The organism is Atopobium fossor DSM 15642, assembly GCF_000483125.1.
Taxonomy (GTDB): Bacteria; Actinomycetota; Coriobacteriia; order Coriobacteriales; family Atopobiaceae; genus Atopobium; species Atopobium fossor.
In genome coordinates this window covers 115343-225503 of record NZ_AXXR01000004.1, presented here as the reverse complement: position 1 = coordinate 225503, position 110161 = coordinate 115343, and the positions used below count along the sequence as shown (strand labels likewise).

Below are 110161 nucleotides of genomic sequence, written 5' to 3'. Positions count from 1 at the left end.
AATTGAGTGCGCATTTAACTACACTCAAGCCTACGCGGTTTCACGGGGACGTCCAGAACCCCGCCAAGCTACCCTTCTCCGTCACCCCATCGGTAATAACGTACTTTCGGTGGTGCAGGAATGTCTACCTGCTGTGCATCGACTACGCCTTCCGGCCTCGCCTTAGCTCCCGACTGACCCTGGGAGGATTAGCCTTGCCCAGGAAACCTTGGATTTACGGCGGAGGTGTTTTTCACACCTCTCTCGTTACTCATGCCAGCATTCTCACTTCTAGTCAGTCCACCATGGGTTATCCCACAGCTTCAACCCAAATAGAAAGCTCCCCTACCACTAATTAGATTAGTCCGTCGCTTCGGTACTATGCTTAGCCCCGTATATTATCGGCGCATGTCCACTCGACCAGTGAGCTATTACGCACTCTTTAAATGAATGGCTGCTTCTAAGCCAACATCCTGGTTGTCTGAGCAAACGCACATCCTTTGCCACTTAGCATAGATTTGGGGACCTTAGCGGACGGTCTGGGCTGTTTCCCTTTCGAACACACGGCTTAGCCCACATGTTCTGACTGCCAGACTCTAGACCTTAGGCATTCGGAGTTTGATTGATGTTGGTAGGCGGTGAGGCCCCCGCGACCATTCAGTGCTCTACCTCCTAAGGTAAACGTCTGACGCTAGCCCTAAAGCTATTTCGGGGAGAACGAGATATCTCCAGGTTTGATTAGCCTTTCACTCCTATCCACAAGTCATCCCCTCAGTTTTCAACCTAAGTGGGTTCGGCCCTCCGCGGGGTCTTACCCCCGTTTCAGCCTGCTCATGGATAGATCACCTGGCTTCGCGTCTACGACATGCGACTTATGCGCCCTATTCAGACTCGCTGTCGCTGCGGCTCGCTTTTAAGCTTAACCTCGCCACATATCGTAACTCGCTGGCTCATTCTACAAAAGGCACGCCGTCACAGTGCAAGCACTGCTCCGACTGCTTGTAGGCACACGGTTTCAGGTACTATTTCACTCCCCTTTAGGGGTGCTTTTCACCTTTCCCTCACGGTACTTGTTCACTATCGGTCACAGGAGAGTATTTAGGTTTGGAGGGTGGTCCCCCCAGATTCCCACCGGGTTTCACGTGTCCGGCAGTACTCAGGTGCTTACAAGACAGTCTTTGCATTTTCGTCTACGGGACTTTAACCCTGTTTCGTTGAGTTTTCCAAAGCTCATTTAACTAATACAAAGATTTGTAACTGCCTAAAAGAGAAACAGCTCTTTTATATGTAAGTCCTACAACCCCGAGCGGCGCAACGCCTGTTTGCTATACGCTACCGTCGGTTTGACCTACCTCCCCGTTCGCTCGCCACTACTAGGGGAATCTCGGTTGATTTTTATTCCTCTGGGTACTTAGATGTTTCAGTTCCCCAGGTTATCTCTGACACGCCTATGTGTTCAGCGTGTAGTATCAGGAGATGAATCCTGATAGGTTTGCCCATTCGGAAATCTACGGGTCTAAGAATATGTGCTTCTCACCGTAGCTTATCGCAGCTTGTCACGTCCTTCGTCGGCTTCCTGTGCCAAGGCATCCACCGTGTGCCCTTACTATCTTCTTTTAAAAGATTTAAAGGTTATACATACACTAATATGAAAATCATATTATTCGATCAGATGCGATCTTCTTATATTAGAAAATCTTGATTATCACGCTATGCAGTTGTAAAGGTACACGGGGAAGCAAACCCCCAAAACCGAATACTGCGAGCTTGTATAAGCTCAGCTAAGACAAACATCCAATCAGAGAAATTAAACGGGTTTACCCAATCAAAATTAAGTCTTTACTAGATGAGGTTATTCTCCCTAGAAAGGAGGTGATCCAGCCGCACCTTCCGGTACGGCTACCTTGTTACGACTTCACCCCCCTTACCCTCCACACCTTCGGCGTCTCCCTCCCATACGGGTTGGGCCGACGACTTCGGGTGCAAACGACTCGGGTGGTGTGACGGGCGGTGTGTACAAGGCCCGGGAACGCATTCACCGCGGCGTGCTGATCCGCGATTACTAGCAACTCCGACTTCATGGAGGCGGGTTGCAGCCTCCAATCCGAACTGGGGCCGGCTTTAAGGGATTGGCTTACTTTCGCAAGTTCGCATCCCGCTGTGCCGACCATTGTAGCACGTGTGCAGCCCAGGACATAAGGGGCATGATGACTTGACGTCGTCCCCACCTTCCTCCGGCTTGACGCCGGCGGTCTCGCACGGGTGCCCAGCTTAACCTGCTGGCAACATGCGACGAGGGTTGCGCTCGTTGCGGGACTTAACCCAACATCTCACGACACGAGCTGACGACAGCCATGCACCACCTGTTTAGGCTCCTTTCGGCCACGACGTTTCCGCCGCTTCACCTAAATGTCAAGCCCTGGTAAGGTTCTTCGCGTTGCTTCGAATTAAGCCACATGCTCCGCTGCTTGTGCGGGCCCCCGTCAATTCCTTTGAGTTTTAACCTTGCGGTCGTACTCCCCAGGCGGGACACTTAATGCGTTAGCTGCGGCACGGAAGGTACATCCCCCCACACCTAGTGTCCATCGTTTACGGCTAGGACTACCAGGGTATCTAATCCTGTTCGCTCCCCTAGCTTTCGCTCCTCAGCGTCAGTTATGGCCCAGAAGGCCGCCTTCGCCACCGGTGTTCTTCCTAATATCTGCGCATTCCACCGCTACACTAGGAATTCCACCTTCCCCTACCAAACTCAAGTCTGCCGGTATCGGAAGCGGACGGGGGTTGAGCCCCCGGATTTAACTTACCGACCTAACAGACCGCCTACGAGCGCTTTACGCCCAATGAATCCGGATAACGCTTGCTCCATACGTATTACCGCGGCTGCTGGCACGTATTTAGCCGGAGCTTCTTCTGCAGGTACCGTCACCTTGTAGGCCTCGTCCCTGCTGAAAGCGGTTTACAACCCGAAGGCCTTCATCCCGCACGCGGCGTCGCTGCGTCAGGGTTTCCCCCATTGCGCAAGATTCCCCACTGCTGCCTCCCGTAGGAGTCTGGGCCGTGTCTCAGTCCCAATCTGGCCGGTCGGTCTCTCAACCCGGCTACCCATAACTGCCTTGGTAGGCCATTACCCCACCAACAAGCTAACAGGCCGCGGGCCCATCCTTTTCCGCAAAAGCTTTCTCTTGTTTGCCATGCGACAATCAAGAAGTATTCGGTATTACCTACGGTTTCCCGTAGCTATCCCAAAGAAAAGGGCAGGTTGCCCACGTGTTACTCAGCCGTTCGCCACTTTATACACACCCGAAAGTGCTTTAATCGTTCGACTTGCATGTGTTAGGCGCGCCGCCAGCGTTCATCCTGAGCCAGGATCGAACTCTCCGTTCAAATAACAAGACCAAAGGTCTTGTACATATGTGAGTTTATTCGAGTAAACCTGACATCTAAAATTTCCGCTGATCTGGATTCAAAGTAAAATTAACGATTGCTTATTTGCTTCGAAATTTCGCTGTGCTGTCTTTGCTGATCTTTCGATCGCAGTATCCGGTTTTCAAGGTTCGCCGCACATCAGGTGGTGTTTTTGTTGGCATCACCGCGTGCGATGTATTAATATACACACCCCTTTTGGGTGTTTCAAGTACCAAGACTAGATTTGTGTTGATTCATATTATGGACACAAATAACTTTCTTCTAAAGAATCTAGTTTACCTCTATCTATTGCGAAGCTTTTTATTCCTTTATATACCAAAAGAGGCTAATCAATTGATTAGCCTCTTTCTCTCAATCGAGTTAAATTTTACTCTTGGCACTTCTTTATTAAGGCATTCCCTTAATACGCATTGGCAAATTAGTCCTCATTGTCCTTACGACGAATACCAAAATGTGCACCTAATGCTGCAATTCCTGCTACCATGCTTGCAAACACACCTGCACCCATTGCTGCATCACCCGTCTTGGGAAGAACCTTTTTAGACTTACCCTTGTCTTGAGGCCTAATCTGAGGTTTCTTGTTACCTGGATTAGAAGGCTGGTCAGGCTGGTTTGGCGTATCTGGATTCTCGGGAGCTTTAACGGTAAGCGTAAAGCTAATAGAAGTGTCGGATGCATCGGTAGTTGCATCCTTACCATCTGCCCACTGCTCACCATTCCAGACAAAACTAAACGCCTTACTATGACCGCCACCTGTAGTAGCAGTTGCCTTCATAGCTCCGGCAATTGTGCCAACAACCGTAAGCTTGGTTCCTGGAGTTACATCATCATTAACCTTAACGCCATGCAGGATGAGCTTCATCCAACCATCTGCATCGCCAGCTTTTGCAACTGCATCCTGGAGATCAGTGTACTTAGTAAAACCATCCTTAAGTTTCATGGTTACTGTAACCTTGTTGCCACTCGTTTGTACGTTAGCAACCTCAAAAGCATCACCAAAGTTGTTGGTACTTACTTGGATGTTGGAAGGAAGCGTAATTCCTTCGGGAACCTCGAATGAGGCGGTAAAGGTGCAGTCTGCAACATTTACCATAATCTGAGATTGATCAACGCCTGGATAGAGCTTTTCGATGTTAGCCATCTGCTCCTTGATAGCATTAACGTTCAGTGCACCTGTGTAATCTACTGTACTGCCAGAGGTGGTAGTGTAAATTTCATCGTGCTCGGTATTATCACCAACCAAAATATCTGCAGGCAAAGTTGCTGTAATGGTGTGAGGTGTTTGTGCTGTAGCTTGGATTGTTGTTACATCAGAAGCAATGCTGTCCTTACCATCTGCCCACTGCTCACCAGTCCACATAAACGAGAAGGGCTTTGTTGTATTACCGTGAGTTGCAAGAGCATCGAAAGAACCTGTTACCTCAGCCTTTGCGGTAAGAAGCTTACCCTCTGCAACGTCAGCATTAACTAAAACGTTAGGAATAGTGAGTTTCATCCAGCCGTCTTGACTACCAGCAGTATCTACTGCCTTCTTAAGCTGATCATACGTAGTAATGTTATCGGACAAAGCCATAGACACTGTAGCTACGTTGTCTTGAACGTCTACCTTAGTTACCTTGAAACCACCAAAGTCCTTAAGTTCTAGGGTGTCTGGTGTAAGATTCTGAGGCATAGTCATGCCCGCAGGCAGCGTAAGTTTAGCGCTGAAATTAAAGTCCTTTACCTGCACAGTAATCTGATCCTGAGGAGTGTTGGGATACAGCGCCTCAATAGCAGCCATTTGATCCTTAATGGACTTAATATTTACGGCGCCCGTTACACCAATCTTTTGACCTGGCAGCACGCCATACACACTATTATTAGTAGAGTCATCGTTGATGAGAAGGTCTGCAGGAATAGTCTGGGCCATTTGCTTTACCGCAACAATGGTGTATTGGATGGTATCGTTATCCTTAGCTTTTTTATCCCTACCTGTATCGGATTGGGTAGCCTTCCAGCTAAAGTCAAATTTCTTGGTCTTTCCATTTGTAACAGAAGCTGTCGCATTAAACGAACCTTCTACCGTACCAGTTGCAACAAGCTCTTGACCATTGCTGAGCTTTGCGCCATCCAAAGTCAAGCCATCCACCATCACGGAAATAGGACGAGTATTGCCTACAGCACCGTCCATACCCGTAGAATCAACGGCATCCTTAAGCTCCTGGTAGTTGGTAATACCATCAACCAGCTTAAAGACAACCGTAACTGTTTGACCGTTTACCTCGGTAGACTGAACGGTAAATGCGTTACCCAAACCCTTAGTGGTAATAGTGGGATTGTCAGGAATCTTTACACCATCGGGCACAGTGATCTTTGCCGTAAAGGTAGAAGTAGCACCGTCAATCTGAATGTTTTTATAGTCGCTTTCTTGGATAGTTGGATACAGCGCTTGAATAGCCTGCATTTGATCCTGAATAGACTTTGCATCTACCTGACCAGTAAGGGAGAAAGTCTCTTTATCCACACTCACGAATTTGGTTTCTGCACTGGTATCAATGCTATCGCTAAAGATGTCGCCATCAATATTGAAGGACTTCTTAATCTCTTCGATGCTAGGATCAGACTTCCACTTAAGGTAATAGGTAATATCATTGTTTACCTTGGTGCCATTACTAAGTGTAGTGGCATTCTTACCATTAGCATCGGTATACCAATAGTCATGATACGTGGTTACAAAGAAAAAGCCTTTTTCGCGAGATTTATAGTCAAGAACGCTGTACTTCTTGGTTGCAATGTTGGCAAATGCTTTATCGGCAGCACTGTCTTTCTCTGGCGAAGCTAGACCATCTGTAGCAGTAGTCACATCTGGCTTGAGAGACTTAAGCACATCATCCAATAGCTTTTCATCAAGGACCTTTGATTTTGCCTTTACAGTTGCAACCTCGCCGCCCTTATCGTCAGTAGAGATCTCGAAGACTTCGGGGTTCTTTTTAAACACGCTATCGTCTGAGAAAATGCCTCCATTAGCAGAGAAGCGCACGGTTGCCATTTGATCCTCCCACTGAGCATACAGATCAATGGAGGGCTTGTTGGCGGGTACAGTAATAGTTTGATTGGGAGCAAAATTCTCTCCCTGGCCATCTGCCTTGGTGTTCCAACCCTTGAAAATCTTACCCTTAGGAGTAAAGGCTGTGTTTGCAGATGAAACAGTCTTGTGGTCTGCTACCTGTGCACTACGATCAGCATTCGTGCCCTTTTCGGTATAGGTCACATCAGTGGCGTCAGTATTGCTGTGATAAATAATGCCGTAGCTATTGCCATTTTCCTTCCACTTGGCATAGACCGTAATTGGCGAGGAAACATTTACTGCTGTTGCATCAAAAGGTGTCTCAGCACCATTATTCTTGTAGAACCACCCCTCAAAATCATAGCCAAGTGCCGATGGATTCTCGGGAACAACATTGGTGCCAGCTGCAGGCTTTGCATCAGACAAAAGATAGCCACGTATAGCAAGAGCTTCTTTGTCTTTAGTTGCACCATCTTTAAACGAAGCAGAAACTGCATTTTGAGTTCCAGGCTCGTTGAGTGTAAAAGTTACCTTCTCGGCAGGAACCCAAACATGCTTCTGGCCATCTTCAGATGGAGTAGAAACCGGATAAATATAGGATTGACCTGCAGAGTTAAGTGGAGAAAGTTGTGCTGTGGCTGGATTAGCAAGGGTAAACAGCATGAGCTTTTCGTTTCCGTTGTCCACACCATTGGTAGGCACTGTACTACCCGCACTACTATTGTAGTCTGGCGCATAGGAAACACGATAGGAGCCACCAAGAACTACGTGACCACCCAAAACCTCTGCAGCGCCGGTATGCGCGTCTTTTGTGGCGGGCGTCTCTACGTGAGAATTGCCAACAAACGTAATCTGACCATTTTTCTGTGCACCGTATAGCGCACCACTGTTCTTACCATTTCCTTTAATGGTAGAGTCGGTAAGAATAACCTTGCCTGTATTGATATTAAAACCGCCAACACCGCCATTATTAAACTCAAGTGTAGAGTTGGCTATAGTAACAACAGTTGATGCTCCACCCACAGAAATGCCTGCAGTTGAACCAGCATTAACAACAATGCGAGAGTTTGTAATAGTCGAGCTATCTTGAATCGCAAGACCCGTACTATAACGCCAAGAACTACCGGTATTGATGACCATTTCTGAATCTGTCATATTGAGACGATTGACATAGTTACCCATACCATAACCAGCAGTTGTATAGGATGCATTCTTGAGATTAAGGTCAATTCCGTCATACCAAGTACGCGTTTGTGAATTTAGGCTTACTGTACAGTTTTCAAAGGTCATATCACCCGAGTGAACCGCACGTAACTCATTAGCATCTGCTGTAATAGTGAGCTTGTCACGACCAGCACTGCCACGTACTGTACCTGCTACATAAAAGCTTGTAACACCATTATTCTTAAAAACATAATGTCCATCGCTGAGTGTTGCACCCTTGGCAACAGTAAGCGCAGTATTAAAATCAGTCATGGTGAGCGTAGCACCATTAAGCGCAGATAGAGAAGCTCCACTTTGTAGAGTAATGCCGTTCTTTTTTGTTCCGGTCATGTTGACATTTGAAGTAATAACAACACTTACACCAGATGGAATGGTGACATCAGCAACATTTGTAAAATTGCCTTTAACCATAATTTTAGTGATAGCAGGATTTGCCTTCTGCAGCTCAAGAGCCTTTGTAAAGGTCTTAAGTGCAGCAGATTCACCTGCACCAGTATTGGTATCGGCACCAGCAGTACCATCAATCCAAAGTACATTGGTTGCCACGTCATCAGCCGTACGACTAGCACTAGCTTCTGGAGCAGCTACAGGTGCAGCGGCAACAGGAGCTGCAACCTCGGAGGGTTTCTCGGTAGATTCAGACGCTGAAGTAACAGCAACTGGTGTAGTTGCATCTGCAGTAACAGGCGCGGATTCCGGGGTGGCCTGAGCTGGAGCCTCAGTTGCAGAAGATGCGGTATCTACTGTTGCATCATCCGCAGCAAATGCCTGCGCAGGCGTAAGCGAAAGGCACAGCGAGGCCGATAAAAATGCAGTAAGTGCCTTATGACCAAATGACGGTGGAATAGGACGAAAATTGTTGGACATAGCTTCTCCAGTTTCTCTCGCGACTGCCAACGAATACGTTTTGTGCTGTTGTTTTAGCCGTCGCCTTACTAATCGTAAAATTTAGAACAAGTTTCCTGAAAATACAAATAGTTAGCTGGATATAATATTAGCATATTAAGACTGGTAGATGCTAATTTATATAAAATCTCATTTCTGAAAATTCATTTGATTACCCCTCCACATAAAAAGAGGTTGCACATTCAACGATATACAACCTCAATTACAAGCTAAAGTATTCTTTTGGACTGTATCCACTCACAAGATATGTGCGCTTGTCTAGCGTGCGTGCCCATAGAGCGCATCGCTCACCTCGTAAAAACTACAGCGTGACGTTACCCAAAGCTTCCTTGAAGGCTCCCGCTGCATCTGACTGCAAAGCCAAACGAGCATTAGTAGCTGCCCAAGCCGCAGGAGTGCCTGTATCGCAGCCCTCCATGGGGTCAATAACAACAGCGTACATTTCTTCCTCATCCAGCAGGCGTTCCATGGCATCGGTAAGCTGAATTTCATTACCAGCACCTGGCGTTTGATCCGCTAATAGCTCCATAATGCGAGGAGACAGCAGATAACGACCAACAATAAACAAGTGAGATGGAGCATCTTCTGGAGCGGGCTTCTCGACAAGACCAGTAACTTTCCAAACGGCACCGGCTTGTTCACCTGAAGCTTCTACACCATCAAGTGAGCCCACACATTCACCAGCAATAATGCCGTAACGACTCACCTGATCTGCAGGCACAGGAGCAACAGCAATGACAGAAGCGTTGTTATGAGCACGAGAAACCTCAGCCATCTTGATATTCATCTGCTTACCGGGAACAAAATAATCTCCCAGCAAAACAAAGAAAGGTTCACCGTCCATTTTTTTTGCTGCACAATGGACTGCATGACCTAAACCCAAGGCTTCATCCTGATATACAAATGAGACAGGCAAGGTACTTGCATCATGAACTTTTTGCGCCTCTGCCTTCTTGCCTCGAACCTCAAGCATCTGTTCAAAGTTGGTATCTACACTAAAATATGCCTCGATTTGAGGCTTATCGTGAGAGTTAACAATCACACACTCATCTACGCCTTCGGGAGCCAAAGCTTCCTCAACTACATACTGGATAACGGGCTTATCAATAACGGGAAGAAGTTCTTTGGGAGTGCACTTAGTGGCTGGCAAAAAACGAGTGCCGAGGCCTGCGGCGGGGATAATAGCCTTCATACTTTTCCTTTCACGTTACGCGTGCGGCGCTACGTGCGCACAGCTACAAATGAATTGAGAATACGTAACTGGTAGCACTCTAACCCATTTGGACTGCTTTTTGAGAGGTTTCACAGTAATAGCTGTTTTTGAACTACGTTATGCACTGCTCTATATTGTAAGAATCTGCTACCGATAGTAATGCTAGATACTGAGAAAACCAGTGCTTAATGCAGCTATATGCTGCGCAGTGGCATCCTTACCTGCACCAAAGACACTAATTGATGCGCTCAGAACCTGCTTAACTACCTGGAAAAATGCTTGTTCAGTAACTGTGGGGTTTGGATTTATAGTCATAAGCGTTCCCACACCATATGTAGCCGCAATACTTGCTAAGTCTTGTGCAAGAATTTGTATTCTAGATGCAGACTGAGCATCATCCGCCAAAGGAACATTGGTAAGTCCAATGGCATCCGCTCCTGCATCCACTAAACGCCTATGCACTGCAAACAGCTGCCTTGTATCGTAGTGAGAAGTAAAACTTGCAGCGTCAAGACTGCAAACAATGGGTCGTGAGCACACTAAATGAGCTGCAGAAACTGCACAAAGGGCATCTTCTACATTGGTCATATCTGCAATAAAAAGAGCATGAACCTGAGCATCTACTAAGGCGCGTACTTGCTCTGTATATAATGCTCGGATTTGACGAGCGGCTGGACTATCTTGTTCTGCAACATACATCTGGGCAGAGGTGATGGTGCCCAGTACAAAACGAGGCGCTGCTGCATAAGCCGCACGAACAGCTCGATTACATATTTCATAACAAGACAAATGTTCGTCTAGCTCATCAAGTAAATTGGATGTGCACCCAGCGGTTTGCGTTAAAAGAGCACTTGCTCCACAAGCAACTTGCAATTGATAGAGACTTGTTACTGTCTCTGGCTCATACTGCACCCACAATGGGCTGGGCATGGCATCAGCAGAAGGAAGCTGGGAGAGCATCTGCGAAAGATCACTTGATAGCAAGAGATTCTCACCAGCTTGACCAGTGAGAATCTTTCCAAATTCATTTGCTGCTTGTTCACAAGCATCATCATTGGTGGGGCGCTCCCACAATGAGCTGGCATAGAAACCTTGATTTGCTCGCATAATGTGCCTTCAGCATAAGTATTGCCCTCAAAGCAGTACGGGTAGCTTTGAGCTTAGTTTTGGGTAGGCCTGCTTAGCTAGTCTTCCTCGTTTTGCTCGATTGCAAAACCCTGATCTGCCAGGAATTTTGCCCAGCGACGCATGGTATCACGAGACAGTGCATGCTCCATAGTGCAGGCTTCTTCGTTTGCAATCTCAGGCGCTACGCCCAAGTCCTTCTCGAGAAATGCGCGAATTAAGCGATGCGCATGCCATACCTCGGAACCATACTCGCGACCAGCCTTAGTAAGAATAACGCGACCATAACGATTTTGCTCTACATAGCCCGCATCCTTGAGTGTGCTAATGGCCTTGTTCACGCTGGCTTTAGAGACGTTTAGCTGGTCCGCTACGTCTACAGAACGAATGCCCGCGGGGCTATCCTCGGCCATGGTAATGCGATAAATGGACTCAAGATAGTCCTCATTTGCCATAGACAGGCGATGCTCGTCGATAAAATCTTGCTCTGTCATAGAATGTACCTCCAGGCGGTAAATGTTAACGTAAGTTTACCCTAACGCCTTGGGAGCTATACGAGATATTTTTTAGAACAGCACTATATCCTGTAGCTTGGGCAAGAAATTAGTCTTCGTCTATCTCGATGGAAGCACGTTTGGCATGTGCACCCAGCTCGACGAGCTTATCGACAAAACCTTCGTAGCCGCGATCAATGTGATGAATAGCACTGATAGTAGTAATACCATCTGCTACAAGACCAGCCATGGCAAGCGCTGCGCCACCACGTAGGTCGGGAGACTTAACCTGTGCACCAGACAACGCGGGAACACCATGTACGATTGCATGATGGCCCTCAATAGTAATGTCTGCACCCATACGGTTAATCTCACTGGCAAACATAAAACGATTCTCGAAGACATTCTCGGTAATAACGCAGTTGCCATCTGCCATAGCAAGCACACACATGGCTTGTGCTTGCACATCTGTTGGAAAGCCAGGAAACGGTAGTGTTTGAATATCTACGGGCTTAAGTTTTCTTGTCCGTGAAGCAGTTACCTCATGCTCGCCGCGCTCGATGGTCATACCCATAGCTTCAAACTTGCGCAAAACCATACCCAAATGCACTGGCTCAAAGCCGCACACGCGAACGGGTCCACCAGTCAAACCACCAATAGCTAAAAAGGTTGCCGCCTCAATACGATCGCCAACAACACGATGCTCAACGGGATGCAATTCTGCCACACCCTCAATCTCTATCAGAGGAGTGCCGGCACCACGAATGTGAGCGCCCATCTCATTAAGCATGTTGGCAAGATCTACAATCTCTGGCTCACGCGCCGCATTATCAATAATAGTAGTTCCTTGAGCATAAACCGAAGCCATCATAAGATTCTCGGTAGCACCAACACTTGCAAACTCCAAGGTTACGGACGCGCCTTTAATACCATGAGGAGCAGAAGCGTGAATATTACCATGAGAAACATCAAACTCCACGCCCAGGGCCTCAAGGCCAAGAATGTGCATATCAATCTTACGAGCACCAATATTGCAGCCGCCCGGCATAGCAACAACTGCCTTACCAAAGCGAGATAGCAAGGGACCTAAGACAGCTGTGGAAGCGCGCATCTGAGCTACCAGCTCGTAAGGCGTCTCCCAGTTGTCTACCTGAGTTGTATCAATGAGAAGTTCGTGCTTACCCAAAACGGTAATCTGGGCTCCAAGACGCTTGAGCACCTTACCCATAATATGCACGTCAGAGATATCAGGGACGTTAGTCAGGGTGGTCTTACCAGGGGCCATAACGGTAGCAGCCATAAGCTTGAGCGCGGAGTTTTTTGCTCCACATACTACTACCTCACCCGAAATAGGATGACCACCCTCGATTTGAATAACGTCCATGCTACCCCCTGTTAAATTCTACTATGCCTCCATTTGCTCATAGTGAAGCAGGAGGTCACACCAGTGTATCTTGTTTTCATAATATGCGCGACGGTGGTCATTTATAGGCAACTCATCACGAGCATCCACTGCTTGCTGGCGAGTTTCTGCAACCTGCACAGGATCAATATCGTTAATGTCGCGTGCATGGTCTGCAATAATAACCACCGAGTCATCGGCAATCTCAGCATACCCACCAGAAACAATAACTTTCTTGATGTCTCCACCATCTTCGGGCAGCGCAGTCAAGCGTACAATTCCATCGCCCAATGCACAAATCTCTGCTGCATGACCTGGCCATACACCGAGCTCGCCGGTGTATGTAACCAAGACTAAAGACGCAACATTACCCTCATACAGTTGCTTATCTGGGCGCACGAATTTACAGGTAAGATATGCCATCGTTACCTCTCGTCTGCCTGTGCCTCTTGTGCCATCTTGCGAGCGCGCTCACGAACATCATCAATAGTGCCTGCAAAACGGAATGCCTGCTCAGGAATGTTGTCACACTCACCATCGATAATAGCAGCAAAAGAGCGAACGGTATCGTCAATGCGGCAATACACGCCAGGATTTCCGGTGAACTTCTCGGCAACGTGGAAGGACTGCGATAAGAACTGCTGAATCTTACGCGCACGGTCTACTGTCAAACGTTGCTCTTCGGAAAGCTCATCCATACCCAAAATAGCAATGATGTCCTGCAGGTCAGAATACTCCTGCAGCGTTTCTTGTACAGCAGTTGCAACGCGGTAATGCTCCTCGCCTACTACGGAAGGATCAAGAGCGTCAGACGAAGATGCCAATGGATCTACTGCGGGATAAATACCCAACTCAGTAATAGCACGAGACAAAACTGTTGTTGCATCCAAGTGGGTAAAGGTAGTTGCAGGCGCAGGGTCCGTCAGGTCATCTGCGGGTACATAGACAGCCTGTACAGAAGTAATAGAACCCTCACGTGTAGAGGTAATACGCTCTTGCAAATCACCCATCTCGGTAGCCAGCGTAGGCTGATAACCTACGGCAGAAGGCATACGACCAAGTAGTGCGGAAACCTCAGAACCCGCTTGGGAAAAACGGAAGATGTTGTCAATAAACAGCAGTACATCCTGACCTTGGTCACGGAAGTACTCTGCGGTGGTCAAACCAGCAAGACCAACGCGAAGACGTGCTCCTGGTGGCTCGTTCATCTGACCATAGACCAAGCATGTTTTATTAATAACACCAGACTCAGTCATTTCCAAGAACAGGTCGGTACCCTCACGAGTACGCTCGCCTACGCCTGTAAATACAGAAGTACCACCATGCTCCTGAGCAAGGTTGTTAATAAGTTCCTGAATCAAAACGGTCTTACCTACACCAGCGCCACCAAACAGACCAGTTTTTCCACCACGAACATAGGGCTCAAGAAGATCGATGGACTTGATGCCCGTCTCAAAGATTTCCGTCTTGGTAGTAAGGTCATCAAACTTGGGAGCTGCACGGTGAATGGGATAGTAGGTTACATCCTCAGGAACAGGAGACCCGTCTACCGGGCGACCCATAACATTCCATACACGACCAAGCGTAGACTTGCCAACAGGCATTTGCATAGGAGCACCCGTATCATGAACACGCATGCCACGTTGCAAACCATCTGTTGAGTCCATGGCTACAGTACGCACAACGTTATTTGGAAGCTGGGACTCTACCTCTAAAATAAGGTGAATCTCACCCATAGGAGTGGTGCCCTTAACTTCCAGTGCATTATAAATGCCAGGAACATGGTCGCTAAATTTAACATCGACAACCGAACCAACCACGCGAACAATAGTGCCATCACCTGCACTACGGTGCGAATACTCGAGCTCTGCTTCCTCGAATACGGTTCGCTCTTGTGCCTTTTCTGCCATTAGTTGTCCTCCAATGCGGACGCACCGCCAATGATCTCATTGAGCTCGGTAGTAATAGAGCTCTGCCTTACACGGTTGTACATACGACTCAGGCGCGTAATAACTTCCTGAGCATTATCCGTTGCGGACTGCATTGCGCGGCGGCGTGCACCATGCTCTGCTGCAGCGGAGTCCAACAACGCGTGAAAGATAAGGGTACGCACATAAGCGGGCATAAGGTAGCCCAACACTTCCGAAGCTGAAGGATCAAACTCAAACAAATTGTTGTAGTTATGCTCAACTTTGGAAACGGCTTCCGGAGTACGAGGTGCATTAGGAATAATCAGGTTTGCAGTCTCGATAGGAAGCACCTGCTCAACAATCAAATCTTGATCTACACGATTGCGGGCATGCTGGTAATAGATTACAACCCTATCAATGCTCTTATTGCTATAACCATCCATGACATACGAAGCAATACGATCTGCTTGGTCCATAGTTGGCTCGGACGACATACCCGAGAAGGACAACACAGGCTCAACCTTGCGAGACTGGAAGTACTCCGTAGGCTTGCGTCCACAGGTAATTAGGCGCGACTCGATGCCTTGCCTCGAAAGCTGCTCCATTTCTTTTTGCACTCCACGCTGAAGTGCAATATTAAAGCCACCAGCCAAACCGCGGTCAGAGGCAATAATGATAAAGAGAACAACTTTCGTCTTGTCACGCTGCTCGAGCAGCGGCTGAGAAGTGTCAAGACTTGAGCCCACCACAGTAGAGAGCATGCGCTTAATGGCATCCTTATAGGGAGCAGCCTGCTCTGCTCGGTCCAGCGCCTTGCGGATTTTTGCGGTGGAGACCATCTCCATCGTACGCGTAATCTGCATGGTTGCGGTAACCGAGGAGATGCGCCTTGATATCTCTCGTAGGTTAGACATGAGCTAAACCTTAGTCCTTCTCTACATCTTGAGTTGAGTCAGAAGCAGAATCCTCATTCGTAAACGAGTTGAGATGATCAAAATCACCATTGAGGAATGCCTCTTTAAACTCACCAATCTGATGCTTCATTTGATCAGCCAAAGCATCACTGATACGCTCGGAACGAACTTTGGTACGAACCTCAGGATGACGCTGTTCCATAAAGCTAGCCAACGCATCACGGAAAGGCACAATCTGGCTAACCTCAAGGTCATCCAAGAAGCCTTCCTTACCTGCAAACAGAATAATAATCTGGTCCGCTACATCCAAAGCAGCATAGCGACCCTGCTTAAGCAACTCCATCATGCGAGTACCATGACTGAGTTGGTACTGCGTGGTTGCATCCAAATCGCTGCCAAACTGAGCAAATGCCTGTTTCTCACGGAATGCTGCCAGGTCCAAACGAAGGGTTCCCGCAACCTGCTTCATAGACTTAAGCTGTGCAGAACCACCGACGCGAGATACCGAGATGCCAACATCTACTGCAGGACGCTGACCTTGGAAGAATAGACTTGGCACCAAATAAATCTGGCCATCTGTAATAGAAATAACATTTGTAGGAATGTATGCGGAAACGTCACCTTCCTGCGTCTCGATAATGGGTAGAGCTGTCATAGAGCCAGCGCCATGCGCATCATCCATCTTAACGGCACGCTCAAGCAAGCGAGAATGCAGGTAAAAAATGTCACCAGGGTATGCTTCGCGTCCTGGCGGACGATGCAGCGTAAGCGACATCTGACGATAGGCAACAGCCTGCTTGGACAAGTCATCGTAAACAACCAATACATGTCCACCTGGATGCTGAGCATCTGCAGGATTGCCGTCCTTATCGTTATACATAAAGTACTCGCCAATAGCAGCGCCAGCCATGGGAGCAATGTACTGCATTGGTGCAGAATCAGAAGCAGAAGCCAGCACAATAATAGTCTTATCGAGAATACCGTGCTGGGCCAAGGTCTCCTTAATAGCAGCAATCTTGGAAGCCTTCTGTCCAATAGCAACATAGATACAAATCAAATCGGACTCGCGCTGATTGATAATGGTATCGATTGCAATGGCTGTTTTGCCTGTCTTACGGTCACCAATAATAAGCTCGCGCTGACCGCGGCCAATGGGAACCATGGCATCAATTGCCAAGAAGCCCGTCTGAACTGGCTCACATACAGGCTGGCGATCCATAATGCCAGGAGCTTTAAATTCGATGGGACGACGTGCAGTTGCATGAATAGGACCTAGGCCATCAATGGGCTGGCCAAGAGGATTGACAACACGACCAAGCATCTCGTGTCCAACGGGAATGTCCATAATGCGACCCGTTGCACGAACTTCGTCGCCTTCTTTAATGGCATCTACTTCGCCAAACAGTACTGCACCTACGCGATCCTCTTCCAAGTTTTGAACGAGACCGTAAGCACTGTGACCCGTAGCAGAGCTTGTAAACTGTAAAAGCTCTCCAGCCATGGCAGTTTTAAGACCGGATACGATGGCAATGCCATCGCCCACCTGGGCAACAGTAGAAGCCTCGCGCTGGTCCACAGTCGCATTGATTTGAGACAGCTGCTTACGCAGCGTTCCCATAATCTCAGCCGAGCTGATTTGATCTGTCATTGCTCATCACTTCCGATATAAGTGGCAGCAAGTGATTTTCGGATGTTTGCAAGCTGTGCACGCACCGAAGCATCGTACCTGTTTCCACGAATCTCTAACACAATGCCACCCAAAATTGAGGGGTCAATGCGCTCACACAAATAAATGGACGCGTTAAACTCACGCTCAAGCTTAGTCCTAATTGCCTTACGCAATTGATCGTCCATAGCAACAGTAGTAGTTGCTGTAACCTGCACAATATCGGTCTCGTTATCCAGGATGTTTTTATACTCCTGAGCAACGCTATCGAGAAGTTCCATGTCATTGTTATTGTGCATGGATGCCAAAGTTTCAAGCACCTCTGGCAAGAACTTGAGCGCATGGTTTACCTGTACCAGGTCGGTGTTAGCCCTACCCTCTTTTTGAGCAGCCTCAATCAAAGCACGGGCGTACTGCTCGGCCTTGTTTGTCTGAGGAGTGCTACTCATGATTGGTGCTCACTTCCTCGAGGTACTTCTCGGCAAGACGACGCTGTTCATCTTCGGACAGTGCACTGCCAATAATCTTGCTGGCAATTTCCACCGAAAGGTCAACAACCGAGGTAGAAAGCTCAATCATAGCCTTCTTACGCTCTGCATCCACAGTGTCATGAGCCTTAGTAACAATAGCAGCCGCTTCGCCGCGAGCTTTATCCATAATGCGGGTACGCTCAGCCTCGGCATCAAACTTTGCCTGAGCAATAATCTCGTCCGCTTCCCTCTTTGCATCAGCAATGCCAGCCTCGTAGTCTTGACGGGCCTTCTCGGCAGCCATTTTAGACTGCTGAGCAGCGTCAAGATCATCCTGAATCTGCTGTTGACGCTTTTGCATCATTCCAAGAACCGAAGGCCAAACCAACTTGGCCAGAACAATCCAAATGACCAAAAATGCGATAAGAGCAGGGATGAACTCGGCGGGCTTAGGAAGCAAGATATCCGCACCAGAAATACCTTCTGCACGTGCAATCTGTGGCATGCAAGCAATGCTCAATGCAGTGGTTGCAGTAAGTGTGCTTACATACCCTCCCTTAAACCTCATGTCGTGCCTCCAACTCGTATGTATGATTAGTGCGAAACGAGGGTTACTACGAAGCCAATAAGTGCAAGAGCCTCAACGAATGCAGATGCAAGAATGAATACGGTAAAAAGACGACCCTGCACTTCTGGCTGGCGCGCCATGGAGTTTGCAACACCATATGCCGCAAGACCAATGCCAAAGCTGGCACCAATAACGCCGAGGGCGTAACCGATAACTCCCACAATTCCTCCTTTGTCATTCGCTCTTGAATAGAGCGATCTGTGACAGCAAACTATATGCCCAACAGATACTACCTATCTGTGTGAAGCCGTTATTCCTCTTCTTCTACCAACTGAATATATACACTAGAAAGCAGCGTAAAGACGTATGCTTGGATTACGCCAACCAAGATCTCTACACCATAGATTGCAAGCAAGATAGCAACCCAAAAAACGGAAGCTCCTGCCTGCCCCAGTGCAACCATAGAGAAACCATGCAACAATGGCTCAAAGAATAAAGATGCCAAGATTGCAAAAGTAGCCATAACAACGTGGCCTGCAAACATATTGCAGAACAAACGGACTGCAAGGGTTACAAGGCGCAAAAACGTGGAGAATACCTCGATAAGCCAAACGACTAGGTTGACGGGAAATGCTACACCCTTTGGAGCCAAGCTCTTAATGTAGCCAAACGCGCCCATGCGCTTAATCCCAACGTAGACGAAGTACACAAAGGACCACATAGCAAGTGCACCCGTAACACCAATGGTGCCCGTGCCAGGATGTCCTCCTGGAAGTAGGCCAACCATGTTGTTGATCAAAATAAAGAAAAACAAAGCAGCCAAAAATGGAAAATGCTTTTGCCAAGTATCCCCCAGGGTGCTCTTGCAGATGCCGTCTTTAACAAAATCAATAACTGACTCGACACCATTTACAAAGACACCTTGTGGAACCAAACTCTGGGCCTGCTTCCTTTTAAAAGCAAACAGAACAACAAAAAGCAAGATAACGGCTACGCCCATCCAAAAGATATAGTTAGTAAGACCAAAAATCAGGTCACCTTCAATGGGTTGGGACATAAAACTGCCAAGCAGCTCTTCCATCTCGGCTGATAGATTGGAAAGAGGATTCACGATTCGCCCCTTCTGTGAGACTCCGCTTGACTAAAAAATAAGCGAAAAGCCCTCGCTGACTCAATTCCCCAGAACACAAGGAATGTTACCACTACTGCAAACGCAAAAGCTAAAAATTGCGCTGCAACTAACAATTTTACAACTGCCATGGCTATGCAAAGAAACACATATGACCAAATAACCCCAGCTAATCCCATGAAAATAGTTGAGCAATTCTCATCTTTTTGAGCACATTCAAAAAGATATGCGCTAGGCATACATGCCACTAAAGCACAAAAAATACCCAAGCCAATGAGGGCAATTGCCATTTATAACACCTTCGTTTTATGCAGTATGACTCTATTACTATACATCTAGCTTAAAGCAAAGGTAAGAAAAACCGGCGCCGCGAACGGTGCGCGACGCCGGTCGAAAAGCGACGCGGTGATACTTAGTCGTGTAGGGCAACCCGCCCGATACTCTTACAGAGCATCCTTAATGACGATGTCGCCTTCCTTCATAATAACTTCCATGTTGTCGGGGGTCAGATCATGGATGTTATTAGCTACGTCGCCGTTTACAACCAGAAGGTCTGCGAGCTTACCAGCCTCGAGAGAACCAAACTCGTCCTCCTTGTGAACCATCTTGGCACCATTAATAGTGGCAGCCTTAATGGTGTCCATGATAGAAATGCCGGCCTTGTCTACAAAGTCATACATCTCATCAATGGTTACCCAGCCGTAAGGCGTTACGAAGGAGAAGGAGTCGGAACCGATGGTAAGGATAACGCCACGCTCGTTTGCTTCACGCAGGTTAGCGTAGGTGCGCTGAAGTTCCTTCTCGACAACTGTGTCGCCCTCATACTTGTCCAACTCGGGGGTGTATACGGGAGGATAAGTAGCATACCAAGTGGGAAGGAAGCCGATGGTTGGGGTAAAGAAGGTGCCCTGCTCAACCATAAGATCCATGGTCTTGGCATCCAGCTCAAAGCCGTGAATGAGCTGCTCGCAGCCACAGCGTACAGAATCATAAGCTGCGCTTACGTTGTTGTAGGAGTGAGACCATACGGGAATGCCAACCATTGCGGCCTCTTCGCATACAGCCTTAATCTCTTCATAGTTATAGTGCTGGTCACGACCGGAATCCCAGTGCCAAATGCCACCACCAGTTGCCCAAATCTTAATTGCATCGGGGTTCTCGCGAAGGCGACGACGAACAGCCTTGCGGAGATCCCAAGGACCATCTACCTGATCGCCCCAAGGATGAGAATCCTTGTTGTGATCCTGGCGTAGACGGTGGGAGTCACCGTGGCCTGCGGTACGGCAGAAGCCCAAGCCGGTTGCGAAAATGCGGGGACCCTTCATGATGCCCATGTTAACAACGTCACGAACTGCAATACCGTTGCGACCAATCTCGCATACCGTAGTCAAGCCGTGGGTCAAAGCATCATAAGCCTGCTTTACAGCAACAGTCTGCTTCTGAGCTACGGACTCAATTACCCAGTCGTTGTCATCATCGGTCAGGTTGCCAGAGAAGTGCAGGTGAGTGTCGATAAGACCAGGCATAATGGTCTTGCCAGTAATGTCGCGAACCTCATAGCCCTCAGGAATCTCGGTGCGAGGACCAGCGTAGGTGATCTTCTTGTCATCAACCAACACCAAGCTGTCCTGAACAGGAGCAGCACCAGTGCCGTCTACCAAAATACCACCTGCGAATGCGTACTTTGCCATACAAACCCCTCCAAATTCCAAACTCTTTTTACGAACCTTCCTTGTACTAACGTACCTAACTTGTGTTTAGACTTCTTGCCTTAAGCGACCTTAAGCACTTGTCGTCTTCTTAGATCCAAAGGCGAGAAGAATAACGAAACCAACAACTACCCAACTAATAGTGATAGCCCACTCAATGGTGTTAAGAGCTGCAGGGCTAAAGGGCACTACCATAAGGGCGATGATGATAAGACCTGCACAAATTGCAGCTAAAATACCGGCCATACCACCGTTAACCTTGTAAGGACGCTTAAGATCGGGCTCAGTCTTGCGCAATTTAAGGCATGCAAAACCGGCCATGGTGCATGCGAAGATGAAGCCAAGCGAAGCTACATTGGTCAGAGGAACCAGCATGTTGCGACCCAAGAATGGTCCAATAAGCGTCAAACCTGCCAATACATAGTTTGCCGTCTTGGGAGCACCTGTCTGGGGATCAATCTGTGCAAAAGACTCAGGTAGCATTTGCTTGCGGCCAAGAGCCAACATTAAACGTGTGGATGCGCCAAAGAATGCGTTCATTGGGCCCAGAGGTCCAAGTGTTGCAATGATGAGCATGGCAATATAGAAGAACAAATTAATGCGCTCCAAAACTGCCAATGCAGGAACTGCGGGAATAACAAAATCATGCCAGTCAATGATGGTGCCAAATGCATAGATGCAAATGAGGTAGAAGCCACCGGATGCAAGAAGTGCTAATGCGGGAATGATGCCAAATTTCTTCCAATCCAGACCTTCGGAAGCCTCTTCGGCTTGCTGAGGAATGGTATCAAAGCCTGCATAGAAGAACGGCGTCATTACCAATACCGCAACGATGCCTCCCAATAAGCTGGTTGCAGTAGTATCTCCACCTGCAGTGTTGCTTACCTGTGAGAAAACAGGCAGAGCATGAGAAGGAGAACCAGTTGCAAAAGAAATAACCATGGCCAAAATCATGCCAGCCAGCAATGCCTTTGTAAGGAAAGACGAAAGCTTAGCTGCTGCACCTGCGCCGCGGAAATTAAGGAAAATAACAAGCACGGCAAAACCAAGAGCAATAACAGTTGGCCACAGGTACACGTCTGCACCGAGCAGAGTGTACAACTTAACCGAGCGCAACCATGCAAGAGCAGGAAACTCTGCAAAACGATCGGTAAGCAAAGTAGAAATTGCAATTGCCTCCCACGGACATAGTGGAGCGTTGCCCAACAGAAGCATCCATCCCGTAAGGAAACCGAGTTTACGACCGTAGGTACGGTCTACATACTCAATAATTCCTCCCGAAATAGGAATTGCTGCAGTAAGCTCGCCAAACACCATACCAATAGGAACAAGGAAAAGTGCTCCTAATGCAAAGGCAATCATTGCAGGGATTGGGCCGCCGCCCATAACCATCCAATTGCCTACGAGCAAAACCCAGCCCGTGCCAATAATGGCGCCAAAGCCAATGGTAAAGAAGTTAAAGAGTGAAAGCTCCTTTTTCATCCCACCCGCAGCTTCGGCTTGTGTGTTCTTGTCTGACATTACATCCCCTCCCTTTTCATCCAATCATTTGTTACGTATTGGTGCACCCAACAACAAATTTTTACTTGACCCTAGAATACGAACTCGCTATAGCAACAAGAGCACCGTTTACTTTGAGTGTGACTTTCAATTTGATAATCGGAAATTATTTGATGATTAACGGTTTGATAGGTAGATAACAACAATAAAAGACAGCATATTTTTGCCTCTATATTCATCTATATGCTTCCAGCGGACAAAAACACTCCTTTTAGAGAATAGGGCTGTGGCACAACCTATTTTTTGCAAGCAGACTGTGGATAATAAAACAGACAAAGGAGTTGCATGAAGTATTTTTCTAAAGACAGTATCGAACGTCCTCGCCTACAAAAGACCTTGTCGCTTTGGAACCTGTTCACCATTGCCTTTGGTGCAATTGTTGGAACCAGTTGGACTTTGTTGGTGGGCAATTGGATGGTACTTGGTGGCGGACCTTTGCCAGCCATGTATGCCTTTTTGCTTGCTACCATTATTTTGGTGCCCATTGGTTCGGTCTTTAGCGAGCTTGCCTGTGCTATACCCGTTGCGGGCGGCGCGGCTGAACATGCCTTTAGAGCCTTTGGTGAGATACCCGCATTCTTATGTGGCTGGTTCTTATTGCTCAGCAATGCCCTTATTTGTCCTTGGGAAGCCATCGTTATTTCTAGTTTGCTCTCCGATCAGGTGGCAACATTTCCAGCATTTACCTGGCTTAGAAGCATTAAGCTCTACAGCATTATGCATACAGATATATATGTATGGCCCGTGCTCATTTCTATTGGGTTTTGTCTGTGGGTTATTCACAGTAATTTACGCGGCGTACAATCCGAAGCCCGTCTCAGTGCATTTTTAGTAAAACCACTTCTTTTGGGCATGGTTCTTACACTTCTAATCACACTCTTTGCAGGATCTGCAGCAAATGCGCTTCCTACCTTTGTTCCTATAAGTACAAGCGCCTTAGGTAATACAAGCGCACGTAATTTGCCCGGAGGCATTGTTGCCGTACTTGCCATTGCACCGTTTTACTATGCAGGGTTTGATACCATCACTATCCATGCTGGTGAAGCAGCTCGCGGCATTAATTGGTCAAAATTTGGCAAAGTTATTTCGCTTGCCATTATTGCAGCTGGATGCTTTTATTTGGTATCTATCTTCTCTTTTGGCACTTTGATGCCCTGGAGAGCATTTGTCCAAAGCCCCAGCCCTGCTCTTAGTGCCCTTAAACAGCTTAATATTTTTGCATACACAGCTATTATTGGCGTTATGATCTTTGGATCACTCGGCCCCATGAATGCGTTTTTGGGAGCCTCTTCTCGTATAGCCTATGGCTTAGCACGGCGTCATCAACTTCCTGCCAATCTTGCGCATCTTAACGAGAATGGCAATGTTCCTGACAATGCCTACTATATCTTGGCAGGCGTCACCGTGCTTGGCCCCTTCCTAGGGCATGCAGTGCTCACACCTCTAGCAACGGTTGCCTCCGCAGGCTTTATTTTCTCCTGTGTAGCTGCTTCATTTAGCTGTTTTAAACTGCGTTTTAGTGAGCCTGAACTTGCGCGCCCCTACCGCGTGCCAGGCGGCATCATTGGCATTATTATTGCCTGTATAAACAGCCTTATCTTGCTCTTTTTTATTGTGACGCCCGGTGTTCCCAGTAGCCTTACTCCCTTTAACTGGCTAGTTCTTGTGCTGTGGACCTGTTTTGGCTATGCCCTGCGACACAGAGCACGCAAGGGTTGGGCAAAACTTCCTCATGAGGACACCGAACTTGTCTTAGACACCGAAATGAGCGAACACTAACTTATGCACTAATTCGTAATACCAAGCTCTGCTTTTACAAATGCAGCCTTACGGCGCGAAATAGGTAGCATCTCTTGGCGATCATGGAGAGACAATTCCAAAAGACCATGTTCAATTGGATGGACTTTATTAATTTGACTTTTATTCACAATGAAGCTCTTATGAATGCGAATGAATCCCTCTGTTGCAAGACGCTTTTCCAGAGTACTCATAGAGCTTTTTACCAGATAGGAGTTATTCTTGGTATACACATTGGCATAATTGCCACGGGCTTCTACATACACAATAGTATTGATGAGAATATAGGTTTGTGTATCGCCTTGCTCAACTAACATACGAGGCTCTGTAGTTGTAGGCTTACCCGATTGCGAACGCAGTGCTTCAACCTTATCAAGCGCATGCTCTACTCGGTCAAGTTCCACCGGTTTGAGTACATAGTCAACCGCATCCAGATTGTAGGCATCGGCTGCAAATTCCGCGTAGGCAGTCACAAACACAACTGCAGGTGGATTTGTGAGATTCTGCAAAAATTCAGCCAGTTGCATACCGCTCGTACCAGGCATAGAAATATCTAAAAATACAATATCAATCTGCTCTTCTAGGATGGTCAACATGGCAGCACTGACACTGCCAGCTTCCTGCACCTCTGCCACGCGAGCATCCTGCTCAAGCAGATAGCGAAGCTCCGCACGAATAGGCGGCTCATCGTCAACTGTTAATACCTTCCAGGAGTTCATCTTTCTCCCTTACAAACCCGAGCATTGTCTTTAACTCATAGCGTTTATCTGCTGTAATATATGATTACAAATATAACGCTATTCGATGATTTTTATTCTACGTGGTGCACCAACAAGCGTAAAACGCACAGTCGTTCCTTCTCCAAGCGTAGACTGAATATCAATCCCCGACTTGAAATCGAAAAAATACCGTACACGAGACATTACGTTGCATAGCGCCAATCCGCAGCCCTTTTGAGTCGTCGACTCGGTACGTGCATTGCTATCAAAGGCCGTTGCTAGAACTTCGGGAGACATCCCAACGCCATCATCTGCCACCGTTATTTCCACACCATCATCAATAGCCTTGCTGGTAAATACAATATGTAACGGCTCTATTTCACGCATGCCATGCTTAATACAGTTCTCCAAAATTGGTTGAAGAATGAAGGGCGGCACCAACAAATCTGCTGTGTCTACATCCAAATTGGAAGTAATGCTTAAACGATCTTCTCCATACCGTGCCTGCATGAGGTTAATATAACGCATACCTTGCTCAAACTCACGCGAAAGCGGAATGAGACTTTCTGAATCTCCGAGGGTTTGTCGATAATAGTTTGAGAAGTCAATAAGTAGCTTACGAGCGCGACCTGGATCTGTTCGTACTACAGAAACAATAGTACCAATAGTATTAAACAAGAAATGAGGGTCTACCTGCGATTGAAGGGCACGAAGTTCAATTTGAGAAGAGCGCTTAAACTGCTGCTCCAGCTCGTATGACACAAGTTGCGAAGATAATAGTTCGCCAAAGCCTGTGGACAGTGCAATCTGACGCTGATCAATTTGGCTGGCACGCGTGTAGTACAACTCGATGGTTCCCACAACCTCATTGTGCACCTTAAGAGGAACTACAATACCCGCACGCAGGGGAAATAAGTCATTTGATGGCACTTCATCGCGATAAAAAATTTGCATTTGACCCGTCTTAACCGAATCTAAAGTTGCCTGGTTAACCGGGTGACCCATAGGGTATTTATCGGTATTTTTGCCTGCTGTTGCAAGCATTTGCACGCCATTGGTTACCGCAATTGCGCTTGCAAATGTTTCCGGCAAAATGATAGAACATACACCTGCTGCCATCTCTGGTGATAAGCCCTGAGCAGCAAACGTAAGAAGTTGTGATGCCGTTTGAAGCGTACGGTCTGTTGCTGTAAGCGTAAGGTCATCAGGCAAAACCATTACGTAGGCATAGAAGAAACATAGCAAAACAAAGGCGGAAATGATCACGAGTGCAGGCACTGGGTTGGGATTGGTGCGCAACAGCATAAATAAGAGCACCAGCAAAAAGATTGAGCTGCCCACCAAAAGATAACCCACCATCTTGCTTACGGTATGGGCCCAGCGCGTGCGATTGCGATATTTTTTAGCGAACACCGGTGACATACATACAGGTTTCTTTTGCAGCTTGCAAAATGACTATTTGGTTCCGTAAATACGGTCGCCCGCATCACCAAGACCAGGAAGGATGTAGGCATGGTCATTGAGCTGACGATCAAGAGAGCAGGTATACAGCAAGACGTTGGGATCAAAGTCCAAAACAGTCTTTACACCCTCGGGAGCAGCAACCAAAACCAATGCGCGCACATCAGTTGCGCCGGCCTCACGCAAAAACTGAATTGCAGCGGTAAGCGAGCCGCCGGTTGCCAACATAGGATCAACGATCAAGCAGGTACGATTAGCAACATCGGAAGGAAGCTTGCAGTAATACTGATGAGGTTCATGAGTTTCTGGATCGCGATACATACCAACGTGACCAACACGTGCAGAAGGAACCAAGCTCAACATACCATCTACCATGCCCATACCAGCGCGTAAGATGGGAATAATAGCAACTTTCTTACCAGCAATACGCTTGCAGGTTGCCGTCTCCAAAGGAGTTTTTACCTGCACGTCTTCCAAAGGAAGATCACGCATAGCCTCGTAGCCCTCAAACATAGCGAGCTCGGTTACCAGCTCACGAAATTGCTTAGTGCTGGTTTGCTCATCACGCAAAATATGAAGCTTATGCTGTACCAGAGGATGATTAACAATCGTAAGACGAGACTCGTCAAAATTAGACATGAAAGTTCCTTTCGTAAAAAGACCTATTTGCAATGATGAGACGACATAGGCTCTGCACCTACTCAGCTACACCACAAAAGTTTGCATCATCCTCACGCATGATTTTCTCAACACGCCCTGTATGACGCCCACCACCAAACTCGGTAGTCAAAAACTCCTCTACAATTTGCTTGTTTAGGTCAAGCGCTGTAAAGCGACCAGAAATACACAAAACATTACCATTGTTATGCTCGCGGAAAAGATGGGCAAACTCAGGGGTTTGAATGACAGAGGCACGAATACCAGCGATTTTATCCGCGGTAAGTGCCATACCAATACCCGTACCACAAATAAGAACGCCACGATCCGCTTGACCCGCTGCAACAGCACGTGCAACTTTATCGGCAAAGTCAGGATAATCCACGCGGTCCTCATTGGAAGGACCAAAATCACGTACTTCATGCCCTAAGGATTGCAGATACTCGACAAGGGGTGTCTTCTGGATAAAGCCAGCGTGGTCGGATGCAATGGCAATGCGCATACAAGCTCCTTAAGTCATAATTCTTGTACGGTAAGCGTACCGCAAAATAGAGGTGAGGATGTAGGAAGATGACAAATTAGCGCGAGATAGTCTTGCGAACGGCGGCACGCCAACCGGCCAGTAGTTGTTCACGCTCTAAGCCAGTAATAGCGGGGACAAAAACATCTCCGTGACAAGCCAAGGAGGCCACTTCTTCGCGACTATCCCAAAAGCCCTGTGCAACACCTGCAAGATAAGCTACGCCTAAAGCGGTTGTCTCGTTTTGGGGTGTACGTACCACTTTAATATCCATAAGGTCTGCCTGGAACTGCATAATAAAGTTATTACTTGAAGCACCACCATCTACCTGAAGTGATGTAAGTTCCTGACCAGAATCTGCCTCCATAGCCTTAAGAATGTCATAGGTTTGATAGGCCAAAGACTCGCAGGCTGCACGCACCAATCGTGCACGATCAACGCCGCGCGTAATACCGCAGATAACACCACGTGCCCCCGCATCCCACCAAGGAGCGCCCATGCCACTAAAAGCAGGTACAATATAACAGCCACCCGTATCGGGTACCGATAGCGCAATTTGCTCGGACTGAGCAGCATCGGCTATGAGCCCCAAGCCATCACGCAACCACTGGATAACAGAGCCCGCCTGAAACACTGAACCTTCTAGTGCGTAGTCTATGTGACCATCTTCGGCAATACCAATGGTTGTCACCAAGCCATTTTGTGAATCTGTGGGCTTCTCGCCAAGATTCATAAGCATAAAACAGCCGGTCCCGTACGTATTTTTAACGCTGCCAGGTGTAAAGCAACAGTGCCCATACAACGATGCCTGTTGATCTCCCGCAACACCATAAATGGGCGGCTGATGCGACATAATATCCGAACTCACGCGACCATAACTTGCATTAGAGGGAAGTGCTTCGGGCAGCATAGACATAGGCACCCCTAAAATGCTGCACAAATCCTCATCCCAACACAAACGATGGATGTCAAACAGCATGGTACGGCTAGCATTGGTGTAATCCGTTGCGTGCACTCCGCCTGCGGTCAAGTTGTAAATAAGCCAACTATCAATGGTGCCACACAACAAATCCCCGGAAGCAGCCATTTCCTGTGCGCTATCAACATTTTCTAAGATCCATTTGATTTTAGTTCCCGAAAAATACGCATCAGGAATAAGACCTGTGCGCTGACGAATAAGATCGCCATAGCCATCGGCGATAAGGGCATCAACAATAGGCGCAGTACGACGGCACTGCCACACAACCGCATTGTAGATGGGTTGACCAGTACGTCCATCCCACACCACAACCGTCTCACGCTGATTAGTAATACCTACTGCACAAATCTGATCCGAGCGCACACCACTTTTAAATTGCACTTCTGCCATACAGGCAATCTGAGCAGAAAGAATTTCTACTGGATCTTGCTCTACCCATCCAGGATGGGGATAGGAAATAGAAATTGCCCGCGAGGATTGGGCAACTTTCATGCCGTACTCATCAAACAAAATAGCGCGTACGCTAGTAGTTCCAGCATCTAAACTCATGACATACTCACGAGTATTACGTGAGTTAAAGGTATGAGCACCAGAATAAAGTGTTTGTGCAGCAGACATGCTGTGCCTTTCTTGCTTGTTAGGACAAAATACGATGCCCCAAGACCTTCTCGATTTGAGAAACCGGGACCGCACCACGACGAAGAACGCGAGTCTCACCTTCGGTGCAATCGATAATAGTGCTCGGTCCATGACATACATTAGGAATGCCGTGGAAGACAAGATCTGCAGCCTCAATCATGCGGGAATCAAGCTGCGAGAAATACTTAGGAACCTCATGAAGATGCCGGTTGGCACTACTTATGATAAGCGGTGTACCACAGGCATGAATGACACCAGCCACAAGAGGATGTGAGGTCATGCGGATTGCTACAGTCTCATCTGGGCGTGCCAAGGCCTGCGGTACCGCAGCAGATGCATGAACCACTAAAGTAACAGGTTGAGGCCACATCTTACTGGCAATCTCTACCGCATCTTCCGAAAGCTCACAACCCAGTACCTCTAACTGATGCCAAGATCCAACCAACCAAGGAAACGCCGATGCACGATGACGCTTCTTGAGTGCATATAAACGCTCAACACCATTGGAGATTTTATTTTTACGCAGCATCAAGGTAGCCATAAGATACGTTGTGTCCGATGGCATAAGCACCAAGCCGCCATTGCATAACACCGACACTGCATCGTCTATGTCACGCGCACTTGGATGGATGCAATTGCATATACGTACTGCTCCATCAGTACTCATGAGCCAACTCCCCCATGTAAAGAGATTAGTCATAGATACTAGGTAGTTACAGATATAACGTGATTAACTCAATGACGGAGTCATATTTCGATGAATGGAACGCACATTCGGTAATGTGCGTAAAAAGATACTATTTATGTATATTTTTCTCGAGCCAATCGATAAGCTCCTGAATGACGTTTGAACGATCTGGTTCAAGTTCGTTGAGAAGTTCGTGGCGAGCACCTGCAATAATTTCGAGCTCCGTACGGTCCAAACCAGCCTTACGATACGCCTTAAACACACGCACTGGGCCAGCGCCATTTGCGCCTACGGGATCTTTTTCGCCAGAAATAATAAAGATAGGAAGCTCTTGCGGGATGCGAGCTATTGCCTTGGAGTTTTGCGCCTGCTGCAACAAGTCCGCCACCACTTTATAGCCACTGAGCGAGAATATCCAGCCACAAGCTTGATCATCTGCATAAGCTTGTGAAGCCTGAGGATCTCGCGAAAGCCACTCATAGCCGTTGAGTTTTCCCTGTTGCTGCATGGTTTTCTCGGCAGATGTTAAAGTGATTTTTTTGTTATAACCACCAGCGGCCAGATTATCCACCATCTTTGAGCGGTAACCCCAACCGTGGATACACGCCTGACTAGCCAAGAATAGTTTGAGAGCCGCGGGGCCAACCTGCCAATTAGTACCCATAATGATGGCACCTGCTAGACCCTGGGCATGCTGTGTAAGATAGGCACGTGCCACAAACGAGCCCATAGAGTGCCCAAAGAGCACGTAGGGCAGCTGAGAAAAACGCTGCTGTACAAGTTTGCGTAAGCTGTGCTGGTCTTGGATAAGCTGTTGAGCACCACAAGCAAGATCATATATGCCACGGCAAGCGGAATCAGGCGTCGTAGCACCATGACCTAAATGGTCTATACCGCAAGCAGCAATACCCTGCTGGCAGAGCACATGTGCAAAAGATTGGTAACGTGCAATATGCTCAGCCATACCATGTGCAATTTGCACAACAAGTTTAGGCTGGACCGATTGGCCATTCTTGGCTGGTAGCCACAAATGTCCACGACAAGTGGTGGTGCCATCCGCAGAGATAAAGCTTAGCGGCTCATACAGTACGAAGCTTGGCAATTCGGACTGAAGCTGATTGTTTGCGTCATTATAGGTAGAAGTATTCATGCGAGCTCCAGAATGTATGCAAAACTATTGGCTGTTTACTGGTTAACTACACGCATAATATTCGAACTTGCAATGGCACCTTCTCGCAAAATCGTTGGGCGACCATTACATTCTCCTACAATTGTAGAAGCAATAGCCAGTGGTGCAGGACCTGCATCGATAATAAGGTCTACTTGCTCAACGAGCTTCTCATCAATCGATGCACCAGATGTAGCCGCAGGCATTCCATGGATATTTGCGCTTGTAGTGGCAAGCGGCATACCAAGACGCGCAGCAAGTGATCTAACTAGATTGGAATTAGGCACGCGTACAGCCACAGATCCATCTGCCTGGAGATACTCTTTGGGTAAGTGAATTGCCTGCTGTACCACCAAGGTAAGAGCGCCTGGCCAAAACTCTTGAGCAAGCTGCGCCATCCATTGAGGAACAGAGTTCGCATATGCAAGAAGGTCTGTAAAGTCTGCAATGAGCAACGGTAACGTTTGTGTACGCTTGCGCTGCTTGATGCTAAAGATACGCTCGTGACCTGGGTTGTGAGTAAACGCGGCACAGCCAATGCCATACACGCTATCAGTAGGCATAATGCACACGCCACCATCTGCCAAAACCTGTGAAGCAGTAGTAATAACTTCTGGATTAGGATTGTGTTGATTGGCCGTAACAATGGTGCTCATAGTAGTCCTAGTCTGCCAGCGTACAGGATAAAATACGAGGTCTATGCGTTAAATCCTCTACAATGCGAATAGCACTCCATACGCCTTGAGCCTGAGCTAGTGCAGCTGCAGCATCAAGTGAATCTTCATAAAGCTCCACACACAATAAGCCGCCAGGACACAATACTTTAGGTGCCACTTCAAGCAGGCGTCTAAAAACATCAAGACCATCAGCGCCACCATCTAGAGCAAGTTCAGGCTCATGATCCTTAACTTCTGCGGGAACTTCATGTTCCAAAATAGCCGTAGGAATGTAGGGCGGGTTAGATATGAACACAGAAAATGTGCCCATAAGCTCAGAATCTATGCCAGATACAAGATCACACTCTACAATATTTACCGCACTTTCCAAAAAAAGTGCATCACGATTGCGTGTAGATAAAGCAATAGCCTTGGGAGAAATATCGGTTGCAACAACCTGCGTTCCAGGGCGTTCGCTGGCAATAGAAAGTGCAATACAACCCGTGCCAGTGCCTACTTCCAACACATAACGAACAGCATTGTTGTCTTGCGCATTGTAAGCATCAAGCGCTTCAAGCGCTACATCTACCAGCATCTCTGTTTCAGGACGAGGAATGAGCACGCCTTCTTCACAGCGTAACACGATGTGCCTAAAGGGCATCTCGCCCGTTACATACTGCAGCGGCTCTCCCTTGCCACGACGTTCTACAGCCGTGTGCATGCGAGCTAGTTCTTCGGATGTAAGCGGCTTATCAAAGTTTGTGTAAATTTCCACACGTGACAAACCTGTTACAGCATTAATAATCCATTCCGCAGATAAACGGGGATGCTCGTCGCTCTTACGCTCCAAGTACCCCGTAGTCCATGCAAGAATTTTGCCTATTGTCCAGCTTTGTTCCATGTGCAGCGTCTATATGCTTTCGTTTGTTGAGAAAAACGTATAGGTATAAAACTTAGACAGCCTGCGCGAGCTTCTCGGCACGCTCTGCTGCAGCAAGCGCCTCAATAACGCTGGGTAGCGTATCACCCAAAAGTACACCGTTGTAGGTACCGTTAAAGCCAATGCGATGATCGGTTACACGATCCTGTGGCTGATTGTAGGTACGAATCTTCTCGGAACGGTTACCATGGCCAATCTGGCTTTGGCGTTCTGCTCCCTGCTCGGCCTGCTGACGTTCCAACTCCATCTCGTAGAGACGCGCACGAAGCATCTGCATACAAACCTCGCGGTTTTGGATCTGCGAGCGCTGATCCTGAGACTGAACAACCGTATTGGTGGGAAGATGCGTAATACGAACTGCAGAATAAGTAGTGTTTACACACTGACCACCAGGACCAGAAGCACAGTAGGTATCAATGCGCAAATCTTCCTGTGCAATCTGAATATCAATCTCGTCTGCTTCAGGCAAAACTGCTACGGTTGCAGTAGACGTCTGAATACGTCCCTGAGATTCGGTCTTGGGAACACGTTGTACTCGGTGAACACCACTCTCAAACTTCATGACGGAGTAGACTTTATCGCCCAAAACCTTAAATTCAATAGTCTTGAAGCCACCTGCATCGGAAGGACTCGAAGATAAAATCTCAATCTTCCACTTACGAGAAGAAGCAAAGCGCTGGTACATATTAAAGAGATCGCCTGCAAAAATGCCTGCCTCATCTCCACCTACACCTGCACGAATTTCTACAATGGTATCCTTTTCGTCATTGGGATCGCCCGGAATGAGCATAATTTTAATCTCATCTTCAAGACTAGGCAGTAGTGCTTCGTTAGCGGCAATATCCTCCTGCAGCATGGCCTTCTCACCCGCGTCTGCATCATGCAACATTTCCTTTGCTGCTTCAATATCATCCAAAGCCTGGAGATACTCACGGGCCTTTGTTACAAGGTCAGCTTGACCTGCATGCTCTTTTGCAATGCGTGCATACTCTTTGGGATCCGAGACAACGGCAGGATCAACCATCTTCTTCTCGAGCTCTTCATATGCAGCGATGAGCTTTTCCAACTTGTCACGCATGTTAACTCCTCAAAATATGTCACACGACCGCGCTGTCATGCCACACGAATGTTTGCTTTACAGATGGTACCACCCACAAGCCTGTTTTATGCACGCGAGCAGCTCTGAGTGCATGACTCGCCCCTGTTGTGCGCAACATAAACATACAACAACGCTCGAAGTTTTCTCCGAGCGTTGTTGAATAAGTCATTTGATGCAGTGCATGGCACTACAATGGTATGTTTAAATAGTCTGCTCCGTACGATCGATAATATCGTCCTGAGTTGCCTTGGATAGCGCGTTAAAGAAGGCACTATAGCCAGCTACACGCACAATTAAATCCTTGTGATTCTCTGGATGTACCTGTGCATCAAGCAAGGTCTCACGAGAAACCACGTTAAATTGCACATGATAGCCATGCAAGCGATTAAAGAACGTTTGCACCATCATTTCCAACTTCTGCTTATTCTCTTCGCGAGCCAGCATGGTAGGTGTTACCTTCTGATTGAGAAGAACACCACCCGTGATTTTCTCGGTAGGAAGTTTAGTGATAGACTTAAAGACCGCAGTGGGACCCTGTTTGTCTGCATTGTGCGCAGGACTGCAGCCTTCTGCCAAAGGCTCATGTGCATTACGGCCATCAGGTGTTGCCATAGTACCCATGCCCTGTCCCACATTTGCAGAAATAGAGCTGGTACCTGCATAGCGAATACCACCAATGGGGCCACGGCCATAACGCGTTGTTGGGTACTTCTCAATTTCCTCGATGTAGGGCTCGTATGACTCAACACCCAGCTTATCAACATAGTCAACATCGTTACCGTACTTAGGCGCCTCATCAATAAGCATTTGCTGGATCTTTTTGTTCTCGTCAGACTGGAAGTCATCAAGAATAGCATTCCACAGCTGCTCGGTAGTAAGTTTATGCTCTTCAAAGACAAGTTTCTTAATAGCAGCTAGGGAGTCAGACATGTTTGCAATGCCAACCTGCAAACCAGAGATGAAGTCGTAAACTGCACCGCCTTCTTTAATGGTCTTACCACGACCAATGCAGTCATCGGTAAGAGCAGAGCACAAAACATCGGGAACGTCGGTCTCAGAGGCTTTATCAATGGTGTTCTCGACAATTACCGAATAACGCGTCATCTCACGGATAGTTTTGTCCCATGCCTCAAAGAGCTCGTCATAGCTCTTCATCTGAGTAAACTTACCGTAATCGCGGGTAAAGCGCCTACCAGTGGTAAGGTCTACGCCACCATTCATGGTAACAAGCAGCAAACGGGGGAAGTTAAGATAACTCATACCTGTGCAACGATAACCCCACTTACCAGGGACAGCTGTTTCTACACAGCCAATAGCAGAGTAGTTATACGCATCTTCTTCGGATACGCCCCAATTAATAAAAGATGGAATGATAACCTCATCATTATTAAGCGCAGGCATACCAAAGCCCAACTTCATAACCTCAACGCACTCATCATAGAACTTCTTATTCAGATTTGCGTGATAGCGCACAGTAAGGTTTGGCTGGGTCAAACGAGTTTGTGCAACCGACTGAAGTACGAGGAAGGATAGGTCGTTAACAGCATCTTTTTTATCGGTTGTCTGACCGCCAATAGTTACGTTTTGATACATAGGACTACCAGCAGAAGAAAGGGTATGCGACTGGCTACGAATCTTCTGAATGGTAAGAAGCTTAATCCAAAGATTGGTGAGAAGTTCAAGTGCCTCATCACGCGTAATAGCACCACTCTTTATATCTGCATCGTAGAAGGGAAACATGTACTGATCAAAGCGACCAAAGGACAGAGAATGACCATTGGACTCAATCTGAAGTAGTACTTGCATGAACCAAACACATTGAACAGCCTCACGGAAGTTTGTTGCAGGCTCATAGGGAACTTTAGCGCAGATCTCGCTCAGCTGTTCAAGCTCCGCTTTACGCTGGGGGTTAGACTCCTTTGTAGCAAGCTGAGCTGCAAGTTTAGAATAACGAAGTGCGTAACGACGAACTGCATCAATAACAATAAGAACTGCCTTGTAGAACTGGTTTTTTCCCACTGACTCTGGATCGGTAAAGTCTAAAGCGGCCTGTTCTTGGCGAGTACGCTCTTCATAGCCTCGAAGACCCTCTTTAAGAAGGCGTGCGTGATTGATTGCTAAATGAGCATCACCAGCGTTAAGCTTGCCCTCCATGCCAAAGATGCCTGTTTCCATAAAAACGGAAACTTCTTCAGGCAACAAAGCCATACCGCGATCGCGCAGTGTATTGTTTTTCCAAAAAGGAGCAATCTCACGAATGCGAGCTTTATCCTCATCGGTTACATAAAAGACATCACCGTCGCGCTTGTCAAACTTATCAAGCTCATCAACGATAAAGCCAAGAGTATATTCGGGAAATACGGGAGCATTGCAGTTCTTGGTTGCCTGATTACCAGCAATAAGGGTTTTATCCTCAATATAAATAGTCATATTATCGAGGATGTGAGCAAACGAAAGCGCACGCCTCATGATGGGAGGCAACGCAAGCGTCTCTTTGTAAGATTCCGTACACAAAACAGCACGTTCAGCATCTACAAAGGGTTTCTCGTCCAGAACTTCCTCACGAAATGCCTGCATACGGTTGGTTAGTGCGCCAAAGTGTTGAGTGTTCTCCATGATTGCCTCTCTTGCAGTATGGAACAACGTATATGCTTGTTGATTTATACCATTTTTGTACAAATCAATTTTTACTTTCGTTCGTAACTAATTTTGGCACATTTACGTGTAATGTCAATTCCGATGTAGAGAAATCCTCCAGATTCTTCCATATTATTTATGAAAGAAACCAATTTTGCTTTCGTTTATACTATTTATATAGCGAAAGAGGAGTACATGCAGACCGCAACGATTTTTAATATTCAAAAATTCAGTCTTAATGATGGCCCCGGCATCCGAACCGTTGTCTTTTTTAAGGGATGTCCCTTACGTTGTTTTTGGTGCTCAAATCCAGAAAGCCAGTCACGCCTTCCTCAGCTTGAGTGGAATGAAAAAAACTGTATAGCTTGTGGACTTTGTATACAGCATCTACCCCACGCTGGCATAAGCACCACTGCTGGTAAGACACACGTAAACATAGTAAATGTCCGTGGAGACTCCCCAGAAGCTCAGGCTGCCATTAAGGCATGCCCCGGCAAGGCACTTACTTGCGCAGGTAAAACATATACTACCGACGAGGTATTGGAACTCTGCCTACAAGATGAATTGTTTTATCAAGACTCCGGTGGTGGCGTAACACTTTCTGGTGGAGAAGCAATGACCTGGCCAGATTTTTGTATTGAACTTTTAGAAAAACTTCACTCACATGGAATTGACACCTGCATAGAGACAGAAGCCTTTGTTTCACAGGAAACATTTGCATCTATTGCTCGTCACCTCGACCATATGCTTATTGATCTTAAACACTGGGATAGTACCAAGCATGCACTCGGCACAGGCGGTGGCAATGAGCTTGTGCTGTCTAATATCAAAACAGCCATTGATATGGGTGTTGGTGTACTTGTTCGCACGCCCGTCATTCCTGGGTTTAACGACTCTTTAGAAGATGCTCGCGGCATGGCAAGCGCTCTGAACAAGTTGGGAGCCAAGCGCGTACAACTTCTCCCCTTTCACAATTTTGGTGAGAATAAATACGCCCTTCTCGAGAAGGACTACGCGCTTGCAGGTGTTCCTAATATGCACGCGGAAGATTTAGCAGCGTATGCACAACAATACTCAGACCTTGGTGTAGAAGCATTTTTCTAAGACAACCCAAACAAATGCTCTGAGAGATACTCTTTTACAACAAAACGTGCTGCCCTTAATGGAACAGCACGTTATTTTTGCTCTGTTGTATGTACTTGCCCGGATAGTTATACACCAGCCAAGATGGGAATCTGCTGCAATGAACTGTGTTTAAACCGTATGACTTCCAAAAGAACGATTGGACGAGACAATCTTCTCGCGCCCAATATGGTTGTAAATAACATGCAACGCATCGTAGCCCTTGGACAAAATGAAGGGCAGCACTTGGTCATCATCGGTAACCACTTCTATACTGCGAACAAATTTGCCATACACATCTACACGGACCTTTTGGATATTATTCCAGGGGATAGAGATAAATCCATAGCCCGAAGCAGCAATAAAGTCTATGCCTCCATCACCCAGCGCAATGCTGCCGGGTTTGGGGTTGAGGGCATTTAGCTTGCAATTTGCTTTGGCACTAAACTCTACTGAGTTATTAACCAGTGCAAATTCAGGCTCTTGTTGTTCGAGCGACTCAGTGTTGGAAGCGTCTTTCTCGCTAAAATGGCTCAACGACTCAACACTCTTTTTTAAAAACTCAAACATAGTCCTCAACCCACTACCAGATGCAATGACTTAGAAAATACCAACAAAAGCGCCCAAGATACCTACTGCAAACAGGGCAAAGATGATCGCAATAGGACTTACACCCTTCTTAAGCAGGTAGATGCACAAGAAGGTGAGACCCATAGGAAGCAGTGCAGGCAGCAACTGATCGAGCATGGATTGCAATGTGGTAGTACGAACAACCGAAGCAACACCATCGATCATCTGGATGCTATCGGTGCCACTCAAAGACGTAACACCATTTACACCACCAGCAAGCACGTCGGGAGATACGGCTCCACTATTAATAGCATCTGCCAAGCCTGTTACAGAAGGATAGGTGTCTGCTGCCTTAGAGAGCACTGCCTTAGAGAAAACAACCTTGCCCATAGGCATGGAAGTCCAGCGAGGAATCAGAACACCCATGATAAACATACCAAGGATAGATGCGCCTGTAGTGATCTTTTGCAAGAAACCACCGGAAAGGTCCTTAGTGATGTTGGTGCCCTGCTGGTAACCAAACTCCTGGGTGTACCACATAAAGGACAGGCGAATTACATTCCAAACGAGGAAGAATACAAAGGCACCAGCAATAGAGCCAGAAAGTGCCAAGGATGCGCAAAAAGCACCAAGAACAGGACGGATGGTGCCCCAGAAAATTGGATCACCAACACCAGCTAGGGGACCCATCATACCAATCTTAACACCCTGAATAGCTGCGTCTTCTACCTCTACACCAGCTGCGCGCTCCTCTTCTAGAGTCATCTCGACACCAAAAATGGGACTTGCAGGATAGGGATGAGTGTTAAAGAACTCAAGGTGACGCTTAAGAGCGGCCGCTAAATCTTCCTTATTGGGATAAAGCTCCTTAAGAGCTGGTCCCATACCATAGCACCAACCAAGTGCCTGCATACGCTCGTAGTTCATGGAACCCTGCAAAAACTGGCTCTTCCACCAAACCTTACGACGGGTTGCTTTGCTAACGCGCTTTACTTCCTTTACGGAATTGGTCATTGTTCTCACACTCCTTTTCTACTCGTAGTCATTCAAAATGGAATCAAGCTGAGCCTCGACAGAATTACCGCCGGCTCCACCACCGCCATTAAATTCAGGCTTAAGGTTGAGGTAGATAAGGGCAAGGCAAACGCCAATGATACCCATACCAATGAGAGTGATTCCAGAAATGACGGACAGTACAAAGCCAATGAAGAAGAATGGCCAAAGTTCACGCGTAGCCATCATATTGATAACCATGGCGTAACCAACAACAACAATGAAGCCGCCAGCAGCAGCAAGACCGCCAGATACCCAAACGGGAATGACCTCAAGTGCAGCCTGAACAGCCTCTGCGGGAACAGCAATTACAAATGCTGCAGGAATGAGAATACGCAGACCCTGAAGCAGCAGTGCAAACAGGTGCAGACTGTTAAGCATGGAAAGGTTACCCTGCTCTGCTGCGTGGTCTGCCAGGTGAATAATACCTACAGTAATGGTGCGTACAAAAATGGTGAGTACCAAACCAGCAACTGCCAAAGCCATTGCAGAAGCAACACCATCAGATACAGAAGCGCCTTTCATGCACACTAAAATTGCCGAAGCAACAGAAGCAAGAGCGGCGTCTGGTGCAACTGCAGCACCAATATTCATCCAACCAAGCGCAACCATCTGAAGGGTACCACCAAGAAGTACACCCTCCATGGGATGGCCGGTAACAATACCAATAAGAGTACAGGCTACGATTGGCTGATGGAACTGCCACTCGTCCAAAATGCCTTCGAGGCCCGCGAGAAATGCAACGAACAACACAAATACGATCGACAAAGCGCCCATGTCTCCTCCTTTTTCTTATCCGAAAGATTTATTTATCTAAACCAGCTTTGACAACAAGCGCCCAAACATCTTGGGGCTTATCGGTAGGTACCTTTTGCGCTGTAAGCTTAAGACCATGTTCATGCAAGAACTTAATGGCATCAGCATCATCCTTGTTGACAGACAAAGTATCATTGAGAAGGACCTTGCCGGCAGAGTGAGCCATGGAACCAAAGTTGACTGCCTCAAATTGAACGCCACCCTCAATTGCACGGACCACGTCCTGAGGTGTCTCGAACAAAAACATTGCCTTGGTGCCACCAAAACGAGGGTCATCCCAAATCTGAATGAGCTTACTTACTGGAATGACATTTGCACGAACTCCTGGAGGAGCAGCTTCGGTAATGAGGGTCTTACGCATGGCATCCTTAGCAACGCCGTCAGAAACAACAATGATGCGTGTAGGAGTTACCTGCTTGGTCCAAGCGGTTGCAACCTGACCATGCAACAGACGAGAGTCAATGCGGACCAGCGCCGTCTTAATCTTGCCGTCACCAACTACGGTGCCGGGCTTCAGTACGGTGCCTGCGGCTTCTTGGGTCTTCTCGGGAACAGCACATACAACTACGTTGAGTTCCTCAGGGATGATGCTTACGCCACTGGTGGCGCCATTTGCAACGATTGATGCAATCTCACGTGCAGATGCTGCATCACGAGAGTCAAATGCAGACAAAACCATAGGCAAACTCAAGCCGGAGATGAGAACCCAATCTTCATGGCCCTCTTCCTCAAGCAGTGTCCTCGTCTGGTTGTAGGGAGTACCACCCTTAAGATCAACCAAGAACAAAACACTATCCTGGTTGGAAAGAGTTGATACAGCCTTTTGCAAACTCTCTTTGAAGTCCGCGGGTCCCATATCGGGGGTGAGTGAAACAATTGCCACATCTTCCTGATCACCAAAGATCATTTTTGCGGAAGAATAAGCACCCTCTGCAAGTCCACCATGACTTGCAAGAACAATACCGACCACTGACTACCTCCAATCCTTACCGTTTTCTTACCGTGCGCGGGATGTGTATATCCCGTGTAAACTTCATAGAGCATACTATATTGCTTCGTTCATGACAATATATTGCTTACGAACGTAAGCATTTGGGCCCTTAGTGGTATATCAGATACAAAATTGCAGCTAGAATTGGCGATATACAGTTTGTCCACTCATAAAAAAGAAACTATTTTTGAGAAAATCCCAAAAATAGTTTCTTGCATTTTTCTTTAAGTTATGTGTAGCGATCGATTACTTGTAACCTACCCCACAAACTTCACCTTCACGGACACATACCTCAGACACGAACAATACCTAGACCCAACTTTTGAGCTTGTTCGACATACATAGGCTGCATCTGATTGTCTGTAATCACCGTAATGGGGCGGTCTTGAATACGCAAAGGAACCGCACCGGTAGACGAGAATTTCTCGGACTCTGTAAGAATGATGACCTCATTGGCAGACTGTGCCATAATGCGCACGGACTCTGCACGCATTTGATCAGAGTTGGTAAAGCCTATGTTAGAAGACCAGCCATCAGTACCGGCAAAGAGATATTCAACAGAAAACTCACGAGCACACAAGCGCACCAAGGGGCCCACTACCACCTGAGAATCCGGCTGAACAAATCCTCCCAGCAGCGTGGTACTTATAGAAGGAAAATCGCGCACGTAATTTGCTATGAACGTACTATTAGTCACAATAGTAATGTTGTGTTTGGCTAGAGCAATTTCACGTGCAAGTAAAGCACAGCAGCTACCATTTTCGATCATGATGGTTGATCCATCCTTGACCAAGTCTGCGGCACGCTTAGCAATTTGAAGTTTCTCCGTATAGTGATATGCCAGTCGTCCGTTTACGTCATTGGGATTAGCAAGAAGCGCAAAACCGTGCTCACGGATTACCAATCCTTGCGCTTGAAGAGCATCAAGGTCTTTACGGATGGTCACATTAGAAACATCGAGAATTTCAGAGAGTTCGGATACTTCTATCCGCTTGCGGCGCGTAAGAATCTCTAAAATAGCGCTATCACGTTTAGACATATAACCTCATGAATTTCGTTCGAAATGGTTTTGTTTATTCATTGGTAAGTCTACATGTAAACATATGACAAGAAAATGTAAAGAGTAAATGGCCTTCTTACTATATAACCTCTATGTTTTTCAAAAAATGCCTGCCAATCGTGGTTAGTAACGCAGGCTTTCGTTTTAGTTTTGTTTCATCATAAGCAAATTCACTGTATCCGGCACATACCCAATCACAAAGAACTACGGTGCCCAGATAGTATCTGGGCACCGTAGTTGTCAATACACTTACTATCGCAAAGTTGTACTAGCTATTATTCTTTTTACGACGTATAGCAATCGCAATACCAAAAGCTGTCACTCCTAGAGTCAGACCTATAGTCAACTGCATAAGTGGCGTGACATCTCCTGTTGCTGGCAGCATCTTTGTGGCAGTTTGAATAGCTAGTTGGACTGTTGGTTTAGCAGAATCTTTTGCTGGATTTGGAGCAGGGTCTAGCTTGGGGGTGTTGATAATCTCAAAGCCGTTAGCTGTATCTCCTGTAAGAGTACTTGTGTATCCATCTACTGCAACTTCCTGCACAGTGTACACAATAGCTTTACCATCTTGGTTAACAAAGACATCTTCAAATTCTGCTGCCCAATTATTTTGTTCATTCAGGATGTGCTGTGCCACTTCCTGCCCATCGGCCATAAGCCTGACCGTAACAGAAGCTGGTCGCTTGCTCTCCTTACCAGCATCGTTCCAAACCTTTTTAACTTTCACTGAAGTGGTTTTAGGTTGGTAGGTGTTAGTTACTTTGAAGCCTTCAGTTTTAGAAGTGTACCCTTGCACCAAAATCTCTTTGACAGAATAGTTAATTTTATTACCCTGATTATCATAGGTATCCAGATTGGCAAAGCTATACTTCCAGTTACTTGTTGAGCTTGCTTGAGTAGTCTGACCTGTATCTTGGCCATTGCGCACTAAGGCAAGGGTTATGTTGTTGGGACGAATACCATCACGGTTGTTGTCATCCTGCCAGATTTTCTCACCAGAAATGGTTTGCTTTTCCTGTTTAAGCAATAGATTTGTATAGGAGACTGCTGCTGATTCATAGGCCTTTTGAGGACGAGTATACAAGGTTGACTTTACACCAATACCATGTAGCACTGTACTGCTACCAGACTTAAACGTATACGTAAATTTGTCTGTCTCACTCAGGGCGAACATTGCCCAATAAGCTCTGTTACTTCCGTCAGTCCCGTCTGATCCACCATTTCTGGAATCCACAAAACCATCTTGCAGGTGAAGTTTGCTGCCAAAAATCATTTTCTTTGTCTCGGGACTGTCAATCTTTACTGCTTGCCTATCATCAACATCAGTAAAAATAACAATTGGACTAATTTTTATTGGTACATCGGTACCATTTTCATAGAAAGCAACATCCATTGTGATATCTGCTACTTGATAAGACAATGCAATTTGATTGGCATAAATACCCGAATTAAGATATGAAACGCTATTGAGTTCAGCGCCAGTTATAGGGTTGGTAATATTTGTAAAGGTAAGAGCTACATCAATCCATTTGCCCGTCAGACTATCCTGGAATACATGAGTATATGTAAGTGTCTGTCCTTTTTTAAACGACGTTGCACTCTTAAGCACATCAAAATCCATGAGCTTCATGGATGTATCCTGTGTTGTAAGGACCGATACTTTATTTTCTCCCTCACTCAGAAAATCACGGAGCTGCTCTTCTGTCCATTCACTGCCAGCAAGACTCTTAATTGCAGATTTTTGATCTTGCTCATACTGCTCATTACTCAGCTTTTGCTTCTCGATAGCAGTCTTAAGACTTGTAATCTGGGCATCGTAATCTGCATCAAGCGTTTGATTTCGAGCATCCTTCTCCTCATAGGACACTGTTTCATTTTTACTTGACTCAGTAACGGTAACACCCAGCTGTTTTGCTTGACTTATAAGTTCTTCCAGCTCTATACGCTTCTCACTCTTAGGTAGAGCGATAACACTGTCATCTGCATAGACGGGTGCAGCAGGCAAAGCAAGGTTTATACAAAGTATGGAAGATAAAAAGGTTAGTAGTACTTTTCTAAGCTTCATATGGTATGTTCCTAGTTCGGTTTTTTATACTGGTTTTTATTCTACCCCCCCCCCCCCCCCCCCGAAAAATTGGAACCTTTATCAGCTAGAACAGCTTTAAAACACAGCTAAACGATCAGAAATATATTTTGGACAACTAAAAACCCACCGAGTGGACAGACATCCAAACTCGATGGGTTTTAATAAGCTTGTTATACTGCGTTTGTGCGCAAGCGTCTATACTGCGTAGAGATTAAAACTCAACAGGCAGGTCGTAGTAGACACACTTGAGGAGTTGCTCCATCTCTTCCTGAGTAGGCTTGCGGGGGTTAGCGCCGGTGCAAGCATCATCAATTGCGTTAGCAGCAATAACAGGAAGCTTCTCGAGGAATTCTGACTCATCAATAATAGAAGTCTCAGACTTTACGCCACCCTCGCCATAGTTCTTGATAGCTTGGGGGATGTCCAACTTGTCGTTAATATCACGAATGAACTGTACCAAAGCAGCTACAAGCTCCTCGTTGGTGCTGCCTTCAAGATGCAATACTTCCTTAGCTACAAAGGCATAACGCTCTGCAGCGCGCTCATCCTTGGCGTTAAACTGGATGACCTTGCCAAGATACATAGCATTTGCGCAGCCATGGATGATATGACCACCGCTAAATGCAGCACCAGTCTTGTGAGCCATGGAGTGAACAATACCAAGCAGACCAGAAGAGAATGCAATACCAGCAATGCACTGTGCATCATGCATGTGCTGACGAGCTTCTTTATCGCCCTTATAGGACTTAGGCAGCCACTCAGCAATCTCACGGATACCGTGAAGTGCGTTACCGTCGGTGTACATAGAAGCAACGGTAGAAACATATGCTTCCATGCAGTGAGTAAGAGCGTCCATACCAGTGTGAGAGCAAAGCTTAGCAGGCATGGTATAAGTAAGCTCAGGGTCAACAATTGCCACATCGGGGGTAATCTCGAAGTCAGCAATAGGGTACTTAATACCCTTAGAGTAATCAGTAATGATAGAGAATGCAGTTACCTCGGTAGCAGTACCAGAGGTAGAAGAAATTGCACAGAAATGAGCCTTCTGGCGAAGCTCAGGAAGACCAAATACAACGCACATTTGCTCAAAGGTAGTCTCGGGATACTCGTACTTAATCCACATAGCCTTAGCTGCATCGATAGGAGAACCGCCACCAACAGCAATAATCCAGTCAGGCTGGAACTCTGCCATTGCAGCAGCACCCTTCATAACCGTTTCTACGGATGGATCAGATTCGACACCCTCAAAGAATGCTACCTCGAAGCCAGCAGACTTAAGGTCTGCCTCGATATCCTGCAAAAAACCGCCACGGCGCATAGAGCTACCACCGGAAACGATTATTGCGCGGGAACCCTTGAGGTTCTTTACCTCATGACGTGCACCCTCTCCAAAGTACAAGTCGCGCGGGTTAGTAAAACGTCCCATTTTTCCTCCTTTAGGGGCTACAAGCTTTGTGTAGCCAATTACCGGGAATTCGTTACATCTAGTATAGACCGTTGGACCTATAAAATCTCGAAATATTACAGTAATTATATTCATTTTTTATAATATTTTATGCATTTATTACCTTATAACGGCTAAATGACCACTATTTACTAGTCATTCTATGCAGCGACATATTGATGTTAGACACCGATTACAGCGTCTACAGTCATCCAATACGCGCTTATTTTAGGTAGTATGGTATCCGTTAAGATAATCCGTTATTATCTCCCGCAAAGGAGGCTCGTCGTGTCCTACGATCCTTGGACAGAAGATTACCAACGCATGAGCCTACGCTTTGCTCAAACTTTGGATTGGTCAGACACACAAACAACGGCAAAAGCTATTGCAGACTTCAAGCGGCTGTATACACATAACCGCAACTCTCTACCGCAAACAGATAGCGAGCGTGCTTTTCATTTGGTTGCACAGGCAGCTTATCTTATTGACTATCGCCTGCCCTTCTCGGAAGAAAAAGCTGCCGAGAAAATTATTGATACCGCCACCTCTTTATTGAATGAAGCAAACGCGCTGGATGATACCTGCTATGACGCACAACGTATGTTGGCTGCATCACAGTGCCCCAACTTTGAGTCGTACTACCGTTTTCTTGCAGACCACATAGAAAAGGTTAAGCAAGACTGCGAGAATGCGCGTAAGAAGGCAACTGGCCACACCGTGCTTGATGAAGAATTAGCACAAGATATTGCCATGCGCCCCTACAAACGCTGGACGGCAACATTGGCAGTTCGCGCTCTGGTATGTGGACGTTATCGCATTGCAGCAAAACTTGTAGAAGAACTGCTTAATCTTGATCCGCAAGATGCATCAGGGGCACGCTATACCGCAGCACTGGTGTATGCCAAGCTGGAAGATGATCGAGCGTTGGAATCTTTAGTGATCCGCACACTGCGCCTGGGTAATCCTGCACATGAAGATGCATGGGTACTTCTTGCACGTATTGCTTTGGCCTATAAACGCCGTGATATGCAGGCTGCCGAGCTCTTTTTGCAAGAGCTTATGCGGAGCTACCCACAAGCAGCTACCACCCTTAAACAACAAGAAGAACTACCAGATGGCGTATTTTGTCGGCTTCCTGTTATACCCTTTAGCGAAAATGAACTTATCGTAGCTGTTTCCGAAGCAAGCGTATTGCTTCAAGAAGGACGAGATGACGGAGAGCATGGTCCATTGGGTAATTGGCTGTCTAAGCGCGCAGAAGATTTTTTGAAAAGCGAGACCACATGAACGTATGGGATGAATTTCTCGAGCGCGTGAGAAAAACAAAAGCACGGGAACTTGGCCCTCTATCCATTGCCGCTGGTGTTGAGCTGGATGATGCCATTAGCAAAGAACCTGAAAGGTTTATTTCCACCCCAGAGGACCGTGCATTTTATATGTTTGCACAGCTCATGGACAGCTTAACGCCTCTACAAGATAGTTTTGAAGACCTGGATGATGATGTATTTTGCCAAAAGCGCAAAAGTTGGCTTACATCCATTCATAACTCCTGCAGCAAGATTTTAGACGTGGACCAGCATTGTACAGATGCTAAAACGCTACAGATTATATCGCTTGACTATGCCTCTGAGAAAAATTTTGAAGCACTGGAAAGCCATGCTGTACAGTCGCTTTCTAGCAAATTTATCACGGATGCTTGGGATAATATTTACGCTCGTCCTTCTTTGCGTGCTCGCGCTGCAACTTCACGTGCAATGTTGGAAACTGCACGATACTCCCAAGCTGTACGCGCATGCGAAACACTCATTAGTAGTGACCCCGCAGATCATGTTGGCGCTCGCTATACGTTATCACTTGCCTACGCACGCCTTGAGCTGGAAGAGAAACTTGAAGCACTTGAGTCAAGCTATCGTCACCGAAGCAATGCTTGGTTTGCTCTTGCGCGCATTATTTTATTGTACAAACTTGACCGTATGAGTGCTGCACGTCGAGCCCTGCAGGGTTTTATGAGAGCTTATAGGCCTGGACCATTTCTTTTAATGCATCCTGTATATGTTGAGCTCTACCTACTTGTCCGTCCAGCCTTTGAACAAGGTAGTTTTGAAGAAGTAGCGATGGCCTGCATGGAGGCAGAACCTATTTTGATGGACACACCAGATCTCATTATTTGGGCTCAAGAGCAGGATGGATTTGTGGAACAAGCAAAGAATTTTGCCTTCGATAATGGATTTGAATGGTAAAGTTTTTTTCTTTCTTGTATGACTTTTTACATTTATTTGTTATACTTCTTACGCATTCGTCCCCATCGTCTAACGGTTAGGACATCGCCCTTTCAAGGCGGCAATACGAGTTCGATTCTCGTTGGGGGCACCATAGCAGGCACAACGGCTCGGAGAAAAACTCCGAGCCGTTTTTGTATATAGCATCCTTAATGCACAAAAATGGTCTAATAAATAGTCTAATCGTCTAAGGTATGAAACACAGGTTCCCAGGCATTGAACGTACAATATTGTTTGTATCCCAGCGCCAGCAAGCGTTTTTTAGCCAACCCAATATAGGCGCCTAGGTTATTTTCTTTGTGAGAGTCAGAACCAATAGTGATAATACAGCCTCCCAGATCTTTATACAGCTCCAAAATCTCTGTACAGGGGGTAAGGTCTGGCAGTCCATAGCGAAAACTTGAAGTATTGAGCTCAATACCCTTCCCATCGGAAATTGCTTGTTCCAAAATTGCAGCTACGATGTCGCGAATTTTATGGAAGGGATACAGTCCATCTGCACCCACCAATTCCAGCTCATAACGTTTTATTAAATCAAGATGGGCCAATACGGAATACTCTTTGAAGTTCTCCACCACACTAAGAAGCTCAGCATAATATGCCTGATTGTACTCATCCTGAGTACGCCCCTCCATGAACTCGCCCGTCCAAAACTCCAAGTTATTTACTTGATGGACAGACAATAAAGCAAAATCCATACGACTGGCATATGTGCGTGTAAGCTCTTGGTACTGAGGAATATAACGGGTTTGTACGCCTAGCTCTAAACCAGCTTTTACCGTTAAGCCACCAAGAGTACTACCAGCACCAAGATCCGCAAACTGCTCTTGAACTTTTTCTATAGCTGGAAAATAGCGTTCATAGTCTACATTGAGTGCTGGCTCTAACATCCCTTGAGGATTTTTATGCATTGGAGCTATTAAAGCACCTGTCTGATACTGCTCTACATCAGGTTTTATTCCATAATCCACATGATCCGTAAAACAAATTTCATCCAAGCTGTGACGAATAGCATCTTGGCAAATTTCTACCATGGGATACCAGGAATCATCGGAAAAATTTGAATGTACGTGATAATCAGCAAGCATACTGCTTCTCTCTTAGAGGTCTCCTACTTTAGGGGCCTTCTGTCTCAGAGGCCTTCTGTCTTGGTTCTTAATCTGTCATGTCATTATTAATATTAATAATGACATGACAGAGCATAAGCCTAATCATCACCCTCTGCATAGCAAATTAAGAAAGGCAGTCACCCACAGTTGTGAATGACTGCCAGTATGAAACAACTCTTACGTCTTCGGGCATTCTTTGGGAACACGTGCAGGATTACGACGCCATTACCTTAGACATCAAAACGCTCTACACCCTCACGAGAAACACGAGCATGGAACAATGGTGCTGCCACAGCCTCCTGCTCGCGAATATCCAACGCATCCATAAAGATTTTCTCGCCCGCATCCAAAAGATTCTCGTTTGCTGCATACACTGTTGCCAATAAGTCGCCTGCCTGAACGGCATCACCTGTCTTTTTGGCAAGCACAATACCTGCAGAGTAGTCGATGGAATCTTCCTTCTTCTCGCGACCAGCACCCAAAGCAACCGAAGCAATGCCGCAGCGCTCGGTATCCATGGCATAGATACTACCGGTAGTAGCTGCATACAGTTCACGAGATTGGCGAGACTGTACGAGCTGTTCAAAAGGATTGTCTAGTAAGTCTGCATTGCCGCCCTGAGCAGCGACCATTTCTTTGAGTTTGGCAAATCCCTCACCATTTGTAATCTGACCACGGGCTAGATTACGACAGGTATCCATGTCGCCTTTACCGGCAAGGTGAAGTAAATTACCGGCAAGTTCAACACAAATATCTGTTAGATCTTTAGGACCCTTGCCTTGTAGCGTGGTTGCCGCTTCCGCAACCTCTAGGGTATTACCAATACACATACCTAAAGGACGACCCATGTCCGTAATGAGTGCAACCGTGGTACGGCCAACTTCCTCGCCAATAGAAACCATTTCTTTAGCCAAGGCAATAGCGTCATCAACAGTCTTCATAAAGGCACCGCTACCGCACTTAACATCCAACAAAATCTTATCGGCGCCAGCAGCAATCTTTTTACTCATAATGCTGGACGCAATAAGAGGCAAGCTATCTACTGTAGCGGTAACATCGCGTAGACCATACAGACGCTTGTCTGCAGGTACCAGGTTGCCCGTTTGGCTAATGATTGCCACGCCCACTTCGTTTACAATCTGAGCAAAACGATTGGACGCAATAGCTACAGAAAGCCCAGGGATAGATTCGAGTTTGTCCAGCGTACCGCCCGTATGACCCAAACCACGACCACTCATCTTGGCCATGCGTACACCCAGCGAAGCCACAATAGGAGCAACAACAAGCGAGGTTTTATCGCCAACGCCACCCGTAGAGTGCTTGTCTACTTTAATACCATCAATCTTAGATAGGTCTACCACATCACCGGAATGAACCATTTCCATGGTGAGCGTTGCTGTCTCGCGTGCATTCATACCCTGAAAGTAAATGGCCATACACAAAGCAGAAGCCTGATAATCAGGAATTTCTCCCGTAGCATAGCCCTTTACGAAGAAAGCAATTTCCTCGTCTGTAAGCTCCTTGCCATCACGTTTTTTCTCGATAATATCGTACATCCTCATACAATCACTCTCCTAGTGCTGTTCGTGATTACACGAAGCACGTTCTAAATCATCAGGCCCAAAGCCTTCAGGTAGAAGATCTGCAAGGCTATAGGCTTTGTACTCGTCTGGCGTGCGAGCTAGCACCACACGAAAGCTCTGTGGACTACAAAACTCGCGCATCACCTGACGACACACTCCACAGGGTGCGCACCAGTCAGAAATTGGCTTACCAGCTGCTCCGCCAACAATCGCAATGGCAACAAAATTGGAAGCGCCCTCGCTAACTGCTTTAAAAAATGCTGTACGCTCCGCACAATTAGTAGGCGTATAGGAAGCGTTTTCTATATTGCAACCATGCCAAATCTTGCCGTTAGCATCTAACAGTGCTGCACCAACTGCAAAGTGCGAATATGGAACATATGCTCTTTCACGTGCAGAAATTGCCTCAGCTACCAGGGTTTTATCATCAACCATAGCCACTCCTTACAACCTTGCATATAAAAAATAATAAGTGCGCCCAGCACTGCTGCCGAGCGCACTTGCGGTGTAAACGTACGCTCTAAATCTTAGCGAGCGCCCTTGATATAGGGAACACCATCTGCCTTAGGAGCAGCAGAGCGTCCCACAAACAGAACAAGAATAACAATGGTAAGAACGTAAGGAAGCATGGCCATAATCTGAGTAGGAACAGCAATAACACCACCACCCAGCAAAATAGTTAAAGCCTGTGCCATACCAAAGAGCAAGCACGCACCGTAAGCGCCCTGAGGCTTCCACTTACCAAAGATTACTGCGGCAAGTGCAATAAAGCCCTGACCGCTAATAGAAATCTGCGTAAACTGAGAAACAATTGCTAGTGTTACAGAAGCGCCACCAAAACCAGCAAGCATGCCAGAAAGTAAAACACACACATAGCGAGTAAGTTCTACGCGAATGCCCAAGGTATCGGCTGCTGCAGGATGCTCACCAACAGCACGGATATGCAGACCCCACTTGGTCTTATAGAAAACAAACCACATTATTACGGTGGCGAGAAGACCTAGCACAACGGTAATATCCACGTTGAGGGACGCAAATGGCGTGCCCACAAAAGCACCTTCACCAAAGAGCTTGGGAAGCGTAGCTACTGGAGGTGTCATAGCTGCGTTGTTAAACAAACGACGACAGAAGAACAATGCAATGCCAGGAGCCAAAAGGTTAATTGCTACACCAGAAATAGTCTGATCTGCACGGAAGGTAATAGAAGCCACGGCATGTAACAACGCAACAGCGGCGCCTGCAATACCTGCGGCTACAAAACCCAGCCAAGGATTTCCCGTAAAGTAGCTTACCGCAGAAGCAGTAAAGGCACCAACCATCATCATGCCTTCAATACCAATGTTGGTGACACCAGAGCGCTCGGAGATAACACCGCCCAATGCACCAAATACCAGCGGTGTAGAGTACATAAGCGTAATGCCAATAAGCAGTAGAAGATTAGTGAGCATCGGTTGCTCCCTTCTTCTCAATGCGGCTAATAATCATAGGCAATACCTGTGATAAAGCCATAAGGAACACGATGGTGCCAATCATGATGCTAATAATGTCTGAGGGAGCACCAATAACCTGCTGAACACTCTGTCCGCCATAAATAAGACCACTAAACAAAAGGCCTGCAGGAATACAGCCAATCGGAGACGAGCCAGCAATAAATGCCACAGATAGACCGTTAAAACCAGCATTCTCGAAAGCAGCCAAGGTTGAAATGCTGTGAGGTGCTGTGCCTGTGATGGTAAGAGCACCGGCCAAACCGCATAAACCACCCGAGATGAGCATGCACAACACAATGTTCTTGTTTACACCAATACCAGAGAACTGAGCTGCATCGCGGTTAAAACCAACGGCACGCATCTCGTAACCAATCTTGGTGTGCTTAAGCAACAAAGAAATGCCAGCAGCAGCCAAAATAGCAATAAGAATACCAGCGTTTACATCAGTCTTTACCAGCATGTCATACAACCAAGGAATGCCACTGAGCATATCCTGACCAGCATCGGAAAGCTTCCAATTAGGAAGAATCATCGTAAAGCTGGAGGGATTTACAGGGAAAGTACTGGTGGACTCAGGCTGGTGGAATGCTTGAGTATTTACTACAAAGTTGCAGGCATACAAGCTAATCCAGTTAAGCATGATGCTGGTAATAACCTCATGAATGCCAAACTTTGCTTTGAGAAAACCAATGAGGCCACCACTCAAAGCGCCACCTAAAGTACCTGCCAAAATAACAATAGGAATCTGCAAAACAGCAGGAAGATTAAGGCTGATACCTACAATGGTGGCAAAAATGGTACCAACAATGTACTGACCTTCTGCACCAATGTTAAACATACCGGTCTTGAAGGCAAATGCCACAGCCACACCCGTTAAAATAATGGGAGTTGCTTTGATGATGACATTGGAAAGATATTTAGGTTTGCCCAAAGCACCATTGAACAGGGCGCCAAAAGAAGCAATGGGATCATATCCTGCAGCTACCAAAACAAGTGCTGCAATAACAAAGCCAAAGAAGATTGCTAAAATCGTTGCCGTAATGGGCTTCTTTAAAATCTTAACAAGCGTATCCATTATTTTGCGCCTCCTGCCATCAGAAGACCAATTTCTTCTTCCGTGATGGTTCCCTGTGCAAACTCATCCACAATGGCGCCGTCATAAATAACAGCAATGGTATCGGCAATGTCCATAACCTCGTCAAGCTCAAGAGAGATAAGCAAAATTGCACAACCCCTATCGCGCTCACGAATAAGTGCCTTGTGAACAAACTCAATAGCGCCAACATCCAAGCCACGCGTAGGCTGAACAACAATTAATAGTTTGGGATTACTGGACACTTGACGTGCAATAATAACCTTTTGCTGGTTACCACCAGACAGGCCACCAGCAGTGGAATGCTCGCAGTTTGCAGGGCGAATATCATACTCAGCAATAAGATCACGAGCAAACTCATCCATCTTAGCGTGGTCCAACATAATGCCAGCGCCAAAGCAATCCTCGCCATGACGCTCCAGCACCATGTTCTCGGATACCGAGAAGGGCAGGACAAGACCCCAACGATGGCGGTCAGACGGTACGGTTGCAACACTGTTATCAATAACGTTACGAGGTGTGGTGTTGGTAATATCCTTACCACAAACGGTAACGGTACCACTTTGTGCCTTAATCAAGCAATCAATGGCATCCACAAGCTCCTTTTGCCCATTACCATCAATGCCTGCAATACCAACAATCTCGCCTTCACGTACATCCAAACTAAGACCTTTTACAGCCTCGATGCCACGCTCATCATTGACATGCAAGTCACGAATAGATAGCACAACATCGCCTGGCTTGGCAGGAGCTTTCTCAACCGTAAGATTTACGTGACGGCCAACCATCTTAGATGCCAGTTCGTCCTCGGTAACCTGAGAGACATCAACTGTACCCATATATACACCGCGGCGAATGATAGTGCACTCATCTGCCGAGGACATAATCTCTTTGAGTTTATGCGTAATGATAATAATGGTTTTACCCTTGCTTACCAGGTCACGCATGATCTTAATGAGCTGCTCAATTTCTTGGGGAGTAAGCACTGCAGTAGGCTCATCAAGAATGAGGGTATCGGCACCACGATACAGCGCTTTAAGAATCTCTACACGCTGTTGCATACCAACCGTAATATCCTCAATACGTGCATCAGGATCTACATCAAAGCCGTATTCCTCAACAATAGCAGCGACTTCAGCACGAGCACGCTTCATATCTAAGATGCCAGCAGCGCCACATACCTCGTCACCCAACACGATATTCTCGGTAACGGTAAAGTTTTCTACCAGCATAAAGTGCTGGTGAACCATACCAATGCCACACTTAATAGCCTTGGTAGGATTAGAAATATCTACTTCCTCACCATTGAGAAAAGTCTTGCCTGCGTCGGCCTGATACAAACCGTACAAGATGTTCATAAGCGTGGATTTACCCGCGCCGTTCTCGCCCAAGATGGCGTGAATGGACTGCTTTTTTACATCGAGATCGACGCCGCTAAGAGCAGTAAATGCTCCAAACCTTTTGACTATGCCATGCATTTGCACAGCGTAATCGCGACTCGCTTCCATAACACACTCCTCTTGCGCACTTCTTAAAAAAGTGAGGGCGCCCACACATCCGGGGTGCCCTCACCATCCCAGCAGTACGCGTGTTTTATATAAACAGCGCCACAGTCTTAGAGAGCTGCAACATACTCGTCGTACTTCTCCTGGTTCATAGGAGCAACGATGCTGCCATCCTTAAACTTGCCCTCAAACTCAAGTGCAGCCTTGTATACTGCGTCATCGATATGGGGGTGATCCTCAGGAATGCCTACGCAACCCTCTGCAGCACCAAGCTCGATGTTGCGGCCGCCCTTAGCACCACCCTGAATCTCGGTAGAAACCTCAACAATGGCCTTATCAACCTTTTTAAGAGCAGAGGTCAATACATTGTCAGGTGCGAGGTAAGCCTGATCACGGTCTACACCAATAGCAAACTTGTTGGCTTCCTTAGCTGCCTCAATAACACCAGCACCTACGCCACCGGCTGCGTGGAACACAATGTCGCAACCATCAGAGAACATCTTCGAAGCAATAGCCTTGCCCTTTGCAGAGTCAGTGAAGGAATCTGCATACTGGGTAAGCACCTCAACATTGGTACCGTTTTCCTTGTTTGCGTATGCAATACCAGCCTTGTAACCATAATCAAACTGGCTAATAACTACGCCGCTGATGCCACCAACAAAACCAACCTTGTTGGTCTTGGTAGTACGAGCTGCAATGTAGCCAACCATGAAGGAAGGCTCCTGAGCACGGAAGGTTACACCCGTCAGATTTTCTGCGGGAGTCTCATAGGCGTTATCGATAATGGCAAACTGAACATCTTTATTCTTGGCAGCTACATCAGCTACAGCATCTGCCATGGCAAAGCCAATACCCCAAATGAGATTAGCCTCGTCATCTACAGCCTTATCCAGGTTGGAGGCATAGTCAGACTCCTGCTTGGACTCGAGATAGTTAACATTCCAACCCTTGTCCTTCTTAAGCTGCTCCAAACCTTCCCAAGAGCTTTGGTTGAAGGACTGATCATTTACGCCACCTGTATCGGTAATCATAGAAATCTTGTAGGAGGAGGTTGTTGCAGTGCCCCCCTCAGAGCCGCCCTTGCTGCATGCGCCTAAACCGAGCGTTACTGCAAATGCTGCAGATGCACCCAGAAAGTCCCTGCGCGAAAGGTTCCTGTTCAACATGCGTGATTCCCTTCTCTAAAACCTAAACTCTTAACAATACAAACCGTGCACTAACAATACGTACTATGTTTACGCAAGCGATAATGCTACTTCCATCATCTGCGTAAAGCTTGTCTGACGCTCGTCCGCCGGCAGAGAAGCGCCGGTGAGCGGCAAATCGGAGATGGTGCAGATGCACAAAGCCTTCTTGCCAGCGCGCGCTGCATTCATGTATAAACCAGCGGACTCCATCTCTACTGCCAACACACCCATGCCAGCCCAGCGCTCATTTACGGTCTCATCATCGTTATAGAAAACATCTGCGGAAAGCACATTACCCACGTGTGTTGGTACACCAAGATTCTCGGCAGACTCTACCGCACGACGTAGCAAATCAAAGCTTGCGATAGGAGCATACGTACCAGGGAGACGATACTGAGCCGCATAGTTTGAATCGGTGCAGGCACCCATACCAATTACCAAGTCGCGAAGTTGTACCTGAGGTGCCAAACCACCAGCAGAACCAATGCGAATAATGGCATCTACATCGTAGGCGTGATATAGCTCATACGAATAAATACCAATGGAAGGAATGCCCATACCACCGCCCATAACAGAAACAGGCTTACCGTTGTAGGTACCGGTATAACCAAACATGTTACGAACCGTGTTGAAGCACTCAACATTTTCTAGATAGTGGTCTGCTACATATTTGGCGCGTAAAGGATCACCAGGCATAAGAACAGTTTTGGCAATCTGTCCTTCAACGGCTGCATTGTGTGGGGTAGGAGTAGTCATTCTTTATCCCTCCATGATTTTGCTTAAATGAGACGTACCTACCTCAAGTGCGGGAACGTCCAAGTACTCCAAAACAGTAGCCGATACATCGGCAAACGTAGTGCTGGTTCCCAAATTAGTATTGGGCTTAACCTTCTTACCAGCAACAATCCAAGGTACATATTCACGAGAATGATCGGTAGAAGGCGTTACGGGATCACAACCGTGATCTGCCACAACCATAAACAAGTCATCCTCACGTAGTTTAGAAAGCATGGTAGGAACATGTTGATCAAAGTACGCAAGAGCCTTGGCATAGCCATCTACATCATTGCGATGACCATAAATCATGTCTGTATCCACCAAGTTAATAAAACACAGACCCTCAAAATCACGATCAAGAAGCTCGATTGTGCGGTCGATACCCTCTGGATTTCCAGAGGTAGGAATAGTCTCGGTTACACCACGATGAGCAAAAATATCTGCGATCTTGCCAACAGCAATAACGTCCTTCTTTGCATCCACAAGAGCGTCCATCATAGTGGTACCTGTAGGCTCCAAAGAGAAATCATGACGATGAGAAGTGCGCGTATAGTTGCCATTCTCGCCAATAAAGGGGCGTGCAATAACACGAGCTACACCATGCTTGCCTACTAAAATTTTGCGGGCCATACGGCAGTACTCGTAAAGCTGTTCACAAGAGACAACATCCTCATGTGCAGCAATCTGGAACACACTATCCGCAGAGGTATATACAATAAGAGAACCTGTCTCTACCATCTGATTACCGTAATCACGGATAACATCTGTGCCAGAGTAAGGCTTGTTGCACAAAACCTTGCGACCAGTCTGACGCTCAAACTCCTCGATAATCTCGGCAGGAAAACCATTGGGATACGTGGGGAAACGCTCGGGTGAAATAACACCAGCAATCTCCCAGTGGCCCACCGTAGTGTCCTTACCCTTAGATGCTTCGCGCAAGCGCATATACGCACCGGTAGGAGCATCAAGAGGAGCAAGGGTGGTGTTGTAGACAGATTCCAGTGCGCCATCAATATTGAACAAACCAAGATTACGCAAGTTATCTAAAGAAAAATAAGGGCTGGTAGCACAGGCACATAAAGTGTTGCTACCTTCATCGCCGTACTCGGCGGCATCGGGCTCTTCGCCAATTCCAAAGCTGTCCAAGACAGTAATAAATACGCGCTTTGCCATGTTACTCACCTACAAATCACAATGGCTGTAGTCATTCTTAACTCATTAAGCATAACAATCCGGTGAGCGGTACCCCAATTACTGTCGGTAGACGGATGTTTATTCCGCGAGCGGTAAACACAACACTTATTTAGAAATCAAGCAAAAAGGGGGTATTTTTTCTCAACATATGTTGAGAAACCCTGTTAATGCGTACTATATTTATATAAACAGGTGTTTGTTTAGAGCCATCTAAAGAGCCATTCGCGAAATAGTTAGAAATGTCTATTGACAAGCATATGCACCCTTCTATACTAAATTTTGATTACTAATCTAATGTTTATATATATAATCTCTTGTTTAGATAAGGAGGGACGTCATGGAGCCACTCACCGAACGAGAGCAGCAAATTCTTGCTTGGATTGCAGAGAACCCCTATATCTCGCAGCTTGAACTGGCACAAAAAGCTGGTATTTCACGTTCGTCTGTAGCGGTACATATTTCTAATCTCACTACTAAAGGCGCTATTTTGGGCCGCAGTTATATTGTGCGCAAGGATCCCTATGTAACCGTTGTAGGCGGAGCAAACCTAGATATTGCTGGCAGACCTTCCGCTGCACTGCGCGCTAAGGACTCCAATCCTGGCATGGTAACCACCTCTCCAGGTGGAGCAGGACGAAACATTGCTCACAATCTTGCGCTGCTTGGTCCCAAGGTTAAACTTCTTACTGCTTTTGGCGATGATGACAATGCAATTTTTTTACAAGAGCGTTGTCGCACTGCTGGCATAGACATTACCGATGCCCTTATTGTTGCAGGAGGAAACACATCCACCTATTTGTTTATTGCAAATGAAGCAGGTGACATGGAGCTTGCCATTTCTGACATGCATATTTACGAGAAGCTCACTCCCGATTATCTTGCTGGCAAGATTGACCTTATCAATCGTGGCGCTGCCTGCGTTATTGATACCAATCTCCCTGTTGAATCTATCAAATTTTTGGCCGAGCACGTACAGGTTCCTCTGTTTTGTGATCCTGTTTCTACTACTAAGGCCGAAAAGCTGTGTGGATTGCTCAACCATATTCATACACTTAAGCCCAATCGCCTCGAAGCAGAGCTTTTAAGTGGCGTTAATATTACCGACAAAAAGAGTCTTAACAAAGCCATTGATGTCCTGCTAGATGCTGGAATTGAACGATTGTTTATCTCACTCGGATCTGACGGACTGTTGGCTGCCGATAAAAACGAACGCTTTACGATGGCTCCCTTTAAGACCACGGTGGTTAACACCACTGGTGCTGGCGACTCGATGATGGCAGCCATTACCTGGGGTTGGCTTAAAGGTTTTTCTCTTGAAAAGTGCGCGCAAGCTGGTCTAGCTACAGCAGCGCTTTGTATTGAAAGCCCGCAAACCATTAGTAAGGCAGTCTCGGAAAGTACGGTGCTTGAGCGTATGGAGCAAGCAGCTATTCGCATCAAATGATGCTCGCTTACGCTAGTGCTGTTTTTCCGCATCTGCATTACGGCACGTCATTTTATGCACTCACTTACCAGCATAACCACGTTGTTTACTTATGTCCTGTGTAGGACCTATAGAAAGGATCTATTCATGAATGCAGAATCTTTAAAGAAGTATGTGGTTGTATCTCCTGAGGTTCAGGATGCTCTGGATACCAACAAGCCCGTTGTTGCTTTGGAATCCACCATTATTTCTCACGGTATGCCCTACCCCAAAAATGTAGAAACTGCCTTACAGGTAGAGCAAATTATTCGCGATAATGGCGCTGTTCCTGCAACCATTGCTATTATCGGCGGTAAACTGCGCGCAGGCCTTTCTACAGACGAGATTGATTACCTGGGCAAGAAGGGTCTTGAGGTTACTAAGGCCAGTCGTCGAGATATTCCTGTATTAGTTGAGCGTGGCGAAGATGGCGCTACCACCGTTGCTGCAACCATGATTGTTGCAGCTTTGGCTGGTATTTCTGTGTTTGCAACGGGTGGTATTGGCGGCGTACATCGTGGCGCCGAGACTACCATGGACGTTTCTGCAGATCTTGAAGAGCTGGCACAAACCCCCGTTATGGTTATTTGTGCTGGCGCTAAATCCATTTTGGATTTGGGTCTTACCCGTGAGTACTTGGAGACCAAAGGTGTTACCGTATTTGGTTACCAAACTGACGAGTTGCCCGCCTTCTATACGCGCACGAGTGGCTTTAGCGTAGACTACCGCGTAGATACTCCTTCTGAGCTGGCTGGTATCTTCCACACCAAGTCTGAGCTTGGTCTTGGTGGTGGCATGCTAGTTACCAATCCCATTCCCAAGCAGTACTCCATGGACGCCGACTCCATCAACGCAACCATTGAGGCAGCTATCGCAGAGATGGACAAGAAGGGTATTACTGGCAAGAAAATCACACCTTTCTTGCTCGATAAAATCCAGAAGTTGACTGGTGGTGCAAGCCTTGAAGCCAATATTCAACTGGTATTTAATAACGTTGCTTTAGGTGCTCAGGTAGCAAGTGAGTTGAGTAAGCGTCGCGCATAGGCGTTGCAAACATACATAATTTATCACGACAAATCTTAGTACGACATCTTTCGATATACAAAAAACCTGCTTGAGCTGGTATACGCCCAGCTTAAGCAGGTTTCATACTGATGAATGTTTATATGGCTTACATTCACCACTAACATTTTATTCGTACTATTCTTGCTGTTCTTTTTTGGAAGCAATTACACGTATTACAAGACTACCTACTGTAGTAGCAATACCAAAGCCTAAAAATCCATTACCTAATGTAGTACCAAATAAATCACTGCGATTGTTTGCAGAGATAGCAAGTGCCGCCTTCTCCGCGTTTTGAGCATTTTGCGCAATACGCAAATTATCTTGCTGTGGATTTGGCTTGAATACACTTATCCCCATGCCAGCGGCCAAAGCAATAAGCCCAGCAACAAGTAAGATGTTTGCTCTTTTTTTCATTTTTGCTGCAGGTATCATGAATGTAGCTCCCAATCAAAAAGATTTAGCCCTCAACAATAGCAACGGAGGCGCTTACGCCCAAACGATCTGCGCCAGCCTCAATCATGGCCTCAGCCTCAGTGCGGTTATGAATACCACCTGCAGCCTTGACCTTGCACTTATCGCCAACCGTCTTACGCATAAGAGCAACGTCAGCTAGTGTTGCACCACCCGTACTAAAGCCGGTAGAGGTCTTAACAAAGGAAGCACCTGCAGCTACACAATCCTGACAAGCACGAATCTTTTGCTCATCATTAAGCAAGCAGCACTCAAGAATAACCTTTACAGGATGACCGTCGGCAGCTTCTACAACAGACTTGATGTCATTAATTACATACTCATCATCGCCATCAATGAGCTTACCAACGTTAATTACCATATCAATCTCGGCGGTACCATCTGCTACAGCCTGCTTAACCTCAGCAACCTTACCTGCAGTGTTGGCAGCACCCAAAGGAAAACCAATGCAGCTGGTTACACCTACACCAGAACCTTCAAGACGCTTGGCCGCAAAAGCAGTCCAGCACGTATTGATGGAAACCGTAGCAAAGTGATACTTCATAGCCTCGTCGCACAGCTTGGCAAGGTCTGCCTCAGTAGCATTTTGCTTGAGGATGGTGTGGTCAATATAGGAATTAAGTTCCATGAGTGCCTCCTTATGGCGCTAGATTTGGCTTATGAGTGTACTAGCGTACCACTAATTAGCATAGCGCTTGAAGCAATCAACCATTCCTTCGGCAGTCGTTTGAGACAAAATGTCCGCTACGGCATCCTCATTCATGAACATGCCCATCATAGCCTGCAACACCTCTACCTGTCCTTCTGCATGTTTAAGCAGACCAAGGTTAACAATAAGTTTGGTGTCGATAGCATGATCTACCATTCCGGCCATTGGTTCAAAACTAATAGAAGTCTTAGGCTTAATAATTGCAATGTAGGGCTTAATGATGTGCTGAGGATCCACGTGAGGAATTGCTACGGGAATACTTTCGAACTGCAAACCCGTTGCAAAACTGCGCTCGCGCTCGGTAATGGCATCCAACCAGCTATCTTTTACGTAGCCCTTATCCATCATAATTTTGGAAAACTTCTGGAAGAAGTCTTCGTACGTATTGGCCTCAAAATCAAAAAAGACCAGTTCTGGTGTGTAAAGAGAAGTATCAATAGAACTCATACATGCCTCCTTAGGCAAGGGGTTGTGCGCCGTTGGCAAATACGGTTACTACGTTCGTAAAGTCGTCCACAAGACGCTCGTAAGCCGCAACGGTCATGTCGTGCCAGTAAACAATTGCGTCACTGCTCTGAGCCTCGCGCTCGGCAATAAGCGAACGAACGGCGTCACCTGCAAATTTTACGCCATACGTGTAGTAATTAATCTTGCGAATACCAGCATTAATGGCCTTATGATAATCCTCATCAGATACCCCTGAACCACCATGCATAACCAGAGGTGTATTGACACGCTTACGAATGTCCGTAAGAACATCAAAGTTAAGATGAGGCTCTCCCTTATAAATTCCGTGAACGGTACCAAATGAGCATGCCAAAATATCCAAACCAGTGCTGTTGATAAACTCTTCTGCTTGGACGGGATCTGTGTATACAGCACCAGACTCTTCAGCAGTGCCACCCTCATCACGAGCACCTGCTTCACGAGAACCCATAGAACCAAGCTCACACTCCAAGCCCGCATCAAAAGCAGCGCACATATCTGCCGCGCGCTGAGAGTTGGCAACATTTTCTTCGTATGGAGTAAAAGAGCCATCAAACATAGCACCCGTAAAGCCTATCTCTAATGCACGACGCATGTAAGAAAGATGCTCACAGTGGTCCAAGTGCACGCAAACCAGAGCACTGGAGCGCTCTGCCAAGGCCACCATAGCTGGTCCAATGACATTCAAAGGTGCAAAGGGGTCGTGACCTTCTGCATGAGAAAGAATTACGGGATAACCGGTTTTCTCGGCAGCATCAATGGCAGCGCGAACAGCCTCAAGACTCGGAGTATTAAAGGAAGCGATTGCCATATTATTTTGCTCGGCAATAGCACAAATATCACGAAGATTAACCAGCATTATTTCTCCTTTGTATTGGATTAAAGGATTGTTACTTATTACTACCCTGCTCATTTAAGGTGTGCTGACCATACCTATGGAACACTGCAACAGCTTCCTCGATTTGTTCTGGAGTCATTTCAGCCATTGGCAGACCCGTTGAGAGAGCAACAGAAACAGTCTTTGCAGCCTCTTCCAGATATACACAAGAAAATAGAGCTTGACGTAAATCCCTGCCAACTGCAATGACTCCATGATGTTTCAGAACAACTGCGAGCCTATCACCAATCGCATTTACTGCCTCAACACCCATAGAAAGACTTCCTGGATCACCATACTTCGCCACATGGCAAGTGCCTTCTACTGCATTGGCCATCGTAGAAAGATTGCAAGGAATTTCATCCATGACAAGACCCAGTCCTGTTGCATATGGCTGATGAGTATGAATTACTGCATTGACCTGTGGCATCTTTTTAAAAATATAGAGGAGCGCTTCTGTATCGACAGAGGCTTTACGAGTTCCTTCTATGATATTGCCATCTATGTCTACAACTAAGACATCTTCGAAGGTCATTTCATCATAAATCATACCAGAGGGAGTAACTAAAATCAGGCCATTAGACATGCGGGAACTTACATTACCTCCGGAAAGAGCAATAAGTCCGTAACGATCAAGTTTAAGAGCAGCATTTAAAATTTCTTGCTTTTCCTTCTCAAACATTTTATTTTTTCCTCTTTTTATTTTTGATATATTCCGAATTTACGCGACGAGCACGAGACTTTAATGATGCTGGATTAAGCTTGTAATCCAGCTCGTTTATTTGATTGAAGAGTTCTTTTCCATCAGAAAACATTTTTGTTGGAACCCAATATCTACCTTTAAAAATATTATGGTTGCCTACACGAACATAGGTCTTTCCAGAGCTAGGAAATGGGCGGACTAGAAAAGTTGAGAGTTCATTAATTTTATAGGTGTGTATTCTATTAAAACCTGAAAAAGAAATTTCAGAATCGCTTAAAGTGACAGTCTCGGGATTAGAAATTGAAATGAATGTATTCCATACTTGATAAAAAGCAACTGCAGCAATAAAAACCAAAAGTCCTGGAGAAAGTATTGGACGAAATACTGCTAAAGCAAGACATATGACCGTAACTACAGCGCATAAAATTCCTACTAAAACAACTTCAATAAAGTAGAAAGGTGCCTCATATACATACTTCTTTTCCAATGTTCCTCCTAATAAAATCGGAGCTCCTCAATTAATGATGAGCTCCGATTTTGTACAACACTGTTACGAATAGATCAAACTATCAGAACTATTCTTCTTCAGTGGATGCATGAAGCTCAGCAGCCTCTTTGATAATCCTAGTGCGATTCCATACAGCAAGAGCAATAGCAACTGCAGCAATGGCCACAAGACCAATGCCATTAGCAAGAGATCCGATGCGAACAATGAGCCATGTAAGTGGATTTGCACCATCACAAATAGAAGAAATTGCTGCAGCTCCACCCATGTCAAACTGTACATTCGCAGCAGCTTGAGTAATGAGCGGGGAAAGATCAGTTGCAATATAAAGACCAACAATAAGAACAATGATGCCAATGAAAATACCACGGAAACCATTGTTACGCACAATTGGAGTAATCAGTACAAACATCCAAGGAATTACAGCAAGATCGGCAAAAGGAAGAACCTTATTGCCAGGCAAAATTACTGCCAAGAAGATGCAGAGGGGGACCAATACAAATGAAATTGCCAATGTTACTGGGTGTCCAACACCAACTGCAGAATCAAGACCAATATAAATCTTGCCACGATTCTGGAAGCGAGACTCTACAAACTTAGAAGCTGCATCGGAAATTGGCAGTAAGCCTTCCATCAGAAGAGCCGCCATTTTTGGAATAAGAACCAATACTGCACCAAGAGATACACCAAGAGAAAGAATAGCGGTAATTGATCCCTGAACATCTGTAGGATTCCAATAAGCTAGGCAGCCAATAACGATGCCAATTACAGTACCAAGAAGAATAGGTTCACCAAATACACCGAACTTTTTTTGAAGTGTGTCAGTATTGATATTAATATCCCTTACACCAGGAATTTTATCAAACACCCAATTGAATACCATGGCTATCGGGGCATATGCAGTAGTGAATCCATGAGGCAAAGAAACGCCAGGCATACCTAAAGATTCTTCTACCAGAGGAGCAGTATAATCACCAAGGACCATAATAATAATCATATTAAGTACCGCGGCAACAATACCAAAAGCAATATTGTTTGTAACAATGGCCAGCAATGCACCAGTAAAGGCGAAATGCCAATAATCCCAAATATCAACATCAACGGTCTGAGTGGTATTAGTGAGTAACATAACAATGTTTACCAGAAGACCCAAAGGAATAATGATGATGCCAACAGTAGAACCCATTGCAATTGCTGCTGCGGCAGGCCAACCTACATCAACAACTGTTAGAGAAAGACCAAAATTATTTACCATTGTCTGAACTGCAGGGGACAAAGTTGTTCCCAGCAAACTGTTAATTACAAGGTTTAGGCCAATAAAACCAACGCCAACGGTAAGTCCGGCGCGCAAAGATTTGCCAAAACCTGCACCCAAGATACAGCCAAGTATCGTGAGTACAATTGGCATCATTACAGAGACACCAAGTCCCGAAATGAATTGGAAAAACCCAATTATACCTTCCATGTTTCCTCTTCCTCCGTCGATGCTTAACTTATTCTTCCATCAGCTTAAGAATTTGTTGGTCCGTTGCCTCAGTACCACGACCCATCAAATATGGAACGCCATTCACGTAAGGGCAGTGCAGTTCTGTAGGGGCAATAGAAGTCGCCACAATAAAGTCGTAGTTCCTAGATTTTTCTGGAGCAGAAGCAAGTGGAACCTGGGTAATTTCATATTGACCTTTATAGCCATTCTCATCGAGGAGAGCTTCTACCTTTTTGCGGGCAATTGTGGAAGTAACGATTCCGGAGCCGCAAGAAAGCAAAATATGTTTCATTTTTCCTGCCATTGTTCAAACCTTTCTAATAACTGACTCTAGCTACTCGCCCATTACAATAACGCGAACTTTACGCGTACGTTCACGCGTACGATCAAAGTCAACAAAGAAGATGGAAGCCAAACCATTCATCTGTAGCTTTCCGTCTTCAACCTCAAAAACGCACGAACCACCTAAAAGCGTAGCACGCAAATGAGCGTCTCCATTCCATAGCATGGTACGGTCTCCATTGGGAAGGTAGCTGGCTGCAGAGGGCCAGCTTTCTACTTCCTCAAAGTGCTTCTCGCCAGGATAACGATAGGTAGACCAATCTTTTTGCTCGGGAAAAATCTTTTGCAAACCATCATTGAGATCCGCTTGCAAAAATAGATCACCAGCACCGGTACGGTCATGGTCAAACTCATCAGAGAAAAGTGCGCAGGTAGTGTGACAAGAAATAACGGTAACAGTCCCCTCTTTGATGCCAGATTCCTGCACAATAGTATCCACTTGTTTGGTAACGTCAATATAGGTAGGCTTACCAGCCTCAGTATCTACCGTCACAAGACCTTTGTACACACTCATTAGTTATTCTCCTTAGCAAGATCTGTACGCGCACGATCCAACGCTGCAAACATCTCTTCTAGAGTGGCAAAGGGATCTTTTGCAGCGACAATGCCAGAGGTGCCGCCCGTTGCATCTCCACCATACATAATGGCGTCATACACATCTTGACCTGTAGAGATACCAGCAGCCTGAAGCACCATAGTGTTGGGAGAAATTTCTTTAACCGCCTGAGTTGAGCTACGCATATAGTCCTCGCCAGCAATTTGTCCCGTACCAATGAGACTTGTAAGTTCGCAGGTCATGATATCTGGATGAAGCTGCGCAATAGCACGTGCCTCTTCTACAGAGTCTGCACACACGCACGTAAGAATACCCACTTCATTAGCGCGAGCAATGGTTGCTGCTAACTCATGTACGGTCATAGGATTTTCTGCATGATTAAGGAAGGTTGCCTTAACACCCGCAGCAGCCAAAGCCTCAGGCAAAACGTGACCCATGCCACGTCCAGGCTTTAAAGACTCCATGGTTTGAGCACAGGGAATAAGATGAGGGCAATTCTCAACAATCCAAGGAAGATCAATCAGTTGTGCAGTAAACAAAGATTGGAAATTGTAACGCGCACACAGCTCATCTGTTTTCTGAGCAAGCTTACGAACCTCTTCTCCGTACAAGTAAGACTTGGGATTTACTACGAAAAATGGACGTTGCAGGACTATTTTTTCCATATGGAACTCCCTTGCAAAGGCTTGCTTGTGCATGGTCACGCGCAGGCATAACTTGTACACACTTTCATAAACAAGTTTATGCAAGAACTGTGAACATTGCAAGAGAAATTATTTATTGCTCCTGAGTGGCTACGCCAACGATCTCCTGGCCCGCCTTAAACCAGGTGTAGCTCCATTCAATGGGAGTGCCATCATTAAGCAAAATAGTTTGTTCAAGCAGTAAAACAGGGGCTGTTGCATCCACATCCAAATAGTCCCCATGCTCTTTACCTGCAACGCGTGCCACATAACGCATATGAGAAGTTTGCACTTTACGCCCAGAGCAGTTTTGTACTGCATCAAAGGCAGACTCAACCGTAAAGTCAACAGCATCTATACCTGGGCAGATCCGCAAAGAATAAAAACCTTCTTGGCACATAACCGGCTCATCATCCACTAAACGAATGCGGCGCATAAACATTGCAGGGTCACCTAAAGGAATCTGCAATTTTGCAGATACTTCTGCAGAAGCGTCTAATAGCCTTTTCTCCTGAACAAGCGTGGTAAACCGCTTGCCCTGCTTACGTAAAGATTTTGCAAACGAAATAGGCCTCTCGCCTGCTGGATGAGAAATTGCATGATCTTCTACAAAGGTACCACTACCATGAATGGACTTGAGCAGTCCTTCCTCTATGAGTGCAGCCAATGCCTTGCGTACCGTTCCGCGAGAAATTCCAAAACTTTTGACAAGCTCATTTTCTGAAGGGATGCGCTGACCAGACACCCACTCACGCTTATAAATTTTCTCGCGAAGAATATTAGCTACCTGCAGATGCAAAGCAGAACGAGCGGGTGACTTAGTAGATTTTGAACCATAAGAAAAACGTGGCATGCTACATCAAACCTGTTAAACCGAGTGAATAATCCTCGTACGCGTGTGATGGATGCCCAGAGAAAAGCTGGTAGGGGCGGCGGGACTCGAACCCGCAAGCCTTTCGGCCAGGGATTTTAAATCCCCTGCGTCTGCCAATTCCACCACGCCCCCACACAGGTACTGCATTATCCTACCTCAGTTTTGCTATAGATGCGAGAGTTGAAGTGTCCAATCCCCAAAACTTTGCACACCTTTTTGTGCTGCATGGGCTACATTTGCCAAGCCATATAGTAAATCGTGCTCACTGACCTGCATATATGGGGCGTTTGCAACCTGAAGCATAGCCTGAAGCGAAATGGCTCCACCCAAAATAACTTTTGCTCGCTTAGGCTGTAAGCCCACCACCTGTGCGCGCTGTTCCACTGTCATGCTACCAAGCAGATTCGTAAGCTTAGCCACGCTTTGTTCTGTAATATGTGCCAGATGAACCATATCTGGATTGTACGGATGTAGCTGCTTGTCTATTGCAACAAGCGATGTAGCTGTCCCGCCCACCGCAATAAGCGGTATTTTGTTACTGCGTATTGCAGCTGGCATACACCTAGAAAACTCTTGGTAGCAGTAGTTATATGCCTGCTTAAGCGCTAACTTAGTTGGCGGATTGGATGCTAACAAAAACATGTCAGTAATACGACGTGCACCAATCTGGATAGACACCGCATCTTCCAGCTCTAACGTACCATTAGCTTGTAGTCTGCCTATCGCTAATTCCGTAGAGCCACCACCGCTATCACATATAGCAATACGTTGATCCACAAAATCGGAGGCTACACCCATAAAAGTTAAACGCGCCTCCACCGTTCCAGAAATGATATGCGGGATAAGCCCTTGAGCACGCAGCCCATCAAGAAGAGCAGCAGAGTTAGTCGCATCGCGAGAAGCACTTGTAAGCGTACACACTGCCATGTGTGCACCCCAGTTGTGGGCTTGAAGCACAAAATCAGAAGTTGCATGCAACACACGAGCAATAGCGGCGTCGGACAAAATGCCTGACTCCGCCAAACCTTCTCCTAAGTCACAAATACGTGACTGTTTTTGAATTGAATATATATTTTTATTGATTGTATCAAATTTAGCAAGCGCTAAACGTGAGGTAACAGTACCAATATCAATACATGCGATTTTAGAATATTTTTCTACTGAACACATAACACCTAGGTCCAGTTACTCGTGTACAACAGGTGGCTTATAAAAGAAAATACCATCCAATACCTTGATGTACCAGGGGTCATCTGTAGTCACGCCATCCAAAGAATTTTTGGAAGCATCCGTCTTGGCCTCACTATTTCCATCGCTCATGCCATTAATAGTAACTGAGGTCTCTCCTGCCCCCACATAACCACGTTTACGCGCCTCATCCTCAATTCCTTCTTTGGATTGAAGGCGCGTTACATTTTCTTGTAATGCAGCGTTATCTTCCTTAAGCGTTTGCAACTGCTTGGTATATAATGCAGCATCGCGCTGAGCAGAATACCAAGAGCGTGTAGGAGCATACAAAGCAACTACCACTAAAAGCACACCACCTAATACAAGAAACAAACCTCGATGCTTACCCAAATTGGAATACCAGGCCAAAAGCTGGTTGAGCTTAGTGGAAGACTTTTCTCCCTTACGAGTAGCACGCTTTTCTGCATGAATACGTCCGTTTTGGGAAGTGGAAAGTTGAGGCGTAGAGGACTTGGTGTCTTTGGTAGATTTGGCAGGCTTCATGAGCTTGGCAGCCACTTTGCTGGATTTGGGTCCACTTGCCTTAGGCCTGCTCATCTTAGGACCTTTGCCACCCTTTTGAGCCTTGAAGGAAATTGTATCGTCAGCTGATGCCATGGGTAAGTTCATTTCTGCTGTGTTTGTGGCACGCAATGTATATTGCGCGACGAGTGCGTTTATAACAAAGTGTACCTTTAGTTATAACAAACCCAAGCCCACTATGCCGCCCTTTCAGCACAACAATCGTAATATTCGCAAGCCTGAATACTGAATAGAATAATCGCAACTTATAAGCTCGGCTCTAGCTCTGTGATGCACCAACTTCAGAAGGTGCCACAAAGCCTTCTGGTCAAAATGACCTCTCATCAGCCTTAGCTGCTATCCATAAAGCCTCAAGCTCATCGGTGTTGTAACTCTCTAAATCACGAGAAACCTCGTGTGCCCGTGCCTCCATGTAAGACCAACGAGCACGAAACTTACGGTTAGCTCTGCGCAACGCCTCTTCTGCATCTATGCCCTCACGACGTGCTACGTTTACCAATGCAAACAAGATGTCACCAAACTCCATTACGGCCTCAGGTGTTCCAGGTTTCTCGGCTAAAAACTCGCGGCGCTCTTCTTCCACCTTGTCCCATACATCTTGCGTAGACTCCCACTCAAAGCCAAGCTTAGCAGCACGCTTGGAAATCTTCTGTGCCTGCATAAGTGCAGGCAGTGCTACTGGCACACTATCAAGAAGCCCTTTGGGTACATCTGCATCATCCGTGTTACTGGTGCGCTCAACTTTCTTTACGTCATCCCAAATGGCAAGTACTTCATCTGCGTCCGAAGCTCCCAGCTCACCAAACACATGCGGATGACGACGCACGAGTTTCTCGTTAAGTTCACGGCACACATCATCAAGCGTAAACTCACCCGCATCATCCGCAATTTGTGCATGCAGCAACACTTGCATAAGCACATCACCCAACTCTTCTCGCAAATGGCTGGGGTCTTGTGCCTCAATAGTATCTACTGCTTCAAAGGCCTCTTCTAGCATATTTTTTGCAATGGATTTGTGCGTTTGAACTTTGTCCCAAGGGCAGCCATCGGGTTGACGGAGACGCCAAATCGTGCGGGCTAGGCGGTCAAACTCAGGATGCTCCCCCGGTACACCAGGACGCAAACGGGATTGTTCATCAGCAAAATCCGTAGCAAAACTCACAACTACTCCTCACCCGGAAAACGAAAACCCCATGCATAGCGCGAGTCCGTCATTAACTTCATAACATCACTCGACCATGCATTAATACGCGCAGCATCTTTTTCACCGGCAACGGCAGCTTCTAGGTCTGCTACCACATAATTGAGTGCCAAATCACGCTTGCCTAACTTAATAGTTTCCACCGTATTTTCGGGCCATTTGCGGAAGGTTGCCACATCCGCACGTGGGTATTCCATGCCCTCCAAATAGCCCTTATCAGTAGCAATAACATAACGCTTTGGCTGTTTGGCCTGCAGCGTAAGGGTAATTACGCCCAGCTGGCCTTCTGCGTTGCGCATGGCAATAGCGCATTCATCGTCAACACCGGTGGGCGCCGAGTTTTCAAGCGAGACCAACTCTGTAGGAGTACTCGAGAAAAACGTGCGTACTAAAGAAAAGGCATATACGCCAATATCTAACATAGCTCCGCCACCCAACTCAGGGTTAAAGAAGCGAGAAGCAGCATCAAATTCGTGGAAGGATCCAAAGTTAACCTGAGCCAAATGCACGCGGCCAAAATCGCCTGCCTCCAACCGACGACGCAACTCCTTATACAGCGGCATATGTAAGATGGTGCACGAATCCATGAGCACTAAACCCTTATTGACAGCTAGTGCCTGCAGCTCATTAAGTTGAGTGATATTAAGTGTAATGGCCTTCTCGCACATAACGTGCTTACCAGCCTCTAGGGACGCACGGATAAACTGGGCATGAGTGTTGTGAGGAGTTGCAATATACACCACATCTATTTCTGGGTCAGCCATAACCTCATCTATAGAGGTATACACCCGCTCGATACCATAGCGCTGAGCAAACTTTTGCACCTTGGATGGCGTGCGACTAAACGCACCTGCAAATTTTCTACCTTGTTGCGCAAGCGCCTCCGCCATCTCGTGTGCGATAAGGCCACATCCCAGCGTAACCCAACGTAGCTGAGGCGCACGGTTAAGAATCAAAAGATCTTCGGAAGTGACTTCTACACGGTTTGCTGTTTGCTGATTCATAGTTTTTGCGCCTCTTAACGGTTGGTGTGTATACTCATACATCACAGGTTTATGTAAACCATAGATCCTTATAAATCAAACTGATAACGGCTGCCTACATAGTATTGCTTACCAATACATAACGGCTTTTTATCTTGATCAAGAAATAGCACATGCAGGTAGAGAAGGGCAGATCGAGGCTGAATAGATAGATTGCTTGCTTGTCTTACATTTGCATTTATTGCCTCAACCGTACGCCTATACGTGCTATTTGGATACCTGCCGATAAGGTCTTTCATGGTTGCAAAGATGGACACATCTTCAAGATTGGCAGAAAACAATTCTTCAGACCCTTGATACGGCAGAAAAAGATTTTCCTCAAAGATGGGCATATCATCTGCAAGACGAAGGCGCTTTATATATAAAAGCAATGAACCTTCTGGTAAATCAAGAAATTCTCGTTCTTGCTCACGAGCGGGTACAATTTCTCTGCTAATAACATGTGCACCCGGCCTCACGCCAGCACTGATACATAAATCAGTAAAGGACTGCACCATATTGGATTGCAAAAAAGCACGATTCATATGCGGTGGGGCAACAAAGGTACCTTTACCTTGACGTTTAATTAAGTAACCATCAGCACAAAGATCTTCAATGGCACGTCTTACCGTAATGCGGCTTACACCGTATTTCTCGATAAGTTCCTTCTCGGTAGGAAGCATTTGATCTTCCACATACTCGCCATTTTGAATTGCCGATTGGATCTCTTCATATATTTGCTGGTACAAAGGTGCGGGCATAGTAATCTCATTCATATATACATACGCAGGTAACAGGGGGTTTTATTGTAAGCCATTACGCGCCTATAAGAGGCAATATATCTAGTAAATGGTCAACCACCACATGTGCTTCGCTTTGATCAAGCTTGCCATTTGCATACTGCGAAAGTGCAGCTACATATGCCCCACTTGCGCGTCCTGCCTTAATACCTGTTGGAGAATCTTCTACAACCAAGCACTGTTGCGGCTGTACTTGCAATGTTTCCATTGCTTGTAAGTAGATATCAGGATGTGGTTTATGACGAGCACACTGCGTACCACTAATGACAAAATCAACGAGTGAGCCTAAGTTTTGTGAATCCAAATAAGCTTGAATCATGTTGGGTTCTGAAGAAGAACAGATAGCTATTGCCAGTCCACGGGCGCGTAGGACTTCAAAAAGCTCGCACACCTGAGGATTGCTTTTTGTTGCATAGTCAATGGGATGTTGTGCACGATACACATCGTATTGCGCGTAGAGCATGCTACGGAGCTGCGCATCTTCTGGCACCAGCGTTTCCCAAATAGCTTGATCATTGGAACCAAATAAATCAATAATTTTCTGAGGGGCACGTCCAACACTTTTGAGAAAAGCGGCACGACGCTGATTGTAAAAATTTTCGGAGTCTATGAGCACCCCATCCATATCAAATAGAACCGCACGAATCTTTGTAAATAAAGGCATAAACACTCCCCTGAGTCCATCAAACAAAAAGGAGACAAACCTCAATTTGCCTCCTTTTATATTGCTATAACATCCACTACACGCGGTTTACATTAGTACTCAATCTTCCACATATAGCGACGAAGTGTCAGAGGATGCTGACGTTCCTGTGCAATTGCCTCAGCGTAAGTACGGAATACCGCGGTATGCACAAGAGGATTAAAGTACGTTACAACCTCAGAACTTACTTCAGAGGACAGGCCGTAATCCTTAGTGTCTACAACCGCTACCTTAGCACCAAAGCGATTAAGGAAGTCCAACGCACGAGAATCAATAGCACGCGTTTTGCCCTCATTCATCATCAAAACAAAGGGGACATCCTTATCCACAATCTCAAAGGGACCATGGAAGAACTCGCCGGCATGGAAGTTGCCAGAGTGAATCCACTGCATTTCCATCATGAGGCAGATTGAGCTGGAGTATGCAACCTGCATGGATGCACCAGAACTCATATAGTAGATAACTTCGTCATCCTTAAAGTCCTTGCCAAACTGTGCAGCAAGACCCTTAGCTTGATTGGCTGCGCGCTCGCCCAAATCAAAGATGTTATTAAAGCCCTCTACCATCTGATCATAATGCTTATAACCCTCAATCTGGTTGCAGAGCTCAACCGCAAGAGCCATGACATAGCCCATCTTTTCCAGCTTGGCGGCATAATTCTTCTCAAAGCCATGCACAATAACGTAATCGGCATGCTGAGTAAGAGCAGAGTCTGCAACATGTGTTACCGAGATAACCGTTGCACCCGCTGCCTTTGCAACATCAATAGCCTCTACGGTCTCTGGAGTACCACCACCCAAAGAGGCTGCAATGACTACGCTATTCTCGCCAAGCCACTGGGGAGTATCGTTATTAAACTCTGCAGCTGTATAGTGAAATGCGCGAACCTTTTTTGCAGCATCCTTAAGGAAATAAAAGCCGGGATACAGCTCGGAGCTCGAAGCACCGCAACCAACAAATGCCACATCATTAATGTTGTGCTGTGCCAATATATCAGAAACAATCTGCTTAACATTAGCAAGATCGATGCTATTTTCCATAATACAAATCCTTTCATAGGCGAGAAACCCTGTACGGAGAAAATCTCTTGCAAAAGGGCACACAAGCGAAGGGGGTTTCGCGGGTTGCTGTGTACCCTATTTGCCAAAACAGTAGTGCGCCAAAACGAGCAGTGCTCAATGGCACAAAGCTTAGGCAAAGATGCCAAATGCGCTCAAAGCCAAGCCACCCACAATGCACAGAGCAAGAAGCCAACCTGTATTTACACCCTTTTTGATGAGATAGAACATGAGCATGGAAACGCCCAAGGAAAGCATCTGTGGAATAATGCCATTAAGGATGTCCTGCAGTGCGGTACCACCACCGGGAAGGGTAATAGGAGTCGAAACTCCAATTAGAGTTGCCACCATGCCGCCAATAGCCATAAGTCCAACAATGCCACAGGCATACATGACCTTTGCCATGATATTTGAACCTTGGAGCTTCTCCAGATAAGAATTGCCCATCTCATAGCCAAACTTACCAGCAAACCATGTAATAGGTACTGAGGTAAGAATGGAAATAAGCATTGCAATAATAGGGCCAAGAATGGAGCCTTGTGCAGCCAGAGAGGCACCCAAACCAAATGCAATAACACGGATAGTGCCCTGGAAGAATGAGTCACCAATACCAGAGAGAGGACCCATCAAAGAGGTCTTGATTGCCATGATGGACTCTGGATCAAAATCCTCTGGATTACGTGCATACTCCTCTTCCATGGAAGCGGACAAGCCCAATACAAACGCGCTGGTCTGAGGAGTGCAGTTATAAAATGCCATATGACGCTTATAAGCTTCTTTGCGCTTCTCTACCTGCTTAGGGTCATTCTTATCAGGATAGCAACGATCAATAGTGGGAGCGATGCCATACAAAAAACCAAGGTTCATTTGACGTTCGTAGTTCCAAGAGTCCTGAATTGCCCAAGAACGCCAGAAAAACTGGCTGTAGCGTTTACGAGGAGTGATCTCCTGAGTGCTCGTGTTGTCAGCCATAAGTACCCTCCCTTAATCCTCGTCGTCTTCGAGTGGATCGTAATCTTCATCAGTGTTTGTTGCGGTTGCAGCGGCCAAACTGGTCTTACCAAATTTAAGAGGTAACAAAATTGCAGCCGTAAGAACACCAAAGATGGAAATTGCAGTTACATCAATACCAAGATATGCGCAGGCAAAGAAGCCAACAAAGAAGAAGGGCATCATACCATCGCCAACCATAAGGGACAGAAGCAGTGCCAAACCATAGGCAGTAAGGAACTTACTAGCCAAGTTAAGACCATTGGTGACCCATTCGGGAATTGCATTTACGATGCCCTGGACAAAATCGGTGCCCAGATAAATTGCCAAAAAAATTGGAATAAAGTACATCAAAGAATACAGAACTGTACCCCACACAATATGGAAGTTAGTTGCCTTCTTGAACTGGCCATTCTCGATTGCAGAATCAGCACTGTGAGTAAGCGCAGCGATGATGGTACGGAATGCAATACCAAGCAGCTGACCCAAAACGGCTACAGGAACTGCAATAGCAACTGCAGTCTCGGGCGTTGCACCCGTCAAGATAGAAAATGCTGTTGCAATAATGCCACCCATTACCATATCGGGAGGAACTGCAGCACCAACCTGAACCAAGCCCATGCTCATGAGCTCAATTGTTGCGCCTGCAGCCAAGCCTGCAGGAAGATTACCCAGCACCAAACCAACTAATGCAGAGGTAATCAGAGGCTGCTCGCCATTAAGGCGACCAAACAACCTCGAGTCGAGAATGGCATATACGCCAATGAGACCAATAAGCACTGCTGTACCCAGTGTGTTCATTTGCTCCCCTTTCCCCTAATCCTCGATACCAATATGCGAATTTCGCATATAAATAACCTGACTGATAAACCTAACCTTCTTATAGGCTGGTAAGTTCTTCAGCAGAAGAAACTGCTGTCTGCTGTACTGTAATTTGGACGCCCAGAGCGAGCAGTTCACGTGTATCTTCCTGCTGCTGCTCGGTTAAGAAGACCGATTGACCCACCTGTTTTGCTCCGTCAACATTTGCGGTAGCACCATAATTGACCTTGTTAATATGGGGATAGCTCTTGATAAATGTCAGCATATGAGTCGTAGAACCAAAGATAAGAATGATGTTCTCGTCTAGCTGCTCTACCTTTGGCATCTTTTCTAGCGCACGTGCAACGCTAAAGATGTTTACACGAACACCAGCAGGTTTTGCGAGCTTAATGGCGCTCTTTTTAAGATCATTACCTGCAGTTTCATCATCAATAATGATGATACGCTGAGCATTGGTTGCCTTGACCCAGCTCACAACTACCTGACCATGTAGCAGACGGTAATCCAAACGCACTAACTTAATCATAGATCGTCATCCTCCTCGTCATCCAAGTTCCCAAAAACCAAGGGGTTGCAATAAGTCACACCATCTTTTGCCAGGCCTATTAATTCGGAAATATCCTCAGTTGAAAGAGGAGGTTCATCAGAAGTTGCCAGCGACAACACCAAAGGCATATTCATGCCGCTTAACAGCTGCATATGAGGGTATTCCGGCAAGAGCGAAACCATATCGTTGTTAACGCTTGAGCCAAGCATGTCGGTAAGTACAACAAGCTCGTCATCGGGTAAAAACGTAGAGAACAGCTCACGCGCCTTATCGGCCATGCCCTGTTTGTCATCGCGAGCTAACGTAAGCGTGTAAACATGAGGAATATCACCCACAATCATTTTGAGTGTGTCGTGAATACCTACAGCTAAATCACCATGTGAAGCTAAAAGAATGCGCCTCATCACTGACACCCTCTTTCTAGTACTGCTCTTTCCACATATAGCGACGGGTCGTGTAGTCCTTATTAGTTGTTTGAGAAAGTGCACGCATGTACACATTGTTCAAAATTGGCGAGAAAATCAGATGATTAAAGTACTCGTTTACGCTGTCTTTGATGTCGTAAATGCCCAGTTCCTTGGCATCAAGCACATAGGTATTCTCGCCAGCAAAGCGATTAAGGAACCTTAGCGCGCGCTCATCATTGACACGATTGCGACCGCTCGACATAAGCAAAAAGATAGAGCTATTTTTATCAACCACTTCAAAGGGTCCATGGAAGAAGTCACAATCATTTGTGGTAACTGCATCCATTTGCAACATCTCTTGCACATTGCAAATAGCAAATACATAGGCTGCACCCATAAGAGGACCGTTTGCCAATACGTTTACGGTTGGCTTATGCGCATTTTCTTGCGCCCACTTTTGCGCAAGGGGCTGACAATAAGCAAAAGCCTTTTTATAGATAGGATCAACCAGCTCAAAACCCGTACAAGCATCCTGATAATGTTCGTATCCCTCTATCTGCTGTACAAGCTCTACAGCCAAACGAAGTGTAATGGCTGCATTAGAACGCGACTGATCGGTCTGGTCAATTGCAAGGCTCTGATAGGGAATTTGATATTCACACACATCCGTAAGTGCAGATTCATCCACATAAATTGCGATAGTGGTTGCACCACATGCGCGTGCTACACGGGCTGCCTCTATAGTCTCTGCAGTGCCACGCATGCTCACCACTACAACAACAGTTTTTGATCCAACAAACTTAGGGGTTGCATGAACAAACTCATTACTGGTATAGCTATGGCTTACCAGCTTAGTTGCCTCATGCTCCATAAAATACTGTGCAGCATAATTACCGCCATTAGAACCGCCAGCACCAATCCATACAATATGAGATACTCCGCCAAGCTCTTTCTTTGAAGCCAGAATAGTTTCCACAAGTTCTGAAATCTGCTTTTGCATGCCAAGCCCTCTCTAATACTATATGTTTCTTTTTATCTATAACATCTATAACCTTTTGCTAGAACAAAGAATAGCACGGTATCTTGTATTTGAATAGCATCAGATACAAAGTTGTCGTTAAATTTTTTGCACTGCTTTACTTACTCTTCGTCATCTCCGCCAACTTCCTCCAACACACCTAATGCAGCAGGAAGAAGCTCTTCTATGCTACGAACTGTAGAGGCGGTTGTGCTTCCAGCAAAAGTACCTCGTTGTCTATGAAATGGATAGGCCAGTTTCTTGGTCTTGGGATACACAAGAGCACCCCGTTCGCGCAATTTAAGACTCTTATCACGCGGTACTTCTAAACCCAGATATATGAGACGTCCTTCCGTCAGAGCAACCGACGTTACACCCAGACGTTGTGCACGAATACGAATGCGTGCACGATCAAATAAGTTACGGCCAGCCAATGGCAACGCGCCATAACGCTCTTCTAGCTGTTGTTCTAGCATATCTACTTCGGACAGCTCCATTGCGCCTGCTAACTGTCGGTACGCCAACACACGCTTGTCTACATCGGGAATGTATTCCTCTGCCAAATAGAAATCAGCTTGCAAGTTAATGGTCACTTCTGTAGGAGCTAAATCTGCAGACTCGCCGCGTGCCTCTGCCACTGCTTGGCCCAACATTTGAGTAAACAAATCAAAACCTACGCTGGTCAAATTGCCATGCTGTTCTCCACCCATAAGTGAACCTGCACCACGAATCTCCAGATCTCGCATAGCAATACGCATGCCGCTCCCCAATTCTTGAAACTCATTAATAGCCATCAAACGATCTGTTGCTTCAGGCGTAAGCGGCAGCTCACCAGGGAACATAAAGTAGGCATAGGCCTGGGTACGGCCACGACCAACACGACCTTTAAGCTGGTAAAGTTGTGCCAATCCCAAGCGCTGTGAATCCTCAATAATCAGTGTGTTTGTATGAGGATTATCAATGCCGCTCTCAATAATGGTTGTTGCTACCAGCACATCAATCTCGTGCTCTTCAAAGCTCATCATAACGTCTTCGGTTTGGCGAGCACTCATCTTGCCATGAGCCACACCAATGCGTGCCTCTGGCGCTGCTTCTCGTACACGTGCCACGGCATCCTCAATAGTGGTGACGCGATTAGATACGTAATACACTTGGCCCTTGCGTGCCAACTCTGTACGAATTGCAGCAGAAACTACATCCAGATCAAACTCGCCTACGGTAACTTGTACGGGAATGCGACCAGGAGGAGGTGTCAAAATAAGAGACATGTCACGTACGCCGCTCATGGCCATCTGCATGGTGCGTGGAATAGGCGTAGCAGATAGCGTAAGTACATCTACCTGTTCACGCATATTTTTAAGTTGTTCTTTATGCTGTACACCAAAGCGTTGTTCCTCATCAATAATGATAAGACCTAGGTCATGTGGGTTAACATCGCTCGACAACAGCCTATGCGTTCCAATAAGAACCTTAATGTCACCTGCAGCAAATCCTTCAAGCGCTCTTCGCTGCTTTGCAGTTGTTACAAAACGAGAAAGCACACGTACATCTATATCAAATGGAGTAAAACGCTTAAAAAAGGTTTGATAGTGTTGTTCTGCCAAAATAGTAGTTGGACACAGAACCATGACTTGGCGACCATCCATAACCGCCTTAAAGGCAGCACGTAATGCCACCTCAGTTTTGCCAAAGCCCACATCACCACAAAGCAGACGGTCCATGGGTCGTTTTGACTCCATATCCGCTTTAATATCCGCAATAGCACTGGTTTGATCAGGTGTAAGGTCGTAGGAAAAACTAGCTTCCATATCTAACTGTGCAGGTGTATCCGGCGCAAAAGCATAGCCTGTCACAGAAGCACGACGCGTATACAAATCCACCAAGTCAAATGCTAGTTTCTTGGCGCTTTTGCGCGCCTTACCTGTTGCACGAGACCAATCTGCAGTATTCAGGCGCGTCAAACGAGGACTTGATCCGTCAGGTCCAATATAGCGTGTAATGCGGTCTACCTGCTCTAATGGCACAAAAAGTTTATCGTTATTGGCATATTCCAACAAAAAATAATCACGCTCTTTGCCCGTAACCTCTTGGCGAACAATATCCGAAAACAGAGCAATGCCGTGTGTTGCATGTACAACATAATCACCTGGCTTAAAGGGAAAGGTTACGGTCGTAGGATCTACACGCCTTCGACTGCTGCGTTTTGCCATCCGCTGTGTTAAGTCCCCTACCGAGAAAACCGCCAAGCCTGCTTCAGGAAAAATCGTACCTGCTGGTACGGGAGCGTCAATAAAACTTACCAGGCCGCGCTCCAAAGGCTTGGCCTGCTCTTGTGCTGTTTTGTCCAATACGGGAAGAGCGTTATCCGCACTTCCCATCAGTTGCTCACAAAAGGCAATGCGCTCATCACCAAAGCTCAACTCAAGCGCTTCTCGAGCACTGCGGTCGGGTACCGCAAAGGCAATGACCATATTGTTTTCTATGCAGCCACGAATACGACCTAGCAACTTAGAGTCAGCTCCTGCAATACCAGGTTGACGTACCTCTAACTTATGCACAGCTGCTGTTCCTGCACGCAAAATGGACGAGAAAGACAAACGTTGCTGCTTACCAAAATCCATCCCCCGTGGCTCTACAAACAAACCTGTTAGCTTGGCACGTGCTGCAGCAGCTGCAGTAGCAAGCTCGTCATTTTTGCGCTGACAATCATCAAACAAAGCTCGGGGTTCCGACAATACCACCAACGTGTCCTTACTCATATGTGCAAACACAGATGATGTGCTACCGTACAGCTCCACCAAATATTTATCTATGACCGCAGAGGCACTTCGAGCTTCAATCAATTCCAAATCCGCAGCAATAGCAGTGCTTTCCTGTGCATCGTTATAAAGCGCACGACGTGCATTGGCCACGGTTTTATCGGTAAGTGCCAGCTCTCTACAAGGAGACACAACCACAGAGGTAACCTCACCAATGGTCTGTTTGGTAGATACAACCATACGACGAACACGGTCTATCTCGTCGCCAAAAAATTCTATGCGTACAGGGGCACTAGCCTGCGCAGGAAACACATCCACCGCATCACCATGGATGTGGAAAGTGCCTGGCACAGACGCCTCGCCATCATCTGCATACCCCATGCCCACCAACAGAGGACCCATATCTTCAAATGGAACTTCATCGCCCGCCGCAAAAGTAGAACTTGCCCAATAACCAGACCCCACCGGTGGCACCTGACGCATAAGAGCGCGTGCACTTGCTACTACAATGCATGGCTCACCCTGCGCCAAACGAGAAACCGCGGCACAGCGCGCTCCAATAACAGCGTCATCTGATGCAACCTCTGACCAGGGTAAATCCTTGCGCTCAGGGTAGCGTGCTACGTTTTCCAAACCTATCCACGCAGATAAGGTACGTGCCACACGATCCGCAGCTTCCTCGCCAGAAACAACCATGAGCGTGGGCCTCGGATCGCGTGCCCACAGGCTTGCAACAGTAAGCGGACGAGCGGACTGAGCCACCGCCAAATCGCAATCCAAACCAGCGTCCAATTCATGTACAACATCCATCATGGTAGGCGCGGTTAGTAAGCTGCGAGAAATCCTATTAATGAGCACCAATAGCTCCTTATTCAACAAAATTGCATGCCAAAAACCGACTACACTGTATGCAGCCGGGAATATATTTGTAAGTTGCTAACATTTTACCCAACAACTACGACCACAGCGCTAAAGGAGCAAACGTGCCTCGAGAATCCAAAAAAGCCAAATGCGAGCGCGCTCTCACTGTATGTGAACGCATGAATGAACGTTACCCCCAGGCTGAGTGTGCCCTACACTTTACGGATCCCTTTACGCTGGTTATAGCCGTTTTATTGTCTGCCCAGACCACCGATAAGGCCGTAAACTCGGTAACTCCCACCTTGTTTGAGAAATGGCCTACACCAGCAGCCATGGCTGCTGCTTCTCCTGTAGAAGTAGGTGATGTCATTCATCGCCTGGGCTTTTTTCGCACCAAAGCGCAGCATGTAGTGGAAACCGCACAAAAAATTATGGCCGAATTTGGAGGAGAAGTTCCTCGAACTATGGAAGAGCTTACTTCTTTGCCTGGTGTTGGCCGTAAAACAGCAAATATTGTACTTAACAATGCGTTTGGAATTGTAGAGGGCATTGCTGTAGACACACACGTATATCGCATTGCTACACGCCTTAAGCTTACCAATGCTTCTTCTCCTGCAGCTGCCGAGAAGGACATTTTAGCTGTCATTCCACGTGAGATGTGGGGTCCTGTTAACCACCAATGGGTACTTTTTGGTCGCGAGATCTGCGATGCTAAAAAGCCCCTTTGTGCCGAATGTCCGCTTAATGATATTTGCCCGAGTGCTTTTAAAGCGCATGGCAATCCTGTACAGAAAAAGAAAGCTCGTCGTCTTTCTTAATGAACATCTTACTCAATCTAATGTATTGACAAGATTCTATGCACGCGCAGACCTTTGCGTAAGCTCTCGTAAAGTATTGCTGGCCAAATCAAGCTGATCCCATGTGCATGTCCATTGCCAATTGTTATTTGTGGTACCAGGAATATTCATGCGGTGTGTGTCATTCAAGCCAAGAATATCTTGCAGCTGTACCACTACCAGAGTCGCATTGCTGTCTTCAGAAATAGAAAGTATCTCCTGAGCTCGAGCATAAGCATTTTGTTTACCAAAATGCTCCTCGCACCAACCAACCAGTGTTTGAGTGTCGTGCGTAGTGGTATAGGCAACCTTATGCTGCGGCACACACCAGCCGTTTTGCGAGAAGTAATCCGAAAACAAAGATACTTCCATACCAGAAAAGCCGCAGCTTGCAAGCAATGCACGTACAGCAGGAGTTACAATGCCCAAATCCTCTGCGATAATCGGTAATTTTCCAAAACGCTCGTAAGCCTTTTTAAATAATTCACGGCCAGGTCCCACACACCAGCGTCCCGCCTCTGCAGGCAATCCTTGTGGAATTGAATAGTATGAACAAAACCCAATAAAATGATCAAGACGCACATAATCATAAAGCTCAAACGCGCGTGCTAATCGCTGAAGCCACCACTCATATCCACTGGCATGCATGGCCTCCCAGTTATATACGGGATTACCCCACAGTTGTCCTTCAGATGAAAAATCATCAGGTGGTACACCAGCAACAGAAGATGCATTTCCTAAAGCATCCAGTTCAAACAACTCTTGATGCACCCAAACATCAGCAGAATCACCCGAGACATACATAGGAATATCACCAATAATGCGGATTCCTCGTTCATTTGCATACGTATGCAAAGCTTTCCACTGGCGCTCAAATTCAAATTGATCATGACGAATCTTCTCGGCCAGGTGCTCGAGCCATGGCTTGCTCACAAAATGCTGTGCAATAGCTTTTTGATTGTACACACGAAGGCTTTTGGGCCAACTGCGCCACGGAGCTTGTTTTTGCTCCTGTTTAAGTGCCATAAAATTGGAGTACGGAATCAACCAAAAAGCATTCTTATCCACGTACTCTTGATACTCACTATCACAACAACTTGTCTGCTCATATTTGATGCACTCAAGCCGAGACATAAGTTGCGTATTACCCGCAAAAGCAGAAATTCCTGCGTAAGGAGACCCAAACTCATCTGTTGGATTAATAGGTAATACCTGCCAATATGTTTGATTGGTTTGCACAAGCCAATCACAAAAATGGCGTGCCGAAGCGCCAAGACTACCCTGCTGGCCCTTTACCACTCCTGACTTGTCAACCACTTCAGGCAACGACGTAATATGACAGAGAATACCCGAGCCTCGCGCAGGTTCTATTCCCAACGATTGACGAGAATGAAAATACAGTACGGCAGAGCCCAGCGGTGCCAAGCAAAGCTGTACCATACCTTCCTCTACGGTGAATTTTTGACCACAAATAAGCTCATCAACACAGTCTGCTTGCATGGGAACAGATATTTTTTGTTCCGCAAAAAGACTTCGATTAATCAGCACTGCTACACTCTGGTCTTGCTGGCTGTCTTTGCGTATAAACCCAAACACTTCATCGCCTAGGTCAAGTGTCCAAAAACAATCAGCTGCATGCAATGGAAGTGATTTTCGCAAGGTAATAGCATTGCGCATAATTGTCTGGCAATCTGCATCTTCGTGATTCCAGGGGAATGTTGCACGGTTATAGGGATCAGCAGCGCCTTCCAAACCTGCTTCGTCACCATAATAGACACAGGGCACACCAGGCAATGTCATTTGTACAAGTACTGCTAACCACAAACGAGCCTTTGCAAGGCCCCGCTCCCCTTCGTTAAGGTGATAAAACCCATTTTGAACATCAATAGTGTTTAGCTCAGGAGATCCCAGTAGTGTAAGAATGCGCGCAGTATCATGTGTGCCCAATACATTAAAGGCTTCGTTAAAAGCATCGGGTGGATAATTTTCGTGCATGGATTCCATGCGTTCACGCAAAACAGACGCGCTTACGTTACCGCGCAAATACGCGAGCAACGCATCACGCAGATTATAGTTCATGACAGCATCAAGCTCGTCACCCAAAAAATATTGGCGAAGCTTTCCATAGCTTATTTTATTGGAAGCATCTTCCCACACCTCTCCCAAGATAAGCGCATCAGGCCGTTCCGCCAGCGCAGCAGCACGAAGCTCTTTGAGAAAGTCATCAGGCATTTCATCGGCAACATCAAGCCGCCAACCACGCGCTCCCGCTCGCAACCAACTGCGTACTACGCCATTCTCACCAAATATATACTCACGATACGTCTGAGAGCTTTCCTCTATGTCAGGTAGGTCATCTATGCCCCACCAGCCTTGGTAGTCGTCTTTATTCTCGCCAAACTTGTACCAGTCATAATAGGCGGAATCTTTACTTTGATAGGCACCAACACTGTCATAATTACCATACTTATTAAAGTACAAGCTATCGCATCCCGTATGATTGAACACACCATCCAAAATGATGGAAATATTCTTATCTTGGGCTTCTTTACACAGCAAATTAAAGTCTTGAAAATCTCCTAATAAAGGATCTATTTGCAGGTAGTTACCTGTATCGTAACGATGATTACTCGCTGCTTCAAAAATGGGGTTCAGATATAAAATCGTAATACCCATGTCATGCAGGTAATCTAGTTTCTCGCGAATGCCAGCAATGGTTCCGCCATAAAAATCCCAGCGCAGCACATGCCCATTCTCATCACGGATATAGCACGGCGGCTCATTCCAATCCTGTTGGATATACCGAGACACTCCTTTGGTATGCCTTTGCATTGCACATTGTGCGCGCTGTTCCCAATCTGTACCACGAGAAAAACGATCCGGAAAGATTTGATATGCCACGCCTCCCCGATACCATTCGGGTTGTGTTTGGCGTTGTTTATATACGGTAATCTGAAACGAGGGACCCATCCACTCTCGCAATACGCCTACACCGCCAACTTGGCCGTCTGCTGCCCCGTAAAACCACTGCTTACCTTCTGCGTTTTGCAATCTAAAGCAATACCATACAATTTGAGTCTCAGTAAATGATGGCGTGCAGCTAAATCGCCAATGATCTAACTGCCATACTCTATCCATCGGAATAATGGATTCACCTTTGCCATCAACCCAAATACGCAGGTCGCACGCAATGGAAGCACCCTCGGCCTTGGCATCATTACATTGATTTTCATCCCATACATCTAAAGATAAATCTACGGTGCTACCCACTAGGACAGCACCGTAAGGAAAACGATAGGCTTCGAGACGGCTATTATGCAGTGCATTCATAATTCATTTAGCTTCCACTCTTGCGTGTTACATAGCGAATGACCTCAGGATGCAAGCGGTGATAGATATCTACATATTCATCCGCAGCACGCTGCCATCCAAAATCAACTGACATGGCCTGTCTTTGCAGATTGCGCCATTCGTCTTGTTGTGTCCAAAAAATTTCTGCTCCACTATAAATGGCATCGAGCATCTCATCTGCATTAAAATGCGCAAAACTAAAACCAGTACCTTCTTTAGTAAAGCGATTATATGGCTGCACTGAGTCCACAAGTCCACCAGTCTCTCGCACAACAGGCAGCGTTCCATAACGCATAGCAATCATCTGAGAAAGACCACAAGGCTCAAACTGAGACGGCATCAAAAAGAGATCAGATCCTGCATAAATCCGCTGCGCAAGCTCGGTATCAAAAGTAAGCATGGCACGAAACTGATCATGATACCGTTCATCAAAGTAAGACATTGAGTCTTCGTAGTCTTTGTCGCCTGTTCCTAAAACCACCATCTGAATACCGCGCGACATCATATTGTCCATGCCATAGCAGATAAGGTCTAAGCCTTTTTGTGCGGTTAGACGTCCCACAAAACTCACCATAAGCTTGTCTGGATTATCTTCAAACCCAAGCTCTTTTTGGAGAGCTCTCTTGCATGCTTTTTTGCCTACAAGATTTTTAACTGAGTAGTTTTTGGGCAGGCATACATCAATTTCGGGGTCATAAAGCAGGGTGTCGATGCCATTAAGTACGCCTTGAAAACTCTCTGCCCTGCGCTGGAACTCATATTCTAAATGTTCGCCATAGTATGGTTGTTTAAGCTCGTTAGCATAGGTGGGACTTACCGTAGTAACCTCATCCGAATACCTCAGAGCACCTTTCATATAATTAATGCTCTGTTCATCACAATGAAGTTGGTCAACAGCAGCAGATACTTCATGAAGTCCCAGAACATCTCCTAACATAAAGTCAGAATACTGCCCTTGAAACTTAACGTTATGAACGGTAAATACGGTTTTGACGTTATCGTAAAGTTCACCAGAATAAAATTCACGTAAGAATACTGGCGCTAAAGCAGTTTGCCAATCATTGCAATGCAAAATATCACAATGGAGCAGCTCTATGTGCCCTATTGCCTCCACAAGAGCTTTGGCAAAAAAGGCAAAACGCTCTCCATCATCAAAATAACCATACATGCCGTCACGCGCAAAATAATATTCATTGTCTATAAAATAGTAGTCTATGCCACGGTGCACTAAGTGTTCTATACCACAATAAAGACGACGCCAAGCGAGAGGCACATAAAAGTCCCCCACATGCTTCATCTTACTTTTAAAGTGCTCAGGAATAGAGGCATAGTTGGGTGAAATAACTGCTACTTTACAGCCACATTCACGCAAAGCAAGCGGCAACGCTCCAGCCACGTCTCCCAGCCCACCAGTTTTAGAAAAAGGTGCAACTTCGGATGAGGCAAACAAAACCTTGAGCTTTCGTCTTGTGCGCAAAGTTGCACTCTTGAGCATGACTAGTTGTTTCCTTTCCGTTGAATCAAAATTGACTCTGGTGTACCGCGTAACTCAGTACCTGCCGAAATAATATTGTTGCGATCAACAACGGCATTTTCTACACGCGCACCACTTTTGATTACGCAGTTCTGATACACAATTGCATTAGATATCGTAGCGCCTGGCTCAACAATCACATTACGTCCCAAAATAGAATTTGAAATTGCACCGTATATCACACTGCCTGCCGAAACAATAGCATTGCGCACATAGCATCCACGTTTATACATTACAGGAGGTGTATCGTGAGCCTTGGTAAGCACAGGACGATCTGGCGGGAATAGCTGCTCCATAACATCAGCTTTAAGTAACTCCATGCTTCGATGGAAGTAGTATTCCACATTAAAGAGTGCAGCCGAATATCCTGTAAAATTATACGTGCAGACCTTAATGCGATCAAAATCATTTTCCATGGCTTCAAATAGGTCTAAATGGTCTACTGAGGCATACCAATCGAGCAAAGTTTGCAGTATAGAGCGGTTAATGATAAATGCATCCATAAATGAAGTATCGCCAAACGAAACTCCATGATGAATACCTTGCACGCGACCATCATCACCAAGATTGATGCCTATCACATCTTCTTCATTGCAAGTTGCATGCGTAGTAAGAATAGTAATATCGGCACCCATCTCTTTGTGACTGCGCACAAGCTCATTAAAGTCCATGTTAAAAACGATGTTCGAGGCAGAACAAATAACGTAGTCAGCCGAAGACCGATCGAGAAATAGCTTGTTGCAAACAAGATCACGTATTAAAAAACGAGCTCCGGCACGAGACGTACCAAAAGCTGATCCTGGCAGCACGAATAAACCACCATTCTTACGATCGAGCATCCAGTCTTTACCAGACCCAATGTGGTCAATTAAAGAACGGTAATTAGAGGGCATAACAATGCCTACGGTACGAATACCACAATTTACCATGTTGGAAAGTGCAAAATCCACAAGGCGATAACGACCACCATATGGCAAGGATGCGACAGGACGGTTAAGCGTTAAGTCACTCGGATGTTTTGCTGAATAATTTGCCGTGATAAGGCCAATAATTTTATCCATATCTATTCATCCCCTTTCCCAACCACTACGTTATCTCCAATAACTGCGGTATCACGCGTAGTATCCACACTACCAATGGCAACATTTTCTTCTACAACCGAATTCTCACCCAAGATGGCACGAATAACGCACGCTCCATCCTTCACATGAGCTCCTGGCAATAAGACTGAATCTTGCACGGTAGCACGTGCACCAACGTACGCATCGGTTGAAAGAATGGAATGCTTAACGGTTCCAAAAATCTTGCAACCATTTGCTACAAGAGAATCCTCCACGCTACCATCGGGACCAACATAATGAGGTGGGCGTATAGGAGTATTGCTCATAATGGGGAAGTTTTTAACGAACAAATCAAACTCAGGGTTATCGCCCAGCAAGTCCATGCTTGTCTCGTGATAGCTTGAAATCGTCCCTACATCACGCCAAAAACCTTCAAATCGATAGGTATATAGCTTGTATCCTTCTTCCAATAATTTGGGGATAATATTCTTGCCAAAATCATGTTCAGAACGCTGATCAATGGCATCTTCTTGCAGGGTTTCCACTAATAAATCAGTGTTGAAAATATAAATTCCCATCGAAGCTAAATTGGAATCCGGCTGGTTGGGCTTTTCGGTAAATTTAAGAATGCAATCATCATCGTCTTGCGTAATAATACCAAAACGGGATGCTTCTTCCCAGGGAACTGGCATAACAGCGATGGTAAGATCGGCACCGTGACGCTTGTGTTTTTCCAGCATATCGTGATAATCCATACGATAAAGCTGATCTCCCGAGAGAATAAGCACCTGTTCTGATTTATTTGCCTGAAGAAAATCAATATTTTGGTATACCGCGCCGGCCGTACCTTCGTACCACGCACCTCCAGCCTCAGTTGCATAGGGAGGCAGAATGGATACGCCGCCGCTGCGCTCATCCAAATTCCAGTCTGCGCCAGTGCCCACATAGGAATGAAGAAGATAGGGACGATACTGCGTTAATACACCTACGGTATTAATGCCAGAGTTTACGCAGTTGGAGAGAGCAAAATCTATAATACGGAACTTACCTCCAAACGATACTGCTGGTTTAGCAATGTTTCGTGTAAGTACTCCCAGTCTGCTACCCTGACCGCCAGCAAGGAGCATAGCAATGCACTCTTTCTTACTCAACGCAAGCACCCCCTACCTCTTCTTTTGTATATATGGACACCTAAAAACCCATATATTTGTTACTTATATAATCAACCTAAACATTCCAGATATCCTTAGCGTATTCGCGAATGGTTCTATCGCTCGAGAAGTGGCCAGAACGAGCCGTGTTGAGAAGGGACATCTTGGCCCACTGGTGCATATCATCTATGGAATCTCTTAGCTGATGGAAGGCATCTGTATATGCTGAGAAATCTTTGCAGACATACCATTGGTCATTGTTGGTCATTAACTCATCGTGTACCGACTCAAAATTGCCGTTAAGATGTGCAAGGGTTCCATCAGTAAGCTGATCTATACAGCGACCCAAACGATCACGCTGATTGGCATATTCATTCCACGCCCAATAACCCTCATTTTGAAGCTTTACAATATCTTCGACATGCATGCCAAAAATTTTGATGTTATCTGCGCCAACCAAATCAGCAATCTCGATGTTAGCTCCGTCATATGTGCCCAGCGTAATGGCTCCATTGAACATGAGCTTCATGTTAGATGTGCCAGACCCCTCCATGCCCGCTGTAGAGATTTGCTCGGAAATATCGGCAGCCGGATATATAAGTTGAGCATTAGAAATTGCAAAATTAGGGACAAATGCCACGCGAATATATTGGTTAACTCTTGAATCATTGTTTATAACATCAGCAAGAGAGTTAATAAGGCGAATAACCTCTTTTGCAAAGGTATAGCTTTGAGCTGCTTTACCTGCAAAAATAAATGAGGTTGGCAGAGGTTTATAGGATGAATCGGCCAGCATACGGTTATACATATCTGAAATCTTGAACACATTAAGGAGCTGGCGTTTGTACGCATGAAAACGTTTGACCTGTACATCAAAAACGGAGTTGGGATCCAAAACAACTCCAGAACTACGCTTAATATACTCTGCCAGTCGTACTTTGTTTTCATGTCGAGCTGCAAAAAGCCGCTCATGCAACGATGAGTCATCTATATACTGCTCTAGCTCACGGAGCTTAGTAGCATCATCAAGCCATCCTTCACCAATAGCATCAGAAATCACGCGGGAGAGCGCAGGATTTGCCTCACGTAAAAAACGACGGTGAGAAACGCCATTGGTCTTGTTATTAAACTTTTGCGGCGAGAACGTATAAAAACCTTTAAAGACATCTTGCTTAAGAATCTTAGTATGAATAGCCGAAACACCATTGATTGAGTGGCCGCATACAATAGACAGGTTTGCCATGCGCACTCGACCGTCCCACAACACGGCAGTCTGGGATGCAAGCTCTTGCCAATTGTTGTCTTTTGGCAAGGATTCGATGTAGCGGCGATTAATCTCATCTATAAACATATAAATTCGTGGGAGTAGAGCACGGAATGTAGTAATAGGCCAGGTTTCTAGTGCCTCAGGCATAACCGTATGATTGGTAAAGGCAATACAGTGCGTAGTAATATCCCATGCTGTATCCCAATCCAAATGCTCAACATCTACAAGTAGACGCATAAGCTCGGGACCACACATAGCGGGATGAGTATCATTGGTATGAATGGCAATGCGGTTTGCAAAGTGTTCCCAATCACAGCCATAGTCTTTTTTATAACTACGAATAATTGCCTGCAAGCCAGCAGAGACAAATAAGTATTCCTGTTTAAGGCGTAATAAACGGCCATGCTCACCAGCATCGTTAGGATACAAAATAGTTGAAATAGCCTCTACATCAGAACGGAACTTATTAGCTTTTGCATAGTTTCCTGCATTAAAAGCGTCTAAATCAAAATTCTCTTCAACGGGCTCAGCACTCCAGAGGCGTAGGCTATTAATCTTGGTACCACCAAAACCTACAATGGGCACGTCATAGGGCACTGCACGCACACGCTCGCCCTTCTCGACAGAAAACCAATAGGCACCCTCATTGTCCTCATGGCGGACCACTTCGCCACCAAAAGTTACTTCTACTGCATCGGAATCACGACGAATCTCCCACGGAAAACCTTTTGCTAGCCAATTATCTGTTTCTTCTACCTGACGACCATCAACGATTGCCTGATGGAATAATCCATAGCGATAGCGCATACCGTTACCATAGCCATCAATATCTTCGTGGGCCATAGAGTCTAAGAAGCAGGCAGCAAGACGACCAAGACCACCATTGCCTAAACCGGGATCGCATTCTTGCTCTTCAACGGTATCCAGTGAGATGCCTAGGTGTTTAAGGCCATCAGCCACCAAATCTCGTACACCAAAATTAATAAGATAATTATCAAGTAGCGGGCCTATTAAAAACTCAAGCGAAAAATAATACACTTTCTTTTTTTGAAGCTTAAACGACCGCTCTTTTGAAGCAATGCCGCGTTCACGAGAAATTGTGGCCACCATATTTGCAAGTACTTGATAGTACTCATCATTGGTGCAATCCTGAAATGACTTGCCTAGCAAAGACTGACATTCTGCAATAAATTGCTCGACAAATTCTTCTTTCGATTTAAAAATAGGATTCATTTATTTTTCTCCTTTAGCTGACTGGATATTTTTAGGACGCACGTTCTTCTCTACACACGACAAAACCATGCCTCCTAGCGGAGGGATACGCATAACAACGGACTGATCGCAACCATTCCATGCCACATCTTCACTGGGCACATCCGCTGTATTAATAAAACCGGAGCCACCAAAACGCGAATTATCGGAATTAAAAATCTCGCGCCATATACCAAATTCAGGAACACCTATACGAAACTCATCGTAGCAGCTGGGGCTAAAGTTAAGCACTATCACAATATCATCGGCTACATCGTCTCCGTGGCGAATATAGCTGATAAGCGCTTGTTCGTTATTATCTGCATCTATCCACGTAAATCCATCGTCTTCATAGGCTTTTTGCCATAGCGCAGGCTCGCGTTGATATAACAGATTGAGTTCGCGAATGAACTTGTGCTGTTTGTGGTGAGCCTCGTATGTTTCATCCAAGAACCACTCGATAGATTCGTAATAACGCCACTCAATCCACTGGGCAATCTCATTTCCCATAAAATTAAGCTTAGCTCCTGGATGTGTCATCTGATACAGTGCCAAAAGACGCATGCCAGCAAATTGACGCCAATAATCGCCTGGCATGCGGGTAATAAGCGAGCACTTACCATGCACCACTTCATCATGGCTAAGCGGTAGAACAAAGTTCTCGTTAAAGGCGTACATGAGAGAAAACGTAAGTAACTTATGGTTATCAGGACGATAAGGAAAATCGGTCTGCATGTAGTGCAGTGTATCGTTCATCCAGCCCATATCCCACTTATAATGAAATCCAAGTCCCCCCACCGAAGGCGGATAGGTCACTAAAGGCCAAGAGGTTGATTCCTCGGCAATCATCATAACGTCAGAAAAATATATGCTAACTACCGAATTTGTTTGACGGATAAATTCAATGGCATCAAGATCTCCCTCGTCACCATACTGATTATATTTTTTGAGTTTCTCGTCATCTACACCAAAATTAAGGTACAGCATGGAACTTACGCCATCCATACGGATACCGTCAATGTGGTAGTACGATAGCCAGTACAAAACATTGGATATAAGAAAGCTGCGTACTTCACCACGAGCAAAATCAAACGTATAAGTACCCCAGCTAGGATGTTCCTCTTTTTCATACAACATGGAGCCATTGAATGATGCAAGGCCATGTTCATCTCGACAAAAACCGCCAGGTACCCAATCTAAAATTACGCCAATACCAGCTTTGTGACAGCTGTCTATGAAGTGCATAAACTGTTTTGGATTACCATAGCGTGCAGTTGGTGCATAGTATCCCGTTATTTGATACCCCCATGATCCATCAAAGGGATGCTCCATAACGGGCATAAGTTCTAGATGGGTGTAGCCCATCTCTTTGACATAGGTCACAAGTTCATCGGAAAGCTCATCATACGTAAGATAGCTGCCGGTAGGCTTTTCTCCTTCAGCAGGCAAACTATTTGCACTGTATTCATCATGATGACGTTTCCACGAGCCTAGATGAACTTCATAAATATTAAGTGGACGTTTAGTATGGGCTTGCCGAGCACGCTGCTGCATCCAGGCGGTATCTTCCCAAGCATAGTCCTCGATATCAAAGATGCGCGAAGCTGTTTGCGGTGGACATTCTGACCAAACGGCATAGGGGTCAGCTTTGTACATGCCCTTGCCACCCTTGGTCTGAATATAGTATTTATACAGGTCTCCCTGAGAAACTCCTGCCACAAATCCTGACCAGATACCAGAATTAGCATCAAGCGCAAGTACATTGCTTGTGATTTCCCAATTATTAAATGAGCCAACTACAGATACCGACACAACATCAGGAACCCAAACAGTAAAGGTATATCCCTCTTTGCCATCGCAGGTATCATGGTGTGCTCCCATTTTTTCGTAGCTTTGATACCACTCGCCCTTTTTCATGAGAAAGGCATCAGTATCAGTTACAACCCTGCTGGGAAAAGAGATGCCCATATTAACTCCAGTTCCCGCTTTATCATCAGAATAGAAAGATTCAGTACCGCTAATGCATACGTCGAAAGCCTCTGTAGCCACTTAATACATTTTTTGTATATTGATACCTTAAGTTTATACAACCAAAAGGCTCTTGTAGTTGTAATACTTAGACAATATTGTATGTGGCTAAAAATAAGTAAGCGCAGTGAGCAGCGACTCAAGCTATATAAAAACCGGCGCCATCATGACGCCGGTTTCTCATCTTTATTAAGTTGCGGCCGCCAAAAAGACAAACCTCAAACAAACAAGCTCTTAGTAGTTAACTACCTGCTCCTCAAAGTAAGACTGAGGATGATTGCAGGTGGGGCATACCTTAGGAGCGGTTGCGCCAACGTGAAGATGACCGCAGTTGATGCATTTCCAAACCTTTACGCCCTCACGGGAAAATACGGTGCCATCTTCAACAGAAGAAAGAAGCTTCTTGTAGCGCTCCTCATGTGCCTTCTCGATAGCGCCAACCAGAGCAAACTTGGCTGCAATCTCGGTAAAGCCTTCTTCCTTGGCGGTCTGAGCAAAACCAGCATACATGTCAGTCCACTCATAATTCTCGCCAGCGGCAGCATCTGCCAGGTTTACAGCAGTGGTGGGAACCTCACCATCATGAAGATACTTGAACCAAAGCTTGGCATGCTCCTTCTCGTTGCCAGAGGTCTCGGTAAAGATGTTAGAAATCTGTACATAGCCCTCCTTCTTTGCCTTGGAAGCATAGTATTCGTACTTGGTGTGAGCCTGGGACTCGCCAGCAAAAGCGGTCTCAAGATTCTTTTTAGTTTGAGAATTCTCAAAATCTACTGCCATGATTTCCTCCTTTTTGGCACGGACTCCCCTCCGCACGTCTATAACCATTGTAGCCGATAGCAAATGCTACTTCAGCGCAAACATTAATTTAATGCTTCACTTTTCCTTAAAATTTTGCACCCACAAAGAAAACCCCAGAAGTATGCTGGTCACAGCCCCTACCTGCAAAAATGTTACCAAAAGCTAACAAGGAGACTTTGTTTAGGTGTCCCTTCAAAAAGTGTTTGACACCCTTTATTGCATGGTTCTAACCAGCCCTAAGCAATCCAGCCAGTAGTAGTTTTTTTGCAAAAACCCTCGCGCGATAATTCCGTAAGGAGCTTGATAAATTCCTCATGTTCAACCTCAGGACGATGGGCCTGAGCCTCTTGCGCGTTAAGTGCTAGGGCTAATTCAAGCTCGCCCATAGGAGTTGCTAGACGGCGCGCTTCAAGCAAAATGCGCAGCAGTTCAGCTCGTTTTTGTCGGTGCGAACCCTCAAACTTTGATTGCTTACTATGAGTTTTAGATCGCCTCGATGGATTGGGTACCACCTTTTTGAGATAGGCACCATAGTCGAGCAAAGCATAGTACCAGCTACGTGGATTATCTTGTGGATTAGAAGCATCTGTAGGACAAGTTTTCTCGACAAGAGGAATAATCTGCTTATCGGAAATACCTTCCTGCTGAGGAAAAAACTCGTGTAAAAAAACGGTACGCACATTAGTTTCCAAATAAACACCAGGAAGCTCAAACGCAAAAGCGCGAATACCTGCCGCCGTAGCTGGCCCAATACCTGGAAGAGCTACCAGTTCTTTTGTCTGAGTAGGAAACCCATTGGGAAGAGTGACAATCTGTTGAGCCGCTTTATGAACCGAAAGTGCACGACGATTGTAGCCAAGACCCTGCCACTCATCCAACACCTCTGCAGAATCCGCTTGTGCAAGTGCCTCTATGCTAGGAAAACGATTAAGCCAGCGCTGCCAACGACCATCTACACGAGATACCTGTGTTTGTTGAAGCATAACTTCACTAATCCAAATATGGTAGGGGTCATGCGTATTACGCCACGGTAAGTCTCGGTAGTGAGTCTGCCCCTCTGCCAGCACTTTTACACGAAATGCAGTAAGGTCCACTGACATTTAAACCTCGGGCTGAAGATTTTCCATGGCAGGAGTACGCAGTGTCTCGAATGCAGAGCTGCTCCAATAACCTTCGGGAAGCGAAGGTGCCTTAGTACCAAAGACAACATCATGCAGCGTAACCGAAGACAGATAGTCACGTAACATACGTGTAGCACCACACCAAATAGGATTAAAGGCACAGTGGGTTGCGCGTAAGCACGGACCACCATCAGGACCATTCCAATCACAGTTGGAAATAGCCACAGGACCCTGACAAGCTTCTACTACCTCAAGCAAAGTAGTGACTTTAGGATCAATCATAAGTTGCATGCCACCATGAGCGCCACGAGTAGATTGAATAATGCCAGCAAGTGTTAAATCATGCTGAATGGAACGAGCAAAGGAATAAGGTACGTCATTCTTTTTTGCAGCAGTACGTACCGATAAAACAGTTTGACCTTCATCACGAATAAGCTCTGCCAAGATACGCAAGGCATAATCGGTTTTTCTAGACAGGTCCATTTGCTATTCCTCCCGGCCCATAAAAGCCAATGGTAGTTAGTTTAATGTGCACATAAGCGATAACATTTATACCATTTTAATGCGCAGGTAAACGCATCGTATGCAAGACAGATAAAAAAAGAGCCTCCATTGGAGGCTCTGAGCATGCAAATGGCGGGATGTAAGGGACTTGAACCCTCGACCTCCGACGTGACAGGCCGGCGCTCTAACCAGCTGAGCTAACACCCCGTGCTTAAGTGCGAAGTAGATTATATCCAGAGAAGCCCTCTAGTGTCTAGTGCTTTTCCCAAAAAAATTTGAGAGCGTTTTATACACAATTCCTTCTTAACTTGTGAAGTTTTACTTCTAACACACAACGCCAAACACTACACCAGACAAACTAAGTCAAAGGAACCGTTGTTGACGCATTGTTGTCATCTGACAAAACGAGCGAATTGTCCTTAAGCTCTATCTTGGAAAGTACTCCGTTGCCCTTTACCGGATTACCATCCTTATCGGCCACCTTGGTAGCAACAGAACCATCACCCATAGTCCATGCCACAATATCCCAACTTCCATCGGATAGGTTTTCTGGAATGATAAGCGCGCCATCATACAGAACCATGCCAACAGGTGTACCTTCAAGTTTGAAAAGTTCCAAAGGCTCTGAACTACCCTGTGCCGTACGAGTAAGAGAGTAACTTCCATCGTCGTTTTGCTTGGTAGCGTAGGAATAATCATCGTATGTAATAACATCATCCTTGCTGGCCTGCGTACGCTCTACACGTGTGCTCTCAGAGTTATTGGCTGGCTTTTTGAACAACATAAAGCTTGCTGCAATAACAACAACTACAACTACGAGCGCAGCCAAGATAACTACCAGCAAATGTTTGCGTGATACGGTAGCTTTTTCGGTATGAGAGGAAACATTCTGACGCGCTTTATGAGAAAGCTTTTGAGAAGAACGTTGTGTACCCTTACGGCTTGCTCGCGCGGCAGCAGCACCAGCAGAAGCTGTAGTGCGGTTGGGAATAACAGCACCCTCATTACTAGTAAGTGTGGCAAATGAAGAGGTATCATCCAGCGGTGCAGGACGAGGGGCATCTGTGGATGTAACTGAAGAAGACGCATCCTTGTCTGACACAGCAGACACAGAAGGTGTAGGGGTTATCTTTCGTGCTGGTGCAGGCACAGGACGCGCAGGGCGGGACTGTGCAGCATCAGAAGCCACATTGGATGTCTCACCTTTAAAGTGACGTCCCCTACGAGAAGCTGGGGTGTTGTTATCTGTTACGGACATCTAAATCCTTCCTACTAGGCCTCACGACGTGCCTCGATGGCGCGACCCAAGGTCACCTCGTCGGCGTATTCAAGATCTCCACCAACGGGCAATCCGCTAGCCAAACGAGAAACCTTTATACCCAGCGGCTTAATAGTACGCGCCAAGTAAGTTGCAGTAGTTTCTCCCTCAACATCGGGATTAGTAGCCAAAATTACTTCAGTAACACTCTTGTCAGACAGGCGTGCCAACAGCTCCCGTACATGAAGCTGATCTGGACCAATCTTGTCCATGGGTGAAATCACACCACCCAATACATGATACAGGCCATGGTACGCACCAGTACGCTCAATTGCCGAAACATCACGCGGTTCAGATACAACGCAGATACTTGCTTGATCACGACGCGAATCCTCGCACACATCACACTTCTCACGCGTTGCATAGCTAAAGCAGACGGGGCAAAAATGTACCTGCTGTTTAACATCGAGAATGGCATATGCCAAACGCTCTGTCTCTTCTAAGTCTGCTTCCAAAATGTGATATGCAATTCGTTGTGCAGACTTAGGGCCAATACCAGGAAGACGACCCAATTCATCCAACAAGCGCTGTAATGCACGACCTTGACTTATAGTTTCTTCCACAGATAAGCCTACATCAATCCCGGAATGTTAAGTCCACCCGTAATAGCACCCATCTGTTGATTTGCCAGGTCTTGTGCAGAGCTAAGGGCATCATTAACGGCTGCTAAAACCATATCCTGAAGCAGTTCTACATCCTCGGGGTCTACTGCCTGAGGATCAATCTGAATAGAGGTAACACGCATATTACCCGTAGCAGTTACTTTAACCATGCCACCGCCTGCGGAAGAAGAGACTTCTGCATCTTTGAGTGCCTCTTCCGCCTGCGCAAGCTGTTCTTGCATCTTACGAGCCTGCTTCATCATTTGAGCCATATTCATACCCATGGTAAAACCTTTCTGTTGCGTGCACGGCGCGATTTAATGTAGTTACTGCAATCTGTCGCATACTGAGCAAACTAAGTTACGACTCATCATTTTCTTCATCATCGTAGTTTACAAAATCATCGCCTGATACGTCTTCGACAGTTGCATTGTCCGTTGTAATTGTATCCTCTGCTAATACATCGTAAGCATCTGCCTCATCTTCCACCTCTGATGCAATGGTGGTTACCGTTACAGGACCACCAAATACATCTTCGAGCAACGCTGTTAAATCATCAGGAACCTCATTTGGAATAGCTATTCTTGCCGAGAAGTACGAATCTGCCGTCTTTCCTACTTTGGTACGTTTGGGCGTTGCCTTGGCTGCTGGCTTTGGCGATTGCGTTGACGTTGGTGTAGGAGTTGGTGCAGCTGTGTCCTCCCAAGGTGCAGGCTCAATGTCCCCATATACATCCACAGGGACCTGACTATCACTTGCAGGCTCTGGCACTGGCACAGGTGCGGATACGAAATCTATCTCTTCCGCAGGCATAGGTACTGGCGAAGGCTCTAGCTTAGGTGCGGGTTCGGGCACAGATGCTGATACAGGCATTGCTACAGGCTGAGGAGCCAATGAAGGTGCACTCACCTGAGTTGTTGGTGTACTGGACTCAACATAGTCAATACCACGCTGCCCAAACACGCTTTGTACGGCAGCCTGAACTTCTTTCATGACCTCAGGGCGTACCAGCATGTTCATAGCAAACCTAGAACCCGCAGGTAGACTTACCGTAAGAACCTTACCAGAATCTGCAGTAAGAATCGCATTCATAAGCAAGGAGCTACGAGAAGGAGCTTTTTGATGTAAGTTATCCAAAACCTGTCGCCATCCACGCATAAGCTCTGGACTACCAGGTGCGCTAGGAGTTATGTCTGGCTTGGACTCTGGTGTGGACTCAGCAACAGAAGGTTGTGACACGAAAGGCTCTGGTGCAGACTCCACGGGCTTGTTTGCAGGAATTACCACAGGCTCAGGTACAGACATTGGGGCAGGCACAGGAGTTGCAGTGGGATCAGCAGGCTCGGACGCAGGTGCAGAAGTAGGTACCGAAGCTAAAGCCGGAGAAAAACCCTGCGTAAGTTGAGACTCAAGCACAGCAATGCGCTCGGCTAGAGCCTCAAGGGTAAGATCTGACTCGGGTCGAGCAAGTCGTGTAAAACATACCTCGAGCACCAGGCGCTGATTGGTTGCCATGCGCATCTGAGAAGATGCATGTCCTAACTCCACCAAAACACGAGAAAGCCTGTCTACACCGCCCAGAAATTGCTGAGCCTCCTCAGTAAGTTGAGTGATTTCCTCGTGCGTGCCCAAAACAAGAGTTGCGGGATTTCCACCTGCTGCAATGACATATAAATCACGAATATGAGCAGCAAGCTCGCGAGTAAATTGCAGCAAATCATGACCGTTATTAACCAGCTCTGCAACTATGTTAAAAAGTGCCGTCACATCACGCGTGGCAAGAGCAGCTGTTACTTGACCAAGCTGCTGATTGCTCATAGAACCCAACATATCATTGGCACCGGCAATAGAAATGGTACCGGCACCAAACACAGATAGTTGTTCAAGGGTGCTCAGAGCATCACGCAAGCCACCGCGCGCATGACGTGCTACCAGCTCAAGTGCGGACTCGTCATAGTTAAAGCTCTCAGCATTGCAGATATAAGCCAAACGATTAGTAATGTCGTCCAAAGAAATAGCGTGAAAATCAAAGCGCTGCACACGAGAAAGTACGGTTGCCAAAATCTTTTGAGGATCGGTGGTACATAGAATAAAGACTACATGGGAAGGAGGTTCTTCCAGGGTTTTAAGCAGTGCATTAAACGCCTGGTTGGTAAGCATGTGAACCTCATCGATGATGTAGACCTTGCATTGGCCACGTACGGGTGCAAAGTTCACGTTATTAATAATCTCATCACGGACACTGTCTACACCCGTACGAGACGCAGCATCCAGTTCATACACGTCAGGGTGCTCACCCGCAGCAATAAGTTGACAATCCTCGCAGGTACCATCAGGCAAACCGTCTTTGCCTTTCTTGCAAATAAGCGCCTTTGCCAGCACGCGAGCCATAGTAGTTTTACCGGTACCACGTGGACCACAAAACAGGTAGGCATGACCAGTACGACCCTCGACTACCGCACGTTTAAGCGTGCTCACCACATGACTTTGACCAACCACATCATCAAACGTTTGAGGGCGATACTTTGTATACAGCGATTCCATCCGCATGTCCTTAAGAACAAATCAGGCTACCGTTACAGCCTAGAAAAACATTTTGCTAATGTTTTATTATACCCATGCAAAACGAGTGACGGTTTTAAGCCTGAGACTAATGAGCCGCTCTAACTGCACGAACGCGAGCACGTTCACGTAAAATCTTTTGTCGAATCCCAGGAACATGATTGGGATCCATAGCGGGAACACCCTCAAGTTTGTAGAGAAGCCCCAGCTGTTCATATTTAGATTTGCCCATAGTGTGGTAAGGCAAAATATCCAAACCAACCACATTGTCCCACTGCGCAATTATGCGACCTACGCCCGCAAGCTCCTCGTCCGTATCGGTAATACCGGGCACAACCACATGACGGATGACTACCGGAATTTTGCGTTGTGCCAACTCATCTCCAAAAGCAAGTGGATCATCTATAGGTTGACCACACAAATCCATATGACTTGCTTGATCTGAATGCTTAATATCCAAAAGGACCATATCGCAATTATCCAACAAGCGAGAGATTTGCTGATAATGATGTGTATTATGCGGATTGAAGCTAAAGCCAGAGCTATCAAGACAGGTATGAATTTTACCCGCTCGTGCTTGATGAGCCTTCTCAAACAAGTCTGCTACAAAACCCGCCTGCATGAGCGGTTCACCGCCACTTACCGTAAGTCCACCAGATTTATAAAACGGACGGTTGCGTTCAAATTGTGTAAGAAGATCAGCTACACTAACCCGCGTACCAGTGTTAAATTCCCAACTATCTGGATTATGACAATATGCACAGCGCATGGGACACCCCTGCATAAAGACCACCATACGGCATCCCGGACCATCAACTGTGCCAAACGATTCAACAGAATGGACCCACCCACAACTTGTGAGCGGGTCTTTATTTTGATTGTTGTCTGATATGTCAGACATAGGTGCGCTAGTGCTCCTACATTGCCTCGTGGAAAGTACGAGAAATTACATCGTCCTGCTGCTTCTTGGTAAGCGAATTAAACTTTACCGCATAACCAGAAACACGGATAGTGAGTTGAGGATATTTCTCGGGATGAGCCTGAGCATCCAGCAGTGTGTCTTTGGTAAAAACGTTTACGTTAAGGTGATGTCCGCCCTCGGCTACATAGCCATCAAGCATAGTAACCAGATTATCTACCTGGCTGGGTGCAATATCGCTGGTCTTCATAGGTGCTCCTTTCTAAGAGCTGTAAGGCGTATGGATACAGCAAACAAGTAGCTCGCTGCAATTAGCTGCCATTAATCACGATCAGATAGGCCTTCGGGTGCAGATGCGTCTGCCGAGCACGCACAATCAATACCATTCTCAAAGCTAATCTCGCCGCGTAAATCCAGATCGGCAATGTCGCCCAAATCAAGCTCGGTACCGTTAAACATAACATCCTGATTCTTGCCCAGTGCATGAGGAACAATACTAAAGGTGTTAGAAATACCGTCTTGAGCATCTGCAAAAGGTAACTTGGCAACAGATGCCAAAGAGGCAACTGCGCCGTGAGTATCACGACGATGCATGGGATTAGCACCTGGAGCAAAGGGTTCACCCGCACGACGACCGTCAGGGGTGTTGCCGGTAGCACTGCCATATACCACATTAGAAGTAATAGTAAGGATAGACGTAGTAGGAACAGCATCACGATAGGTGGGGAACTCGCGGATAATAGCCATGAACTTCTCAACAATATCGTGGGCGATAAGATCTACGCGATCGTCATCATTACCATACTTAGGGAAGTCTCCCTCGGTTACAAAGTCTGTTACTAAACCAGAATTGTCACGAACAACTTTGACTTTGGCATACTTAATTGCAGACAGGGAATCTGCCACAACAGACAAACCTGCAATGCCCGTAGCAAACCAACGATGTACATGCTCATCATGCAGAGCCATCTGTATACGCTCGTAGCTATATTTGTCGTGCATGTAGTGGATAACATTCAAAGCATTTACGTACACGCCCGCCAGCCAACGCATCATGTCCGTATACTTGGCCATAACGTCATCGTAGTCAAGGTAATCGCCCTCAACGGGACAGAACTTAGGACCAATCTGCTCGCCGGTTTTCTCGTCACGGCCACCATTAATGGCATAAAGCAAGCACTTTGCCAAATTGGCACGAGCACCAAAGAACTGCATTTCCTTACCAATGCGCATAGAGCTTACGCAACACGCAATTGCATAGTCATCTCCGTGGTATACACGCATAAGATCGTCGTTCTCATATTGAATAGAACTGGTTGCAATAGAAATCTTGGCGCAATAACGCTTAAAGCCCTCGGGCAAATGAGTAGACCACAAAACAGTGAGATTTGGCTCGGGGCTTGTGCCCATGTTCTCCAGGGTGCGCAAGTAGCGGAAACTGGTTTTAGTTACCATGGAACGGCCATCTATACCCATGCCGCCTATAGACTCGGTTACCCATTGGGGGTCGCCCGAGAAGAGCTCGTTGTATTCAGGAGTGCGAGCAAACTTAATCATACGCAGCTTCATAACCAAATGGTCAATGATTTCCTGCACTCCGGCCTCGGTAATGATGCCAGCAGCCAAATCACGCTCTGCATAAATATCCAAGAAATTTGAGTTACGACCAATAGACATGGCGGCACCATTTTGCTCCTTTACAGAAGCAAGGTAGCCCATGTACAACCACTGAACTGCTTCTTGGAAGTTTTGGGCTGGACGTCCTAGATCAAGACTGTAAATAGAGCCCAGTTGCTTAAGCTCCTTAAGAGCGCGGGTTTGCTCAGACAGCTCTTCACGATGACGAATAACCTTCTCGGTCATTATGGAAGTAGTGCCATTTTTTTGGGCAAGCTTATCTTCAATCAAGCGGTCTACACCGTACAGAGCAACACGACGATAATCACCAATAATGCGACCACGGCCGTAAGCATCGGGCAAACCCGTAATAATGTGGCTGTGTCGGCAGGCGCGCATCTCGGGCGTATATGCATCAAATACACCAGCATTGTGAGTCTTGCGATAATTGGTATAGGTATCTACAACCTCAGCATCTACGTGGTAACCATTTTGCTCGCACGCTGCAACGGCCATACGGATACCTCCGTTAACCATAAGAGCGCGCTTGAGAGGTTTATCGGTCTGCAAGCCCACGATTTTCTCGAGAGACTGATCAATATAGCCTGCTTTGTGGCTGGTAATAGTAGAAACTACCTTAGTATCCATATCCAACACGCCATTGTGCTGACGCTCTTGCGCAAAAAGGTCCATAACCTTATCCCAGAGCTGAGAGGTTGCCTTGGTAGGACCGGCCAAGAAAGATTCGTCACCATCGTAAGGCGTATAGTTAAGCTGAATAAAATTGCGAACGTTGATTTCGCGTTCCCACTTACCACTTACAAAGCCATGCCATGCATCTTGCATATGCCACACTCTCCTTTAAAGGACTAAGCTACTACCTCACAGGATACTCGAGTGTGCTGCGCAAAATCGCATAAATGATAAATTTGATTTAAAATGTTAGTAGTTTACTAGGAATTGTATAGTAAACCGTAGTCAACTTTTATTTTTTCTTGCCCATACGGGCTTTAACTAAGCCAAAAACTGTTGGCACTAAAGAAACAGCAACGATCCCCACGATTAAAAGTTCAAAATGTTTCTGAACAAAAGGAATGCCGCCAAAGAAATAACCTAACAGAACAAATACAGTGGACCACGTAAGGCCACCTAAGATGTTATACACAACAAAGTTGCGCCAGTGCATGCCGCCCATGCCTGCAATAAAGGGCACAAAGGTACGTATAAATGGAAAGAAGCGCCCTAGAAAAATAGCTAGGTGGCCCCACTTATCTAAAAACTCCTCACTCTTTTGGATGCGTTCGGGTGTCATGGCCTTAACCTTGCCAGAATCAACAATCTTGCGACCAAAGAAGTGGCCAACCATAAAATTGCACTGGTCACCTAAAATAGCTGCAACCCAAACTACTATAAGCAGCATAACAATATTAAAGCCGCCCCCTGCAGCAAAAAAACCAGAAGCAAACAGCAAGGAATCACCAGGTAAAAAGGGGAAAAAGACAACGCCTGTCTCTACAAAAATAATAAGGAACACAAAGCCATATGCAAAAAGTGGACCTGCTGCTATGGCACTGGCAATAGCAGCACGAGGATCACGAAGTAACTCTACCAGGTAATTAAAAAAAGACATGACACCGTCCTTAAGGGTGTTAATTACAAAAGATCATTTACAAATAAGCCCTCCTGCCAGCATGCGGTAGAAGGGCTTCAAGTGCGCTCAGCGGGAACGGACGCCCGCCAGAGGCTCCTTATGGCTGCTGCCTCCCGGCCCTGACCAGGTTCAGAACATAGCGTCGCCCGAACCCGCTGAATGCACTAGGAACTTAGTATACGTGCAACCGGCTTATCTGCCTAGTTTTTCCACATTGCTTTTCTGCACACCCATAAAAATATTACGCACATGTAAATTGTGGACCCCAAAAGCCCAGCTCTCGGGGTACTCTAGCCTTACAACTAACGCTTAACAGAAAGGCTTGCAATGCGTAACACTTTTTGTAAGAAGCCGCTTTGGGAAGTTAACGACCACCTAGTGCGCGTTGCTCAAGGTAAAGAGCCCGCAGACACCGTTATTCGTCATGCAAAATTGGTAAGCGTTACAACGCATGAGATTCTAGAAGATGCCGACATCGCTATTGCCAGTGGACGCATTGCATACATTGGTGTTGCCGGTCATACAGCAGAACATTGTATTGGCGAGAAAACCACTGTAGTTGATGCCACAGGTCTGTATGCCACGCCCGGCCTCATTGATAGCCATATTCATATTGAATCTGCCATGCTTGGTCCATCCGAGTATGCTCGTGCCGTGGTTCCCCATGGCACCACCGCCATTTTGGCAGACCCCCACGAGGTTGCTAATGTTCGTGGCTTGGACGGTGTTAAATCCATGTGGGAAGACGCTGCTCGCACTCCACTTAAGACCATGCTTACCACACCCTCCTGCGTACCTGCCGTACTAGGCGTAGAAGACACTGGCTCCAGTATTGATGCCTCCCAGGTAGCTCAGTCTATGACGTGGCCCGAAACCTATGGCTTAGGCGAAATGATGAACTTCCCTGGTATTCTCAATAACGAGCCTAACGCCACCAATGAAGTGCGCGAGACCCTTAAAGCAGACCGTCGCGTCACGGGTCACTATTCCGTGCCAGAGTCCGATCGTGGTCTTGCAGCCTACATTGCCTGTGGCGTAAGCTCCTGCCACGAATCCATTGGTATTGATGACGTAGTTGCTAAGCTACGTATGGGTATGTGGGTGCAGTTGCGTTATGGTTCTGCCTGGCACAACCTTCCCGTTTATCTGCCGCCTCTACTGCAAATGGGCATTGATTTACGTCACTGCCTGTTGTGTTCCGATGATAACCACCCCAACACCCTAGTCTCTGACGGTCATATGGACCGTATTTTGCGTGAGGCTGTCCGTTTAGGCTGTGATCCGGTAACAGCTTTGCAGATGGCAAGTATCAACTGCGCAGAATATTTAGGCATTGGCGAAGATATAGGTTCCATTACCCCCGGCAAATGCGCAGATATTGTTCTTATGCGCGACCTCACCAACTTTGAAGCCAAGCGCGTATACATTGACGGTGATTTAGTAGCCCTCAATGGTAAGGCCTGTTTTGAAGTTACACCCTTCGCATGGCCTGAGTTTATGACCAACACCATGAATCTTGGTCGCGAAATTACAGCGGACACGTTCCGTATTCCCGCGCCCACTGCAAACGGAACAACAGACATTGATGGCCCTACCACCTGTAAGGTACGCACTATTACTGTAGATCCTGGTCAAACCATTACGCGCAATACCATTTGTACTGCTCCTGTACAAGATGGTGCAGTTTGTGCAGATCCTGCCACCGACCTCCTTAAACTTTGTGTCTTTGATCGCCATCATGGCGCAGAAGGAACACATGCTTTTGGCTTTGTCCATGGCTTTGGCATCCACGGTGCTCTTGCTCAAACCGTTGCACATGATGCCCACAACCTGCTTGTTATGGGTGACAATGATGAGGATATGGCTCTGGCTGCTCGCACGCTTATCCAGTGCGGCGGAGGCGAGGTTGCTGTTGCAGATGGTAAGGTTCTGGCCCTCGTTGAACTGCCTCTTTGTGGTCTTATGAGTGACCTTCCTGCAGAACAAGTTGCTGCAAAGGTAGAGAAGGTCGAAGAAGCTTGGATGGCCATGGGCAACACCATGCCCTCGCCCTTTATGACCATGGGTGTTATGTCTTTGGCTTGCGTTCCCGAGCTACGACTAACCAACCGCGGCTACGTTAATTGTGTTACCTTCACTATGGAAGATCTTATCGTTGCCTAATATTTTCTTAGGTGCATTGAGCCAAACAAGCTAGATACTCGCTGACATACCCGGCTGTTGTGGTTTACACTGCAGTCGGGTATTTTTGAGAAACGGGGACTCATGGCACAGCCACGCATTACCAGCACCACGCAATTTGATGAGAAGCTCTTTGAAGAGTACTTTGCGGGCAAAGACAGGCCGCTTAATCGTCGTGACGCTACGGTATTTAGCATTGGCGATGGCCTTCTCTTTGGTATTTGGTTTTGGGCTGGTTTGTTATTTAAGTTTAATTTCAATCCACTGGGTTGGATTTTTGGCATTGTAGTAGGCGTAGCTTTGATAGCAGGCATTGCAGAAGCCATTACCGGTGCCACTATTTTTTGGCCGCGCGCATTGTGGCGCAAAACCTATACGCGTTTTTTTGTGCGCCATGGCGTAGATTCCGACATACCTCGCCCATGGATGTGTACCCTACGCAGCCATGCAAGCCCTAACCATGTAGAGATGAGCTACCTTACCAAAGACGGAAACTTTGAAGTACTAAACCAGTCTTACAAAAAGTTTGACCGTATTTTAGTAACAAAACACCTTATTGTACTTATCACTCACTTTGATTTGGGAAATCCCTTTGATTTTTGGCGCCGTGACAATTACGCAAATGCTCTTGCAGACCGTGAAGCCACCGAAGATGCTATTTTTATGCGAGGTGCTATAACGGGCATGGATGGCAAACCCATGAGCGACGAAGATTTTATTAGCTATGTTGGTCGCAAGATTGTGCAGCACTAATATAAAGTACACAAAAACTCGATAAAGAGGTACTGACCTGAGTCAATACCTCTTTTACAGCCGCTTATAAACTACGTACGAGCTGTCCGTAGTTACTTGCGCTTATTACGATAAAACTCAATCAGCGCACGAGTAGACGCATCTTGCTGCGCAAGAACGTTGTCGTCATGAAAAGCAGGTGTAATCTGCTTAGCTAACTGCTTGCCTAGCTCTACACCCCATTGATCGTAGGAATCTAGACCCCAAACCGTGCCTTCAACAAAAGTAATGTGCTCATACAAAGCAACTAATTCACCCAACGCATGAGGTGTTAGAGCCTCGCCAAAAATAGACGTAGTGGGCCTATCACCACTAAATACACGAGCAGGAACCATCCATTGCGCCGTACCCTCAGCACAAACCTCATCTGCTGTTTTCCCAAAGGCAAGCGCCTTAGTTTGTGCCAGGAAGTTACCTAAGAACAACTCATGCACATCTTGGTTACCGTCAGAAGTAGGGTGGGCGGGATTTACAAACGCAATAAAGTCACAGGGAATTTTGCGTGTCCCCTGATGAATAAGCTGGTAGAAGGCATGTTGACCATTGGTTCCTGGCTCGCCCCAAAAAATCTCACCAGTATCTGTGGTAACAGGCGTACCATCCCAACGAACAGACTTACCATTAGACTCCATGGTAAGCTGCTGCAAATATGCAGGAAAACGATGCAGATACTGATCGTAGGGCAACACGGCATGAGAACTCATGCCAAAGAAGTTTACATACCACACATTAAGAAGACCCATTAAAGCTACTACGTTCTTCTCTAGAGGCGTAGTAGCAAAGTAGGTATCTAAATCATGAAAGCCTGCGAGAAGTTCCTGGAAGCGCTGGGGCCCAAATGCCAGAATAAGCGCTAAGCCAACGGCAGAATCTACAGAGTAACGACCGCCTACCCAATTCCAAAAACCAAAGGCATTATCTGGGTTAATGCCAAACTTGCTCACAAGCTCAAGATTGGTGGATACGGCAACAAAATGGCGCTCAATAGCTGTTGCAGCTGCTTGGTCAGAACCATCAATGGCACCAGATGCGCGCAAACAGTCCAGCAGCCACGTGCGTGCACCGCGTGCATTGGTAAGCGTTTCTAGCGTGGTAAACGTTTTGGACACCACAATAACCAGTGTAGTTTCTGGATCAAGGTCGACGGTTTTCTCGGCAAGGTCGGTAGGATCGATGTTGGATACAAAACGACACGAAATGCCTGCATCGGCATAGGGTTTAAGAGCCTCGTACATCATAAAGGGGCCTAAATCAGAACCTCCAATGCCAATGGAAACCACCGTTTTAATGCGTTTACCTGTAACACCTGTCCATTCACCTGAACGTACTTTGTTTGCAAACGCGTACATGCGCTCTAGTACTTCATGAACATCGGCT

At 46.4% G+C, this 110161-nt stretch carries 94 protein-coding genes, 3 tRNA genes, 2 rRNA genes and 1 other RNA gene (1 of these 100 only partly in view); 10 read left to right on the top strand and 90 right to left on the bottom strand.

Features of this window, described 5'->3' with window-relative positions:
* The 18 genes from G469_RS09140 to G469_RS08120 form a co-directional block, all read right to left on the bottom strand.
* Window positions 1–1596: ribosomal RNA gene (locus G469_RS09140) — 23S ribosomal RNA — on the bottom strand; the annotation flags it as partial.
* A gap of 248 nt (window positions 1597–1844) precedes the next feature.
* Window positions 1845–3363, bottom strand: a 16S ribosomal RNA gene (locus G469_RS0102715).
* Between the two features lie 460 nt (window positions 3364–3823).
* A complete protein-coding gene (locus G469_RS08125; RefSeq protein WP_051353720.1) occupies window positions 3824–8542 on the bottom strand; it encodes an InlB B-repeat-containing protein in 4719 nt (1572 codons plus the stop codon).
* A 340-nt stretch (window positions 8543–8882) separates the two neighbouring features.
* Window positions 8883–9773: a UTP--glucose-1-phosphate uridylyltransferase gene (locus G469_RS0102705; protein WP_028263737.1), complete on the bottom strand. Its 891-nt coding sequence runs from the start codon at window positions 9771–9773 to the stop codon at window positions 8883–8885.
* Window positions 9774–9956: 183 nt separating this feature from the next.
* A complete protein-coding gene (locus G469_RS0102700) occupies window positions 9957–10901 on the bottom strand; it encodes a homocysteine S-methyltransferase family protein (protein WP_028263736.1) in 945 nt (314 codons plus the stop codon).
* Between the two features lie 77 nt (window positions 10902–10978).
* Window positions 10979–11413, bottom strand: a complete 435-nt coding sequence (locus tag G469_RS0102695) for a metal-dependent transcriptional regulator (protein WP_028263735.1) — start codon at window positions 11411–11413, stop codon at window positions 10979–10981.
* 109 nt (window positions 11414–11522) lie between these two features.
* Window positions 11523–12797 (bottom strand): UDP-N-acetylglucosamine 1-carboxyvinyltransferase, encoded by a 1275-nt coding sequence (gene murA, locus G469_RS0102690; RefSeq protein WP_028263734.1) that lies wholly within the window; start codon window positions 12795–12797, stop codon window positions 11523–11525.
* A 21-nt stretch (window positions 12798–12818) separates the two neighbouring features.
* A complete protein-coding gene (gene atpC / locus G469_RS0102685; RefSeq protein WP_028263733.1) occupies window positions 12819–13238 on the bottom strand; it encodes an ATP synthase F1 subunit epsilon in 420 nt (139 codons plus the stop codon).
* 2 nt (window positions 13239–13240) lie between these two features.
* Window positions 13241–14725, bottom strand: coding sequence for a F0F1 ATP synthase subunit beta (gene atpD / locus G469_RS0102680; protein WP_028263732.1), 1485 nt, complete (start codon window positions 14723–14725; stop codon window positions 13241–13243).
* Window positions 14725–15639: an ATP synthase F1 subunit gamma gene (gene atpG, locus G469_RS0102675; RefSeq protein ID WP_028263731.1), complete on the bottom strand. Its 915-nt coding sequence runs from the start codon at window positions 15637–15639 to the stop codon at window positions 14725–14727. The genes atpD and atpG overlap by 1 nt, the downstream gene beginning before the upstream one ends.
* Before the next feature lie 10 nt (window positions 15640–15649).
* A complete protein-coding gene (gene atpA, locus G469_RS0102670; RefSeq protein WP_028263730.1) occupies window positions 15650–17287 on the bottom strand; it encodes a F0F1 ATP synthase subunit alpha in 1638 nt (545 codons plus the stop codon).
* Window positions 17284–17754: a F0F1 ATP synthase subunit delta gene (locus tag G469_RS0102665; RefSeq protein ID WP_028263729.1), complete on the bottom strand. Its 471-nt coding sequence runs from the start codon at window positions 17752–17754 to the stop codon at window positions 17284–17286. Before G469_RS0102665 ends, atpA begins: the two co-directional genes overlap by 4 nt.
* Window positions 17747–18343: a F0F1 ATP synthase subunit B gene (gene atpF, locus G469_RS0102660; RefSeq protein ID WP_028263728.1), complete on the bottom strand. Its 597-nt coding sequence runs from the start codon at window positions 18341–18343 to the stop codon at window positions 17747–17749. Before atpF ends, G469_RS0102665 begins: the two co-directional genes overlap by 8 nt.
* A 26-nt stretch (window positions 18344–18369) precedes the next feature.
* Window positions 18370–18564 carry an ATP synthase F0 subunit C gene (locus tag G469_RS0102655; RefSeq protein ID WP_028263727.1) on the bottom strand — a complete coding sequence of 65 codons (195 nt, stop codon included), beginning with the start codon at window positions 18562–18564 and terminating at the stop codon, window positions 18370–18372.
* Between the two features lie 89 nt (window positions 18565–18653).
* Window positions 18654–19454 (bottom strand): F0F1 ATP synthase subunit A, encoded by an 801-nt coding sequence (gene atpB / locus G469_RS0102650; RefSeq protein WP_028263726.1) that lies wholly within the window; start codon window positions 19452–19454, stop codon window positions 18654–18656.
* Entirely contained in the window at window positions 19451–19762 is a 312-nt protein-coding gene (locus G469_RS0102645) for a hypothetical protein (RefSeq protein WP_028263725.1), read from the bottom strand. Before G469_RS0102645 ends, atpB begins: the two co-directional genes overlap by 4 nt.
* A 153-nt stretch (window positions 19763–19915) precedes the next feature.
* Window positions 19916–21163: a metal-dependent hydrolase family protein gene (locus G469_RS0102640; RefSeq protein ID WP_028263724.1), complete on the bottom strand. Its 1248-nt coding sequence runs from the start codon at window positions 21161–21163 to the stop codon at window positions 19916–19918.
* A gap of 90 nt (window positions 21164–21253) precedes the next feature.
* The gene (locus G469_RS08120; RefSeq protein WP_035425318.1) at window positions 21254–22702 is read right to left on the bottom strand and encodes an APC family permease; all 1449 of its coding nucleotides are present in this window, start codon (window positions 22700–22702) and stop codon (window positions 21254–21256) included.
* A gap of 324 nt (window positions 22703–23026) precedes the next feature.
* Between G469_RS08120 and G469_RS08115 the strand changes: the two genes are divergently transcribed.
* The gene (locus tag G469_RS08115; RefSeq protein WP_051353719.1) at window positions 23027–24520 is read left to right on the top strand and encodes an APC family permease; all 1494 of its coding nucleotides are present in this window, start codon (window positions 23027–23029) and stop codon (window positions 24518–24520) included.
* Between the two features lie 8 nt (window positions 24521–24528).
* Here G469_RS08115 and G469_RS0102625 read toward each other — a convergent pair whose 3' ends face one another.
* From G469_RS0102625 to G469_RS0102575, 11 genes are all read right to left on the bottom strand, one after another.
* On the bottom strand, window positions 24529–25257 hold the full coding sequence (locus tag G469_RS0102625) for a LytR/AlgR family response regulator transcription factor (protein ID WP_028263723.1): 729 nt from the start codon (window positions 25255–25257) through the stop codon (window positions 24529–24531).
* 78 nt (window positions 25258–25335) lie between these two features.
* On the bottom strand, window positions 25336–26679 hold the full coding sequence (locus G469_RS0102620; RefSeq protein WP_028263722.1) for a sensor histidine kinase: 1344 nt from the start codon (window positions 26677–26679) through the stop codon (window positions 25336–25338).
* A gap of 33 nt (window positions 26680–26712) precedes the next feature.
* Window positions 26713–27357 (bottom strand): uracil phosphoribosyltransferase, encoded by a 645-nt coding sequence (gene upp / locus G469_RS0102615; protein ID WP_028263721.1) that lies wholly within the window; start codon window positions 27355–27357, stop codon window positions 26713–26715.
* A 58-nt stretch (window positions 27358–27415) separates the two neighbouring features.
* The gene (rpiB, locus tag G469_RS0102610; protein ID WP_028263720.1) at window positions 27416–27877 is read right to left on the bottom strand and encodes a ribose 5-phosphate isomerase B; all 462 of its coding nucleotides are present in this window, start codon (window positions 27875–27877) and stop codon (window positions 27416–27418) included.
* Between the two features lie 76 nt (window positions 27878–27953).
* Complete coding sequence (glpK, locus tag G469_RS0102605) at window positions 27954–29492, bottom strand: glycerol kinase GlpK (protein ID WP_028263719.1); 1539 nt, start codon at window positions 29490–29492, stop codon at window positions 27954–27956.
* A 19-nt stretch (window positions 29493–29511) separates the two neighbouring features.
* Complete coding sequence (locus tag G469_RS08865; protein WP_051353718.1) at window positions 29512–30180, bottom strand: L-threonylcarbamoyladenylate synthase; 669 nt, start codon at window positions 30178–30180, stop codon at window positions 29512–29514.
* Between the two features lie 130 nt (window positions 30181–30310).
* On the bottom strand, window positions 30311–31351 hold the full coding sequence (locus G469_RS0102595; RefSeq protein ID WP_051353717.1) for an alpha/beta fold hydrolase: 1041 nt from the start codon (window positions 31349–31351) through the stop codon (window positions 30311–30313).
* Window positions 31352–31386: 35 nt separating this feature from the next.
* Window positions 31387–32025 carry an L-threonylcarbamoyladenylate synthase gene (locus G469_RS0102590; RefSeq protein WP_028263717.1) on the bottom strand — a complete coding sequence of 213 codons (639 nt, stop codon included), beginning with the start codon at window positions 32023–32025 and terminating at the stop codon, window positions 31387–31389.
* Between the two features lie 7 nt (window positions 32026–32032).
* Window positions 32033–32926 carry a peptide chain release factor N(5)-glutamine methyltransferase gene (gene prmC, locus G469_RS0102585; protein WP_028263716.1) on the bottom strand — a complete coding sequence of 298 codons (894 nt, stop codon included), beginning with the start codon at window positions 32924–32926 and terminating at the stop codon, window positions 32033–32035.
* 52 nt (window positions 32927–32978) lie between these two features.
* Window positions 32979–34043, bottom strand: a complete 1065-nt coding sequence (gene prfA, locus G469_RS0102580; protein WP_028263715.1) for a peptide chain release factor 1 — start codon at window positions 34041–34043, stop codon at window positions 32979–32981.
* Between the two features lie 222 nt (window positions 34044–34265).
* Window positions 34266–36680: a glycyl radical protein gene (locus tag G469_RS0102575; RefSeq protein WP_028263714.1), complete on the bottom strand. Its 2415-nt coding sequence runs from the start codon at window positions 36678–36680 to the stop codon at window positions 34266–34268.
* A gap of 216 nt (window positions 36681–36896) precedes the next feature.
* Between G469_RS0102575 and G469_RS0102570 the strand changes: the two genes are divergently transcribed.
* Window positions 36897–37805 carry a glycyl-radical enzyme activating protein gene (locus G469_RS0102570; RefSeq protein WP_028263713.1) on the top strand — a complete coding sequence of 303 codons (909 nt, stop codon included), beginning with the start codon at window positions 36897–36899 and terminating at the stop codon, window positions 37803–37805.
* A 150-nt stretch (window positions 37806–37955) separates the two neighbouring features.
* Here G469_RS0102570 and G469_RS08860 read toward each other — a convergent pair whose 3' ends face one another.
* The 7 genes from G469_RS08860 to G469_RS0102535 form a co-directional block, all read right to left on the bottom strand.
* Window positions 37956–38360 carry a DUF956 family protein gene (locus G469_RS08860; protein WP_169726174.1) on the bottom strand — a complete coding sequence of 135 codons (405 nt, stop codon included), beginning with the start codon at window positions 38358–38360 and terminating at the stop codon, window positions 37956–37958.
* A 63-nt stretch (window positions 38361–38423) separates the two neighbouring features.
* Window positions 38424–39407: a PTS system mannose/fructose/sorbose family transporter subunit IID gene (locus tag G469_RS0102560; protein WP_028263712.1), complete on the bottom strand. Its 984-nt coding sequence runs from the start codon at window positions 39405–39407 to the stop codon at window positions 38424–38426.
* Window positions 39408–39425: 18 nt separating this feature from the next.
* Window positions 39426–40223 carry a PTS mannose/fructose/sorbose transporter subunit IIC gene (locus G469_RS0102555; RefSeq protein WP_028263711.1) on the bottom strand — a complete coding sequence of 266 codons (798 nt, stop codon included), beginning with the start codon at window positions 40221–40223 and terminating at the stop codon, window positions 39426–39428.
* Between the two features lie 28 nt (window positions 40224–40251).
* Window positions 40252–41232: a PTS sugar transporter subunit IIB gene (locus G469_RS0102550; protein ID WP_028263710.1), complete on the bottom strand. Its 981-nt coding sequence runs from the start codon at window positions 41230–41232 to the stop codon at window positions 40252–40254.
* A 313-nt stretch (window positions 41233–41545) separates the two neighbouring features.
* Window positions 41546–42292, bottom strand: a complete 747-nt coding sequence (locus tag G469_RS0102545; protein ID WP_028263709.1) for a DeoR/GlpR family DNA-binding transcription regulator — start codon at window positions 42290–42292, stop codon at window positions 41546–41548.
* Window positions 42293–42581: 289 nt separating this feature from the next.
* Window positions 42582–44378 carry a Cna B-type domain-containing protein gene (locus tag G469_RS08855; RefSeq protein WP_051353715.1) on the bottom strand — a complete coding sequence of 599 codons (1797 nt, stop codon included), beginning with the start codon at window positions 44376–44378 and terminating at the stop codon, window positions 42582–42584.
* 232 nt (window positions 44379–44610) lie between these two features.
* Window positions 44611–45825 carry an iron-containing alcohol dehydrogenase gene (locus tag G469_RS0102535; RefSeq protein ID WP_028263708.1) on the bottom strand — a complete coding sequence of 405 codons (1215 nt, stop codon included), beginning with the start codon at window positions 45823–45825 and terminating at the stop codon, window positions 44611–44613.
* A 306-nt stretch (window positions 45826–46131) separates the two neighbouring features.
* Here G469_RS0102535 and G469_RS08095 point away from each other — a divergent pair, with 306 nt between their 5' ends.
* From G469_RS08095 to G469_RS0102520, 3 genes are all read left to right on the top strand, one after another.
* A complete protein-coding gene (locus G469_RS08095) occupies window positions 46132–47130 on the top strand; it encodes a tetratricopeptide repeat protein (protein WP_051353714.1) in 999 nt (332 codons plus the stop codon).
* Window positions 47127–48083 (top strand): hypothetical protein, encoded by a 957-nt coding sequence (locus G469_RS08850; RefSeq protein WP_051353713.1) that lies wholly within the window; start codon window positions 47127–47129, stop codon window positions 48081–48083. Before G469_RS08095 ends, G469_RS08850 begins: the two co-directional genes overlap by 4 nt.
* A gap of 58 nt (window positions 48084–48141) precedes the next feature.
* A tRNA-Glu gene (locus G469_RS0102520) sits at window positions 48142–48216 on the top strand.
* Between the two features lie 85 nt (window positions 48217–48301).
* Here the strand turns inward: G469_RS0102520 and G469_RS0102515 are convergent.
* The 9 genes from G469_RS0102515 to G469_RS0102475 all read right to left on the bottom strand — a co-directional run bounded on the left by G469_RS0102515 (window position 48302) and on the right by G469_RS0102475 (window position 58039).
* Entirely contained in the window at window positions 48302–49210 is a 909-nt protein-coding gene (locus tag G469_RS0102515; RefSeq protein WP_028263707.1) for a histidinol-phosphatase HisJ family protein, read from the bottom strand.
* Window positions 49211–49461: 251 nt separating this feature from the next.
* Window positions 49462–50793, bottom strand: coding sequence for a pyrimidine-nucleoside phosphorylase (locus tag G469_RS0102510; protein WP_028263706.1), 1332 nt, complete (start codon window positions 50791–50793; stop codon window positions 49462–49464).
* Between the two features lie 12 nt (window positions 50794–50805).
* A complete protein-coding gene (locus tag G469_RS0102505) occupies window positions 50806–51249 on the bottom strand; it encodes a cytidine deaminase (protein WP_028263705.1) in 444 nt (147 codons plus the stop codon).
* 92 nt (window positions 51250–51341) lie between these two features.
* The gene (locus tag G469_RS0102500; RefSeq protein ID WP_028263704.1) at window positions 51342–52262 is read right to left on the bottom strand and encodes an ABC transporter permease; all 921 of its coding nucleotides are present in this window, start codon (window positions 52260–52262) and stop codon (window positions 51342–51344) included.
* Window positions 52252–53379, bottom strand: coding sequence for an ABC transporter permease (locus tag G469_RS0102495; RefSeq protein ID WP_028263703.1), 1128 nt, complete (start codon window positions 53377–53379; stop codon window positions 52252–52254). The genes G469_RS0102500 and G469_RS0102495 overlap by 11 nt, the downstream gene beginning before the upstream one ends.
* Window positions 53379–54905, bottom strand: a complete 1527-nt coding sequence (locus G469_RS0102490; protein WP_028263702.1) for an ABC transporter ATP-binding protein — start codon at window positions 54903–54905, stop codon at window positions 53379–53381. Before G469_RS0102490 ends, G469_RS0102495 begins: the two co-directional genes overlap by 1 nt.
* Before the next feature lie 107 nt (window positions 54906–55012).
* The gene (locus G469_RS0102485; protein ID WP_028263701.1) at window positions 55013–56068 is read right to left on the bottom strand and encodes a BMP family ABC transporter substrate-binding protein; all 1056 of its coding nucleotides are present in this window, start codon (window positions 56066–56068) and stop codon (window positions 55013–55015) included.
* Window positions 56069–56137: 69 nt separating this feature from the next.
* Entirely contained in the window at window positions 56138–56845 is a 708-nt protein-coding gene (deoD, locus tag G469_RS0102480; protein ID WP_028263700.1) for a purine-nucleoside phosphorylase, read from the bottom strand.
* A gap of 3 nt (window positions 56846–56848) precedes the next feature.
* Window positions 56849–58039, bottom strand: a complete 1191-nt coding sequence (locus G469_RS0102475) for a phosphopentomutase (RefSeq protein ID WP_028263699.1) — start codon at window positions 58037–58039, stop codon at window positions 56849–56851.
* A gap of 358 nt (window positions 58040–58397) precedes the next feature.
* Between G469_RS0102475 and G469_RS0102470 the strand changes: the two genes are divergently transcribed.
* Both G469_RS0102470 and G469_RS0102465 read left to right on the top strand, forming a co-directional pair.
* The gene (locus tag G469_RS0102470; protein WP_028263698.1) at window positions 58398–59504 is read left to right on the top strand and encodes a PfkB family carbohydrate kinase; all 1107 of its coding nucleotides are present in this window, start codon (window positions 58398–58400) and stop codon (window positions 59502–59504) included.
* A gap of 126 nt (window positions 59505–59630) precedes the next feature.
* Window positions 59631–60566, top strand: coding sequence for a pseudouridine-5'-phosphate glycosidase (locus G469_RS0102465; protein ID WP_028263697.1), 936 nt, complete (start codon window positions 59631–59633; stop codon window positions 60564–60566).
* Between the two features lie 156 nt (window positions 60567–60722).
* Here the strand turns inward: G469_RS0102465 and G469_RS0102460 are convergent, their stop codons facing one another.
* The 25 genes from G469_RS0102460 to mfd form a co-directional block, all read right to left on the bottom strand.
* Entirely contained in the window at window positions 60723–61019 is a 297-nt protein-coding gene (locus tag G469_RS0102460; protein ID WP_051353712.1) for a hypothetical protein, read from the bottom strand.
* A gap of 25 nt (window positions 61020–61044) precedes the next feature.
* Window positions 61045–61686, bottom strand: a complete 642-nt coding sequence (gene deoC / locus G469_RS0102455; RefSeq protein ID WP_028263695.1) for a deoxyribose-phosphate aldolase — start codon at window positions 61684–61686, stop codon at window positions 61045–61047.
* 51 nt (window positions 61687–61737) lie between these two features.
* The gene (locus G469_RS0102450) at window positions 61738–62214 is read right to left on the bottom strand and encodes a PTS sugar transporter subunit IIA (protein WP_028263694.1); all 477 of its coding nucleotides are present in this window, start codon (window positions 62212–62214) and stop codon (window positions 61738–61740) included.
* A 10-nt stretch (window positions 62215–62224) separates the two neighbouring features.
* A complete protein-coding gene (locus G469_RS0102445; RefSeq protein WP_028263693.1) occupies window positions 62225–63112 on the bottom strand; it encodes a class II fructose-bisphosphate aldolase in 888 nt (295 codons plus the stop codon).
* Between the two features lie 31 nt (window positions 63113–63143).
* On the bottom strand, window positions 63144–63812 hold the full coding sequence (locus G469_RS0102440) for a class II aldolase/adducin family protein (RefSeq protein ID WP_028263692.1): 669 nt from the start codon (window positions 63810–63812) through the stop codon (window positions 63144–63146).
* Window position 63813: 1 nt separating this feature from the next.
* Window positions 63814–64320, bottom strand: a complete 507-nt coding sequence (locus G469_RS08085) for a hypothetical protein (RefSeq protein WP_035425315.1) — start codon at window positions 64318–64320, stop codon at window positions 63814–63816.
* Window positions 64321–64408: 88 nt separating this feature from the next.
* Window positions 64409–65803 (bottom strand): PTS galactitol transporter subunit IIC, encoded by a 1395-nt coding sequence (locus tag G469_RS0102430; RefSeq protein ID WP_028263691.1) that lies wholly within the window; start codon window positions 65801–65803, stop codon window positions 64409–64411.
* A gap of 28 nt (window positions 65804–65831) precedes the next feature.
* The gene (locus G469_RS0102425; protein WP_084522277.1) at window positions 65832–66128 is read right to left on the bottom strand and encodes a PTS sugar transporter subunit IIB; all 297 of its coding nucleotides are present in this window, start codon (window positions 66126–66128) and stop codon (window positions 65832–65834) included.
* Between the two features lie 30 nt (window positions 66129–66158).
* Window positions 66159–66680 carry a YjbQ family protein gene (locus tag G469_RS0102420; protein WP_028263689.1) on the bottom strand — a complete coding sequence of 174 codons (522 nt, stop codon included), beginning with the start codon at window positions 66678–66680 and terminating at the stop codon, window positions 66159–66161.
* Window positions 66680–67387: a triose-phosphate isomerase gene (locus G469_RS0102415; RefSeq protein WP_028263688.1), complete on the bottom strand. Its 708-nt coding sequence runs from the start codon at window positions 67385–67387 to the stop codon at window positions 66680–66682. Before G469_RS0102415 ends, G469_RS0102420 begins: the two co-directional genes overlap by 1 nt.
* 112 nt (window positions 67388–67499) lie before the next feature.
* Window positions 67500–68258: a GntR family transcriptional regulator gene (locus G469_RS0102410; RefSeq protein ID WP_051353711.1), complete on the bottom strand. Its 759-nt coding sequence runs from the start codon at window positions 68256–68258 to the stop codon at window positions 67500–67502.
* 68 nt (window positions 68259–68326) lie between these two features.
* A tRNA-Leu gene (locus G469_RS0102405) sits at window positions 68327–68411 on the bottom strand.
* Window positions 68412–68444: 33 nt separating this feature from the next.
* Window positions 68445–69449: a Ppx/GppA phosphatase family protein gene (locus G469_RS08080; protein WP_035425313.1), complete on the bottom strand. Its 1005-nt coding sequence runs from the start codon at window positions 69447–69449 to the stop codon at window positions 68445–68447.
* A 15-nt stretch (window positions 69450–69464) separates the two neighbouring features.
* Window positions 69465–70124, bottom strand: coding sequence for a septum formation initiator family protein (locus G469_RS0102395; RefSeq protein ID WP_028263686.1), 660 nt, complete (start codon window positions 70122–70124; stop codon window positions 69465–69467).
* 232 nt (window positions 70125–70356) lie between these two features.
* The gene (gene mazG / locus G469_RS0102385) at window positions 70357–71211 is read right to left on the bottom strand and encodes a nucleoside triphosphate pyrophosphohydrolase (RefSeq protein WP_051353710.1); all 855 of its coding nucleotides are present in this window, start codon (window positions 71209–71211) and stop codon (window positions 70357–70359) included.
* A 2-nt stretch (window positions 71212–71213) separates the two neighbouring features.
* A complete protein-coding gene (locus tag G469_RS0102380; protein ID WP_084522275.1) occupies window positions 71214–72254 on the bottom strand; it encodes a Gfo/Idh/MocA family protein in 1041 nt (346 codons plus the stop codon).
* 68 nt (window positions 72255–72322) lie between these two features.
* Window positions 72323–73033 (bottom strand): GntR family transcriptional regulator, encoded by a 711-nt coding sequence (locus G469_RS0102375; protein WP_028263683.1) that lies wholly within the window; start codon window positions 73031–73033, stop codon window positions 72323–72325.
* A gap of 55 nt (window positions 73034–73088) precedes the next feature.
* Window positions 73089–73736 (bottom strand): HAD family hydrolase, encoded by a 648-nt coding sequence (locus G469_RS0102370; RefSeq protein WP_035425312.1) that lies wholly within the window; start codon window positions 73734–73736, stop codon window positions 73089–73091.
* A gap of 92 nt (window positions 73737–73828) precedes the next feature.
* Window positions 73829–74815: an SIS domain-containing protein gene (locus tag G469_RS0102365; RefSeq protein ID WP_028263681.1), complete on the bottom strand. Its 987-nt coding sequence runs from the start codon at window positions 74813–74815 to the stop codon at window positions 73829–73831.
* A 150-nt stretch (window positions 74816–74965) separates the two neighbouring features.
* Window positions 74966–75805, bottom strand: a complete 840-nt coding sequence (locus G469_RS0102360) for a PTS system mannose/fructose/sorbose family transporter subunit IID (protein WP_051353709.1) — start codon at window positions 75803–75805, stop codon at window positions 74966–74968.
* A gap of 12 nt (window positions 75806–75817) precedes the next feature.
* Window positions 75818–76624: a PTS mannose/fructose/sorbose/N-acetylgalactosamine transporter subunit IIC gene (locus G469_RS0102355; protein ID WP_028263679.1), complete on the bottom strand. Its 807-nt coding sequence runs from the start codon at window positions 76622–76624 to the stop codon at window positions 75818–75820.
* A gap of 79 nt (window positions 76625–76703) precedes the next feature.
* A complete protein-coding gene (locus G469_RS0102350) occupies window positions 76704–77171 on the bottom strand; it encodes a PTS sugar transporter subunit IIB (RefSeq protein WP_028263678.1) in 468 nt (155 codons plus the stop codon).
* Window positions 77168–77596, bottom strand: a complete 429-nt coding sequence (locus G469_RS0102345) for a PTS sugar transporter subunit IIA (RefSeq protein WP_035425311.1) — start codon at window positions 77594–77596, stop codon at window positions 77168–77170. The genes G469_RS0102350 and G469_RS0102345 overlap by 4 nt, the downstream gene beginning before the upstream one ends.
* A 16-nt stretch (window positions 77597–77612) precedes the next feature.
* A complete protein-coding gene (locus tag G469_RS0102340) occupies window positions 77613–78599 on the bottom strand; it encodes an SIS domain-containing protein (RefSeq protein WP_035425310.1) in 987 nt (328 codons plus the stop codon).
* 140 nt (window positions 78600–78739) lie between these two features.
* Window positions 78740–82234 (bottom strand): transcription-repair coupling factor, encoded by a 3495-nt coding sequence (gene mfd / locus G469_RS0102335; RefSeq protein ID WP_028263675.1) that lies wholly within the window; start codon window positions 82232–82234, stop codon window positions 78740–78742.
* Window positions 82235–82359: 125 nt separating this feature from the next.
* On the opposite strand from mfd, the gene nth reads away from it, so the two are divergent.
* Window positions 82360–83055, top strand: coding sequence for an endonuclease III (gene nth, locus G469_RS0102330; protein WP_028263674.1), 696 nt, complete (start codon window positions 82360–82362; stop codon window positions 83053–83055).
* A 36-nt stretch (window positions 83056–83091) separates the two neighbouring features.
* Here nth and G469_RS0102325 read toward each other — a convergent pair whose 3' ends face one another.
* The 19 genes from G469_RS0102325 to ffs all read right to left on the bottom strand — a co-directional run bounded on the left by G469_RS0102325 (window position 83092) and on the right by ffs (window position 105970).
* On the bottom strand, window positions 83092–86403 hold the full coding sequence (locus G469_RS0102325) for a 4-alpha-glucanotransferase (RefSeq protein WP_028263673.1): 3312 nt from the start codon (window positions 86401–86403) through the stop codon (window positions 83092–83094).
* A gap of 7 nt (window positions 86404–86410) precedes the next feature.
* Window positions 86411–87919 (bottom strand): glycogen synthase GlgA, encoded by a 1509-nt coding sequence (glgA, locus tag G469_RS0102320; protein WP_028263672.1) that lies wholly within the window; start codon window positions 87917–87919, stop codon window positions 86411–86413.
* A gap of 2 nt (window positions 87920–87921) precedes the next feature.
* A complete protein-coding gene (glgD, locus tag G469_RS0102315; RefSeq protein ID WP_028263671.1) occupies window positions 87922–89019 on the bottom strand; it encodes a glucose-1-phosphate adenylyltransferase subunit GlgD in 1098 nt (365 codons plus the stop codon).
* A gap of 2 nt (window positions 89020–89021) precedes the next feature.
* Window positions 89022–90170, bottom strand: coding sequence for a glucose-1-phosphate adenylyltransferase (locus tag G469_RS0102310; RefSeq protein WP_028263670.1), 1149 nt, complete (start codon window positions 90168–90170; stop codon window positions 89022–89024).
* A gap of 76 nt (window positions 90171–90246) precedes the next feature.
* On the bottom strand, window positions 90247–92670 hold the full coding sequence (locus G469_RS0102305) for a glycogen/starch/alpha-glucan phosphorylase (RefSeq protein ID WP_028263669.1): 2424 nt from the start codon (window positions 92668–92670) through the stop codon (window positions 90247–90249).
* Window positions 92671–94656, bottom strand: coding sequence for a 1,4-alpha-glucan branching protein GlgB (glgB, locus tag G469_RS08075; RefSeq protein ID WP_051353725.1), 1986 nt, complete (start codon window positions 94654–94656; stop codon window positions 92671–92673).
* A gap of 294 nt (window positions 94657–94950) precedes the next feature.
* Window positions 94951–95496: a rubrerythrin gene (gene rbr, locus G469_RS0102295; protein ID WP_028263668.1), complete on the bottom strand. Its 546-nt coding sequence runs from the start codon at window positions 95494–95496 to the stop codon at window positions 94951–94953.
* 257 nt (window positions 95497–95753) lie between these two features.
* Window positions 95754–96617, bottom strand: a complete 864-nt coding sequence (locus G469_RS08070; protein WP_035425309.1) for an HhH-GPD family protein — start codon at window positions 96615–96617, stop codon at window positions 95754–95756.
* Entirely contained in the window at window positions 96618–97121 is a 504-nt protein-coding gene (locus G469_RS0102285) for an RrF2 family transcriptional regulator (RefSeq protein ID WP_028263667.1), read from the bottom strand.
* Between the two features lie 151 nt (window positions 97122–97272).
* Window positions 97273–97349, bottom strand: a tRNA-Asp gene (locus G469_RS0102280).
* A gap of 151 nt (window positions 97350–97500) precedes the next feature.
* Window positions 97501–98400, bottom strand: a complete 900-nt coding sequence (locus tag G469_RS0102275; RefSeq protein WP_028263666.1) for a hypothetical protein — start codon at window positions 98398–98400, stop codon at window positions 97501–97503.
* Window positions 98401–98414: 14 nt separating this feature from the next.
* Complete coding sequence (gene recR, locus G469_RS0102270; protein ID WP_028263665.1) at window positions 98415–99011, bottom strand: recombination mediator RecR; 597 nt, start codon at window positions 99009–99011, stop codon at window positions 98415–98417.
* 20 nt (window positions 99012–99031) lie between these two features.
* Complete coding sequence (locus tag G469_RS0102265; RefSeq protein WP_211225397.1) at window positions 99032–99340, bottom strand: YbaB/EbfC family nucleoid-associated protein; 309 nt, start codon at window positions 99338–99340, stop codon at window positions 99032–99034.
* An 82-nt stretch (window positions 99341–99422) separates the two neighbouring features.
* On the bottom strand, window positions 99423–101606 hold the full coding sequence (gene dnaX / locus G469_RS0102260) for a DNA polymerase III subunit gamma/tau (RefSeq protein WP_028263663.1): 2184 nt from the start codon (window positions 101604–101606) through the stop codon (window positions 99423–99425).
* A gap of 106 nt (window positions 101607–101712) precedes the next feature.
* Complete coding sequence (gene pflA, locus G469_RS0102255; protein WP_028263662.1) at window positions 101713–102525, bottom strand: pyruvate formate-lyase-activating protein; 813 nt, start codon at window positions 102523–102525, stop codon at window positions 101713–101715.
* Between the two features lie 16 nt (window positions 102526–102541).
* Complete coding sequence (gene grcA3, locus G469_RS0102250) at window positions 102542–102793, bottom strand: autonomous glycyl radical cofactor GrcA3 (protein ID WP_028263661.1); 252 nt, start codon at window positions 102791–102793, stop codon at window positions 102542–102544.
* Window positions 102794–102864: 71 nt separating this feature from the next.
* Window positions 102865–105006, bottom strand: a complete 2142-nt coding sequence (pflB, locus tag G469_RS0102245) for a formate C-acetyltransferase (protein ID WP_028263660.1) — start codon at window positions 105004–105006, stop codon at window positions 102865–102867.
* A 139-nt stretch (window positions 105007–105145) separates the two neighbouring features.
* A complete protein-coding gene (locus G469_RS0102240) occupies window positions 105146–105790 on the bottom strand; it encodes a DedA family protein (RefSeq protein WP_028263659.1) in 645 nt (214 codons plus the stop codon).
* A gap of 84 nt (window positions 105791–105874) precedes the next feature.
* An RNA gene (gene ffs / locus G469_RS09020) (signal recognition particle sRNA small type) lies at window positions 105875–105970 on the bottom strand.
* A 168-nt stretch (window positions 105971–106138) separates the two neighbouring features.
* Here ffs and G469_RS0102235 point away from each other — a divergent pair.
* Entirely contained in the window at window positions 106139–107974 is a 1836-nt protein-coding gene (locus G469_RS0102235; protein WP_028263658.1) for an adenine deaminase, read from the top strand.
* A 102-nt stretch (window positions 107975–108076) separates the two neighbouring features.
* The gene (locus tag G469_RS0102230; RefSeq protein ID WP_028263657.1) at window positions 108077–108745 is read left to right on the top strand and encodes a hypothetical protein; all 669 of its coding nucleotides are present in this window, start codon (window positions 108077–108079) and stop codon (window positions 108743–108745) included.
* 92 nt (window positions 108746–108837) lie between these two features.
* On the opposite strand, the gene pgi is transcribed toward G469_RS0102230, so the two are convergent.
* Window positions 108838–110161: the 3' portion of a glucose-6-phosphate isomerase gene (pgi, locus tag G469_RS0102225; protein ID WP_028263656.1), read on the bottom strand. Its footprint extends 383 nt past the window's final position; the window shows 1324 of its 1707 coding nt (coding positions 384–1707); its start codon lies beyond the right edge, outside the window; the stop codon is at window positions 108838–108840.

Excerpts from the sequence above, each read along its gene's own strand:
- G469_RS0102370 (WP_035425312.1), bottom strand. The coding sequence starts at position 73,736 with ATGCCTTTATTTACAAAGATTCGTGCGGTTCTATTTGATATGGATGGG.
- atpF (WP_028263728.1), bottom strand. The coding sequence starts at position 18,343 with ATGAGGTTTAAGGGAGGGTATGTAAGCACACTTACTGCAACCACTGCA.
- G469_RS0102485 (WP_028263701.1), bottom strand. The coding sequence starts at position 56,068 with ATGTTGAACAGGAACCTTTCGCGCAGGGACTTTCTGGGTGCATCTGCA.
- G469_RS0102360 (WP_051353709.1), bottom strand. The coding sequence starts at position 75,805 with ATGGCTGACAACACGAGCACTCAGGAGATCACTCCTCGTAAACGCTAC.
- rpiB (WP_028263720.1), bottom strand. The coding sequence starts at position 27,877 with ATGCGCATTGCCATTGCATCCGACCACGCTGGCTTTATCCAGAAGACA.
- atpC (WP_028263733.1), bottom strand. The coding sequence starts at position 13,238 with ATGGCATATCTTACCTGTAAATTCGTGCGCCCAGATAAGCAACTGTAT.
- G469_RS08855 (WP_051353715.1), bottom strand. The coding sequence starts at position 44,378 with ATGAAGCTTAGAAAAGTACTACTAACCTTTTTATCTTCCATACTTTGT.
- glgD (WP_028263671.1), bottom strand. The coding sequence starts at position 89,019 with ATGGATAAAATTATTGGCCTTATCACGGCAAATTATTCAGCAAAACAT.
- G469_RS0102535 (WP_028263708.1), bottom strand. The coding sequence starts at position 45,825 with ATGGGACGTTTTACTAACCCGCGCGACTTGTACTTTGGAGAGGGTGCA.
- deoC (WP_028263695.1), bottom strand. The coding sequence starts at position 61,686 with ATGGAACTTAATTCCTATATTGACCACACCATCCTCAAGCAAAATGCT.
- G469_RS08850 (WP_051353713.1), top strand. The coding sequence starts at position 47,127 with ATGAACGTATGGGATGAATTTCTCGAGCGCGTGAGAAAAACAAAAGCA.
- G469_RS08125 (WP_051353720.1), bottom strand. The coding sequence starts at position 8,542 with ATGTCCAACAATTTTCGTCCTATTCCACCGTCATTTGGTCATAAGGCA.
- deoD (WP_028263700.1), bottom strand. The coding sequence starts at position 56,845 with ATGACTACTCCTACCCCACACAATGCAGCCGTTGAAGGACAGATTGCC.
- G469_RS0102265 (WP_211225397.1), bottom strand. The coding sequence starts at position 99,340 with ATGAATATGGCTCAAATGATGAAGCAGGCTCGTAAGATGCAAGAACAG.
- G469_RS0102305 (WP_028263669.1), bottom strand. The coding sequence starts at position 92,670 with ATGAATCCTATTTTTAAATCGAAAGAAGAATTTGTCGAGCAATTTATT.
- G469_RS0102575 (WP_028263714.1), bottom strand. The coding sequence starts at position 36,680 with ATGGAGAACACTCAACACTTTGGCGCACTAACCAACCGTATGCAGGCA.
- glgA (WP_028263672.1), bottom strand. The coding sequence starts at position 87,919 with ATGCTCAAGAGTGCAACTTTGCGCACAAGACGAAAGCTCAAGGTTTTG.
- G469_RS0102510 (WP_028263706.1), bottom strand. The coding sequence starts at position 50,793 with ATGAGGATGTACGATATTATCGAGAAAAAACGTGATGGCAAGGAGCTT.
- G469_RS0102570 (WP_028263713.1), top strand. The coding sequence starts at position 36,897 with ATGCAGACCGCAACGATTTTTAATATTCAAAAATTCAGTCTTAATGAT.
- G469_RS0102515 (WP_028263707.1), bottom strand. The coding sequence starts at position 49,210 with ATGCTTGCTGATTATCACGTACATTCAAATTTTTCCGATGATTCCTGG.
- G469_RS0102350 (WP_028263678.1), bottom strand. The coding sequence starts at position 77,171 with ATGATTAAGTTAGTGCGTTTGGATTACCGTCTGCTACATGGTCAGGTA.
- G469_RS0102285 (WP_028263667.1), bottom strand. The coding sequence starts at position 97,121 with ATGGACCTGTCTAGAAAAACCGATTATGCCTTGCGTATCTTGGCAGAG.
- G469_RS0102430 (WP_028263691.1), bottom strand. The coding sequence starts at position 65,803 with ATGGAAGGTATAATTGGGTTTTTCCAATTCATTTCGGGACTTGGTGTC.
- G469_RS0102555 (WP_028263711.1), bottom strand. The coding sequence starts at position 40,223 with ATGGGCGCTTTGTCGATCGTATTTGTGTTGTTCGTTGCATTTCTCGCG.
- G469_RS08115 (WP_051353719.1), top strand. The coding sequence starts at position 23,027 with ATGAAGTATTTTTCTAAAGACAGTATCGAACGTCCTCGCCTACAAAAG.
- G469_RS08120 (WP_035425318.1), bottom strand. The coding sequence starts at position 22,702 with ATGTCAGACAAGAACACACAAGCCGAAGCTGCGGGTGGGATGAAAAAG.
- G469_RS0102235 (WP_028263658.1), top strand. The coding sequence starts at position 106,139 with ATGCGTAACACTTTTTGTAAGAAGCCGCTTTGGGAAGTTAACGACCAC.
- atpG (WP_028263731.1), bottom strand. The coding sequence starts at position 15,639 with ATGTCTAACCTACGAGAGATATCAAGGCGCATCTCCTCGGTTACCGCA.
- G469_RS0102475 (WP_028263699.1), bottom strand. The coding sequence starts at position 58,039 with ATGGCAAAGCGCGTATTTATTACTGTCTTGGACAGCTTTGGAATTGGC.
- G469_RS08080 (WP_035425313.1), bottom strand. The coding sequence starts at position 69,449 with ATGTGTTCAGTAGAAAAATATTCTAAAATCGCATGTATTGATATTGGT.
- glgB (WP_051353725.1), bottom strand. The coding sequence starts at position 94,656 with ATGGGCATCTCTTTTCCCAGCAGGGTTGTAACTGATACTGATGCCTTT.
- G469_RS0102230 (WP_028263657.1), top strand. The coding sequence starts at position 108,077 with ATGGCACAGCCACGCATTACCAGCACCACGCAATTTGATGAGAAGCTC.
- prmC (WP_028263716.1), bottom strand. The coding sequence starts at position 32,926 with ATGGAACAAAGCTGGACAATAGGCAAAATTCTTGCATGGACTACGGGG.
- G469_RS0102325 (WP_028263673.1), bottom strand. The coding sequence starts at position 86,403 with ATGAATGCACTGCATAATAGCCGTCTCGAAGCCTATCGTTTTCCTTAC.
- G469_RS0102445 (WP_028263693.1), bottom strand. The coding sequence starts at position 63,112 with ATGCTGGTTAATCTTCGTGATATTTGTGCTATTGCCGAGCAAAATAAT.
- G469_RS0102495 (WP_028263703.1), bottom strand. The coding sequence starts at position 53,379 with ATGGATACGCTTGTTAAGATTTTAAAGAAGCCCATTACGGCAACGATT.
- G469_RS0102365 (WP_028263681.1), bottom strand. The coding sequence starts at position 74,815 with ATGGAAAATAGCATCGATCTTGCTAATGTTAAGCAGATTGTTTCTGAT.
- G469_RS0102625 (WP_028263723.1), bottom strand. The coding sequence starts at position 25,257 with ATGAACTCCTGGAAGGTATTAACAGTTGACGATGAGCCGCCTATTCGT.
- G469_RS0102465 (WP_028263697.1), top strand. The coding sequence starts at position 59,631 with ATGAATGCAGAATCTTTAAAGAAGTATGTGGTTGTATCTCCTGAGGTT.
- pflA (WP_028263662.1), bottom strand. The coding sequence starts at position 102,525 with ATGTCTGACATATCAGACAACAATCAAAATAAAGACCCGCTCACAAGT.
- G469_RS0102505 (WP_028263705.1), bottom strand. The coding sequence starts at position 51,249 with ATGGTTGATGATAAAACCCTGGTAGCTGAGGCAATTTCTGCACGTGAA.
- G469_RS0102340 (WP_035425310.1), bottom strand. The coding sequence starts at position 78,599 with ATGCAAAAGCAGATTTCAGAACTTGTGGAAACTATTCTGGCTTCAAAG.
- G469_RS0102275 (WP_028263666.1), bottom strand. The coding sequence starts at position 98,400 with ATGTCCGTAACAGATAACAACACCCCAGCTTCTCGTAGGGGACGTCAC.
- G469_RS0102560 (WP_028263712.1), bottom strand. The coding sequence starts at position 39,407 with ATGACCAATTCCGTAAAGGAAGTAAAGCGCGTTAGCAAAGCAACCCGT.
- G469_RS0102490 (WP_028263702.1), bottom strand. The coding sequence starts at position 54,905 with ATGGAAGCGAGTCGCGATTACGCTGTGCAAATGCATGGCATAGTCAAA.
- G469_RS0102240 (WP_028263659.1), bottom strand. The coding sequence starts at position 105,790 with ATGTCTTTTTTTAATTACCTGGTAGAGTTACTTCGTGATCCTCGTGCT.
- G469_RS0102705 (WP_028263737.1), bottom strand. The coding sequence starts at position 9,773 with ATGAAGGCTATTATCCCCGCCGCAGGCCTCGGCACTCGTTTTTTGCCA.
- murA (WP_028263734.1), bottom strand. The coding sequence starts at position 12,797 with ATGGACGTTATTCAAATCGAGGGTGGTCATCCTATTTCGGGTGAGGTA.
- G469_RS0102595 (WP_051353717.1), bottom strand. The coding sequence starts at position 31,351 with ATGAATACTTCTACCTATAATGACGCAAACAATCAGCTTCAGTCCGAA.
- G469_RS0102450 (WP_028263694.1), bottom strand. The coding sequence starts at position 62,214 with ATGAGTTCTATTGATACTTCTCTTTACACACCAGAACTGGTCTTTTTT.
- pflB (WP_028263660.1), bottom strand. The coding sequence starts at position 105,006 with ATGCAAGATGCATGGCATGGCTTTGTAAGTGGTAAGTGGGAACGCGAA.
- glpK (WP_028263719.1), bottom strand. The coding sequence starts at position 29,492 with ATGTCTGCTGCACAAACACTTTATTCTGGTGCTCATACCTTTAACTCA.
- prfA (WP_028263715.1), bottom strand. The coding sequence starts at position 34,043 with ATGCGTGACAAGTTGGAAAAGCTCATCGCTGCATATGAAGAGCTCGAG.
- G469_RS0102695 (WP_028263735.1), bottom strand. The coding sequence starts at position 11,413 with ATGACAGAGCAAGATTTTATCGACGAGCATCGCCTGTCTATGGCAAAT.
- G469_RS0102420 (WP_028263689.1), bottom strand. The coding sequence starts at position 66,680 with ATGAGTGTGTACAAAGGTCTTGTGACGGTAGATACTGAGGCTGGTAAG.
- G469_RS08070 (WP_035425309.1), bottom strand. The coding sequence starts at position 96,617 with ATGTCAGTGGACCTTACTGCATTTCGTGTAAAAGTGCTGGCAGAGGGG.
- G469_RS0102380 (WP_084522275.1), bottom strand. The coding sequence starts at position 72,254 with ATGAATCAGCAAACAGCAAACCGTGTAGAAGTCACTTCCGAAGATCTT.
- G469_RS0102415 (WP_028263688.1), bottom strand. The coding sequence starts at position 67,387 with ATGGAAAAAATAGTCCTGCAACGTCCATTTTTCGTAGTAAATCCCAAG.
- dnaX (WP_028263663.1), bottom strand. The coding sequence starts at position 101,606 with ATGGAATCGCTGTATACAAAGTATCGCCCTCAAACGTTTGATGATGTG.
- G469_RS0102375 (WP_028263683.1), bottom strand. The coding sequence starts at position 73,033 with ATGCCCGCACCTTTGTACCAGCAAATATATGAAGAGATCCAATCGGCA.
- G469_RS0102345 (WP_035425311.1), bottom strand. The coding sequence starts at position 77,596 with ATGAGGCGCATTCTTTTAGCTTCACATGGTGATTTAGCTGTAGGTATT.
- G469_RS0102545 (WP_028263709.1), bottom strand. The coding sequence starts at position 42,292 with ATGTCTAAACGTGATAGCGCTATTTTAGAGATTCTTACGCGCCGCAAG.
- G469_RS0102460 (WP_051353712.1), bottom strand. The coding sequence starts at position 61,019 with ATGATACCTGCAGCAAAAATGAAAAAAAGAGCAAACATCTTACTTGTT.
- atpA (WP_028263730.1), bottom strand. The coding sequence starts at position 17,287 with ATGACAGATCAAATCAGCTCGGCTGAGATTATGGGAACGCTGCGTAAG.
- G469_RS0102470 (WP_028263698.1), top strand. The coding sequence starts at position 58,398 with ATGGAGCCACTCACCGAACGAGAGCAGCAAATTCTTGCTTGGATTGCA.
- G469_RS0102410 (WP_051353711.1), bottom strand. The coding sequence starts at position 68,258 with ATGCCACGTTTTTCTTATGGTTCAAAATCTACTAAGTCACCCGCTCGT.
- G469_RS0102500 (WP_028263704.1), bottom strand. The coding sequence starts at position 52,262 with ATGCTCACTAATCTTCTACTGCTTATTGGCATTACGCTTATGTACTCT.
- G469_RS0102700 (WP_028263736.1), bottom strand. The coding sequence starts at position 10,901 with ATGCGAGCAAATCAAGGTTTCTATGCCAGCTCATTGTGGGAGCGCCCC.
- G469_RS0102590 (WP_028263717.1), bottom strand. The coding sequence starts at position 32,025 with ATGAGCACCATTGTTACGGCCAATCAACACAATCCTAATCCAGAAGTT.
- rbr (WP_028263668.1), bottom strand. The coding sequence starts at position 95,496 with ATGGCAGTAGATTTTGAGAATTCTCAAACTAAAAAGAATCTTGAGACC.
- G469_RS0102355 (WP_028263679.1), bottom strand. The coding sequence starts at position 76,624 with ATGAACACACTGGGTACAGCAGTGCTTATTGGTCTCATTGGCGTATAT.
- grcA3 (WP_028263661.1), bottom strand. The coding sequence starts at position 102,793 with ATGAAGACCAGCGATATTGCACCCAGCCAGGTAGATAATCTGGTTACT.
- G469_RS0102665 (WP_028263729.1), bottom strand. The coding sequence starts at position 17,754 with ATGAGTAGCACTCCTCAGACAAACAAGGCCGAGCAGTACGCCCGTGCT.
- G469_RS0102395 (WP_028263686.1), bottom strand. The coding sequence starts at position 70,124 with ATGGCATCAGCTGACGATACAATTTCCTTCAAGGCTCAAAAGGGTGGC.
- G469_RS0102640 (WP_028263724.1), bottom strand. The coding sequence starts at position 21,163 with ATGGCAAAGTACGCATTCGCAGGTGGTATTTTGGTAGACGGCACTGGT.
- upp (WP_028263721.1), bottom strand. The coding sequence starts at position 27,357 with ATGTCTAATTTTGACGAGTCTCGTCTTACGATTGTTAATCATCCTCTG.
- G469_RS0102620 (WP_028263722.1), bottom strand. The coding sequence starts at position 26,679 with ATGTCACCGGTGTTCGCTAAAAAATATCGCAATCGCACGCGCTGGGCC.
- G469_RS0102425 (WP_084522277.1), bottom strand. The coding sequence starts at position 66,128 with ATGGCAGGAAAAATGAAACATATTTTGCTTTCTTGCGGCTCCGGAATC.
- G469_RS08865 (WP_051353718.1), bottom strand. The coding sequence starts at position 30,180 with ATGAGTACTGATGGAGCAGTACGTATATGCAATTGCATCCATCCAAGT.
- G469_RS0102440 (WP_028263692.1), bottom strand. The coding sequence starts at position 63,812 with ATGTTTGAGAAGGAAAAGCAAGAAATTTTAAATGCTGCTCTTAAACTT.
- atpD (WP_028263732.1), bottom strand. The coding sequence starts at position 14,725 with ATGGCAGAAAAGGCACAAGAGCGAACCGTATTCGAGGAAGCAGAGCTC.
- G469_RS0102645 (WP_028263725.1), bottom strand. The coding sequence starts at position 19,762 with ATGGCAATTGCCCTCATTGGCTTGGGTATTTTTTGTGCTTTAGTGGCA.